This window comes from Herbaspirillum sp. GCM10030257, from assembly GCF_042666555.1.
GTDB lineage: Bacteria > Pseudomonadota > Gammaproteobacteria > Burkholderiales > Burkholderiaceae_D > Noviherbaspirillum.
In genome coordinates this window covers 113108-200908 of the sequence record NZ_JBHTDH010000010.1, presented here as the reverse complement: position 1 = coordinate 200908, position 87801 = coordinate 113108, and the positions used below count along the sequence as shown (strand labels likewise).

Sequence of the window (87801 nt, the reverse complement as noted above, 5' to 3'; positions counted from 1 at the left end):
CACGGTGCATTGGACTGGCTCACGCCGGCTGAATTCGCCCGCCAGTGCTGGGCCAGGCAACGAAGAGAGGCAACAAAGGAGCCGAAAAACTCTACCTTAGAACGGCACTAATTCCGGGTGGGGATCATTCTAACCGCAGTTTCCATCGCGGTTTCGGACTAAGTTGGGTTGCAGGTCAATCTGCCTCTTCCAATATTTCGTATACCTCACGTGCCCCAAATATATTGGAAGCGTAAATTACGAACCGCCCCAGAAGAAAGGGGACTTTTCTTGCGCCAGACAGGTAATTCATGGGAAGCCTCTAACACAGCAATCGAGGATGTATCCCAATGGCGGGGGGAGAGGTTGCTGAAGTCTTGGGTGAAGAAACTCAGACTTTATTCCTGATCCTGTCGTGAAGGTCACGCGAGGACTACATCAGGAAGTCAACGTCTATCGGAGATTTTTTGGCTCCTGTTTCCGGAATTTCAATAGTATAAAATTATTGAAAATGAATCGCAATAGATAAAGGCCAGTAGCGCCATACATAGGAACACCGTTATACGTGAGGAATGCGTAACGCTAAACTGGACTCAGTGTCGGATGCACCGTGTAGCGATGCCACACATTGTCTGAATAAAGTGCTGAATATCCATCGGTTTGACAACGTATTCTTCAATGCCCAATGCAATGGTCGTCTTGATATCGGCTTCCATCACCGATCCAGTCAAGACAACGACAGGGATCGATGCAAGCGTTGGGGTGGCCCTTATGGTTCTAAGGACTGTAATGCCATCAATCGCAGGTAATTTTAAGTCCACCAAGACCAATCCAGGATTTCCGGGGTGTCTGTGCTGGTATTGCTGGCGGCGTAGCAAGTAGTCGAGCGCTTCCTCGCCGTCCCTGGCGACAATGACCTCATTGGCTACACCGCACCTCTTCAATGCAAGCAGCGCAAATTCGATGTCGTTTTCGGCATCTTCAACCAGCAGGATTGGGCGGCTCATCAAGGTAAGTCGATCGTATGGAAAACCTGAAAATGCCTACAGGTCATGTGTTCTTTTCATGGTTAAAGCGGCTCAAGTACATATACTTTCATCCAAGCATGCAGGGCGGCAGGAGTGTACCATTACCCCTTGGCCGCGCAAGTCACGGCAGTCTTACAGGAATGGCAATACTATGAATGACATGACCCCGTCGCTGCCCCAAAAAACGGCAGTGGAGAGTCGGTTTCAGCTGCTTGTCTCAGGCATCAACGACTACGCGATCTACATGTTGGACCCAGACGGTATCGTGACGAGCTGGAATGCAGGCGCGCAACGCTTTAAAGGATACACGGCCGAAGAAATCATCGGTCAACATTTCTCCCGCTTTTATAGGCCCGAAGACCAACAGTCCGGCCTGCCAGCCAGAGCGCTTGAGATTGCCTTGAAGGAAGGCAAATTCGAATCAGAAGGGTGGCGCGTCCGCAAGGACGGTACGCAATTCTGGACCAGTGTCGTCATTGATCCGATCTACGATACGACGGGTCAGCATATCGGCTTTGCCAAGATTACACGGGATGTGACCGAACGCAGAAATGCCCAGGAAGCGTTGCGGGAAAGTGAGCAGCGGTTTCGCATGCTGGTACAGGGCGTGACCGATTATGCGATCTACATGCTATCGCCAGCTGGTGAGGTCACCAACTGGAATCTAGGTGCCGAACGAATCAAGGGGTATAGCGCCGAGGAAGTCATCGGCACGTCGTTTGGCCGCTTCCATACCCCTGAAGACCAGGCCGCAGGCATGCCTGCTGCAGCCTTGGCAAATGCTGCCAAGGACGGTCGATTCGAGCGCGAGGGCTGGCGAGTGCGCAAAGATGGTAGTCGCTTCTGGGCGCATGTCATCATTGATGCGATTTACAACGATGACGGGTCATTGGCGGGTTTTGCCAAGATCACCCGCGACATCACTGAAAAGAAGGAAGCTGCCGAAGCCCTTGAGCGCGCCAACGCAGCGTTGTTTCAATCCCAGAAAATGGAAGCCATCGGCCAGCTGACCGGTGGTATCGCACATGACTTTAATAACCTGTTGTCAGTCATCAGCAATGGTCTCGAAATATTGCCGTTGAAAACCCAGGAGCCGGCTGAGCTCAAGATCCTGGAGAGTATGAAACGCGCAGTCGACCGTGGCGCCACACTGACCCAGCAACTGCTTTCCTTTGCCCGCCAGCAGCCGCTGCGTCCGGAAAAGCATAACTTGAACAGTGTGATCAATGGCTTTGAAGCCGTATTGCGCAGAGCCGGCAATTCCACCATTGCGTTCAACGTGAACCTTGCAGCAGACCTGCAGACGGCGATGGTTGATGCTCCCCGCTTTGAAACTGCATTGCTGAACTTGGTGGTGAACGCACGCGATGCGATGCCAAACGGTGGTGCCATCTCGATCTTCACATCGAATGTAACCTTGGACGACCAGCAAATTACCGGTTTAACGGCTGGACGGTATGTGAAGGTATCAGTGTCGGATACCGGATCAGGCATGTCCCCTGAGGTAATGGCTCGCGCGTTTGAGCCGTTCTTCACTACCAAAGAGATCGGTAAGGGCACTGGTTTAGGGCTAAGCCAGGTGTATGGCTTCATGCAGCAGTCCAAAGGAGGCGTGAGTATTGACTCAGCAATTGATCGCGGGACCACAATCAGCTTGTTTTTGCCGGCATTTGATGAAAGCGGTAGTGATACTGTTTCAGCCGAAGACAGTAGTGAGAAGGCATTAGTGGTTGATGACGAACCGGATGTGATGGAGATGGCGGCGGCCCTGTTCCGCAGCATCGGCTATGAGGTGCTTACCGCCAACAATGGAGTGGCAGCGCTGGAAACACTGCAACGGACCAAGGACATTGCGGTGCTATTCTCAGACGTCATGATGCCGAGCATGACAGGCATTGAACTGGCAAAACGGGCGCGGGAACTGCGCCCGACCATGAAAATACTGCTAGCAACAGGATACCCTCTACCGGCATTGAAAGCGCAACATAGTGGCGCCGACGAATTCACGTTCATTAACAAGCCATATAAGTTGGCCGAGCTCGCGAAGAAACTCCGGTTTACATAGTACGCATGCTAAGCAGGCAAAGGAAAGGATTTTGACCTAGACTGGTTCCAAGCACTTGGCAGGAGGGAATTGCCATGAATGGAATCCATTTAACTGCAAAAGAGCAACAGCTACTCGAGCAAACACTCCATACGACCCATGATGCCCGGCTGTATCGTCGCACCCTGGCGCTCTTGGAATGCAGCCGCGGGCGTCAAGTCAAGGATGTGGCAACGGCGTTAGGCGTCACCCGGCAAAGCATTCATAACTGGGCAGTTCGGTTTCAACGGCAGCATACCGCGCTGGCGTTGACCGATGGACCGCGTCCGGGACGTCCCCGTCATGCCGACGACCGGGTCGAAACTTTGTTGCAAGCACTGCTGGCTATCACGCCGGATCGCTGCGGCTATCAGGCCAAGTTCTGGACGGCGCCGCTATTGTGCGACCAAGTGCGCAAGAATCTGCAGGTCGAGTGTTGTGACGTTACGCTGCGTCTTTGCCTGCGGCGGATGGGTTACCGGTGGAAGCGGCCACGCTATGTGCTGGCGCCAGATCCACAACGCGAGAAAAAAAAGCCAGATTCAGCAGATTCTACGGCGCTTGCCGGAGCGCAGCGTCATCCTCGCCGAGGATGAGACAGATCTACTTCAGTTCCCACCACTGCGCGCGATGTGGTCACCGCGTGGGGTACCAGCCCGAGTCATGCTCAGTGGTGGCAATGCTAGACGCGTCGTCTTTGGCTGCTTGAATTTGAAGACCGGGCATCGTCTGTTCAGAGCATGCCGACGTCAACGGGCTGGAGAGTTCCAGGCGTAATGAGATGGTTACCCTCCACCCTATCAGCGACTACGCTGGTAGGGTGTTTTTACTTTGAGCGGAGACCATTATGGAAGACGTGACATTGATTGGTATTGACCTTGGGAAGCATTCTTTCCACCTGCACGGCCAAGATCGGCGCGGTAAAGCCGTCTTTCGCAAAAAGCTCTCCCGCAAGCAACTCATCGAGTTCCTTGCTACCTTTCACCCCTGCACCGTCGTTATGGAAGCCTGCGCCGGCGCGCACCACATGGCGCGGCACCTGGCATCGTTTGGCCACGACGTCAAGCTGATCAATCCTCAGTTCGTGCGCCCCTTCGTCAAGAGCAACAAGAACGATTTCATCGACGCCGAGGCAATCTGCGAAGCCGCTTCGCGTCCTAATATGCGGTTCGTCACACCGAAGACCGAAGCTCAGCAGGTGCTGGGCGCACTACACCGGGTACGAGAATCACTGGTGCGCGACAAGGTCAAGACGACTAACCAGATCCATGGCTTCCTACTGGAATTCGGCATCAGCCTGCCCATCGGCCAAGCCGCAATCACTCGTCTTTTTTCCGTGCTGGCAGAACACCGCCTGCCAGTACGGCTGGTATCCCTGCTCGAACGGCTGCATAACCATTACCAATACTTGGTGGAACAGATTGCCGCAGTGGAGAAGGACCTAACCCGGCAGCTGGTTGATGACGACCTGGGTCAGCGATTGCTGGCAGTGCCGGGGCTCGGCCCCATCACTGCCAGCCTGCTGTCGGCCGAGATTGGCGACGGAAGGCAATACCGCTGCGGCCGGGATTTCGCTGCCTCGATCGGGCTGGTGCCGCGCCAGTACAGCACCGGTGGCAAAGCCCTCCTGCTTGGCATCAGCAAGCGCGGCGACAAGAACCTGCGGCGGTTGCTGGTGCAGTGCGCCCGTGCCTATATGCAGCGACTGGAGCGCCATACGGGTCGCGTGGCGGAATGGGTGCGCGAAATGCTGATGCGACGCCACTCCAATGTCGTTGCCTGCGCATTAGCCAACAAGCTGGCGCGTACCGTCTGGGCAATGGCGGCCCGGCACACAGAATACCGGATCGCGGTTGCCAGAACCGCATAGCACCCCGATCCACCATGCAGTTGTATTGAATCACCCAACTGGTTTTGCGACTGGAGAAATTGGATGACGTGAACGGCGCACCGGCCTGACAGCTAACCTCACCGTAGAAATGGCTCTTTGAAGCCGAAGGCGTTTTCAGGACTGTCAGGCGCGACTCTCATCGTGGCGCGGAGATCGACCTCTCCACACAGACGCCGGATAGATTTACGCAAGCCACAGCACAACGTCTGAAATCCAGGTTGCAAAAAGGAGGGTAACCATAGATTTCTATGGCAGGTGCATCACCATTACCGGGGTAGGCATATCGTCATGCTACTCGATAGCGATACCAGCCATACCGCCAGGTCGTCACAAACCCTCGCCAAGCGTCTCGGCATCGAGTTGATTTGGCTACCCAAGCGCGCGCCCGAACTAAACCCAGTGGAAGCGCTATGGGGGCCGGCCAAGAAGGTGGTCAGCGCAAACTGGCAGTACCAGTCGATTGACGAGCACGTCGATGCCTTCCTTGCTTACGTTCGAGGCTTGTCCAATGCTACGGCTAGAAAGACTGCGGGCCTCTTATCCAAACGCTGCTGGCTCCGCCGCGCAACGTCAAAACATTTATCTTCGGGTGCTTAGGGCTCCATGAGTCAACCGTATTGCCAAGCGTCTTAGGTTCTGTGCCGTCGCCGCCAGTAAGAACTCATCGTGTGCCCCTGATAGTCCACGCAGTCTTAAGCGGTCCAGCTTCACAATGCGCTTGAGATGGGCAAACAGCATCTCCACCTTCTTGCGCTCGCATCGGGACTGCTGATACTGCGGTGTGTCCATAATGCTGCGAGCCAGGTCCCGCGCATCTTCGTGGATGCTGCGCGCGATCTTGCGGGTCGGGGTATTGGGACAGCATTGCGGTTTCAGACTGCAGTGTTGGCAGTCTTGCTTAGTGGAGTGATAGAGAATCGTGTCAGCTTTGGTAATGTGGGACCGTGGATTGGTAAATGTCCGCCATTGACTGCGCAATGCCTGTCCACCCAGGCAGCGGTATTCGTTCGCAGTGGCGTCCCAGATGAAGTCACTTGCAGCAAAGGTTCCATCCTTGCGTGCTGACATGTCCCATACCGGCACGTGTGGCTCAATTCCCTTCTGTTCAACTAGCCAGCCCAGCATGGAGGCAGACCCGTAGCCTGTGTCGCCGATCAACCGTTGCGGCTTCAATTGAAATCGCCGCTCGACTCGGTCGATCATAATACGTGTCGCCTGTGCTTGTGCACCATGGTTAGTTGATGACGGCTCAACATCGACAATGATGCCGGCCTTTACATCGACCAAATAATTAGTTGAATAGGCAAAGAAGACGGGGCCCGCAGTGGCCGTCCAGGACGCCCCCGGATCCGTTAGCGAGATAGACTTCGGTGGATCGACGAGAGGATTGGCTGCGGTTAATGCAGCAAGGTATTCTCTGACTGGACGAGTCCAGTGCTCGGGATTGCCCCAGTCAATCTCTTGTACACCTCTTACCGCATGCTGGCGCCGAACATCTGCCTTGATGACGCTCGCATCCGTGGCAAAGCCTTCACCACTAACAAGATTTTCGGCCATACATCGGCGCAGTACTGACTCGAACAATTCACGGAAAGCATCACTATCGCGAAACCGACCATGGCGGTTCTTGGAGAAGGTCGAGTGATCCGGGACCCTGTCATGGATGCCAAGCCGACAGAACCAGCGATACGCCAGATTCAGATGCACCTCTTCACACAGCCGGCGCTCAGAACGGATTCCGTAGCAATAGCCAATAATTAGCATGCGGATGATCAGTTCTGGATCTACCGAAGGGCACCCTATCTGGCTATAGAAGTCCGTTAGATGCGCGCGGAATTCTGTTAGGTCAAGATGACGGTCAATGGCTCTCAGCAGATGATCCTGTGGGACGAACTCTTCTAGATTAATCAGTTCAGTACGTTGCCGAGGAATAAGTTGCTTCCCCATCATGATGGCCTCCACGGCGATGTCGTCCTGTCACATTACGACCTCCTCATCAGAGGTCAAGGGACATTTTTCAACACCATCTGCCGGACTCGGCGATAGGCCGGAATTATCCTGCCGTCAGCTATAGGCCACCTTACGGGCCTGTCTGACCGCCGGTGATAGACACTTGTCGACTCAAAACGGACATTGCTGGTTACTTCCTTTTAGCGTTAGTGCAGTTAGTTATTATTGATTTCAGCTAGTAGGCTAGCCAGTTTTGCGCTATCCATTGGCTTGGCAAAGTAATGGTCGAAGCCAGCATTCAGCGCAGCATCGCGGTCTTGTTCTTGGCCGTAACCGGTAACGGCAATCAAGATTGCCTTTGTCGTCTCAGGCTGCATCCGAAGGCGCCGTGCCAGTTCGTTGCCATCCATGTCGGGCAAGCCGATATCGAGTAGAAAAACATCCGGCGTTTCAATTTGGGCGCGTTCGAGGGCTCGGCGCGGATGGTGTTCGACAAGCACTTGATGTCCTAAGGCTTCGATGAGCATCGCTAGCATCTGTGCCGCGTCAGCATTGTCATCCACTATCATCACCCTTACTGCCTTGCTCGGATCATCGGTGTTTAAGGCTTGCGGTTCAAGGTTTGCGGAAATCTGTTTTTCAAGTAAATTGGGCAGGCACACCACAAATCGGCTTCCCTTCCCGACCCCGTCACTTTGGACCGTGACGCTTCCCCCATGAAGCTCCATTAAGCTTTTTACTAGCGCTAATCCAATCCCCAAACCACCTTGAGAACGGTCGGATGTCTGGGCTGCCTGAGCAAACAGTTCAAATGCTCTCGCCTGAAATTCCGTCGTCATGCCGACACCGTTGTCGGAAACGACTATCTTGATATGGCTGCCATCCACTTCCATGCTCAGGACAATGTCGCCGCCTTCCGGCGTGAATTTCGCAGCATTGGTCAGCAGATTAGTGACGACCTGTACCAATCGTTTTTCATCCCCTGATACGAAAGCCGATTCGGGCGGCGTATGCAATGCTAGTCGATGACCGCGCGCTTCAATCAGCGGCCGCACCTGCTCGACTGCATCAGACAAAATTCTTTTTGCATCAAGCTTTGTCTTGTCAAGCGTTACCAAGCCACGGGTGACACGTGAGACATCAAGCAGATCATCGACCAACCCGGTCATGTGCTTTACCTGGCGCCTAATGATGCCGCTGGTTTGCTTGATCCGAGCCTCGTCTGGATGACCCAGACCAAGCAGGTCGGCTGCGGCTGCGATCGGCGCAAGCGGATTACGCAGTTCATGGGCGAGCATCGCCAGAAATTCGTCCTTCCTACGGGCCTCGTCCCGCATCTGGTCCGTGTACTGTTTCAATACTTCATTGGTAGATGTTAGCTCGGCATTTTTTGCCGCAAGCTCCATACTCCGATACTGAACCTCCTTTTCCATTATCATTTTCTGCGCAGTTAATTCGGCTCGCTCTCGTTCGTGAGCTTTGTTCTCAGCGAGAAGCTGCACGAAATCGGTTACGTCCTGGGCGCGATGGATGATGTAAAGAATTTCTCCGTCCGGTGAAAGCGTCGCCTTGTTTACCGGACGCCAGTAACGCTCCTCGAAGCCTGTTCCGTCTGGTTTGGGTATGTCATACCGCAGGAGCGCCATAGTATCCACAGATTTCGTCGCAATGACTCGCCGAAAAGATTCAGCCAACAGCCCTGTCGAGTGTGATTCCGGAATGACGGGGTTATCGGGGAAGACGTCGAAGAGAGGCTTACCCAGAATGTTTTCCCGCTCCGTCAGCGTGTCCCTCAGGTAATCTTCAGTGACTGCAACGATCGTAAAATCCGCATCGGGAAGCAGGATGAGAAAAGAGGCTGGTGAACTTTCGAAAATACGCTGGTAATGATCAGTGGAAATACTGAGATGATGGTTCATATAGGGTGCTAGATTTCGACTTTGTCGGTTCAGATCGGACGTGTCAGGAATTCTGTGTGCGAGGTCGGTTTAGTTAATGGCGTCGGTAAAGCGCTCGCCGAACATGATGGCAAACTGATTGGCTGCCTGCTTCAACGTCCGCTGCGGCATCTTCCAATCTTTTTCAATATTGCGCAAGGCTAGGAACAGCAGCTTGGTCGCAGCCTCGTCGCTGGGGAAGTAGCCCCGATTCTTGACGATCTTGCGCACTCGCATATGCAGGCTTTCGATAGCATTGGTAGTGTAGATGATGGTTCTGACCTCAGGTGGGTACGCAAAGAACGGAATCACCTGCTGCCATTGGCGTTTCCACATCGCCGCCACCGTCGGAAACTTGCTACCCCAAGGGCCAGCGGCAAACTCTTCCAGCGCCGCAGCGGCCAGATCCGCGTTAGCCGCCTAGTAGACCGGCTTGAGCGCTGCTGCAAAGTCTTTGCGGTCCTTCCATCCTGCCAGGGTCGTCGAGTTACGGATCAAATGCACGATGCAGGTTTGGACCTGCGCCTGTGGATAGACCGCTTCAATAGCTTCCGGGAAGCCGCGTAGACCGTCGATTACCGCGATTAGGATGTCGTTCAAGCCGCGGTTTTTCAGATCGTTGAAGACCTTGAGCCAGAACTTGGCCCCTTCGGTTTGCTCGACCCACAATCCCAGCACTTCTTTACGACCATCGGCGCGCACCCCCAAGTGCCAGTATACCGCCTTGTTCTTGACTGTCCGTTCGTCACGGATCTTCAGGCGTAGCGCGTCGAAGTACACGATCGGATACATGGCCTCCAGCGGACGCTGCTGCCAGTATGTCACCACTTCGATGACTTCATCGGTAATGGTGGAAATCAGGTCCGGTGACACTTTGGTGCCATACAGCTCCAGCAAGTGGCCCTGCATCTCCCGTACCGTCATGCCGCGTGCGTACATGCTGATGACATAATCGTCAAAGCCAGGCATGCGCCGCTGGTGTTTGGCCACCAACTTGGGCTCAAAGCTCGACAGCCGGTCACGCTGTACATCAAGCTACAGTTCGCCGCCAGGCGCCAGTACCTTCCTGGAAGATGTGCCATTGCGGTGGTTCTTGCTTGCATCGCCTTCGTTGGCCAAGTGATGGGTCAGTTCGGCCGCCAGCATGCGTTCGGCCAGCATCTTCTTGAGATGACCGGCCAGTCCGGATTCGCCCAGAATCGATTCGGCATCCTTGTTCTGGACCGTTGCCAGCAACTGGTCAATGAGTTCGATTGGAAACGGCGGTGGCGCTTTCTGTTTTTTAGGCTTCTTGGTGCTCATTACGTCGGTCATGGAATTTCCCTTTCGGCATTATTTCATGACCTCGCTTTACACAAAAATTCTGTTAGGCTCTTCAGATCGCTGCATCGCTGATTATATTTGACAGTTTTCTCAAGCCAATTACGCCTCACTGGAATCTGTTTGAGTGACTTATATGAGAATGTCCGCGGATCGGGAGCTTACGTCAAGTTTAGCTACCGCGGATCGATGGATTAGTCCGCTATTGGCTGAACTCGGCGGTAGGCAGGTCTCGAGTTGCTATCAGCTATAGGACACTTTCCAGACCTTACCTGGCTGGTGGCGACTGGCCGTTGCCGACCTGTTACGGCCTATCAGCCAGAATTCTTGAATGTCTGCAGTAATATCAAGAAGTGGATATTAAGCTATGGAGGTGGCCAGCCGGATTCGACCGAGCGTGAATCCTCGGCATTACCAATCCGATTGAATTTCTGCAAGCCGATTGCAAGTTACGCGGCATGCGCGATCTGCGCCAAATGGTTTCGCAAAACCGTTAGGTCAACCGGCTTCACTAGGTGATGTTGCATGCCCGCCTCGGCTGCACGTTGACGCACATCGTCGTGTCCCCAGCCGGTCAAGGCAACTATCACAAGATTGTCTCTTCCCAATTGCTGCCGGATGTTGCGCGCTGCGGTGTACCCGTCCATATCAGGCAAGCCAATATCCATTAAAACGACATGGGGCTTCGCATGCTGGGCCGTTTCGATTGCTTGCCGGCCATTGTATGCCGTGAAGACCGTATGCCCATCACATTCCAGCATCATCTGCAGCATATTTGCCCCATCGTGATTGTCGTCGACCACGAGAATACGTAGCTTGCTCGCCCCATTCTGGTTGCTTTCCGGTTCAGCAGATGGCTGCTCGTCATAGCGTTCAGTCGGGATCACGATAGGAAGCGTCAGTACGAACTCGCAGCCATGGCCGATACCGTCACTGGTTGCATGGATGCTGCCGCCATGCATCTCGGTAAAGCGTTTTGCCAGCCCCAAGCCAATTCCGAGCCCGCCAAAGATTTGCCCATGCGCTGGATCGCTTTGTGTGAACATGTCAAAAATACGTGACAAGGCGTCGCCTTCCAGACCTATTCCGGAATCCTTGATCTTGACGATGATGTTGTTTCCGGCAACTTGCACCGTAAAAAGGATAGTCGACGGCTCCTGCGTAAACTTGATGGCATTTGCCAGCACATTCGCCAGACTCTGTACGAGCCGGGCCGGATCGCCGTCCAGCATCACATCGCCAGCGGGCTGGGACACGTCAACCCGATGCTTGGCCGCATCAAGCAGAGGCTTACAAATCTCGACCGTGTGCGCTACCACTGCAGACAGTGCCACACGCTCCCTCTGCAAAGTCACTTTGCCGCTGGTAATGCGTGCCACATCCAGCAGATCATCAACCAGGCGCGTAAGGTGAGCCACCTGACGTTCAACGACTTGGGTGACTGCGTGCACAGCAGTGGCAACAGGGAACATACCGTTGAGTACCTGCATGGAAGTTCGGATCGGCGCCAGGGGATTACGCAATTCATGCCCAAGACTAGCTAGGAACTCATCCTTGAGCCGATCGGCTTCGCGGATCTGATATTGACGCATACGGCCACGTAGTGCCGAGCGCGCGGCACTGACTAGAGTGGCACCACGGACTGGCCGCTCCAATAATGTGACATTGCCTAGTCTTTCAACCACATGGTGCAGTCCCGGCGATTCAACCCCGTGATTGCTCAATATGAGAATTGGTAAATCTGACCAGGTAGGCTGTTCCGCCACATACTGTGCAAGTGGCGTGAGAAGACCGGCTCTGAGCGCCTCTTCCACAATGAACAAGGCACCTGCACCTTGGCTCAGTTCATGCAAAATCTCCACGATGCTCTTACATGCATAGCACTCCAATCCGGCGACTTGGAATACCTTTGATGCGAGCACAGCATCTTTTCCAACCGGGGCATAGACAAGTATCCTGTTTTCCATGCAGGGGCCTTAGTCGATACTGGAGCTACCGACTTCCGGGGCAGCATGGTCCAATATCGCCGGTATGCCCGAAAGAATACCGTGAAACTCGCGCAGCACTGGGCCTACCTGAATGCCATGTTCCGACATGCAGAATTGCCGGATCGTGCGCTCGTGCTTGCCGCCCCTTTTTTTGAATACTGAGATGGCTTGCAGCACCTCGCCGCGCACTTCGAAATAACGCAGCATGATGACGTTGTCAGCCAGATAGCTGATATTCGCCGTGCTCGTCATATTCGGACCAAGCATCCCCTGCTGCACGCCGACCAGGAGGGTTACTACCCCGCGCTGCCCCAGATAACTGAGCAGTTCATGCAAATGAGTCGTCAGGAATTGCTCGTCTGGCATTGCATTGAGATATCCGTTCAAGCTGTCGATCACAATAACCTTGGCACCGGCATCGGCTGCGCGGCATACCGTATCAGCATACTCACCGGGGGTCAGCTCAGCCGGATCCACTTGCTGAATGGACAACTGGTTTGATTCAAACGGGCTACGCAAGTCCATGCCGAGTCCATCGCAGCGGTTAAGCAAGTTGCTGATAGATTCTTCGAAAATGAACATCGCTGCACTCTGGCCCTGCTGTATAGCGGACATCACAAACTGTGCCGCGAGCGATGATTTGCCAGCGCCGGGGGGGCCAACAACAAAGGTACTCGTGCTCTCTTCAATGCCACCACCCAAAAGCGTATCGAGTTGCGCTACCCCGCTTGGAAACCGACTGGGCTTGTTCATCATGCGTGATTCGGACGCAATTAATCGAGGATAGGCGATGAGTCCCCCACGCCGGATCACGTAATCGTGCAACCCCTCCCGGAATGCCATTCCCCGATATTTGATCACACGCACGTGGCGACGTGTGGCGCCGTAATTACTCAATGTCTGATCGAGTGAAATGACGCCATGGGCAATGCTGCGCACTTCCAGGTCTTTTTCACCCGCCGTACGGTCGTCGAGGAACACGACGGTACAGGCTCGCCGTGAAAAAAATTGTTTAAACGCCATCACCTGCCGCCTGTACCGCAATGCATTTACAGCGAGTAACTGAAGTTCTGAAAGTGAATCGAGCACGACACGCACGGGTTTAAGTGCTTCTATCGCAGCAATCAATTTCTGCGTCGTCTCACTTAGCTCGACTTCGGACGGGTGGAAAATCGTATATTGCTCTTCAGGATCGAGCATTTTTTCTGAAGGAATCACCTCGTGGATATGGACGCCGTCCAGTGACCATCCATGCGAAGCGGCGACCGCGCGGATCTCCGCCTCGGTTTCCGATAGGGTCATGTAAAGGACGGTCTCACCTGCTTGAGCGCCTTCCAATAGGAACTGCAGGGACATCGTGGTTTTTCCAGTACCTGGCTCGCCCTCAATCAAATAAAGCCGGTCGCGTGTCAATCCGCCACCCAGGATGCAATCGATGCCAGGAATACCCGTCGATAATAACTCAGATGATGAAGTAGTTTTTTTAGATGCCGTCAAACGAAGCTCCACAGTTACTCATTGCAACGATTAAAAAGTTGCAATAATATTAATCTACGTGGAGCATTTGAAGAGAAAATGGGCCACAAGGAAGTTGCCCACTGAAAATAGAGACGCCGAAAATGGGTCAAGCCACTTTCACGAACTTTAGAGCAGGGACGAATTGTAGCCGAATTCAACAACGCTGGTGGACTGCCCATATCGGATGGACTGATGGTGAGGATCTTTCACAAAGTCATAACGAAGACTGGGAGAATCTTGTACGGCAATGTCCACGCGACTTTCCGGAAAATAAATGGTCGGTCTCGTAACTGGCGCATTATATGGGATTGGGCTTTTTCCGGGTTTTACCAGGTCTTGGACCGAGGTTGTATGCAAACGTCCTCAGTACGGCCTTAAATCAGGATCTGAGGAATAACATTAGTTTCTAATTACTCGCGGGTGTCATTTAAAGGCCTTTCATCCTATTTTCTCATCGCTGTAATCAATGTTTCCGTGCCGAGGATATTCATCATTCGCTTCATGTTATATGCCAAGACATGCAAGCTCATCTCAGTTTGCACTTTTGGAAGCCTTTTCATCAGGAAGTGCGTAGCACCCATCCACGCCTTCAACGTACCAAACGGATTTTCAACAGTGCAGCGGCGAGTCATTGCCAACCCGGGTCGTTCGTCAAGTCGCCGTTGCATCCCTTCTAGTACTTCCTCGTGCTCCCCGCGCGTAATGCGCCGGTAGTCACCAGTGGTGCACCTCGGCTTGAGCGCACATGTCGGGCATGCCGAGGTCCAATATTTATGCAGTAATTCGCCACGTTCTTCGGTCTTGCAGCGCCATGGTGCACGTTGGCCGGCTGGGCACAGGTATTCATCACTTTGCGCCAGATAGATAAAGTCGCGCTTGTCGAATTTCCCCAGCGCCCGGTTATTCGACGTGATGGGCTTGGGTACCAACGGCACCGCACCCTGCTGTTCGCAAGCACGGATTTCCACGCCACTGAAGTAGCCACGGTCAGCTATGGCAACCAGCTCCTTCTTTGCAGTGACCTTCTGGACATGCTTAGTCATGTTGGCAAGCTGGTTCCTGTCATGACCAACATTGGTAACTTCATGGGCAACGATCAGGTGGTGCGTTGTGTCGACGGCGGTCTGCACGTTGTAACCGACCATGCCCGTGCCGCGTCCGCTAGTAGCCATGGAGCGTGCGTCCGGGTCAGTTTCAGAGATCTGCTGGTCTGGCACCTGCTGCAGTTGCTTCTCTAGCTCGTTGAACTCGGCGATCTGCCGCTTGAAGGAGGCAATCTTGTCTCTAATGTGCTGTACGCGCATCTTGGTTGTCAGCTCCGGCTGCCGGTCAGCGCGGTCAAGTTCTTTCATGTAGCGGGCGATGCTCTCTTCGACCTGTTCAATACGTGCTTTGATTTTACGCTGTGTGTAGTTCTTGTCACGGTTGTTCACCGCCTTGAACTTGCTTCCGTCAATGGCGACCGCGCCGCCTTCAAACATGTTCAGCTTGTGACATAACAGGACGAATTGCCGGCAGACGTTACGGATGGCCTGTCCATTGTCCTTGCGGAAGTCGGCAATGGTCTTGAAGTCAGGTGTGAGCCGGCTGGTCAGCCACATCAGTTCGACATTACGTTGTGTTTCACGTTCCAGGCGCCGGCTGGACTGAATTCGGTTCAGATAGCCATATACGTAGATCTTCAAAAGTACTGCTGGATGATACGAGGGTCGACCTGTTTCGGCAGGAACTGCGCCCTCAAAACTAAGTGCTTTCAAATCAAGCGAGTCGATGAAAGCGTCAACGACGCGAACGGGATTGTCTTCGGCGACGTACTCGTCCTGCTGTGCCGGAAACAAGATGGTTTGCGTCCGTTCGACTCCCTCAATGAATCGCTTCATCCGGATCCCCTTCTTGTTAGGTGATATCCGTATGACCTCTTAATCTAAGTTTCGTTTACTCAGATAGGCATGTTTTCACACAGGCTGGACCCAAAGCAGAAGTGGCCGATTCCGAAAAGCGAACATTCTGGTAAAAGTGAGACTCGTTAGCAGCGTTTTCGGCCATTCCTTCAGCTGGAGCGCAACGGCAGCTACGCGCCTAATTTCAGTCGCGCAGCGTCCTTAGAAGCGGTCATTGGTTCAAGCGACGATCTGACTACTGGTGGTGGGTGGATAGTGCTCTGTCTGCTTTCGAGAGGCCGATGGCGATCGCTGCCGTCCCGAAAAGGATGCTGTTTGGGGAATGGCCAAGTTTTGTGGGTTGCGCACCCAGCAGCTCGATGGCCACTAACTCGAGAAGCTGCCGCGCGGGGGCGAGATCGCCTATTCCGCGGCACGTGTCCCCGTCAGCAAGACCATCAGCACATGGTCAACAAGCCTGATCAGACGCTCTCGCGGGATCGATGCACCAGCCGGTCCGGCGTAATGGGCCAGGAGCGCGACTACCGTATCACCAAAGACGTCGAGCTCAACCTCCGACATGGGCGCGTGTCCCGCATCAGCCGCTCGCTTGGCGAGCTTGTCCAGCTCTGCCCGAACGAACGTGCCGAAGCGCGCGGTCAGGGTTCGATACAGGTCTGGGTGCAACCGCGCCATTTCCATCGTCGCGGTGACGATCTCGGGACTGTCGTCGCAGTTACCGACCTGCACCATCAACGCGAGAAGATCGTCTCGCAGCGATGTGCCGGGATAGCGAGGCGGATCCATTGGATTCAGCGTGGCAACGGCATCGGCCACCACATCCGCTTTCGCCGTCCAACGCCGATAAAGCGTCGCCTTCGAAACCCCCGCACGCGCCGCCACATCGGTCATCGTCAGACCGTGGTACCCCTTTTCACCAAGAAGCTCGAGCGTTGCGCTGATGATGACATCGTCGCGACTTCTGTCTTGGGAGCGCCCCCGTTCTGCCGCCGGCAGACGACGCTGGTGTAGGTTGGCTTGATCGGTCATGCCAAACATTATAGATGATGGCTGAGATAATCCGAAACTCTGCCTTTTCGAAACTATTGCGTTTCGTATTGGATGGACTTATTATGTTCGGACTTCCCCGGCGCTGAGCGCGCCTTCATTCTTTGAAAGGCTTTCCATGTCTACCCCAATTATTTCCCCCATTCTCGTCATGGGTGCCACTGGTAAACAAGGTGGTGCTGTTGTCCGTGCGCTACTGAAGGCGGGTCGCGCCGTGCGCGCCTTTGTGCGTGATCCTGCTTCTCCCGCAGCACAGGCACTTGTAGCCCAGGGCGTCGACGTAGTGAAGGGCGAATTCACCGATACTGCCAGCCTCGACGCGGCACTGACAGGGGTGGACGGCGTTTTCTCCGTGCAAATGGGATCGCATCCTGGCGACCCGGACACTGAGATTCTGGCCGGTAGGGCACTGGTCGAGGCTGCTCATCGCGCAAATGTACGCATCATTGTCCATAGTTCTGTTGCTCGTGCGGGCGATCATGAGAACTTCATCGGCTGGAATGAGGGGCGTTGGGAGCCGCTGTATTGGCAGAACAAGGCGGCCGTGAACGAGATGGTCAAGACGCAGGGCTTCCGCCACTGGGTGATCCTGAAGCCGGCCATGATCATGGAGGACATCGTGCCGCCGCAGGCGGATTTACAATTCGCCACGCTTCGCGAGCGCGGTCGATTCGAGACTGCAATAGCAGCCGACACCCGCATTGACTGGATCGCGGTGGACGACATCGGTGCGTTCGCGGCTGCCGCCTTCGCCGAGCCAGAGCGTTTTCACGGTCATGAGATTGACCTTGCCGCGGAATCCTTCACTTTGCCCGAGGTTGCAGCGAAGATGACCAAGGCCACGGGGAAGCCGGTTTCGGCCGTCACCTTGTCTGAAGAAGAGACGCTCGCGAAACCTCATGGTGCGATGACCTTCAAGCACGAGTCATGGAACAACGTCGAGGGCTATAAGGTGGACCTCGATGCCGTTCGTAGCTGGGGCGTGCCACTGACCACGCTTGACCAATTCATCCAGCAGCACCGCGATAAGTTCGTCATCGGCTGAGCGCTCGGGCCGATCACAGGCAAAGGGCGATTCACCCAGCGGGGCTACACAATGCTTAGCAGGTCAATCTAGCTTTAATTGGTAGCCCTCGAAAAAAGAGCATGGCAACATATGCAACTTCTCACTAAAGTATTTGGTGCAACACTAACTGCCGCAAAGCTTCGGCAGGAGCTGCTTGGCCATACTGATGTATCCACCACGCAGGTGGTATGCCCATGTGCTCAACAAGGGTGGGCGAGGTGTGCCGTCTCCGATCGACCTGGTCTCGACTTTCTGAACGGCTGGTATGGAGTGTTCGGATATTTCTGCCACCGGCTTCTTATGGCCGAACCTTGCCTAAGCTTGGTTTTAGACAACCGGCAGAATGCAGGTAGGAAAGCCTCCCTCTTAGCTGCTCTCGCTGGTCATTCGGATATGATGTCTGCCGAAGTATCGGCATTCTTGCACTATGATTGTCTTGTCGCCCGTGCGCCGACTGCTCCCGTGGCGCTGCTGGCCAGCAGACCCGCAATGATCGACAGTACCTCTGGGTGATACACCAGCCCCATATGACTTACACCATCGACCGCGATGGCATGATGGTTGTGCAAGCCAGTGGGTACACAGCCTTGCCACGCCACCACTCCATCGGACTTGGAGTAGATCGAGAATGCAGGCACGGCAGCCACCGCATCGTCATCAATCCCTTCCGCGCTGGCTGGAGCAGCGCCGACGTTGTGCAATTCAGCATAGGGGATGCCGAGGGTGATGATCTGACGAACGCAGGCCGGATAGCGCTGCAGCAGCGCCCGCGCATACAGGCCGCCCAGGCTCCAACCAACCAGTGTTACGGCATGACCGTCCCGTGCCGCTAAGCGCTGCAATTGCATCGACAGCCGTGTGATCCAAGCGTCAAGATCCCCGTTTGGAAGTTGGTTGATGCCATGCTCCCAATCATGGACGTCATAATTGAGTTGCCGCAGGCGTGTGCGCAACATCGCTGTGGCGCTCCCAGAGGCGCCGAGTCCGGGAAACACGATCACTGTATGACTATCCCCTTTGGGCAGGCGATCGACTGGGAGGACGTGCGCTGCGTAATAGTCCATGATGGAGCGCATGGGTTCGGATGCGAACAGAAGCGGACAAGAAGGTTGAATGTTAGTGATATGCATCGTGCTCCTTGGAAGCTCATTTGAGCATGAGATTAAGATGGGCTCATCATGCTGCACCGCAGAAGAATCACGCCAAATATCTTTATTAAATTGCCGTGAATGTGAGTGATATTTTTGTTCTGCTGCATTGCACAAATATATATTGAACGTTTGTCCAGATGCCGTCTCTGATCTTGTGTTAGCCCCTTATGCAGATAACCGCCTGTATAAAATGTTTCTTAGGAATACTTATGAATAACTTCTTCCCGTCATCTTCTTCGCCCGCAGTCAAAGCTCAACTTGAGGCGCAATTTGCCTTCTATGCCGATGTGTCGAAAAAAATGTTCGACAGCATGCAAAAGCTCAATGAGCTCAACATTCAGGTAGGGCAAACATTGATGGAAGAAACTCTTTCGAGCACTCGGCAGGTAATAAACGCCGATGGCCGTATCGATGCCTTATCGATTGCTGCTGGTCAGGCACAGCCTGCAGCGGAGAAAGTCCGCGCCTATAGCCAGCATGTGCAAGCCATTCTTGCTGATGCTCAGGTGGGCATCGTGAAGACCGCTGAAGCGCATATCCCAAATGCCGCCCGCACGGCTGAGGGAGTCGTCAAGGAAGTCGCACAAAAGGCATCCGACCAGACTGCGAAGATGACTCAGCGTCAAAAAGAAGCGCTGGAAAAACTCACCACGCCGATTCGTGGAGCCGGAGAACGCACTCAGTCGTCTAACAGCGCAACGCGTCCGCAATAACTTATTGCGGCACGTAGGTAGGTAAAAGGGCCGCGGCAACTGCTGCGGCCTTTTCTATTGTAGACGCTCGCCCCATTCAGAAAAGATTTCATGACCGCCAACACCGTTTTAATTGTCACCAACGACGTTGCTGACGCAAAGTTGCTCAAAGAGACACTTGCAGCCGCAAGAGATGGTCCGTTTATTACTGAGTGGGTTCGTCATTTATCTGAGGTAGTAACCCGATTGGGCAGGCGTGGCGTCGATATCATTCTCGTCGATCTGTGTCTGTCGGACAGTCAGGGTCTGGACACCTTTGATGTGCTCTTCGAGTTGGTCCCTGCCATTCCTATCATGACGCTCTGCGACGAGGAAAATGAATACCTCGCGATTGAAGCAGTGCAGCGCGGTGCTCAGGGGTTTCTTAGTAAGGGTCATTTCCAGAACTCTCTGGTGCCGCAGGCGATCCGTAATATCATTCAGCGCAAGAAAGTCGAAGAAGCACTCTTCGTGGAACGGGAACGATCGCGCGTCACTCTTGAATCGATAGGTGACGGCGTTCTGAGCACCGATGTCGCGGGCAACGTTACCTACATGAATGCCGAAGCCGAGCGCATGACAGGTTGGTCACGCGACGACGCACAAGGCCGCCCAATTGCCGAAGTCTTCCATCTGATTGACAGTGAGACGCGACAGCTCGCCAGAAATCCGGTCGCGATGGTCATCGCTCGTGGAAAGAATCTGGCCCTCCACGCCAATTCGGTACTGGTCCGCCGGGATGGATATGAATCGCCAATAGAAGATTCCGTCGCCCCAATCTTTGACCGAAACGGCGACGTCACTGGCGCCGTCGTTACGTTTCATGACGTGTCCGAAGCCAAGGCCATGGCGCAGAAAATGGCGCACTTGGCACAACATGATTACCTTACCGGCCTACCAAATCGTTTGCTCTTGAATGACCGCCTGACGCAAGCCATTTCCTACGCAAAGCGGTACACCACCCAGCTTGCCGTGTTGTTTCTGGACCTGGACAATTTTAAGCACATCAATGACTCGCTCGGGCACGCAGTGGGCGATAAGCTGCTCGAATCGGTCGCGAGCCGGCTGGTATCCCAAGTGCGGCATTCTGACACGGTGAGCCGTTTGGGTGGAGATGAGTTCGTTGTGCTTGTGTTGGACGATGCACTGGCGGAGCATTCCACCGTTACTGCTGAAAAAATCCTTCATGCACTTGCAGCGCCCCACTTCCTCGCTGGTACTGAGCTGCACATTACGACAAGTATCGGAATCAGCACGTTTCCTGCTGACGGGGACGATGCTGATGCTTTGGTCAAGAATGCAGATGCGGCGATGTACCACGCGAAGAAAGAGGGAAAGAACAATTATCAATTTTTCGACAGTCACATGAATGCCTTGGCAGTGGAGCGCCAAGCCACCGAGGTAGAACTGCGTCGCGCAATTTCTGAAAATGAGCTGTTGGTGTACTACCAGCCAAAGGTCGATTTGGTAACAGGGACAGTGACCGGCGCGGAAGCCCTCGTTCGCTGGATTCACCCCGATAAAGGGATCCTGTTTCCCGAGGCGTTTATCTCAGTCGCTGAAGACTCGGGCCTAATCGTCGCTATAGGAAAGATCGTGCTTCTCCAGGCGTGCCGGCAGGCCAAGGCATGGCGTGACCAGGGAATGGCATCCCTTACCATTGCTGTCAATGTTTCAGCGCTCGAATTTCGGAGTCGTGGATATGTCGAACATCTGCGTAACGTGTTGGATGAAACAGGTCTGGATGCGAGATGTCTGCAGCTTGAGTTGACTGAAAGCGTGCTGATGCGAAACGTGCAATCAAGCAGTGCCGTCCTCCATGAACTGAAACAAGTCGGCGTGCAACTTGCCATCGACGATTTCGGCACCGGGTATTCCAGTTTGAGCTATCTTAGCCAGTTCCCTATCGACGTATTGAAAATTGACCAGTCGTTTGTACAAAGCATCTCGTCGAACAACGGTAACGGCGTCATCGTCAATGCTGTGATTGGCATGGGTACTAGCCTGGGGCAAAGCGTTGTTGCGGAAGGCGTCGAAACGCCAGCGCAGCTTTCATTTCTTCATGCACACCACTGCACTGAGGGGCAAGGATATCTTTTTAGCGCCCCGGTATCGGCAGATGATTTTACGCGGCTTTTGAGAAGCGGAACCGTAAGTGCCGGTGTTCGGCTGCAATAGCGGACCGTTCCAAATTTACCAAACGAATGTCATGCTTCACACTGCATTGGCTCTTGGTTGTTGGTATCAGATCACTGACGGATTCACGTTCGTGCGGCTTACTACTGTTGCCAAATTGCTGATCCTGCCGGCTGCTGCGATAAACTGATCAAGGATGATTGGCTTGGGGATATCTTGAAAGTGATAATTTAACGTTCAGACAAAGGATTCCCAGGCGGGGTCCAAGTGACGGCACTATTAACAATTTTTGAATAGCTTAGTCACCGACTGCTTTTGGCCGGACCCGGAAGTAGATCGATTTCGGGCGGCTGGCAGCTATTGACCGCTTTCCGGCCAGTGCTAGGCCGGTCGGGGAATGCCGGACGCAACCCACTGCGGACGGTAACGCTGCCAGGATCGGCGCCTGAAACCAAACGATCAACGCATACGCCCTTTTTTTCTGGCACGCACCGCGGCAATTGCTTTAACTACAGGGGCTTCCACTACACCATCCGGAATGAAGGGATCTTCTACCTCGTCCAGAGCGATGATGTCAGGGTCGTTTTCACCGATCTGCCAAGCGGGGCGGATGTACAGGTGGTGCTTGAGGAGCGCGAGCTTGTATTCAATCTCCGGCATTCTTTGGCCGCCGGTGGGCAGTTGCGCTGGCATTAGAAAGAAGGCACCGAAATTTTCGAACACCTTCAAGAAGTTCGTCAGGTTTTCTGGAGTTGCAGGTGTCATTCGATTGATTCGCGAGACAATGCTAATCGTATCACCTGATCTGAAGTCCGAAGTGATGGGATCGATATTGGGCCCAACGATCACAGCGTAATGATGGGGACTGCTCTTCGAAATGCCGGTGACGATCGTGACACGCAACGCGCCCTCGACGTCCTCTCGGCCCCACCGGCTGTGCCAATCAGTGAATATTTTCTTACCAGCATCAAAGTCCTTAAACATCAGTGCCATGAACGGTGGCTGTTGGTCGTTCCACCCGTAGCAGGTCCCACCCCAGCGGGCTTTGTCCCAGCTCGAGATGTCGATAGGTGAAAGTACCTTGCGCTGAGTGTGTTTGCGCTGGGAGGTGTCCATCAGCCCCTTGGGCGGAGCGCCGTCACCAAATCTAATCGCTTCCTCTTTTTCGTGGCACTTAACAACAGATTGATTCGGGCGCCAGTGTTGGTCACGCAGGCAGTCATAGTGCTTGTCATCGTTGCCCACCCAGTCGGCCAGCCGCACCTTGGCGTCCCTACCGAACAGGTTGCGTCCGATGGCAACCACGTTGCCCAGCACCACAGCTCGCGCCAGGCCTCTTTCCTCGCCGGCGACCTTCTTCACCCACTCTTCTGGGTTACGGATGATGAACTGATGCGTAGCAATGGTCACAACAGTGCTGCAAAGAAAATCGGCGAATTGCGTCAACGCTTCCTTGTTCTGGAAGTCGACACTTTCATCTGTGACAATTTCCGCATGGACACCTGAGATGTTGTCCAACCACGCGAACGACGGACCTGTCGCCTGCTCTTTCACTTTGCGCAAGCGGATGATCGTCTTCTCGGCATGCGGGAGGACGTCGTATTCATCGCTGGTCGCCATAAAGGCTTCCAAGGCACCGAGCAACGACTCGGCAACTCCGCTGGAAGCGGCATCGTTCGGGAAATCGATCAGAAACTCTGCCCCCAGTATGATCGAGCTGACCGTTGCGCGCGGGCCATCATTTAGCGTGGGTTCGCTCGGAAGATCTTCACGTGCTGGCTGATCCTGCCAACGTTCGAAGAAATCAAGCATGTCCTTCGAGTTCTTGGGTGCATCGGCGAAGCACTCTCCATTCACACGTTTTTCATGACCCAGCACATACAGAATGGCCGCTCGCGGCATAGCCAGATCGAGCCGATCAAGTGTGTCTGGCAGCGGTTCGAGCGCAGAAATTCGGGAGAACGGAACGTTTAGGAAGTGGATGCTGAGCACGGCCTGCAACAGCATCGTCTCCTCCTCCGATTGAGCCTCACTCTGTCCTGCCGGCGTTAGGTTCTCCAAGACTCGGGTCCACACTATTGCCTGGAGGATCTGGGGAATCCGGCCAAGCTGCATTTCGATCCAAGTCAAGCGGCGCAAGGAGTGGTGTGCGATGTCCGGCTTTTCCCCTTCCGCCTGAAATAGGTGGAAGGATCGCTCGATTGCTACTATGAGCTTGTTGCGCGCCGCCCACAAAAGGCCAGCCCTCTCGTACGCATAGCTGCCATCCAACAGCGTGAAAATCAGCTGGCGTTGATACTCTTCCTTGATAAACATCTCTTCGGCCCGCCCTAACCAACGGATCGCGTCGTAGGGTTTGCCATTTTTCAGCTTTTGGCGTCCGCGCAGCCTGAACGACTCGCCGGCCGCGCCGTCGCTCACGCGTTGTCGCTCCAAATCCACGACCAGCTCAAAAAGGCTGTCGAACTCCGGAGCGTCGACCATTTCGCTCATCTCGTGAACCATGCTAGACAGGGATTCGAATGGGAACTGTCCCATGTGCCTGGACGCCTCTGCGATCTCCGTCAAATTTGCCCAGACCGCGGATAAGTCCTGCAATTCTCCCTGGTACATCGAATCGGTCAAGCTGATAAACGTCCTGAGCATGCGAGCGAAGAGAGCATTGTTGGGCCGAGCATCATCGGCCTCCAGCGTCTTCAGGTGAGCGACGAGAGCCTGGCGTCTGGCAGTGGCACGGCTTCGATTAGTTGCAACCAGTTTTTGGCGCTCTAGGGTGATGAGTAGCTGATTCAGATTTAGCAGACGCTCTTGGTCTACCGCCTCGGTCGAACTTGCCACATAGCGCTCGACTTCGTCGTAATGGGTCAAGAAGTCGCTGAAGTCCTCAAACCACCAATGGGCGGTCCAGGCACGTTGGTAGGCGACGCGCAGCAGCTGGCTAGGAATCGCCAGCTCGCGCGCAATCCGGTCGGCCATAGCGAAACGGCCCTCGATCTCGACGCGCGGCCTATCAAGACCGCGAGCAAGTGTTGCTGCACGGACGCAGTCTTCAACCAGTTGGTACCGTGCCCCAATGTAGCGATTCGGATCGGAGATGTGCGCATCGAGTTCCTCCAGCTCCTCTTTACGCCGAGTGTCTTCAGGTCCGAGCCGCACGCCGCCTTGGCGGGATGCGTCCTCGATTTGAAGCGCCGATATGGCGAGGTCCAAATGGTCGTGTCGGTATACGCGGTCAGTGAGCCAATTCCGATCCATGATATGAACGGGAATGCCTGCTGTTCTCGTCAGTTCGTCTTCGGTGCTGGCCCGCAACTTGTCGCTGACCAGTTGGTTGGTGAAGAAGTAGACTCGCTTGTAGTCTCGCTTGGTTGAGAGCACGCTTTCCACGTCGGCTTCTAGCTTGGGCTTCCACTTCTTCTTGGCACTGAAAGCGAACGCCCAACGCTCCGACCCGCCTGCTAGATCCCCGACCCACCAGCGATCGGAGATCTCGTCAGAGACTGGATAGTTTTCCGAGTCAACCTTGCTGTCGCCACCACCGGTAGGGCCAGTCTGGATCCGGAGGTTTGGGCAGATTTCTTTCTCAGCGATCAGCCGGCAGAAGTGTTCAAACTGATATTCCTCCTTGCGCGCAGTTAGCGTGTCAAGGTGGTGCTCGAACACCGGGCGTGCTAACACGGGACGCGATTCGACGACCGAGTCAGAAAACAGGTTCGGGTGCCGCGCCCGCATCAGTTCCCGAGGGCTATGCACTTGGCTCGACTTGTTGGGAGCAACATCGTTCACAACGACTTTCTGAGACTTCATGTCATTTCCTTAAGCTTCCGATCTGCAACGTAGAAATACGCCTCATGTCATCTTTCGTTACGGAGGGTCGTTGCGCATGGTGAAGTATTTTACTGCGGCCTCGATCTTGGCCATATGATCGGCCCCCTCAGCCTCGGCATCTTCGTCGATATGTACCTGAACGGAGTGACGCCCCGAGAACTCCGGTAACTTGTTTAATAATGTTGCCCGCACGTCATCCAGCGGTTGCCCCAATGATGGTTCAATTGGCCCTCGACGGATGTCTGATTCTGGCCGAGTCCGGTAGTGGCTTTGCCAACGAATATCGGCGCCTATGAGCCACATTCCGGACTATCGCGACGAAAGTACTCGCAAGGCAACCGGGACATCAACTTTGGCGGATTTTTAGTTCCGAGTCCTCCAGTGGCACTCATTTACTTCCAAAAGCGCGAACTAAATGTTTGCCAAAACTGATGGTCTGGTTACGGAAAGCGCCGCATCTGATTGATACGTAAGTATTTTCCAGCAAGTAAGAATGGGCGACATTTAGTTCAGACCGCTCTCGCAGCATAGCAATAGGTATTTCGCTTCAAAAACGGAGGAAAGATGACAATAAAAGCACGAAATTGCCGATATTCCTTCCGTTTTCGGAACAGTATAAAAAATGGGAATTTTTGCGAAAGAAATGCGGATGTCGCACCGGCGATAAAGTGGCCATATAACTGTGCCCCAGACATTACAGTTCGTTTGACCGCCGCGCCATGACTACATTTTGCGTACATTTTTCGCCGCAACTACGGACATTAACGGCTACAAAATGCGTACAACGGCCCTTTTGTGACTACCTTTTGTTTATGACTCGCCTCTTTCCTTTTGGTCTTGCTGAATGACCGAAATAACAGTTTTTCGCCAGCAGACTATAACGCCTACTTGAGCGCAACCGTAATCTCCACCGCTTGAAGCTCATCCGTTGAGCGCTTGCAACAAACTGATCTCAGCGCGTAGACTTGCTCGCAGCTCACTGCCTTTCGTATCATGCCATTTCATTCTCACGAGCGACTACTGATGAAGTCTTCCATTGGGCTAATGACCGAGTTGTACACCCACGAGGTTCCTTACGTCTTCGCAGAATTCAAGCGCCTGGTTGGTGAGTCGTACTGGGTGAAACGAGTGAAGGCCCTCAAGGAACACCTTCGCGGCCAACCCTCTCTGCGCGACTTTCTCCGTGAAGAAAACCGGCTTGCCTTCTTACTTGCGGACTGTAGCAAGGTTGCATTCGACAATGGTGGGATGCTGCCGCTTCAGGCGACAACGCGGCGTGAGCTCTACCCGGCCTTCGCCTTCATGGCACAAACGCTATCCATAATCAATAGCGCCGACGACAAAAATGCACAGGCCATCATTGCTCGGATCCGTGGCGGAATGAAGAATCCTCCAGATCTACGGGCGATGGACCTCGAACTCCACACGGCTAACCATTTCGTTTCGCGCGGCTACCACGTCGAGTGGCCCGAAATGACTAAATCGGGAACGTTCGACCTCCTTGTTCCCGATCTAGGCAACGGAGGGCTGGAAGTTGAATGCAAGTCAATTTCAAGTGATAAAGGCCGAAGTGTCCATCGCAGAGATGCGATGGATTTCTTTCATCTCGTCGGATCCGACGTTAAAGCAGCATGCCTTTCGATGGATATCGGGCTGGCGATCGTCCTAACTGTTCCGGCCCGACTCCCAAGCCAGCAGGCGGAGAAGCGAGAGCTTGCCAAGAGGGTCACTTCCGCCCTCGTTGGCTGCCGTACTCAGCAGTTTCCAGATCGTGTAACCGTTCGCATCTCTGAATTTAATCCTGCTGACCTGAACGTAGTGCATAACCAGGGGAAGCCAACTGTGGAGCAGAACGATGTCGACAAGGTCACCGGCACGGTCAATCAGGAATCAATGATAATCGGCACCCCAGCGGGCGGAATCGTTGCACTGGTCGTTCAAAGCGCAGAGGATGATGAACTACTACAGTCCGTCTTTACCACACTTTCCGATTCAGCAAAGCGACAGCTTACCGGTCAGCGAGCGGGCATATTTTTCGCCGGCTTCGCAGATCTCACGCCGGAGCAAATGATCGCGCTGGCCCAACATGACGTCGATGCATCAAATGCCGTGACTGCCCTACGCCAAGGTGTAAGTCGGTTCTTGGGAAACGCTGGACGTGATCATGTCATTGGCGTGAGTTTTCTCAGCCAAAGCCATCTGACGGAAACTGAACCCGACGTCGTCACGAGCCGCGGTTCTGCGTATTACTTCCCGCGTAAGGAAAGCAAGTTCTGGCACAACGACTTCGAGGGCCTTGTTCGCACCTTTACCACATAGGGGTAAGGGTGCGCTCGAAAAGATTTGCTGCCTCTTGCCTACTTGAAAGTAAAATCAGCCAATTGCACTAAACTGAATTTAGATCCACTACGTCATACATTCCACACCTAGAGTCCGTCGTAAGGAATCTGACATAGGGTTCTATGTCTTATGTTGCGAATTTATGGCTTTTTATCGTCCCTCATTAACAAGGCGACATTGAAGCTTGGCTGCAAGCTTCGCATACGCCAATAGGCGTGTTGCTCTTCTTAACGGCGACGTGCGCGCCCTACTGGATCCTCAGAACATCATGAACGTATGGAACCATACACATTGACATTTTTTCCGTTGAAGTCACGTCAAAGAGCGTGACTGCCGCAGCTTGAAGTACAGTCGACAACGTCTGAGTACACTTTGTTTTTCATAACGACAAGCATGCGCTTGCAAAAATCTACAAAGAGTTTTTTTGAATGAGCAGCCTATGGGCTTACGCGAGCATGTTCATGGCTGCACTGGTTGCGGCCACAATACTGCCCGCACAATCGGAGGCTGTCCTGGTGAGCCTGTTAGTTGGAGGACAACAGCCAGCCTGGATGCTGATCCTCGTTGCCAGTGTTGGTAATGTCCTCGGCTCCTGCGTGAACTGGATACTGGGCCGTTTCGCGGAACGGTATAAAAAGCGCCGCTGGTTTCCCGCGAACGAGCAGACATTATTGCGTGCTCAAAAATGGTACGGCAAGTACGGCCGGTGGTCGCTGCTTCTGTCATGGGTGCCCATCGTCGGTGATCCTCTGACGCTCGCCGCAGGGGTAATGGGTGAGCGTTTTTCCATCTTTGTATTCCTGGTGACTATCGCCAAGACGCTACGGTACGTGGCCTTGGCAATAATCACGCTCGGCGTAATGTAAGACGACGCTGCCCCATTGACAATGGTTGCCTCCCTTATTGCACGCCACGACCTTTAGGTTTCTGAAACGATTTTTCCCTGCGCGTCCAGCGTGGCGCTTCCATCGTGTCAGCCATGCTCCAAATGCCAACCAAAGTTATATCGCCGACTTAGCTGAACAGATTAGTGGCATGCCCATCTGCGCAAAGTGCGCAGGCGATAACAACGAAACAAGAGGCTGTCCTGCCTGGTCGAGATACAACATCGCGAAGTGTCGGACTTTTGCCGTCAGTGCCGGAAATGTGTTGGTGTCCGCCCGCCAGCTCGGCGCACTCCAAATACATGCTTTTTTGATAGCACCCGCTTCAGGAACTCGAAATACTTATAAAAATCAATGTCTTAGAAACCTTTTGCTGCCTCCCGGCTTAGCTGGCACAGCCCATGCTGTATGTCCTGCGTGTACGACAAAACGATCGCTACCAACCAACGATCTACCTAGCCCTCACACTTTTTATTTATCTACTTCAGGAGCACTGTAATGACAACCTTGACTATCAAAGATCTGGCCGTTTCCGAAACTCTCGACGCACACTCTATGGCATCTGTACGTGGCGGCACCTATCTGGGTGGCTTTCCGTTCCCCAGCTCGATGTTTAGTCTGTCCAAGGACGACTTCAAATTTGACGCGACACAAATGATGCAGCAGAGCCAGAACACCGAAGTCAACAACGGCAACAATGCTGCCTTCGTGTCCGGCATTACTTCCAACGTGACCCCGACCCAACATGGCTCCAACAACATCAACTTCGGCGGCCTGTTCGCGTAAGCGCCGGTAGTCATTTAACTCTTTACCCCTTACTTACTATTTACTTTTCAGGAGAATCATCATGAAAGCACTGATTATCAAAGACCTCGCCGTATCCGAAGAACTCGACGCCCGTTCCATGGCTGCCGTACGCGGCGGCTGCTACGCTGGTGGCTATGGCGGCGGCTATCTCCCCAGCCCGTCGTACACCCCGACCCCTGCGCCTTATGGCAAGGGTGATTTCAAATTCGATGCTACACAAATGTTGAATCAAAGCCAGAATACGGTAGTCAACAACGGCAACAACGCAGCCTTCGTATCCGGTATCACGTCCAACGTGACGCCTACCCAGAACGGCTCAAACAACATCGGCTTCCTGTAATGCCGACAAGGCAGGTGGAGGCAGCGCCTCCACCTGCCTTGGTAAAGCGAATCACTCATTATTAAACCTGTTCTCCAAGGAGCCTTACCATGTCATCGATCGTCGTCCAAGATCTTGCCAGCAGCACTGACCTCGACAAGCACGCCATGTCGTCGGTCTGTGGCGGCAACTCCTGGCTTGCCGGCCTCGGCCCCATCGCCAATGTCAACGTCAACGTTGTTCAAAACCTGAACCAACTGATGAACGTAGCAGTCAACACCCTCAACAATGTCGGTTCAGTTGGTGCAGGATTTGTCCCGCCAAACATCGCTATCAGCCCCTCGCAATTGGCAAATCTCGGAGTCGCACTCTGACGCCCGCTGCCCGAAATACGCATTTCGGGCAGCGGCGCATCGATCGGTCGCGGACCGTGATAGCTACCTGCGCCATCATCAGGATCGTCACTTGTATTGGCGCGACCTCATTGACATAGAGGTACGTTAGCTGCTTTTATACTTCGTCGTTGGGTAAGCGGGGAAATGAAGCGAAAAACATGTTTCGGCATGGGGAACGCTTTGAACCTCGACACTGCCGCCGTGCAGCTTCATAATTGTCCGCACGATGGAAAGCCCCAGACCTGTTGAAAACGATGAGTGGCTACGTGCGGAATCTGCCCGATAAAACCGGTCGAACAGTCGCGGGAGATGGTGTTGATCTATACCGACGCCAGGATTGATGACGCTAATGGAAGTCGAATTCGGAATGTTGGCGGCGCGCAGCCGCACTGACTCTCCCTGGGCGGTGTAGCGAATCGCATTTGCGACCAGGTTGCTGACCGCTCGACGAAACAGCGCGGGATCCGCGTTTAGTTTCGCGTTACCTTCAACAACCACTTGCACCCCTGCGTCGGCTGCAATGCCTTCAAAATAGTCTGCAATTTTCTGGAGTTCTTCCTCGGCCTGCATGTCCTGCCGATTCAGCTCCACCTGGGCATTGTCCGCCCGCGCGAGGAATAGCATCCCTTCCACCATACGTGTCAGCCGCTCGTATTCCTCGAGCCCCGACGACAACATAGCAAGGTACTCGTCTTCCGAGCGTCGCTGTGACAGCGCTACCTGTGTCTGGATCGTCAGGTTATAGAGAGGCGTTCGCAGGTCGTGCGCCAGGTCGGCGGAAAACTGCGACAAGCGTTGAAAGCTGCCTTGCAAACGATCGAGAACGTCATTGAAGGATTGAACGAGGGTCTGCAGTTCATTCGGCACAGAACTGGCGTCCAACCGGGTATCCAGGTGTTGTGCGGTGATTGAGTGCGCGTGTTGTGCAATGGCTTTAATGGGAAGCAGTGCACGGCGGACAACCGCGTAGCCCAGTACAGCGGCAAATAACGCGCCAAACAGCATGGCGCCCAGCACGTCACGTCGATACGCGCTTAACAACGCCATGCGATCCGATGTGGTTCGCGCGATCACTATTTGCACAAGCTGGTCGGACGTGCCGACGCGCCCCCAGGCGGTCACTGTCCGTGCAACTCTGCCAGGCGCATATTCCCATACTCCCAAAGAATCCAGGTCAGGCCGCTGATCGGCTGGCACGATCGCGAAGTCGGGTACACCGACGGCATCGCGCTCGTTACGCATCACGGTTTTTCCCTGCTGATCCCTTAACACCACGATCAGTCCTTCGTGACCGGCGGCAGCGTCGACGAACCGATGCTGATTATCTGCAATGGCATCGATCGTAGGCGTCTCCTGCAGAATGTCACGAAACTGGTCGACCTTCCCAATGAGCTCATGGTCATCGCGAAGCTCGAGCTGGATGGAAAGGGAATGTGACAGAAAACCACCGACCAGGGTAAAGGTGATCAGCGTAGCGATTGAAAAAAGCAACGCAAGTCGGGCAGTCAACGTATTCAACGGGCGATGCTTCAATGGCGTTCCTCAAGCACATATCCCATGCCCCGGACGGTGTGGATCAGCTTCGGGACATAGCCGTCATCAATCTTGGCGCGTAGCCGACGTACTGCTACGTCGACGACGTTGGTATCGCTATCGAAATTCATATCCCAGACTTGCGATGCGATCAGGGAGCGAGACAAGACTTCGCCCTTACGCTTTGCCAGCAGGTGAAGAAGCGCGAATTCCTTTGCTGTCAGATCAATCCTGTCTCCGTTGCGCATGACGCGGCGTTTCAACACGTCAATCTCAAGATCTCCGACTTCAATGCGGTCCGCCTCTCGTATTGGTCCGCGCCGAAGCAACGTACGAATACGTACGACGAGCTCAGCGAATGCGAACGGCTTGACGAGATAATCGTCGGCACCAAGCTCCAGCCCTTTAATACGGTGGTCCAGTTCGTCTTTCGCGGTCAGAAACAGCACAGGCGTTGCATTATCATTTTTGCGTAACTCTTGGATAATGGTCCATCCATCGATCCCGGGAAGCATGACGTCGAGTACGACCACATCGTAGTTGCCAACCTGAGCCATATGCAGGCCATCTGTGCCGGTTTGTGCCCAGTCGACGATGAACCCGGTTTCAGTGAGTCCTTTGCGTAGATATTCACCAGCTTTCGGTTCATCTTCTACAACTAGCAGGCGCATATTCACATCCCCTCATTCTGACTGCCGCCATTGTTATCCAAAAGGCGCGCGCTCTAGATTATAAATGCGTAATCAACGTCGTTGCCAAAAAACCACCAATTAAACCAGCGTCTATTTTGACAAAGTGTAGATGACGGAACTGTCATGTGGCGGTCATGTTTCTGTTGCCGTCCAGCTTCTAGACTGCGTTCATGGATTGCGATTGTTCTGCGATCCCCATCTGAATTTTAAGGAGTGCATCATGAAATCGAAGAAATTGGCTTTTGGTATTGTTAGTCTGGTACTCAGCGTAGGAGCCAGCACCGGCGCTCTCGCAGATAACAAGTGGGTAGGAAATTCCGGATCAAATTGGCTAGAGCATGTCCAGTCTACGAAGACCCGGGCCGAAGTGATCGCCGAGTTGGAGCAGGCGCGTAAAAATGGTCTGGTCACCGTGGGCGAAGAACCAGGATACCCACGCCAGCCAACCTTCAAATCCGGCAAGACGCGCGCTGAAGTGCAGGCAGAGGCCGCGCGTGCGTCCAGAGAGTGGCGTGCAGGCATCGAGAGCACGTACTTTGGTGGATGACCGCGTTGCATGCGGGAAGGGCTTATACAGCCGTTCTCGCATGGCATAGTGTGGGCGCTAGGGCGAACTAATGAAAATAAAAAGCTTCAAACATATACCCAGTAGCAATGACGCTTGCTGCAGAGAAAACGAACTTTATGCTTGACATTCCAATGGAGGGAACCTTCAGAATGTGAAGAATGGGAGTTGCCTTTAATAACTACGCTCATGCTAAACTAATTATATGAACCGCGTCCTCAAGACATTTGTGCTTTGGCTGCTGATTGCTGCTCTGCCTGTTCAAGGCATAGCTGCGGTCGTCCAAGCGTCTTGTGGACCGCGCCATCATGCAGTGTCGCCCACTAGCACAGGTACGGTCGACCACCATCATGACAGCAGTGTGACGCCCCACTCGCATTCCGACATGGTGGGACATGACGCTGATATGAGCACCGACCGTTTGGCGGATGCTGGAAGCGACCTCGAATCGGGTTCCAAGCAATTCCAAAAAATTTCTTCATGTAGCGCCTGTGCGGCGTGCTGTTTTGGTGCCGCAGCACCTCCTCCAAGCCTGTTGATAACACCTGTACTCAGCAGCGCCGAAGTAGCAGTCCTTCCTCCTGTCGTATCCTTTACCGGCTTTATTCCCGCTAGCCTTGAACGCCCACCAAGGCACCTCTCCGCTTAATACTCCCTGAGGGGCTAATGGCGAGTTGCATTCGCTCGTCGTTTCACCCCCTCGCGTAAGTTCGCGTGCAGTCGCACGTTCGTTCCGTCCGATTTCGAGGAAAAAATGTCATCTAAGCAATGGCTTGCGTTCGCCGCATGGGTCTTTGTCCCCGTCGCTGCTATCGCACAAGATAAACAAACACAACACGTCCCTACTGATGCCACGGCACCCGTATCTGCCATCAGTTACGAGTCGGCCTTCAAAGGCTATCGGTCACCTGGTGATGAAGGCAATACTCCAGATAAAGTCTGGCGCTCCGCCAATGAAGAAATGGCCAAGCTCGGTGGACACGCTGGTCAGATGAAAGACAGTCCCAGCCAACCTGCCGGAGCCTCCAGTGCTGCCCCTTCAGCTCCTGCCCAAGGTGGCGCGGTCGACCACAGCAAGCATCACTAAGGGGATACGCAATGACTGAAAAACAATATTTTCCCCGTCGTTCGGCGGTGGCGGCAGCCCTATTTACGCTCTTCCTTAGTGGTTGTGCGACTTTCTCTGCCGATGGCGGACTCGACAACGTCTCTAGCATGACCAATGAGCGTACTGGTCAGTCCGTGAAGCTTTCCAAACCCACTGCTGACGCCAACGCACCTTCTGATGCCGTAAAGACGCTGCTTGAAAAACCGCTCACACCTGACACCGCGGTTCAGATTGCGCTGCAAAACAATAAAGGGCTCCAGGCGTCGCTGGCCGAGCTCGGTGTGGCGGAGGCTGACCTTGTACAAGCCGGCCGCATGCGTAACCCGAGCTTCTCTTTTGGCCGTATGCGTGGCGGGGAGGACGTTGAGATTGAGCGCAGTGTCATGTTTGATTTGATTGGTATTGTTACCATGCCGATTCGAAGCCGAATCGAAGGACGACGCTTCGAACAGGCCAAGCTGCAAGCGGCATCCCAAGCGGTTCAACTCGCAGCTGATACTCGGCAGGCCTACTTCAACGCGGTGGCTGCCCAGCAGACTGTGAAATACATGGAGCAAGTCCAGGAAGCAGCCAATGCAGGTGCCGAACTTTCGCAGCGGCTGGCAAAAGTTGGCAACGTCAGCAAACTTGACCAGGCACGCGAGCAGGTTTTTTATGCCGACGCTACCGCTCAGGTTGCCCGTGCGCGCCACAACGCGACAGCTGCACGCGAGCAGCTTACCCGTCTCCTTGGATTGTGGGGGGCCAACACTGCGTTCAAGCTGCCGGACAGGCTGCCTGATTTGCCGAAGGCGCCTCGCGATATCGCCAACATTGAACAGCTGGCAATGGAGCAGCGCCTCGACGTACAAATGGCAAAGCGCGACGCTCACGCTACCGCCAGTGCACTAGGTCTGACCAAGGCAACACGTTTCATCAATGTCCTGGATGCCGGCTATACAAACATGAGCGAAACCGGTGCCCCGCGCGCAAACGGTTACGAGATTGAGCTGGAACTCCCGTTGTTTGACTGGAGCGGCGCCCGGACCGCGCGCGCAGAGGCGATGTACATGCAATCGGTGCACCGGACCGCCGACCTTGCCATCCGCGCACGCTCGCAGGTAAGGGAGGCTTATTCAGCCTACCGCACCACCTATGACCTGGCAAGGCACTACCAGAACGAAGTCGTCCCCCTGCGGAAGAAGATTTCCGATGAAGTACTCCTCCGTTACAACGGCATGCTGGCCAGTGTCTTCGAACTGCTGACCGACGCGCGCGACCAGGTAAGTAGCGTGAATACCGCCATTGAGGCGCAACGCGATTTTTGGATAGCCGAAACAGCCTTGCAAGCTGCTATCAATGGTACTGGTGGAAGCAACGTTGAAATTCGTAGTGCCGTCCCTGCTGAGGCCGGCGGCGCAGAACACTGAAAAGGAATAGAAATGGTTTCCCGTAGAGATTTTTTTACAGGCGCAGCTGCATTGGTTGGCGCAGGCGTGGTCAGCCGTGTCGGCGCCGCCTCGTTGCCTGAAGCGCCAATCATGGAAAGCGCTGCTACAGCAGCTCCTTTGGTACCGCCGAACGGCCGCCCCTATAACCCCGTCGTGACGCTGAACGGCTGGTCACTGCCATGGCGCATGAACAACGGCGTCAAGGAATTTCACCTCATAGCGGAACCGGTCGTACGTGAGCTCGCTCCTGGCATGAAGGCCAACTTGTGGGGCTACAACGGCCAATCGCCAGGTCCGACCATTGAAGTGGTGGAAGGTGACCGCGTCCGAATCTTCGTAACAAACAGACTGCCTGAGCACACCAGCATCCACTGGCATGGCCAGCGTCTGCCGAACGGCATGGATGGCGTAACAGGACTCACACAGCCCGGCATCCCGGCAGGGAAAACGTTCGTCTACGAGTTTGAAGCAAAGCGGCCGGGCACGTTCATGTATCACCCGCATGCGGACGAAATGACGCAGATGGCCATGGGTATGATGGGGTTCTGGGTGACCCATCCGAAGAATGCAAACTTCATGAAGGTGGACCGTGACTTCGTTTTCTTGCTGAGCAATTACGACATCGAGCCGGGCAGCTTCACGCCAAAGGTCAACACGATGCTGGACTTCAACCTGTTCACGTTTAATAGCCGGGTTTTTCCCGGTATCGACTCGATGAATGTTCGCCAGGGCGACCGTGTGCGTATCCGCTTCGGCAATCTGACCATGACTAACCACCCTATTCACCTGCACGGTCACGAGTTCGTCGTGACAGGCACTGATGGAGGTTGGACTCGTCCAGAGTCACGCTGGCCAGAAGTCACGACCGACGTCGCGGTAGGCCAGATGCGTGCGATCGAGTTCGACGCAACCGACCTGGGGGACTGGGCGTTCCATTGCCACAAATCCCACCACACCATGAACGCGATGGGGCACGACGTGCCAACCATGATTGGTGCGGACCATCGCGGTGTCGCGCAGAAAATCAACAAGCTCGTGCCTGACTACATGGTCATGGGTGAGCGCGGAATGGCTGACATGGGCGAGATGGAGATGCCGCTTCCAGACAACACATTGCCGATGATGGGTGGCAAGGGTCCGTTCGGTGGCGTCGAAATGGGTGGCATGTTCACTGTGGTCAAGGTACGCAAAGACCAGAAGCCAGGCGATTACAAAGACCCGGGCTGGTACAAGCACCCAGCCGGTACTGTGGCCTACGAATGGAAGGGAGAAGTGCCGGCGCCTACACGCAGCGGCTCTGCAGGCGGACAGTCCATGCCCTTAGCAAACAAGACTGGAAGCGTTGAAATGACAGTACGAAAGCCGACTGGTCATAACGGACATCACTAAAAAATATTGACCAAAATATCAAGGGAAACTATATGAACAAGCAAACCGCAATCAAGGCGTTTTCCGCCATCGCAATGTCATTTGCAGCGACGTTTGGCGCGTCCACCGCACATGCACATTCTGGCGAGACTCACAAAATGGCGGACGCCAACGCGTCAATCTCCACCGAAGAACATGCGTTTGGTAAGCAAGGCGACCCGAAAAAGGCGACAAGGACGATTGCTATTGATATGGCTGACACCATGCGCTTTGGTCCGGCAGATATCACCGTCAAACAGGGAGAGACCATCAAATTCGTCGTCACCAACAAGGGAAAGATAATGCACGAAATGGTTATCGGCACCATGGCAGAGCTGAAAGAGCATGGTGAGCTGATGAAAAAACATCCTGGCATGGAGCACGACGAGCCCTACATGTCCCATGTCAGCCCGGGCAAAAAAGAGGAAATGGTCTGGCAGTTCACCAAGGCAGGCGAGTTTTACTTCGCATGTCTGATCCCGGGCCACTTTGAAGCAGGGATGATTGGAAAAATCACCGTCAAGAAAGGATAGTCATGAAACAACATATGTTGTTCAAGGCGGCACTGGTAGGAGTGTTGGCGGTACATCTGTCAGCTAACGCTGCGACACCGGTTATTGAAGTCTATAAGAGCGAAAGCTGCGGGTGCTGCTCCGAGTGGGTCAAGCATCTGGAGTCGAACGGTTTCAAGGTCAATGCCCAAAACGTGGCCAATCCGTCAGATTACAGAGAAAAGTTCGGTATCCCGCAAGAGCTAGGCTCATGCCACACCGGCATGGTCCAAGGTTATGCCCTGGAAGGTCATGTACCTGCAACAGAAATCAAAAAGCTCCTCGCTGAGAAACCGAAAGCAAAAGGATTAACGGTTCCTGCAATGCCTTTGGGCTCACCCGGAATGGAAAGCCCACGCAAGGACCCATACGACGTGATGCTGGTGCAAGGCAATGGCAAGCATTCCGTCTATAAGCATTACAACTAATCTCACCCGAAAGGATTCGACAATGAAGACAATCGCAAAACTGACATTCGTCAGCGCAATGCTCGCTGCTACTCCGTTTAGCTTGTATGCGGCATCGCATTCGGCTGCACCGGCTAGTTCCGCATCGTCAGCTAGTCAAACAACTGACGGCGAAATCCGAAAAGTGGATAAGGATGCAAAGAAAATCACCATTCGTCATGCTGAGTTGAAGCACCTCGATATGCCCGCTATGACAATGGTATTTCAAGTCAAAGACCCATCGCTGCTCGACAAAGTGAAGCAAGGCGACAAGGTAAGCTTCGTCGCCGAAAAGGAAGGTGGTCAATTCATCGTGACACAGATCGACGCTAAGCAATAACAGTAAAGCTCTCTAATGGTCTGGCGCATATGATGCCGCCAGACCTCTCATAGGCGCATGGATCCCCAGTCCAGGAAGTCGCCTGCACGCTCGCAAAGTGCATACAAAAGATAAATAAAAAATAACGTATAACTGCTTGACGAAATGAGAACAATTTTCGACAAGTACACTCCTATCGCTTGAATCAGGTTGCTTATTACAGTCAAACCATTTATTCAACTTTAGGAGCAAGTATGCACATCCCTTCAATTGCAGCCATAGCGCTGACATCCATCGTTCTATCAGCACCTGCGATATCACAAGAAAAGGCCGGAGCGCATTCCGGGATGCATGGCAGTCAATCCTCTCCAGGGAAGATGAGTCACGGTTCAATGCAGAGCTCACCCGATGCGTCCAAAGCGGAGTTCGAGCACCAGTTTCTGGACACCATGGCGGCACACCACCAGAGCGCAATCGAAATGGCTCAACTGGTCGAGAAAAGGTCATCACATGACGAACTGAAACAAATGGCGAAGAAAATCATCGACGACCAACAAGATGAAATCAAGCAGATGACAGAGTGGAAGAATCAGTGGTACCCGGATAAGGGGGATGCCATCAATATGAAGATGCCCGGCATGGCGGAATCCATGAAGGGAATGTCCGTGGAAAAGCTCGAGGCAAGCACTGGTGACCCTTTTGATGCCATGTTTCTCGACATGATGACAAGACATCATCAGGGGGCTGTGAAAATGGCTCAGTCGGCATTGACCAAGGCTAAGCATCCGGAGGTCAAGAAAACGGCCCAGAAAGTCATTGATGAGCAAAAGAAGGAAATAGCGCAGATGAGCAAGTGGAAGAAGGAATGGAGGCTTGCTACCAAGTGACCGACATGAGACGAGAGCAGCCAAAGAGCTGCTATACGCGCTCAAGGAGGACACGGACTTGCATCATTCTTACATTCACTTTAAAGGAAATGCATCATGTCTCATCGAGTGGCTTACGACTCTGGAACTTCGACCCAAGTAACTTGTTCACTTCGCCTATTCAAGGGTCTCACGGTAACTGCATTAACGCTCTCGGCAATCGTGATGACACCCGCCCAGGCAGACGGTCCTGGACGCGGTGCTACCGCACAGTTTGAGCGTGACTACCTCACCTTCATCATTGATCACCACTACTCGGCATTGCGGATGACCGAACTGGCAGCAGGCACAGACGTTCAACGTGACCCTCCTGTCAACAACCCACAAGAAGGTACATCGCCTACGCCAGGAACTTCAGCGACGCCACCAAAGGCAGGCATGGAAGACGTCAAGTCGATGGCGCGAATGGGAAACCGTATGCAGCGGGAAGAGATTGCAAAGGCGCAAAAATTCTTACGTGAATGGTATGGTGTAAACCACACGCCAACAGTTAGGCCTGAAGGTCAGCAACAAATTCAACTTCTCGAACAAGCACCAGGAGGCGCCCAGTTTGAGAGAACCTTCCTTCAAGTATTTAGCAACCATCACTACGGTGCGCTTCATCCCAGCTTGGACTGTCAAGTCAAAGCTGACAACGACCATCACCAGCTAAAAGGCTACTGCGAAGGTATCGTGCATCATCAGATTATGGAAGTAAACGATATGCGCGAAATGCTCTGCAAACAGTTCTCAATCTGTGATTTCCAACCGACGACAGGCACTGCTACGCAGTCCGCCACAGCTGCGTCGGTCACACGACAATAACACTACTGTCAAGATCCGTAAGCGTAATTCAAACTTAGGAGAATTATGATGGCAAATGACGAGTTTAAGTCATGTATTGAAGCGTGTTATGAATGTGCGACGGCATGCGACCACTGCGCCGCAAGTTGCCTGAAGGAGCAAGACGTAAAAATGATGGCGCGTTGCATTGCCCTCGATATTGATTGTGCCGCGATTTGCAGATTAGCCGCAGGCTTATATGGCTCGTGGAAGCGGGATGGCTGCCGCAATCTGTCAGTTTTGTGCTGACGCATGCGAGGCTTGTGGCGAGGAATGCGCAAAGCATCAGATGAGCCATTGCCAGGAGTGTGCTCAGGCGTGCCGACGTTGCGCGGATGAGTGCCGCCGCATGGCTGCCGGTGTACCAGCCATGCAGCAAGGCATGCCTGGAGGTGCTGTGGCACATTAATGACGGCCATCTTCTACTTTCTCACAAGACCTACTTGACCTTCCCATCGCGGGAAGGTCTACAGTGATATCTCACTTAACAAAGGAGGTATTACCATGTATGAGCTACAAGTCGAAGGTATGACATGCGGAGGTTGCGCACGCAGCGTCACACGGTCAGTTCAGATGGTTGATAGCAATGCGAAGGTTGATGTGGACCTGAAGGCGAAGAAGGTACGCATCGATACGTCAGCAAATCTCGACGATGTTGCGGCCGCAATCAAAGACGCCGGCTACCCTGTCACGGCGAGCCCTATAGTATGACGGCCTAGTGGAGCAGCTGCAAAGCCGCTCCCTTTGTATATGGAGGCTCACATCATGCCAAAAATCACAGTACTGCCGCATCCTGAATATACGCCACATGGAACAACCATCGAAGCAGCCGGCGCAACCACTATTTGCGACGCCTTGCTGGATAACAATATCGACATTGAGCATGCATGCGGAAAAGTTGGTGCGTGCACTACCTGCCATGTCGTTGTAAAGCAAGGTTTCGATTTACTGAATCCCATGGGTGAAAATGAAGAGGACATGCTCGACACGGCATGGGGTCTGCAACCTCGATCCAGATTGTCGTGCCAAGCCATCGTCAATAATAACGATGAGATAGTTGTAGAAATACCAAAGTACTCGATTAACCATGCCAGGGAAACCATCTAGTGCCGTTTTAAGCTCCTCGACAAACCTATTTTGCAAAACTTGACATGAGTCAATCAATTTTATTAATGCCCTGACTACGATGCACATAGCTATGGTGTAACGTAGCCGGCGTGGAACAGAGCATCCCATAGACAGCGATTCACTTCACCGTTGAATGCAGCATCTCATAGGAGGTCCCATGGAAAACCGCACCAAAGGACATCAACATCACCATGGTCAAGACCATGACCATGACCATGGACATGACCACCACGGTCACCAACATGGGCACCAAGGACATGGCGATACTCTGACCGCACCTGAGAAGCCGTACAAGGATCCAGTATGCGGAATGAAGGTAAGTGCGAATCCGGAGAGGACGGCTGAGTACAAAGGGACTGCCTATCATTTCTGCAGTACCAAATGCATGGGAAAATTCAAAGCCAATCCTGAAGCCTATGTAAATCACATTAAGGGCGAACCGCCACAAGCCATACCAGAAGGCACAGTCTATACGTGTCCAATGCACCCTGAAATTCGCCAGCCAGCACCTGGAAATTGCCCCAAATGCGGTATGGCGCTTGAACCGATGATGCCTTCGTTGGAGGAGGAAGAGAACCCCGAACTGGTCGATTTCCGCCGGCGCTTTTGGTGGACGCTACCACTTACAGTCATCGTGACGGTTCTGGCAATGTTCGGCCACCAAATCTTCCCGCAAGGACTTCCTGGACAAAGCTGGATAGAGCTTGCCCTTAGTACACCGGTAGTCCTGTATGCCGGATGGCCATTCTTCGTGCGGTGGGCTCAGTCCATTGCAAACCGCAGTCCAAATATGTGGACGCTGATTGGCACCGGTACCGGCGCTGCCTATATCTACAGCGTAGTAGCGACCGTCGCGCCCGACCTGTTTCCGTCCACGTTCCAGATGCACGGCCGCGTTGGCGTGTATTACGAGGCAGCAGCCGTCATTATTTCCTTAACGCTTCTGGGCCAGATTCTCGAACTGCGTGCACGCTCCCAGACTTCTGCGGCTATCAAATCCCTCCTCGGCCTCGCCCCCAAGACTGCGCGGCGTATAGGGACCGATGCTAAGGAAGAGGACGTCCCGCTCACCCATGTCCATATCGGAGACATGCTTCGGGTCCGTCCTGGTGAAAAAGTGCCGGTAGATGGTGAGGTACTGGAGGGCGAAAGTGCGCTGGATGAATCTATGCTGACAGGCGAACCTGTGCCGGTCACTAAGCGTGCGGGCGACAAGCTTATTGGGGCCACCATCAATACCAGCGGCAGTCTGATCATGCGCGCCGAAAAAGTCGGCTCACAGACCTTGCTCTCGCAGATTGTTCAGATGGTGGCGAATGCCCAACGGTCCCGTGCGCCGATGCAACGACTGGCCGATATCGTCGCGGGCTACTTTGTCATTGCCGTCGTCGGCATTGCACTTCTGACATTGTTTGGCTGGGGCTTTTTCGGTCCCGAGCCAAGCTGGGTCTACGGCTTCGTCAATGCCGTCGCAGTCTTGATCATTGCTTGTCCTTGTGCACTTGGTCTCGCCACGCCAATGTCAATTATGGCGGCGACCGGTCGCGCCGCAACGCAAGGCATCCTGTTCCGGGATGCCGCTGCCATAGAGGCAATGCGAAAAATCGACACCCTTATTGTCGACAAGACGGGCACACTGACAGAAGGCAAACCTGCTTTCGACAGAGTCGTACCAGCGCAAGGATTTACGGACAAAGACGTTTTGCAGATTGCGGCTAGCATTGACCAAGGAAGTGAGCACCCGTTGGCCCATGCCATCGTTGAGGAAGCACGCAAACGCGGTGTGGCGTTGGATAAACCGGAAACCTTCGAGTCCTCGAGCGGTATTGGCGTACGCGGTGTAGTCGCGGGCAAGCGCATCGCCTTGGGCAATACCGCTCTGATGGATATGGAAAAAGTCGACTGGCGTGCCCTAGTCGACCAGGCAGAGGTGCTACGAAATGAAGGCGCCAGTGTCATGTACCTTGCAGCAGATGGACGGCTAGTTGGACTGCTGGCGGTGTCTGACCCGATCAAAGCCACTACCTCCGAGGCGTTACAAACACTGAGAGAGGCAGGGCTGAAGGTCGTGATGGCGACCGGTGATGGTGTTACTACAGCAAAGTCGGTCGGGAAGAAACTTGGCATAGACGAAGTCTATGGCGAGGTTAAGCCACAGGACAAACTTATGCATGTTGAACGCCTGCAGAAAGAAGGAAAGGTTGTAGCAATGGCAGGCGACGGTATCAACGACGCGCCAGCGCTCGCACGCTCCAACGTCGGCATCGCGATGGGAACCGGGACCGATGTCGCCATTAACAGCGCGCATGTCACGTTGGTCAAAGGCGACCTGCGAGCCATTGCTCGTGCCCGCAACCTCTCTGTCGATACTGTGCGCAATATGCGCCAGAACCTCGGCTTTGCTTTAATTTATAACGCACTCGGTATCCCTCTGGCTGCTGGTTTGCTCTATCCATTCACGGGCCAACTGCTATCGCCGATGATTGCCGCACTGGCGATGAGCCTCAGTTCAGTTTCTGTTATTACTAATGCGCTGCGTCTTCGCGGCACAGGGAAATAGCCTGGTTGTTTAACTGATCTGGACCTCATTCCAGGAGCCGCGTCTTCCTTGAGTCGAGAAATCAAGGAATATCGTCCACTCAACTTCTGAGTACCAAATCGGTTATTGGCAGCGGAGTATCCTGTAATGAAATAAAACAGAGCAGATCAGCCTTCGTTTAAGTCCGGTTGCTTAGAATCTATACTTTACGAAGCAAAACCGCATCCACATTCGAAGTTGAAACAACCCATGTTAAAGAACCACATATCCAAGTGCCTGATGTTCGTGATGGTTTCCTTCTCCGTGCATCTGCCGATCATGGCCCAGCAATCAACAACTCCTGGAATACAGATGCGGCTCAGCGACCTCCTTTCCAGTCCGAAGGAAGAGGAGCTTCTGGAGCCTGACCAAGCATTCAAATTGAAGGTGGCGGCTTCCGGACCGACGACGCTGGTTGTCGATCTGATCCCGGCAAATGGTTATTACCTGTACAGGGAGAGAATCCGCTTTGCGTTGAAAAACACGCGCGGAGTGGCCATCAAATCGGTCAACCTGCCGGCCGGCAAGGTGAAGAATGATCCAACGTTCGGCAAGATGGAAACGTACGAAAAACACATCCAAGCTCAGATTTCCCTTGAGCGCGCACCGAACGCAAAAAATGTGACGCTGGCTGCGAACTACCAGGGGTGTAACGAGAAGAGTGGCGTTTGTTATCCGCCCATGAACAAAGAGGTCACCCTGACATTGCCCTAGTCGCGCTTCATCTTGTTTTGTGATGCATGAGCGGCGATGAATCTTGATCTCTCTGAACCGTTGACTATTTGACGGGGGCGACCATCCCGGTCGCAGCGACGTAATGAGGCGAGCGTTCATCGCTTCGCTCGTACAGGACTCCTCTAAGAAAACAAAAGTTTTTTGCTGAGCGAATCGCTTCCGCTTGAAACGCAAGGGCGTTGCTCGCCTTCGCCAAGCTCAGAAATTGGACTGACAGTTCCAGTGTGACCACAACGTCTACATCCTATTGCCCGAGGCCAGCTAAAACAAACGCCGCGTCAAACCCATCGGAAATGACGCCGCCATTGATCGCGGCGGTGCCACCGCCGCCGTGAACACCTTCATTGAAGTTCCTGAAGGTGACAACAGCCGTGCCAGATGCCTCGAAGGCCCTTCGAAACCAAACCACTGAATCTCCCGCCGATTGTTGAATTCATTGAGCCGTTGAGCCCGCCGCTCGGCCGGCAGTCGGAACGGAATTGCTGGCGTGTCCATATGGGTTCGTCCTCTGCATCAATGCGCGCAGTGCGCCGCGACGGTCGAGTCGTCTTTTTCCAAACCGACCAGGATGGGACAATCCGGTCGATGGTCGCCTGCACAATTCTTGATCAAGTAAGTAAGGGTGTCGCGCATTTCGACCAGCTCAGTGATGCGCCGGTCGAGGTCCGCCACATGCGCTTTTGCCACCGCTTTCACGTCCTTGCTTGCCCGGCCAGGATCTTGCCACAGAGAGAGCAAATCCCGGATCTGTTCGAGTGAAAAGCCTAGGGTACGCGCACGTTTGACGAAGCGTAGCGTATGCAAATCCCTGGAGCCATACGTGCGATATCCGGAATCCGTTCTCGAACTTTCTTTGATGAGCCCAATGCTTTCGTAATAGCGAATCATTTTTGCAGTGACGCCCGTGGCGCTGGCAGCTTGTCCGATATTCATAATTGCCTCCTTAAATTTGTACCATCTCAAAATCCGACTTGGCGACTCCGCAGTCCGGGCACGCCCAATCTGCCGGAATGTCATCCCACCTTGTTCCCGGTGCGATACCCTCTTCTGGCATTCCGGCCGCTTCGTCATATACAAAACCGCAAACGATGCACTGATAGGTCTTCACGTCTATATCCTAAAAAAGAAAAATGACCTGCAAATCTTACGTCGTCAACTTGTTACGCTGTTTGCCTCGCCGGTTTCCACCGCTTCAACAGGAGCGCGTTGCTAACGACGCTCACCGAGCTGAATGCCATTGCGGCGCCGGCGATGACTGGATTCAGTAGGCCAAACGCGGCCAGCGGAATGCCAACGAGGTTGTAGATAAACGCCCAGAACAGGTTCTGGCGGATTTTCCGGTAGGTGCGCTTCGAAATGTCGATCGCATCGGCCACGAGCGTCGGGTCTCCACGCATGAGCGTAATGCCAGCAGTGTGCATGGCAACGTCCGTTCCGGTCGACATGGCGATGCCGACATCTGCGGACGCCAACGCCGGCGCGTCGTTGATACCATCACCTACCATCGCGACCACCTTCCCGCCTTGTTTCAATGAATTGACAACATTGGCCTTATCGGCCGGCAGAACTTCTGCCCTGAATTCGCTAATGCCAACCGCTGTGGCGACAGCTTTTGCGCTGCCGGAGTTATCACCCGTGAGCATGACAGAGGACACGCCGATGTCATTGAGCCGCTGCACCGCTGCCCTGGCTGAAGCCTTGACCGTATCGCCAAATGCGATCAAGCCGGCAAGCTCCACCTTCGTCTCAGTCTGAACCGCCAACCACGAGACAGTTCTACCGGCGCTCTCATGTGTTGCTGCCACTTTTTCCATCTGTTCGATGGACAATCCAATTTCCCGCATCAGGCGCGTGTTACCAAGATAGGTGACAACGCCATCGACATTCGCCTGCACGCCACGACCAGGAAGCGCTTTGGCGTCAGTTGCAGTCCACAGCGTGATTCCGCGCTTTTCGGCTTCGACCTGCACAGCTTTCGCTAGCGGATGGTCGCTGTACTGCTGCACTGCCTGGGCGAGCTCCAGCACGCGGCGCTGTGATTGAGCAGCACCTTCGATGGCGACAACAGCTGGCTTGCCCTCTGTCAGGGTGCCGGTCTTGTCGAAGGCCACAGTCGTCACCGAGTGGGCGGTCTCTAGCGCTTCCGCATCCTTGATCAGGATGCCGTACTTTGCAGCGACACCCGTACCAGCCATGATTGAAGTTGGTGTCGCCAGACCGAGGGCACAGGGACATGCAATGATCTGTACGGCCACTGCGTTCAGCAGTGCTTGCTGCCAGTCTCCCGTGAAGAAACCCCAACCGAAGAACGTGATGGCGGAAATCAGCAGGACGATCGGCACGAAGATCGCACTGACCTTGTCGACGAGCCGCTGAATGGGCGCCTTGACCGCTTGCGCATCTTCGACAAGCTTGATGATTTGCGAAAGCATCGTTGCGCCACCAACCGCAACGGCCTCGATGATTAGCATTCCATCTGCGTTGACGGCGCCGCCCGTGACCTTGTCTCCCACCGATTTTGCGACAGGCAGGCTCTCGCCAGTCAACAGCGACTCATCCAGATGACTGCTACCTTCGACCACGGTGCCATCTACTGGAACGCGGTCGCCCGGCCGGACGATCACCATGTCGCCAACGCGTACGGCTCCTACCGGCACAGAAAGATCCTTACCGTCCCGGCGGACAATGGCGGTCGTTGCGCGAAGAGATTCCAGTGCCCGCAGCGCAGCGACGGTCTGGTGCTTCGCCCGAGTCTCCAACCATTTGCCGAGCAGAACAAGTGTGATAACAACGGCGGAAGATTCAAAGTACAGGTGCTCCATCATGCCTTCGTGGCCAGCATGGGCAACGAGCAGATAGACGGATAGGCCATATGCCGCGCTGGTACCAATGGCAACCAGAAGGTCCATGTTGCCGGACCGTGCGAGAAGCGCCTTCCAACCAGCCTTATAGAAGCGGGCGCCCAACCAGAACTGCACTGGGGTTGCTAGCAAAAGCTGAATCCAGCCCGGCAGCATCCATTCCTGGCCGAAGAGCATGCCAAACATCGGCACGACCAGCGGCAAGCTCAACAGCGCGGAAACGGCAACCGGCCACCAGGTTGGCAGGGTGCCGGACGCTTCGCCCTTTGGGACGGCGTCCGTGACGACTGTAGCCTCGTAGCCGGCCTTTTGTACTGCGGCAATAAGAGCGTCGATCGATACGCCAGCCGATTTGACCTGAGCCTTTTCCGTTGCGAGATTGACAGTTGCGTCGGTGACGCCCGGAACCTTCTTGAGCGCCTTTTCAACGCGGGTTACGCACGACGCGCAAGTCATCCCGGAAATAGAGAGGGAGACAGGCTCCCCAGGCACGTCATAGCCGGCCTTTTCCACGGCTGACGACAGCGCATCAAGCGTGGTGGAAGGTTCAACATGGACCGTGGCCTTCTCCGTCGCCAGGTTCACAGCTGCACTTTTGACGCCGGGCACGGCTTTTAACGCCTTCTCGACGCGCGAGACGCACGAAGCACACGTCATCCCTTCGACTTTGAAGGTTAGCTCAGTAGAAAAGTTTTGAGTTTTCAGGGCGGTATCCATACAGATCTCCATAGGTGTACCGTCAAGATAGACCTTCCAGTAATGGTAAGGTCAAGTCCAACTTTCAGATTTTCTCGCGATCTTCAATAATTTGAAGCATGGTATATTGGCGCACCCATTGGGGAGTAGCCGGCTTCTGTACAGGAAGCGCCTGCATCAACATACTCGGCGGAAAGTTTTTCGCTGTGGTGCCGGCGGCCGAAAGGTTGGCGAGACCATTGGCATGCCAGCACGATGGAGGTCGGGCTGTGTTGGGCATGCCATTTGTCTTTGCCCGACCTGAAAGCTTGCAATGAACTTCATCTCCACCACTCTGATTGCCCTTGCCATGTCGACAGATGCCTTTGCGGCAGCAGTTGGAAAAGGCGCTGCTCTCCACAAACCTCAGCTGCGAGAAGCGCTTCGAACCGGGCTAATCTTTGGCATCATTGAAGCATTAACGCCGGTCGTTGGCTGGGCAGCTGGACAAGTGGCCGCGCCTTACGTGGCCGCGTGGGACCACTGGATCGCCTTCGTTCTTCTGGGGATTCTTGGCGCAAGGATGATTCGCGAAGGATTTTCCGAGGCAGAAGAGGAAGTCGAGAAGCCAGGCAGACACTCTTTCTGGTTATTGGCTGTGACCGGATTTGCGACAAGCATTGACGCGATGGTCGTCGGTGTCGGCCTGGCTTTCATGGACGCCAATATTGTGGTCACCGCGGCTGCGATCGGGCTTGCAACGTTCACGATGGTCACGCTGGGCGTGATGGTCGGCAGAGTTCTCGGAATAATTGTCGGCAAGCGCGCCGAAGTCATGGGCGGCGTAATTTTGATAGGTATTGGATGCCTCATTCTTTATGAGCATCTCGGCGCAGCGTAACCTTTCAGCGCAACTCATGCGCACCAGACGAGATGAGCAAAAGGACAAGTCAAGCTTGTCCTTTTGGCCTTGAAAGCCGGCATGCCAGCAAGAGGTGCTTGTTGCAGCCGAACACGGTGCTTAGCCAGGTTACTGCGGCTTCATTTTCGGTTCCATCATTTGATGATGCCTTTGCATCATCTCCATGCGATTCTGCATCATGTCTGGCGTCATTTGGCTCATGTGGGCCATGCACATATCCATCATTCCTTTATCGGCCATCATGGCCATTGGCATTGAGCCTGCCGCGTCAGTTTGACGAGACGTCGGGTCGGTGACGCAACCGGCCAGCGTTAGTAGGGACAGCATGGAAGTTGCCAACAACAATGTGCGGTTCATAGATATCTCCTTTAATACACCCGGAGGTGAATGAAATACATCGACGCTCCCTGTTGTTATGCGCGGCCCAGCCGTCCTGTGCCGCGCCCTATATTGCTTAATGCCGCTTTTTCTGAACCTGCAGTGAGGTTACGGTCGCAGTGTTTTTAATGTTTTCGATGTTGAATTTCACTTTGTCGCCGACTTTCACGCGAGCCAGCAGCGCGGCGTCTTTGACTGGAAAAGACATCGTCATCGGGCTCATCTCGACCGTTTCAGATTTGACTGGACCATGCTTCAAGGTGATGCTCTTTTTATCCTTATCCACGGATTTGACCTCGCCTTCATTCACCCCGACGTTGCTTGCAGAGTCTTTGTTGCTCTCTATGCCATCCATTTTCATGCCACCCATATCACCCATGCCACCTTTCCCCTGGTCAGCAGCCGCGGTATTTAACGCCAGGATTGTCAAGCCAGTTACGACGACGAATTTGTAGAAAGGTGCGTCCATTTTTTGCTCCTTGTGTTAGCAGTGAAATCAATAGTGGTAGAAGTTCATACAGTGACGCTGTGAAGCCGGGCTCCTGCCGCAGAGCGTAGTTTTCGCTCCTGAAGAAGACGCCATGCCGCCGGAATGACAAACAACGACAGCAGGGGCGCTGAAATCATTCCGCCGACCATCGGCGCGGCTATGCGCTGCATGACTTCAGAGCCTGCTCCCGAGCCATACATGATGGGAACCAGTCCAGCCAGAATGACGGCCACGGTCATTGCTTTCGGCCGCACTCGCAGCACTGCACCTTCACGGATGGCGTCCATAATCAAGTCTCTGGTCAACGTTTGCCCAGTCGCTAGCCGCTGGTTTAATGAATTGCGCAGATAAACCAGCATGACGACACCGAACTCAGCGGCGAGGCCCGCGAGCGCGATGAAGCCAACAGCAGTCGCGACCGATACGGCGTGCCCAAGCAGCCAGACAAACCAAAAGCCACCGATGAGCGCAAATGGCACGGTAAGCATCAACAGCAAGGCTTCCGAAGTCGACCGGAATGCCAGATACAGCAGGATGAAGATGACGATCAATGTCAATGGAATCACCGTCTGCAACTTGGCGGCGGCCCGCTCCAGGTATTCGAACTGGCCAGACCAGCCAATCGAATAGCCGGCTGGCAGTTTGATTTCCTTTTGCACCGCTGCCTGCATGGCTTTTACCGCGGTGTGCAGGTCCGTTCCACGCACATCGACATAGACCCAACCGGACAGGCGTGCATTCTCGCTGCGTATCATCGGAGGACCGTCGGTAACCATGATGGTTGCCACGTCAGCCAAGCGGATCTGTGCACCTTTGTCGGTTACTACAGGAAATTCTCGTAGCGACTGCACCGAATCCCGATAGTCCCTCGGATACCGGACATTGATCGGGAACCGCTGACGTCCTTCAACGACTTCACCAACGTTTTCACCACCGATGGCGGACGAGACTACCGACTGCACATCAGCGACCGACAAGCCATACCGCGCTGCACGCGGCCTGTCGATATCCACGTCAATGTAGCGTCCCCCGCGCAGCCGCTCGGCTAACGCAGACGTCACGCCCGGGACATTCTTGACCACGGTCTCTACCTGAGATGCAATCTGGTCGATTTGCCCAAGGTCGGATCCCGAAATCTTGACTCCTACCGGTGTCTTGATGCCGGTTGAAAGCATGTCGAGGCGATTCCGGATAGGCGGAACCCAGACGTTGGACAATCCCGGTACCCGGACGACTTGGTCGAGTTCTTCAACCAGTTTTGCGGGCGTCATATCGGGACGCCACTGCGCACGAGGCTTGAACTGGATAGTGGTCTCGAACATTTCCAGCGGCGCCGGGTCCGTCGCCGATTCCGCTCTGCCGGCCTTGCCGAACACCGTCGCCACTTCCGGCACCGTACGAATAAGCCGGTCGGTCTGCTGCAAAAGCTCACTCGCCTTGGAAGCCGATAGCCCAGGTAGTGCTGAAGGCATATAGAGCAGATCGCCTTCGTCCAGTGGCGGCAGAAACTCACCGCCCAGGCGCGACAAGGGAATCGCAGTCAGGACAAGCGCGACCACGGCAATACCGATCGTTACAACCGGATGACGCAGGCTGGCCTCCAGCAACGGACGATATCCACGGATCAGTATCCGGTTGATGGGGTTCGCTGCTTCCTTGGGAATCCGCCCGCGAATCAGGTAGCCCATCAGCACGGGGACGATGGTGATCGCAAGGCCCGCGGCGGCGGCCAGCGTGTAGGTTTTCGTGTATGCCAGCGGAGCAAAGAGCTTGCCTTCCTGCGCTTCCAGCGCGAACACCGGTACAAAGGACAGCGTCACGATGAGCAGGGAAAAGAACAATGCTGGGCCGACCTCGATCGCTGATTCTGCCATCAATGTCCAGCGTTCCTGTCCTCTCAGTTCTTTCCCTGGATGGGCGTGCTCGTAGGCTTCCAGGTGCTTATGCGCGTTTTCAATCATCACAATGGCCGCATCGACCATCGCCCCGATCGCAATGGCAATGCCACCAAGCGACATGATGTTGGCGTTGACGCCCTGGTAGCGCATGACAATGAACGCAGCAAGCACGCCCAGCGGCAGCGACACAATTGCCACGAATGCGCTGCGCAAATGGAACAGGAAGATTGCACAGACGATCGCAACCACAACAAACTCTTCAATGAGCTTGTCGCGCAAATTCGTGACGGCCGCCGAAATCAATTTCGAACGGTCGTATGTTGGCACGACTTCGACGCCTTTCGGTAGCGAGCCCTGCAGCGTAGCGAGGCGGGCTTTGACTGCCTTGATGGTTTCCAGCGCGTTTTTACCAGAGCGCATCACCACGACGCCGCCAGCGACTTCCCCCTCGCCATTCAGTTCTGCAATGCCGCGCCGCATTTCGGGACCAAGACGGACCGTTGCGACGTCGCGCAATGTTACGGGGGTGCCGGCCTCGCTGCTGGACAACAGGACATTGCGGAAATCTTCCAGTGAACGCAGATAGCCGCGCGAGCGGACCATGTATTCTGATTCTGCCATCTCCACGACCGAGCCGCCGGATTCCTGGTTTGCCTTGGAAAGAGCCTCAAGCAGCCTCGCGTGCGAAATCCCAAATACCCGGAGCTTGTCCGGATCAAGGACGACCTGGTATTGCTTGACCATGCCCCCAATGCTGGCCACTTCGGCGACATCCGGGACGGTTTTAAGCTCGAACCGCAGGAACCAGTCGTTCAATGCCCGCAGCTGGGCCAGGTCATGCCCTCCGGTGCGGTCCACCAGTGCGTACTCGAAGATCCAGCCCACCCCGGTTCCGTCTGGACCTAGCTCGGCGCGCACTCCTTGTGGCAACCGGCTCTGTACCTGGCTGATGTATTCCAGCACGCGCGAGCGTGCCCAGTAGAGGTCGGTCGCATCATCGAACAGTACATAGACGAACGAGTCACCGAAGAAGGAATAGCCTCTGACCGTCTTTGCACCCGGCACGGCTAGCAACGCCGTGGTCAATGGATAAGTGACCTGGTCTTCGACAAGCTGTGGCGCCTTGCCCGGATACTGGGCGCGAATAATGACTTGCGTGTCGGACAAGTCCGGCAAGGCATCCAGAGGCGTGTTGCCAAGCGCCCAGATACCCCATCCGGCAATGGCGACGGCAGCCAGCAAGACCCAGATGCGATTGGCGATCGACTCGCGAATGATCCGGGCGATCATTTCGCACCTCCAGCCGGCGCGACTTTCTCAAGGACGTAGCCGTCCTTGCCTTCCTTGAATGAAAACTCTACGTCCTGCCCGGGTTTGACGCCGGCGAACGCATCAGGCGTCGGCTTATTGAAATCCATGGTCATCGCGCCCCACTTCAGCTCCGGAATTGGCTTGTGTGAAAGCGTCAAAGCTTCGGGCGAGACCTTTTCCACCTTGCCCACACCTCGGTAGACCGGCCCTGCAGCAGCCTGCGCGGGTTGGGTCGAAGGCTGGCCTTGGGCTGGGGTTGGACTGGAAAGCTTTGGCAATACCGATTTCAGGTTGGCTTCCGAATCGATAAGAAACTGCCCGGATGCGATTACCTTCTGGCCTTCAGTCAGGCCGCTCAGGATTTCAGTGCTGTCACCGATATCACGACCCGTCGTCACTTCCACTGGCTGCATGGAATTGTTGTCGCCCGCTACCAGGACGACTGAGCGCTTGCCGGTCGTAATAACCGCTTCCGTCGGTACAAGCAGCCGGGACGCCGCCTTCTCGGCACCGAGGCGTACCCGCATCAACATACCGGGAATGAGGCTGCCATCCCGGTTATCCAGTTCAAGCCTTGCCTGGATGGTGCGGGTCGAGGAACTGACGTTTGGCAGGATTTCACGGACTGTGCCCGCATATTTACGATTCGGCTTGCCCGAAAACCTGGCTTCGACGGTCATGCCAGTCCGGGCCGAACCTGCCGCAGTTTCCGGGATCTCAGCGACCAGCCATACCTTGTTCAAACCGGCGACTTTGGCAATTGTCATTCCCGGGGAAACCATCGCGCCATCGCGCACCGCAAGTTCGGTCACGACCCCTGTCACTGGCGATGTCAGCGTGATATTGCGTTGTGCCTTTCCGGTACGGTCAAGCTGTGCAATGACGCCGTCGGGGATGGACATGGCACGCATGCGTTCGCGTGCCGCGGAGGCAAGTGCATCATTGCCGGAGCGCTTCAGTGCGAGGTACTCCTCCTGCGGGGCAATCCAGTCCGGGACGAACAACGTTGCAATACGCTCCCCGCGCTGGATCCGCTGCATCGGCGAGCGGGCATATAACCTTTCAATGTAGCCAGTCACGCGACTCTGCACAACCTCCGCAGCACTTTCGTTAAACTGCGTCGTGCCCACCACTTCAAGCGCATCGTGTGTCTCTTCACGACGCACAGTCGCAAAGCGAACTCCCAGATTCTGCTGCAACGTCGGGCTGACCTTGATGCCGCCTTCTGCGCCGCCTTCATCGGCATACACCGGGACCAGCTGCATGTCCATGAAGGGGCTTTTACCGGGCTTGTCGAACTTGTGGCCGGGCACCATCGGGTCATGCCAGTACAACACCTTGCGGCCCGTCTTCGGGTCAATCTTTTCACTGGGGTTTACTGTGCCTGCTGTCGCAGTCGATTCTGTGTTGGCCTTGCCTTGTGAACCGATCCAGTATCCACCGAATGCCAGGCCGGCGCCAATCAGTGCCAAGACGATTGCTTTAAGTGCAAATTTCGTTTTCATGGCGCTGTCCTCCCTGCCGATGCCAGTTCATGCGGTACAACGTGATGTTCAAGCGTTGCCCAGGTCAGTGCAGCATCCTTTTCCAGTTCCGTGATCTGGAGTTTCTGCTCCAGCAGCATCTTCCTCGCACTGAAGATCGCATTCAGGCTGCCGGTGCCGGCGCGGTACGCCGCGGTGGCAAGGTCAACCTGCTGATGGGCGGCAGGTAAAAGCTCTGCCTTCAAAAGGGAAAGCCGTTCCTTCAGGCTTGTGAGTGTGGCGGCCTGCGTCTGGATTTCCGATTGCAATTCCCTGACCGCATCTTCGTACTGCAACCGAGCCCGGGTCCCCATTGCGGACCGCTCTGCGATGTCGCGGTCTTGCCGCTCTGACGGATTCACCGCCAGCGGAATACTGATGCCGACAGAAACCATGTTGGAAAACTGTGGGCGTTTGCTAAAACCTGCTTCAATCGACCAGTCTGGACGACGCTCCTTGGTCGCAACAGTGGTTTCGGCATCGGCCAGGGTAATGGCACGCCGTGCAGCGAAAACGACTGGATGGTATTTCTCCAACTCCTGGAGAGGGAGATCGGGAACATGGGAAACCAGTGAAGGCGTCTCGTCGGCCACGGCTTCAACGGGCATCGTGGTCCATCGGGCCAAGGCAGTCCTGGCGTTCCTCAGTTCTTGTTCGGCTTTGCGGGTAGTCTCCTTGGCTTGCGACAACGCCAACTCGGCTTGTACAACGTCCGATGCTGTCGCCTTGGCGCCGCGGTGGGATGCCTGCATTGCGGATAAGTCCTCGGCAGTTTGCTGCTCGACCTCCTTGACGAGGGCCAGCGTCCGCTGGATGTACAGGACATTTACCCACGCCTTGGCGGTTGCTTCCCTGATTTTGGCAATTTCAGCCAGGTAGTTGCCTTCTTCCACCTCGATGGCACGCTGGGCTCGTTCTGAGCGCGCCGCGCGCTTGTCGGCCGATACCCACTGCTGCTCGATGCCGACGCGACGCATGGTCATGAAGTCCCGCGTGGTACTCCAGCGCTCATCGCCGTTTACCGGAACATTATCGATGCCCACTTTGAGCATCGGATCCGGTAACTGGCCCGCCTTCGCGGCGGCTTCGCGGCTAGCGAGAATGGATGCTTCAGCTGCTTTGGGCAGCGATGAGCGCTGCAAAGAGAGTTGCAACGCCTCGTCTAACGTCATAGCTCTTATCTGAGCATGAGACATGGTGGTACCAACCAACAACGCGATCAGCACGCCGATGTGATGGAGTACGCGCGACTGATGCGATGGACGCAGTCGCGCTTTGATAAGCAAAAACATAGAATTCCCTGTGAATGAGACGAACTCCGACCTCGGCGATATGCCGGCCGGCAAAACAGCACAGGGTTAAGTCAAATACGCAGTCGCTGTGTGCGAAGGTAGGGAGGATCGCTTCCTGGGTCCGATGGAGAATCCGGCCAGAAAACAGTAAGGAAAGGCGGGATGGCTGGCGCCATCGCTGGCATGACAAGCAAAATGGTCGGCGGTGTAACAGCGAGCGGCGCGGCCAAATGCTCTAAGGCTAGATCGTCCCGTGCTTGAAACTCCGCGCAATGAACCGGTTTTTCCTTGTCCATATCGGCACAAGGCATTCCTTCAGTCATTCCGGTCATTGCCGGCTGCGCCAGCTCTGGGCAAACGTATGTAGCCATGGCGATTCCGGACGTGAAAACCGTCATAAGGAGGACGCCGGCGATAAGCCTGCAAAATGATGAGAAGAAATGACGCATCGGATGTGACATCAATAATAACGTCAGTATAGCGTAAGCAAGCACCATCTTGTTGTGGACTCCACTGCTTCTACTGCCAAACGGAAACACAACATTTCTTCACATGATGTATTGAATGTAAGGCGTGCGTTCAAAATACGCATACCACTGTTTTACCGTCGAGGCGGACGCGAGTGCAGCGCTGGACATGCACGGCTGAGGCAGACGGCGAACGTGGCCCCTTGTCTTCGCATCGCATGAGATTGTCAACGATCACCTGACGGAGATGCATCACAAATAGCGCAACATTCACAACGCAGGATTGTGTACCCGGGGCATATCTTCAGGCAGTTCCAGCAAATAGTTGGTGACTCAGTGCCACCCGCGAGAAATCTTCCTTCCTTCGGCCGACGATGTGGTTTTAAGATCGAAATTGGGTCTGGGGGAAACGCATCCGTTGCCATCGCCAGTGAGTCCCAGCGTGGCGGCTGGTCAGGACACCGATGCCATACTACCATTCGGTGATCTGGCTCGGATGCACGTTGAAGTGCTGTGCCAATTCCGCTAGCGTCCGCTTACCCTTGAGCGCTGCCAATGCCGCCTTCGCCTTGAATTCGGATGAGTGGTCCCGTCTCGTTCTTCTGGTCATACTTGCTCCTGAAATGCAGCCTCCGGCTGCGATTATGAAGCAAGACTTCCACTTATCTGACTGTCTGAATTTCCTATGCCACCTCTGGCGTAGCACTGTTCTCGTTAAACATCATATATCCGGTCGGATGAAACAACATGCCTCGTTCCAAGTTGGCTTGCGTTTCCCACGCCGAAAGTTGCAACTCAGAAGGAGATCGACCTGCATACAGCGATTTTTTTCGTAACCTACGCATGACCAGTCTCCAAGTGGTCGTATGGGGCCAACGAAGCGCCACATGTTTCTGAATCTATAAAATAAGAAGCTTAGGCTGAGATGGAAGATGACTTTCATCGCCAACGACGAGCATTTCATGACGGACGGTTTGTGCTTGCCACGAAGAAATCGCAGTAAAGTCACCTGGCGAATGTTTGCCGGTACTCGTTATCGGAAGGAACCTAGAGTTTAGACACCTTATTGCATTGGCGCTCGAAAGAAAACCTGGATGAGGATAAAGCGCCGAAACATTGATTACTGGCGATAAGGCATCCGCATCGGCTACGCATGACCCTAGAGTAAATTCGTCAGGGGCGTATCGCCACGAGCGCCCTATTTGAAATGTCTGATTTTGTTCGCACAATAACAGCACGCTCTGCCAGATTCCGAAGAAACTATAAAATGTCCAATGCAAACGGTGACGCGAAGTCCACAGGCGGCTGTCTCTGGCACTCATCAGCCGAACAGGCACTTTGCTCTGATCGAGTTGACCCCATCCGTTCATTCCGGTGCACTCGGCAGACATTCTCCAGGCGAAGTACGCAAGGCAGACTGGACACACGTCGTCGCTAAGTATATTTGATACTCCGGCTTGACTCCTCCGAGTTAAGCGAAGGTTGCAATGCTTATGGCTACGGACATATCGTTTGAAAATATGGCGGCGAAAACTTTTATATAGCGCTTTAATGTCCGCCGAAGGTATTCCCCGTTCGTGATCATTGTTGGATCGATCGGCCGCAGGCCCGGTCCAATGAGCAATCGCTACTTTGCGCCCACCATCTAACTTCAAGGGCAGTTCGAATCCAAGAGATTTTGCATAGTCGAGTTGGGCGGTCTGTCTATTCAATGGAGAAGTTTTCTCTGGCTGAGCATCTAGTAAGTCCGAAAAGAGCATATCGCGGACGCTTAATGTTTGGCCAACGCGCTTCCACCAGTTAACAACCCGGTCTCCGAAATCCTTTACGGTATCGTGTGAAATCGGGTCAGGCCAACGCTTAGGTTGAACCGATCTCCACGAGTAGTCGTCATCCTCAAATTCGAAAAGGTGATGTTGCTTATCAATTTCGGATTCGCAGATTTGAATCGCCATGTCTTGGTTCCAGATCTCAATAAGCCTATTCTTCGCTTCGACGATAAGTAGTCGGTCATGCCAGGGGCATCGCTCCAAAATATGTAGATCAAAGAAAACACAATGGTATCCCCCATCAAGGCATGAAACACAGTGTCTAAACGATAAACACTTCCGCCCCTTAACGTTGAAGCCTAAACGGTCTAGATACGCTGCCTTTAGCCAGTCCTCCCTAACGTCGAGCAACAATGCGAACCTATGGAAATCAATCCATGAGCTATCCCTACTATCACCAGGATCCTTTCGGGTCGATGTCGAGCCAGGTAGCGCAATCATCGCTGCCAGCTGAGAAAGCGACATACGGTTATAAGCGCAGACTCGGTCGACGACGCTTCGCGCAGATTCGTAGGGTTTATCTCGCCGAGAATCCCACGTAAGACGCGAGTAGTTTAGTAAAGGCACGTTATAACGTGCTGCAAGAGGCAGCCGTAAAATTCAGTAATCCAGAGGTCAGAACCGAGGCATTTATCTCCTCTTCTGTCAACTTAAAGGATGAACAGTCCTGTGTTTGTGCATTCTGCAGTAACTCTTCGATGATAATTGAAAGATGTTGCATTGGGACAGTAAACAAGTCACCTTTCCTAAGAACGGTATCAATGCATGTCCAGATAGCGTTAGCGTATGTAGAAAGACGAAATCCGTACTTGAATGCAATGGGCAAGTAGAAACAGGTAAAGCTTATTCCAGAATTTTCCGGGAACTCTGACAACTCGTCGTACTGGTTGAGAATTGTGCGTAACTGCTCGTTGTCTGCGCATCCATGGAACTGAACAGTATCGCAAAGAAAGCGCGCAATAATCTGATACGCGCCAGACCTACCGAATGCCGTAATCCGATGAAGAATCTCAGGCTGAGCAAAGGATACGGTGGTCATGCGAATGCCTCGTTCAGCCAAGGCGTTATTGAAATAAACTAGACACTGTAAGTCCACCTGGGTCAAGGTTTGAGCCTCGTCGAGGATTAAAACGTATTGACCTCCGCCTAACTTATTTACTTTTGTTGCGATGTCGAAGACAGCATTCATGAAAAGATCATTCGAGTTTTTTCTATCCGAAAGAACATGCCTTTCCGCCTCTAATATAAGTCGGTACATATGTCCGTTATCGGTACGCTTGCCACCCCTTGCCTCAACTCTTGCGGTGTAAGAGTCTGGGAACTCGAGTTTTAGGCATCGTGCTACGTCCCTTGAGCAGCTTGACTTGCCGATTTGAGGAGTGGCGTAAAGGACAATACCAGGGCGTCGCGCGTTTACGCGTGTGCGGATAAGGTCATAAGCTGCCTCAAGCATAGGGGTTGGCAAGGTATATTGGCGCCTTTTGAGAGGATGGCTGCTTGCCAAGGCCCTGTATTCGTCTGGTTGCATCGCATCTCCTCTTACCTTCGGTTTCGTACTTTGTCGAATAAGCCAATAACAGAGGGCATGGTGGTGCGCCGAGGTGCAACTTCCGCCTCAAATTGCTTGAGAATCCTGTTCCTTGGCGAGATTGCGGGACTGACGACGGGAACTTCTTCATCCGACTCTTGAGTCACCCGCATTATTTCTGTCGCATTCTTCTTTGAGACGCGAGGGGCTGACTTCTGTTTTCCGGCAGAGGATGTTGCTAGGTAGCGCAGATAGGTAGTTACCGGACACTCAAACTCAGATAGAAAAAGAATGCGTCGGTGTACAAGAGAGTTGATTTTCTTGCGTGTAGCGACACTATGTTTAATGTCAGACCACTTGCCTCCCACTAGAAGAAAGCCAAGTGGTGCACCATCAGGCATAAATGCTTCGAATTGGCGGTAATCGTCCTCTTCAATCGTTATTATTATTTTTTGATTTATTAGCGCGCTGGTCGACCCTATTACGTCGTTTGTGTAGATCCCACCATCACGTTCTACGTATGGCCGACGTCCGTTTTCAAGGCTCCCACGGATGGTAGCTTCTTGGGTTAGTAAGATCTTTCTCGCTTTGTGAATCATGTCAAGCGGCAGTTTTCTTGCTTCAACGCGTGGGCGTGGGCCTGAAAGAAAATAGGAGATAAACGCAAGCCGAGATAGACTTGATAGACCTTTACAAGGCGTTAAGTTATGCAGTGCGAGCGCCACATCAACAAGCTGTAATGTTTCCTGGGCCCGGATTTTGTGGCGTATGGCCTTCTGCTCAGCGTTTGCAGCGCGTCCATTGTGCGGATTGCTTCCAGTGGTGGAGGGCAAACGATGAAATATGTTATCGGCGATCTGCCCGAAAGTATTTTCTACATTCGGTCGCTTTTCGAAGTGCCCTGGCGATCCATAATTAAGGGAAAATCCAAACGTCTTGCGGCACCCATCGTGGACGGCCATCGCCAGATTTGAAAGTGCACCATCTAGCATGGTAACAGACCATAAAGCGTTTTCTGCTTCGGGAATAATACCGCTTGGGAAGCCACTCCCCTCCCGGTAATTTAATCCGGGCACAGTCAACTCCATTGGTTTCCATTTCGTCGTTGATGCGTCCCTGATCACGCGAATTACGTCAGCGGCGCGGACCACACTGGAATACACTATCTGATACGCCAAAATTGCGGTGGAAGCGACGTCAACTGCTGCAATTAGCCAAAGGCGATCAAGTAGAATTTCGGTTTCAGCGCCTTCCGGTGTTTGCATCGCTATAGTTAGAAATGCGTCTATGCGGTATGCGTCAATTTCTACGGCATCATACGGTTCAGGGAAGTTGAACAATGCCTTCTTTCCGGTACCGGTGGGTAGATGTGCCTTAGCTTCGTCTGATCCCCATGCAGCGACTGAGCGAGAAAAATTCCTATATAAAATAGCTCGCATGTATGTTGTGATCGAACGTAGCCCTCTATATTTCGAATTAAAGGGCCATTCGTCACCTGTTACACCAAGCTCCTTTATGGCAGTTATAAATATATTGTGCAGGTCCCTCCCTCTTAATCGCGCCTCAGGAATCTTTTTTGCCTTAGCGGACTGAAGAATATTAGCCGTCAAGATGTCATTTAGATCCGGTAGGCGAGTCAACAAGCGCGACATTTCTCCGGATTGTCCACCTTGTTGCTCTGGTTGTTTTGGCGAGGGGCCGGAAGTTCTTGTGTACGGCTTTAGATGCAAATAGGGGATCAATGCTCGAAAACCCAGAATTCTTCCGTCGTCACCCAACTTGAGACATCTATCAACATAGAGTGCGATAGTTTTCGCGGAGATTCCGGTGGCAAGTTGGATATCCTTACCCGGGTAACCATCAAGATACATTGTGACTGCGCGGACTCGTTTATTGAATTTATCTCGGTAGGCTTCTTTGATGACCTCTGGCGGAACGATCGGCCATAGCTTCACGCTCAGTGCATTTGCCGCCGCCGATATTCGCTTTCTCATGTCATATCCTCTGCGAACCAAACAGTGGACCGACTGATTCCTGTTTTGGAAAGATCCAGTCGTACAGCACCCTTGGCTGCAATTCGTACTAATACGCCATACAGAACAGGCGCATCGAACAATGGAAGCTCCTCACATAGGTCTCCGATGGTACCTTGTCGGTAAGTTTGAATTTTGGAATAGAGGGCTATTGAAGCCTCAGTCTCGCTACGAAACCGGACCACTTCCGCGTAACACAACGCTTTCTGTATCCGCACACCAAGTGCAACCAACGGAGTAAGGTCGTCGTTTGTATAGCGCTTATAAGTTACACCTGCGCTTGAACTCGCCGCTGCCTGGGCTAAATGTTGACTTCGTTCGCTGTGGATGGAACTAGTACCTGCCTTTACTTCATGCCATTCGACGGAACCGTTACTAAGGTGAACGATTGCGTCAAGGCGAGTGCCGCGAGTTTCATTGTCATCGTAGGAAATAACGATTTCCGGTTCGATGATAAACGACCTAACTGCTGGATTTAGTTCGAGAACAGTAAGCCAATGTAGGTACTGAATCGCACTCGGAAACAGGAAGTCGTCATTCATCTTAGCGCTATATCCAAGCCACATATCACTATTGTGTTTGCCGCGGGCGCGGTAGGCTCGGAGAACGTTGAACCGCTGCTGGCTTTTGAGTGTTGTAGCAACTGCATTCATTTGAACCCTCTCGGCTCTGAATACTTACTAGGACCACCTACTTATTAGGATCAGCAACGTCTTCGAACAATCAAGCATAGTTGATTAATTTCAATTTGGAAGTTTTATTTTTGGGCAACATCATCTTTTAAATACTACCCGTCAGGCATGCGTAGCAATTAGTTCCATGCGCGGGATTGCGTCACACTTACTTCCGAAGAGTGGAATTAAATTTAACGCATATCCTAATGGATCAAAGATAAAACAGCCTATAAACCTTTGAATCTAATAATATTTCCCTGGTGCATTTCCCCTAGGTATTAGTTCGCTTGGCTCCTCTAATAACTTCGACAAATTGCTTTAGGTGCTTTCTATATCTATCCCGCACCAGATGGCCATTTTTGTTACTCAATCCCTAAGCCCGTAAGCAGTCGATAAGATCACACGCTTAACTGACCGTTTTCTTTAACGGTGAATTACTCTTACTATCGGTTTCGTTCCCGTTCAACGGGCTCGTCAGCGGATCGCTTTCGCCCAACTGAGTGAGTTGCTCATCCCGCAATGACTTTGGAAGCGCCGCAAGACTACGCGCAGTAACATAGAACGACTGAAGGTTCGGCTGCTTTCGCAGTAGCGCTTTAAAGCCGGGTACGAAATCATGATAGGTAGCGATGGATGCCAGGTGCGCATTGTTGAGCGGCTGAGCAAACCAGTCATCGTAGCCGGAATACCCGCCCCAGCTTACTTTCAGCGTACCGAATTCGTCTTTCAGGCCGCGCAGAATCTGCGATTTCCGGGCACTCTTTTCGGAGATGGTTTTTTCGCTGGTGTACAGGTCGGCGAGACGTTCCCGGTATTTCATCAGAAGCGCAAGGAATTCCGTCTTCCGTTTTTCATAAACAGTAAGCTTCTTCTGTACACCCGCCGCACCGAACTTGGCGATCCATCGTTGCACTCCCTCCTCGGCCACTGTCACTGCAAATGATTCGTTGAACTGGGAATCGCCCTTCGCATACAGCACCTGGTGCGCAAGTTCATGAAAGATCAGACGCGCCAGTTGCGGTTCGGAGTAATTGACGAAGCTGGAGAGCACAGGGTCATCAAACCATCCCAAGGTCGAATAAGCCGGAACTTCGGAAACATGCACATCATAGCCAGCCTTCTGCAAGTTTCGAGCATAGGAAATGGCATCGGCCTTGTTGTAATAGCCGCGATAGTTGACACAGCCGGCTATCGGAAAGCACCACTCAACTGGCTGGAGTGATAGTTGCGTCGTCGCGATGACGTTCCATGCAACATAGGGACGCCCTATATCGACGTAGGTACGGTAGCTGCCGTTATCAGGCAAGCCGAGTTCATGTACCGCAAAGTCGCGGATTTGTTTGATTTTGGTAAGTCTGGCTTTGAGGGAGCTTTCAACAGACGGGTCCTTGAGACAGTCATCAATGGGACGTGCACCCATGACAATCGCCAAATGTCCACAGATTGCCTGCGCATAATAATTAATATACGAGTAGCTCGCGATTAACGAAACAAGTAATCCAGCAACGATAATCCTGCGGGTTCTTTTAGCAGGCGGAAATGTTCTACGTAAAGTGGACAGGAGCATGTGATGGGTAGCTATACCTGACGTATGCAGACACCTGAATAGACCATTGAGTTAAAGAATAGTTTGTGTCGTGTCACAACTTGACGTCTTACCGGACTGCTTATTCGGTATACCAGAAACAGAAGTGCTCAGAAGTGCTGGCCACTGAGTTACACGCTTTAACTGCTTCATACCAGATCCCCGAAGCGTTAAGGTCAGCTAGATCGCCTCCCCTTGCAGACCACCTGCCTTCTGAATGCGGCGCATGGCTGTTCGCATGCGGTACACCAGTTCCGAGTTGCGTACAGGAATGTCACGTGCAGTGATACTTTTGAGCACGCCATTATCTGCCAAGACCCAAAGTTTCTTTTTCGCCCTTGAAAAGGCCGTATAGACGATGCCGCGATGTACGAAGTTTGGCGAGCCATTAGTGCAAATGAAAATCACCACGTCGTATTCAGAGCCCTGTGCTGCATGCACAGTCATTGCATAAGCCAGGCCGATTGCTTCGATATCCTTGCCTGGAAATTCTATCTGTCGGCCATCGTCCAGTTCGAGGCACACTGCAAGGACATTCCGTCCTGAATGGTCAACACGTACATTGCGGATAAAGCCCGTGTCGCCGTTGACCACCTGCTCGCTCCGTCTATTGCCCTCAAGGTCTTCGCCCTGATCAATGACAATATTCTTGCGAACAATGATTCTGTCACCAATGCGCAGGCTGGTGCCAACCACACGTTCACCATCCGGGTTCAAGCTCTGACGCAACAATTCATTGAGGTAGGTGATGTTCCAGCCCGGTATATGAATGTCACCTTTTCGACGTGGCATGAGCAGGCCGACGCGAGGCATGCCATGGCGCTCGATGGCTTTGAGGTAAGCGGCGATGACGCGTGACATTCCCACGTCATCCGGAGCCGGCAGTCGGTGTGAGAACATGACATCGGTGCGGTCTGCGCAATCCACCTCCCCTTTTCCTGTTTGCCGGACCACGTCGAGGATACCGCCGTCGTTTCGATGGGTATGTGTCAACCGGTGATGGTCGAACGGCATGTCGAGAAGATCTTTCAAAATCTGACCCGGCCCGACGGAAGGCAGTTGATCGACATCCCCAAGGAAAATGATATGCGCCTCGTTGGACACGGCGTCCATTAATGATCGCGTCAGGGCGAGGTCATCCATCGACGTTTCATCCGCAACGATGATGTCCGCGTCGAGTGGATTGTCTTCATTGAACTGGAACCCATCCACGCCCACCCCAAGCATGGCATGGATCGTTGTCGCTGAATGTCCAAAGCGCTTGACCCTTGCTGAAAGCACTTTGGCCGCCTTGCCGGTCGGCGCACAAAAGAGAATCTTTTTATCTCGCGCGACATGGACCAGAATTTCCATCAATGCGGTCTTGCCGCAACCGGGCCCGGCCGTCAATGTGTGGACGGAGTGCATGGAAGTCAGGATGCCGAGAATGGCCTTTCGCTGTGAGGGATCCAGCCGGAACTGCTGCCCCGGCTCCGAGAGCATATCCTCCGCCGCAGCAATTTCGGACAACAATTCGTCTTCAGGCTGTCGCGTAATCGGTTCTGCCATTTGTATGGCGCGGATAGCAAGATTTCTGGCGAGTGCCCGTTCCGCGATCCAGAGATGACGCGGATAGTATCGGTCGCCATCGACGACGAGAGGTTGCTTGCGATCACGCGCAGCAGCCATGGCGCGCTCGGCGCTAACATCCGGATCGATCAGGGCGATGCGTTCCGACAGGTTTTGCAGACTGAGATAGGCATGTCCGTTCTGCTCACACCCTTCGCGCAAAGCATGCGTGGCCAATGCCGCGAGGCGGAACTCATGAAACCGCGGAAACCCGATTGCACGTACAGCGATCAGGTCTGCTGCGGCAAACCCGTAACCGTCGATATCCTGGATCGGCGCATACGGGTCTTTGGAAAACAAGCCCCAACCGGCTGAAATCGGTTCCGGTTTGTCCTCGACCCGAGGTGCGAGCCATTCCGCAATCTTGCGCAGCACCGCATCCTTGATGCCGATCATGCCGATACGTGTTGAGAGATCACGGTAAATCAAACCTTTGAGATCTTCGGCCCCAGCGACAGAAATTTTGCGTTTGGTTATTCCGCTGAAATCGAGTGAATACGGATTGGTCACCAGTTGATCCCGCAAGGCCGAAAGGTTACTGCGATGGCTATCAATGATCTTGCGGGCGGTAACTTCGCCGCAGCCCTTGAAGTTCTTGCGCAGATGGCGAACCAGCGCTTCTTCGTCTAACGGGATATCGATTGCCGCCACTTCGCAGTCGAACTGCTTGCCGAATTTCGGATGCTGGACAATACGGCCATCCATCCGATAACGGTTTCCTTCCGCGAGACCGACCAGTGACTCTCCAGTGACGACAAGATGGTCGCCATCTTCGAGACGTACGATGCCCCTTCCCCAGCGTTCGTTATAAACCTGACAGGATGTGAGGATGCCGACTATCTGCTGTGTCATCGAGTGCTTGGTACAGGTAAAAAAAACCGGCATTTCCAGAGCCTGGAAAATGCCGGTGAGCTAATGCGGGCTTCTACTTTGGACTGCTGTACTACGTGATCGCAGTATCGGGCCGGCCATTGCTCGGAGTTCAGAATGGAATCGCGTCATCGACAAAATCGTAACGCGAATTTTTGGCCTGCTCGGTAGTTGTATTTTCGCGCTGTTCCATAGTCTCCTGGGCTGGGCGTAACGCATCATCTTCGTGTTCGTCGTTGTGCGGACGTGCCCCCAGCATGCGGAGGTCGTCGGCAATGATTTCGACAGCCGTGCGTTCAACATCGTCCTTGCCTGTCCACTTGCGTGTCTGCAGGCGCCCTTCCACATAGACCAGCGATCCCTTCTTCAGGTATTCGCCAGCAATCTCCGCCAGCTTGCGGTACAGCACAACACGATGCCACTCGGTCGTCTGCCTGCGTTCACCGGAAGACTTGTCTTTCCAGCTTTCGGTCGTCGCTACCGTCATATGGGCGACAGCATCGCCGTTCGCTGTGACCCGGCGCTCAGGATCACGTCCAAGGTAGCCAATCAAGGTGACTTTGTTCAGTGTTGCCATCACAATCTCCAAGGTGGATGAAATTATTGAATTTCAAGGCGTACGCCTTGTTCGCTGTGTACACCAGGTACTGCGATACCAGCCTTCAGCGCTGCAGCGATCGCGCGCTTGTTGGGCGTCGGCGCCGGTGGCTCGTGGTACATGAGATATTCCCCCTCCAGTGCAGCGGGATTATCGACGACGACCGTCAAGGGATTTTTCCGTACGGCCATCGAAAAGAGCGCTGTCGTCACCTTGTCTCGCCCCGCGGTCTGCATCAGGTCGAGGATCAGTTGCCGGCCTCGCTGCGCTGCCCGCTCGAGAGACGCATGCCGTGCTTCCAGATTCATAATTGTCTGCTCGACACCACGCGTTGCAGACTCGATATTTCGCACCATCTTGGCGAGGTTTTCGAGCCGCGCATCGAGCGGCTCCGACAGGCTTTCCAGCGTGTCCTCGATAACCTGAGGATCGTCGTGCCGCTCGGCCAGCAGTTCGGCGAGCTGCCGGTATTGCGCAGCCAGCTCAAATGCTTCGAAGATCGGATTCATGCTGCTATCCCGAATTCAGCGTCGTTATGCACTTCGAGCAAGGCTTTCCGCTCGTCCTTCAATGCCGTCAGTTCAGCGAGGGCATCCGCATCAGGCAAGGAGTTGGCGACCCGGTAAGCTACAGAGAAAGCGCGGTACAAATCGTCCAGCGTGCCCGCACGGTTGATTGCATCCGCCATCGCAGTCTTCTGATCTTCAGACATGACCGTAGTTGAACGAGGTCCGTCGACGCCGGAATTAAGCCAGCTGAGCAGCTTGCGGCCAGTTTCCATGTCGGGGCGGAAGATTTCACCATCGAACAAACGTGTACGATCTTTGCCTGTATAAGCCATGTGCTGTACGTCGAGTTCGAAGAAAGTGGTGAATTCGTACTCGATGCCATCTCGCATGATGGGCGCCAGACCGATCTTGCGCACCACTTGTTTGCCGGTGCGCTCATCCTTTTCCTGCACGTATTCAGTCTTTGCACGCATCGTCGCGATGATGTGGCAGCGACTCTGCAGCAAGGCCTCAACCAGCGCATTGTGTTCCGGTGTTACTTGACGCCATGCCTGCCAGCTATTGCCTGACTTGTCAGCGATCTTACCCTGGCGATCGAGCGAACCGCCCTCGCCGGTCCATGCATGCGTCAGACTGTCAATGATAATGGTCGATACGCCGATGTCTTCAAGCGCATGGATTGCTTCGATGTAACGCGCAGGAGTGTATGGCGGCGACAGCGAAAGAACGTCATAGCCTTCGGGAAGCAGATCGGCATACAGATCTCCGCTCCCATGCTCGGTATCGATCATGCCGATCCGGCCGCCGAGTCCTCCGGCGATTTGCAGGGCTGAATAGGTTTTTCCGCTGCCTGCCGGTCCGGACATGCCGAGACGGAGCTTTGCGCGGCGCTTGGTTGCGCGGTGAATTTCAAATGTAGCCATGGTAAGTCGTGTCCTTTCTCGTTCCTCGTCTTCAAACTGCTCCTGACGGCCGATCTGCTCATACCACTGCAAGCCGCCATCATCCATATCAACTTGGCAATCCATCAAGCGATTCCAATCATTGAGTTTCCAACCACACTACCAAAACGGTAGTGTAAAAAGAGATCGATTCGAGCCTGCGAAGCGTATTCAATTGCTCCTTAGTGCAGATTCTTGATATCGGCCTGGTCCAGCAATGCCGCTTCTTCTACTTCTTTGGTGCTTCCTTCCAGCAATAAGGCTGCATGCGCTGCCGTCATGCGGCCGGCATCAACCGCATCGCGCAGTACCTGTTCGCGCGCTCCGACATCGCTGCCAAGCGATGGTGTCCAGTGCGCGGGTTCGCGCCGCAGGCGCGCCTCGAGTACACATTTCACATACAGCTCACGGAACACTTTTTGCGCAGTACCGGCATCGCCCGAGTCCAGCAGAGGCAGGACCACGCCCCAGGCATGCGCCATTTCTTCGGTCCATACGACAGAGGTCCGCTCGTCACGCGGCAGCATTGCCCAGGCTTCATCCGGTGTGGGACGACCATCTTCAAGGCGCAGCAGGATTTCCTTGACGCGAAGCGGGCCCTGTAACTCGAGTCGGCAACGTGCCAGTGCCGCCAGCACGTCATCTTCACCGAAGTCAGCCAGATCGTCCGCAAGCATCTCGGCGGCCGCTCGCGACAGCACCTGTCCGCAAACTTCCGCAGTCAGCGTGATCGCTTCAATCAATTCGCGATAGCCGATGTCTCGGCGCGGATTGTTCGACGCCACACGCTCTTTCCATTGGGGGTAGTGAATTTTCGTTTTGCTCATAAACCGTTTTACCGTTCTCAAAAGTTCCAAATGCGAGCGTGGGCATACCTGACCACAACCAAATTGGTTGCATAACTTCACCCAACTCTGACGTTGGTGAGGTACACTGCCGAACTCAATGAGCAGCGAACGGACCGGCGTCGGCTGTTGCAATGTAGTCCTTTTGGACTTCGCTGCATGGCTTCGACGGTTGCGTGAATGACGCTGCTATCAGGGAGATGTCAAATGGCGATGGACAGTGCACAAATCAGGCATAAGAACTTTCAAAAGCTTTATACCGATTTTGTCGACCAGCGCCCCCATTTGCCGCAACGCGGCATGCTCAAACTCTTCGCAGAGCACCTAGGTTTGTCGGACCGATACCTTAGCCACATCAAATGCAATCGTAAAAATATCGGAAGCAGTGTCGCTCGTAGTATTGAAGAACGATTCAGGCTGCCGCGTGGCTGGATGGATCGGGAACATGACCGGTTAAATCCACCGGTCGATGAGAACGAAAAGCTGTTTGTCGACATGGCACTCACCCTGTTTCGATCACAGCAAGCGGAGGCACGGGAGTTCATGATCAACTTGTTGCGCCAGCGTCTCGAGGCTTCGCCCTCAAAGCCAAAAACCCGGCTCAACGCCGGAAAATGATGCTCATCATCAAGCCCGATAAAGCTTTAAAGATCAACATTCATCGTTCGATTGATACTGTATGTATATACAGTATATTTTAATCAAAAGCGCTTCTAACTACAACATGTATTTCGCTTTTTTTCGAAAATATCGATGCTTTTTTTAACGTTAAAGCATTGCTGCAACATGTTGATATTTAAAGAATTTTTCCATCTGGAAAGTAGATTCTAAGGACGCACTTACCCTTATCTGATATGGGTTTTTATACAGGGTTTTCAAGAGCTTTTAAAGAACAAAAATGCCTCTTTTTTCAGCAATTTCCACACTGAAAAAGAGGCATCGTGAAAAACCTTTCGATGTTTTATCAAGCCGTGATCCGGATGAATTCTTTCCAAGTCGTCGCATTGACTACGCCACGTTCCTTTTTTCTCCCAAGGTCTGCTGGGCGAGATATACGGTTCGTGTCGGGAACGCGAAATCGACACCGAGGCGGCGGAACTCTCGCAATATCGCCAGGTTGATTTCTTGCTGAATGTCCATGTACTGATTGAAGTCCGGAGTCAGTACGTAATAGACCACTTCAAACTGCAATGCACTTTCCGAATAATTGCGAAAATGAGCACGGTCAAAGCGTGTCAAATCACTGGTGGATTTGACAATGCTCGATACCATGGCAGGGATTTTTTCGACCAGGTGATAGGGAGTCTCATGCGAAATCGAGAACTCAAACGAAATGCGCCGTTCCTCCATGCGCTTGTAGTTGCGGATCTGGCGCTTCAGCAATTCGGTATTCGAGATGACAATCTGTTCTCCGCCAAGACTGCGCAAACGGGTTGTTTTCAGGCCGACATATTCCACTGTTCCCATGTATTCATTAATGACAATGAAGTCGCCAATGACAAACGGCTTGTCGAGTGCAATGGACACAGAAGAGAAAAGGTCGCCGAGGATGTTTTGTACGGCGAGTGCGACAGCGACACCACCGATCCCGAGACTCGCTACCAGGGTCGTGATGTTAAAGCCCAGGTTGTCGAGGATCATTAGTATTGCCAGTGACCAGAGCAGGATCCGCAGCAACAGGCCGACGACAAGGAGATGGGTTACGCCAGAGGGGTTGACCGCCTTATGACTTTCAAAGGCACGATCAAGCCAGACAGACAATGCCCTGTTGGCCCACAGGGCTGCTTGCAACACAAAGATGACGACCGCAGCGTAACGTACCCATTTTTCATATAAGGGAGTAAGTTCCAGTTGCGTGAGCCCTGCAAGCGCAGCGATTGCGATCAGAAATGAAATTCGGGTGGCGTCGAGGATTTGACGCAGGCATTCAAAAAAGCCCAAGCCGTGAACGGCGCCCAGACGTTTGAATTGGCGTGCCACTATCGACCTGATCACAAGCAGGCCGGTGAGGACGGCGACGAATAAGCCTAACGCATATGCCCAGTGCGACAGAGAGGTCCAAGTATTAAAAAACGAAAGCGCCATCGGCAGTTTTCCTTGGTCAGTTGTAGTCAGGATGAATGCAGCGAGCGCTATCGGCATACCTTGTTAAGGGAGGTAACGACAACAATGTGCGCAGTTGTGACCAGCCTTAATTGATTGCGACTGGCTTCAGCAGTTTGGTTAAGCATCGCCGGCAGCGCGGCATGTGCGTATTGTTGTTGGTATCGTGACCGTTGCCGCCACGACCTTGCAACAACGTGGTCATCAAGCAGTGCGATGCCATAACAACGGACAACGGCATAAGATTTCACACGCAATTTAAGCTAAACGGACACTAGATTTAGCTTGCGTTCCCCTTACGGTCTGATCTTGCTCGCTCAACATGCAGACCCGTGTTCACCCCGGAACGTTCCGTGGAATCATTGTGGCTTCGCATGACAAACGCCATACCGTAATAGCTGCGTTTCATGGATGCAAAAAAAATGCCCCCTGCTCAATACAGAGGGCTTAATACACGCTTTGGGTCTTACATCATCAACTACGGCGTTTCGACGCAAGACTTTAGCTCATGCATCAAATTAAGTGCGTTCACGGCTTCTTTCTCGCAACGGGACGCGGCTTACGCCGCTCCGCAGGCCGCAGCAGTACGCGCGTTGCTACATCAACCGGTACTTGCCTTTCCTTCATGAACTCCGTTGCGCGTGTGGTGCCAACAGTTTGTTGCAACATGATTGCTAACTCTACCGCCGTCGCAGTATCAATATCAGGGCGTGACGTCACCGCTTCAGGCAAAGCCACCTTCTGCTGTGGTGTCCAGTATTCGCTTCGATCATGCCTTGGGTTGCTCATGAGGCCTCCATAACGAGCGGAAATCATTCCATAATTGAAATACCTGGTCACGCTCGACTTGAACTGCAGTTGACTTGTGTCAAGCCTTCAAGAATTTTGAGGGTCTTCGTCCGACATTAGCTCGACATCCGTTGAACATCCAGCGTATCAATTGCAGCAATAATCTCCTCAACTTCATAGGGCTTGGCGAGGATAGGAACACCAGGAACGCTGATCTGGCGCTCGGAATGGCCCGTTGCGAGAATTACCCGCATTTCCGGATAGCGCTCACGCACCACATGGGCCAGCTGCAGGCCACTTACTTCACCTGGCATCACCACATCGCTGAACATCACATCGAAACGTCGTCCTTCGTCAAGCAGGGCCAAAGCGGCCGCCCCGTCCCGGGCGATAGTGACGATAAAACCAAGCGCTTCCAGCGCGGGCCCGACGACTTCGCGCACCAATACGTCGTCTTCGACAAAGAGCACGGACTGGCGTCGGCTCGCGCGCTGCTCGGTCCGTTGCATATCGACAGGCGGCATCTGTCCGCCGTGAGAGCGTGGCAGGAAAATCGATATCGCTGTCCCTACGCCTTTCGTGCTGTTCAACTGAAGGCCTCCATTGCTTTGCCTTGCAAAGCCATAGACCTGGGCCAAGCCTAGCCCGGAGCCTTTGCCTACCTCTTTGGTGGTAAAGAAAGGCTCAATGGCCTTACGTGCAACGTCCGGACTCATGCCAACACCCGAGTCGCTCATGCATACGCTCACATAGTCTCCGGCTTCCAGCCCTTCGCTTGGTGTCGCGAGGGACTCGTTCTTCACGATTAATTTCATGCGACCGCCGTCAGGCATGGCGTCGCGCGCGTTAAATGCCAGATTAAGCAAGGCCAGCTCAAGCTGGAGCGTATCGATAGTAACGCTCCACAGATCCTTGTCGATTTCGATGTCAAAGGCGATATCGCCCGGCAAGGCTCCACGCAGTAACGGCATCATCCTTGACAATTGCTCGCTCAGATCGACGCTCTCAAAGCGCGCAGGTTGTGCCCTTCCGAACGCAAGCAGGCGACCTGTAAGCTCGGAGGCACGACGCACAGCGTTCTCGCATGCGGTCAGCGAGGCTTCGCGACGCGCTGGGTCCGGCGACAGGCGTGCAACCTGCATTCCTGTACTCAGGGTCTGCAGGACGTTGTTGAAGTCGTGGGCGATACCACCCGTCAGGCGTCCGAGCGCCTCAAGCTTTTGTGCCTGCAACAAGGCACGTTCTGAACGCTCGGTAGCCAAGACCGCTTCACGGACGCGCTGCTCCAGCTCTGTCTTTGCGCCCGCTATTGCGCGGCTTGCACGGACCAGTTCGGCATGCACGTCATCCATCTCGGTAATTCCTGTTACAGCCGGCTCCAGCACCTCGCCCTGGCGCAGGCGCTCGGCGGAGCGGCGCAAGGATTCGATCGGTTTGGCAGTAATCCGTCCGATCATCAGTGCAATCACCACAGCGATCATCAGCAAGAAGGCGGACACTGCGCCGAGCAGGCTTACCGAGCGCAAGGAGCTGCTGATCACTTCGTTTCTAGGCACACTGACGATAAAGGTCCAGCCGGAAATAGGGGCGCGACTGAAAGCCGCAATGACTTGCTCGCCGCTTAATGTCGGGCCTTCATTGAAACCTTCGGTCATGGAAAGAATTTTTTGCCGAATTTGGTCGCCGGCGCGCGTGCCGACAAACTTTTCGGCATCTTTACTTCGCGCCACGATAATTCCATTGCGATCCACAATCGACCCGGTCCAGCCTGCGGGGAGGCGCTGGTCCTTGAACAGGGTTTGCAGTTGGTTGGCAAAGGTACCCATGGCGAGATACTGCCGCACGCCCTCTGTATTGGTGACTGGAACCTGGACGGTAAAGCTATATTGCTTACTGTACGGCCCCAGGAAAACGTTACTGACGACCGTGGCATTGGGACCAAGATCTTTTCTGGAAGCGACCGAGGATCGCATGACGGGCAAATTGCCGGTTCCAAGCGGCACGAGGGTATTGAGCGATTGTTGTCCGGTTGAATCAGAAAGGCTGATCATGCCATTCCAGACTCGTGCCACCTTAAGCGACTTGTCATAAAAGTCCGGGAGGTTGGCGGGATTCGGGGGAGACGAGGAGCCGAGACTTTTTAGCGCGGCTTCCCGACTGGCGATTTCCTTGTCGAGCAGCAAAGCGAGAGCGCGTGCAATTTCCCGCATGCTCTTCCGGTGCCACTCCTGCTCCTCTTTATAGATGTAGGCGATCCCCAGCCCAGTGGCGATGACTACTGGCACAAGCGCAGCGAGAACAAGAGCAAGCAAACGGGTGCGAATACGCATCGCGGTGATCGAAGGAATAGGAATGTTGCAAGTCTACACGAACGCTGCCACGTCCATTTCCTCTCATTGTAACGAGGGAAACTTTCTGGATGGGCATCGGGGATGGGAAACAGAACCTCTGCCCTAAGCTGTCATCAAACAGGCAATGTCATGATGTACGGTCGCCGACGAGTATCAACGGCACGCACTTTCGCGCCACGTCACACTAGCATTTAAGGAGTCTCGATGAGCAAACCGCCCTCACCAACCGAGCCGTCCTCAGCTACCCGCAACCCCGGAGACGAAGCTGCACCGGGGACCGAGCAGACCGGCGAAAACACTTGTCCGGTCTGTCATGGAAGCGGACGTACAGCGAATGACGCGATGTGCACCAATTGCGGCGGCAGCGGAAAAGTCATCGTCATCGTCGGTGATGCCTGACGAGACGCACGGTCGCTTTGCTTCCGAACCTTCACGCCGACCAGTGTGTCGAGGGGCGTGCCTGGGTCAGGTATAGCAACCGCAAGTAATCACGACGTCGTCGAAACGTTCCAGATAGGCGGCCTTGGTCTTGATTTCCTGTGTGGTTGGATGCGCGAACAGGTACTCGACCCAGCCACTGCCCTTGGTTTTACCCAGCGTGATCATCTCGGCAATAAATGCCTTGCCGTTCTTGTCGCGCGTGCGACTGGTATCCGAGCCGACGAAGTGCCGGTTCGCCCCGTGGGCCTTAATAAAACCGTCGAAGCCATAGATGCCGATATACAGGTCTTTGTGCACCAGCAGCTTGCTCTTATTGAGCTTGCCGACCTCCTCGATGAGAGCATCCAGGCCAGAGGTCTTTGCCATTGCCACTGCTTTCTTCACGAGATCGATTGCTTCGTCCGCCGTGCCGATTTCCGAGCCCAAGGTAAAGGCGGCGACCGAGTCGGACAACGAGGCTGCGCTTGATTTTAGATTGGTTGATGCCTTCAGTGCGTTGGTCACCAGTTCGGTATTTTCCTGGATCATCACCTCAAACTGCACCATGGCCTGGTTGACCTGCTGGATGCCAATGCTTTGCTCCTGCGTCGCATTGGTAATGCCCTTGACGTAGCCAGCCACGTTTTCAACCGAGCTTACGATCTGTTCCATGGTACGGCCTGCTTCATCCACCAGGCTGGCACCGGATTCCACCTTGTCCACCGAGTCCGCGATGAGAAGCTTGATGTCGCGCGCCGCCTGAGCGGATCGCTGTGCAAGACTACGCACTTCGGATGCCACGACGGCAAATCCCCTGCCCTGCTCCCCGGCGTGCGCCGCTTCTACCGCTGCGTTGAGGGCGAGAATATTCGTCTGGAATGCGATGCCATCGATCACGCCGATAATTTCTTCAATCTTGCGCGAACTGGTTTTGATCGCGTCCATCGTTAGCACGACATCCTTGACCACATGACCGCCTTTGACCGCAAGCTCTGCGGCGGAACTGACCACGCTATTAGCCTGCATCGCAGCATCCGCATTGTGCTTTACGGTAGCAGCTAGTTCCTCCAGGGATGCAGCGGTCTCCTCCACCGAGCCCGCTTGGGTTTCGTTACGCGCGGACAGCGCCGCGTTGTCTGCATTCACCGATAACGCTGTGGTGTCGATGGCAATGGAGCCACTACGGACGTCACGAACAATGTTGAACAGCGTATCTTTCAGGTCTTTCAGCACTTCCTGCATTGCTGCAATTTCACCGGTGCCTCTGGTACTGAAGTTACGCGTGAGGTCGCCTTCAATCATTTTCCGGCCGATATCTACCGATTCCTGCAGAGGGGCCACGATGCGGCGGATCAGCCACCCTGCACAGACTGCATTGAATGTCACCGCTATCGCGCATAGCACGCCGACAGTGACGGACGCTCCGGTGGATAGCGAACTGGCTGCGATAATCGTAAGGCCGATAAGAAGCATGTTGGAGAGCACGCAAGCGCTGACGAGAACCGTCTGGATCGAAATTTCGGCAAATTGTTGTCTCACAGTGTCTCCCGACAGATACCCAAGACTCGATAGCCTTGTTCAAATTGAAATGCTCGCTGTGCGTTCGATATTGCCCGTCAGCAAGATCGCTTTGATAGTAGGGAATGGCACATTGGGCGTCAAGAGTTGCGTACACCTTGAGAGGGGGTTTTGAATGTACTTTGCTGCTTGTTGGGGTCGACACAACACTGGCAACTGACTCCGACTACTCACTGACTGATTGACGCATTAACGGTCCAAAGAATAAGACGATGGAAGTCGCGCTGACTTAGCCATTATGTGACAGACGAATCCCGATGTTATTCAGTCTTGGCTGGCAAACAATACCGGATTCCCGGTTTCATCTCTTCGTACATCTTGTAATCGGTTTCCGCCATTCCCAGCGCCTGGTAGGTGCGCTGCGCATTGACGTTATCCTTTTCTACATAGAGTCGGAAACCACAGATACTTTTATCTTCTGCAGCAGCCTGTTTGACGAAATCGTACATACGGGCGTAGACGCCTTTGCGCCGCCACTCCGGTTTCACATAGACGCTCTGGATCCACCAGAAAATGCCGTTTCGCCAATCACTCCATTCAGTCGTGATCATCAAGGATGCGACGATGTTGCCATCGTGTTCGGCTACAAGATAGAACCCGAGCGCCGGATGATTGATCAGCGAAACCACGCCAGCACCAATCACCTCGGCAATCAATTCCTTGCCTTCGGTTTCATAGGCCATGGCACGATTGAATTCGGCAACATGGGTGGCGTCACACAGCTCGGCGCGGCGGATATGGATGAATGGATTCATGGGGCTGTGTCCTTCAGGCGCGATGGAAATCCCCAGAGTTTAGCAAAGGTGCCGAAGGGAAAGGAGTCGAGCGCTGATCCAGCTGCCGCGGAAGTTGCGGAAACCCTGTTGGCTGCGAAATGTCGTGCGCGGTAAAGCAGCATCCTCCACCAAACGGTGAAGGATGCAAGGCAAATCACATTACTGATTGACCAGCTTCCAGTTACCGTTGTCGATGGTCAGCATGACACGGGCATTGTTTTCGAGACCGAAGTGATCCTTGGGCGTGTAACGCACTACGCCTTGGGTGATCGTGATGCCTTTGGTGGATTCCAGGCTTTCCTTTAACGCAGCGCGGAACTCCGGTGTACCCGGTTTACCCTTTTTGAGCGCCTGCGGCACGATGGCTTGCAACAGCAGGTAGGCGTCGTAGCCGTGCGCGGCAAACTGATTACGTGTCCCCGCCCCAAACTGCTTTTCGTACCGCTCGACAAATTCGGTTGCCAGCTTCTTGGACGGATGATTGTCAGGCAGTGCTTCGGGCATGACGGCAAGGCCGGCGACCACGAAGGAACCTTCAACATCCTTGCCCCCGATACGGATCAGGTCACGCGATGCGGCGCCATGTGTCTGGTAAATCTTGCCCTTGTAGCCGCGTTCAATCAATGCCTTGTGCGGCATTGCCGATCCGCTGCCCGAAGCACCGATCAGAATGGCATCCGGCTTGGCGGAAACAATCTTCAACGCTTGCGCTGTCACGCTGGTATCGGCACGGGCAAAACGCTCTGTGGCGACCGGCTTGAGGCTGGCCTTTGCAGCCTGTTCGTTAAAGGCCTTGAGCCAGGTTTCGCCATATGCATCGGAATAACCGAGATAGGCATAAGTCTGTACGCCATGTGCTTTCATATGTTCGATGACAGCGCTGGACATGAGTGGCGTCGACTGGGCGACACGGAAGGTCCATCCGCCCTTGCCTTCCGGCAGATCCACCGGTGATGTCGAAATCTGTACCGTATTGCCTTCAGAAGCGACATCCGCCAATGCAACCGATGCGGGCGTTGCGGTGGAACCCACGATTACGTCGACCTTGTCTTCTGTAATGAACTTGCGGCCGTTCTTAGCCGACTGGGTTGTATCCGATGCATCATCCAGAATGATCAGCTTGACTTTTTCTCCACCGATCGTATCCGGCCAGAGGGAAATGCCGTTCTTGGTCGGAATGCCAAGGCCGGAAGCCGGACCGGTCAGCGGCAGGCTGACGCCGACGGTAATGTCGGCTTGCGCATAGCCTGCGGCCAAGATGGCGATTGCAGCCAGAATCGGTTTGAACGATGCTTTCATTTTGTCTCCTTGTGATTCGTCGAATAGTTTGAATAGTCTGGAACATGCCTCGCCGTGTGGATGTAATGCAGTCTTCAGCGGGGTGCTGGCGTGTCTTTAATTTGTTATGATGGATAACAGTTATTTACTATAATTAACTCGTTCGACGAATGCAAGCATGCCCTGCTCCATCGCGGCTTACGGATGGGTAGTCACACATCGCTAAACGGTTCACGCGATATTTCATCAGCGAAATGTTTCGCGACCCGCTGGATTCACTCGGTCTCTGTGCGAAGGCAAATCTTTCGCAATAATGACTTCAATTGCTGTTTCTCTGTCGCAGTGAGCGCGCCGGCAATGCGCTCGTCATGATCCTTGACGGCTTTTTTGTAGCGCTTGAGTTGCTTCTGCCCCTCGCGCGTCAGGTGAAGGTTATACGAACGCCTGTCGCCGGACGCCTGACGCTCAACCAGTCCCGTTTCTTCAAAACGGTCGATAATCGACACTACGCCGGATCGGGCGATTCCCATGACTTCAGCAAGACGCGTCTGGGAAATTCCAGGGTTGTTTCCGATAATGACCAGTGATGAGAACCGCTGCGGCGTGATGTCTTCGGCAGCAAGGGCGGCGCCAAAGTCTTCGTAAATCGAAAGCTGGGCGCGGCGGACGGCATATCCGACCAGTTCATCAAGGATGTCGTAGTTGATTCCATCGATCCTTGCGTTGAAGTGCACCATGTTTTCTTTTGGATCTGATTTTTTGTTGCTGGACAAGGCAAACCCCTTTGGATGGCGAATGTGTATTCTTTAGAAATTGTGGCTTCTTTCGCGCGCTGTCGCTGTCCGTTCCCTAAGACTGGCTAAATGAAAATGAAACAGGCGACTTGCCGCTGTGGCATTGTATCTCGTGCAACTTCAAAACCGTGAATTTCAGCAATCTGTCGTGCGTCCCAATAACGAACCTGGTTACCGAGCGGCTGCTTAATCCGGACCATCACATGTTCAATGAGGTCGTGCGAATTGTGTTCTGATTAATAACTGTTATATAGTAGAACAATAAACTGGCGGCGCAAGAAATCAAGGAGTCGTCGCTCAACGGATCAATTGAGGAGACTGACATGAAAGTTGCAATCGCTGGCGCCGGTATCGGTGGGCTTACATTAGGGCTGATGCTCCACGAACGCGGTATCGAAGTCGAGATCTTCGAAGCCGTCAATGAAATCAAACCATTAGGTGTCGGCATCAACCTGCTGCCGCATGCAAGCCAGCAACTCTTGCAGTTGGGGCTGGAAGAATGTCTTGCTGAAAGAGGAATAGAAACCTCTACCCTCGCCTACTTCAATAAGTTTGGACAGGAAATCTGGCGCGAGCCGCGGGGACGTGCCGCTGGCTATCCGTATCCGCAATTTTCCATCCACCGTGGTGAACTGCAGATGGCGCTACTGGAGACGGCAGTCAAGCGTATCGGTGCCGATCATATCCACGCCGGACATACCTTTACGGCGTTCGAACAAATTGGCGACAAGGTCGTATCAACATTTACCCGGCGGGTCGACAATACCGAAGTACAGGTCGAGAGTGACGTACTGGTCGGCGCAGATGGTATTCATTCGGCAGTGCGCCGTTTTCTGTATCCGACCGGTGACGAGCCTCGTTTTTCCGGTCGCATGCTGTGGCGCGCCGTCACGGAAGGCGAGACGTATATGGATGGCCGTAGCATGTTCATGGCCGGGCATCAGGACCAGAAATTCGTCTGCTATCCGATTTCCGAACCTTTGCGTCAGAAAGGCCGTTCGCTGATCAACTGGATTGCCGAACTGCGGGTGCCCAATGGCGAATTGCCAAAAACGGACTGGAATCGCAAGGTAGACAAATCTGTGTTCGAGCAACCTTTCCAGACCTGGAAATGGGATTGGATCGATATCCCCTCCGTGATCAACGGCGCCAGCGAAATTTATGAATTCCCGCTGGTGGATCGCGATCCCCTGCCGCGCTGGACTTTCGGACGGGTGACACTGCTGGGTGACGCTGCTCATCCGATGTATCCGATCGGCTCGAACGGCAGCGCGCAAGCGATCCTCGATGCACGCTATTTGAGCGACTGCCTTGCTAGCGATCCGAACACTTTATACGCCTTGCGCGAATACGAGGCCGAGCGACTGCCGCGTACCGCAGGCATCGTCTTGCGCAATCGCATGAACGGCCCGGAACAGGTGATGCAAATGGCGGAGGAAAAGGCGCCGAACGGATTCCGGCATGTGAATGACGTTATTGCGCAGGAAACCCTGGAAGCGATTTCCTTACGTTACAAACGGCTTGCCGGATTCGATAAGGACTCCCTCAAATCATGAGCCAGGCATCGAATATTGGTTTGCGCAGTATCGCCAATCTGGAGATCGATGTAGTTCCGCCGGTTATGCTGGGAGAACTTAACGGTACCGAGCGGCGATTTGTCTCGATCAAGGGCGGAAGCGTCACCGGCCCGCTATTCAACGGGACCATTCTCCTAGGCGGCAGCGACATCCAGTTGGTACGTGCGAATGGGACGATTGAATTGGTGGCCCGTTATGCACTCGATCTCGGGCCACTCGGTACAGTGCTGGTAGAGAACACCGGGGTTCGACGCGTGGCAGACGCGGCAGATATTAATGAGCGTCCTTATTTCCGCGGTGTGATGCGTTTTGAAGCACCGCGCGCCACGCTGGGCTGGCTCAACGACACGATATTTGTCACTACGGGATATCGGGAAGGCGGAATTGTCTACCTTGAAGTATTTGAAGTACTCTGATCGACTGCGCCCAGCACGCTCAGCAATATGCCGCTTGTCGGCTTGCCATATTGCGCCGGTATGTCACTGTGTGCCGTGGCGGGACGTGATTGCGAGAGTGAAAGTGATCGAGTAAGAAAGGACCAAGCATGCAAACGACTGACAATAAATACATGTCGGGATTCGCCAATGAATTCGCCACTGAGGCCTTGCCCGGCGCGCTGCCCGAGGGAAGAAACTCGCCGCAGAAGGCGCCCTACGGACTTTATGCCGAGCAACTCTCCGGCACGGCGTTCACTGCGCCACGTAGCCATAACCGGCGTTCATGGCTTTACCGTATCCGGCCAGCGGCGGTGCACCAGCCATTCCAGCCTATCGATAGCGGGCGCATCGTCGGGGATTTCAGCCAGGTTCCGCCTACGCCACCCAACCAATTGCGCTGGGATCCGCTTCCGTTTCCCGAGACGCCTGTGGATTTTGTCGACGGTATGGTTACCATGGCCGGCAATGGTTCGGCGGAAGCCATGTCGGGTTGCGCCATCCATCTGTTTGCGGCCAACCGCAACATGGAGGGACGTTATTTTTACAGCGCGGACGGCGAATTGCTGATCGTGCCCCAACAGGGGCGCTTGCAACTATTTACCGAACTCGGGCTGCTCGATATCGAACCTCAGGAAATCGCGGTCATTCCGCGCGGTGTTCGATTTCGCGTCGAGCTGACTGACGGTGCTGCACGTGGATATATCTGCGAAAACTTCGGCGCGTTGTTCCGGCTGCCGGATTTGGGACCGATCGGCTCCAATGGGCTTGCCAATCCTCGCGACTTTCTGACACCGCAAGCCCGCTATGAAGAGCTTGAAGGCGATTTTCGACTTGTTGCGAAATTCAACGGCCAACTATGGAGCGCCGCTATCGGTCATTCGCCGCTGGATGTAGTGGCCTGGCATGGCAACTATGCTCCATACAAATACGACTTGCGCCGCTTCAATACCATCGGCTCGATCAGCTATGACCATCCGGACCCGTCAATTTTTCTTGTGCTGCAGTCGCCTAGTGACACGCCCGGAGTCGACGCGATCGACTTTGTGATTTTTCCTCCGCGCTGGTTGGCTGCCGAATCCACCTTTCGCCCACCGTGGTTCCACCGCAACGTAGCAAGTGAATTCATGGGACTGATTCATGGTGCGTATGACGCCAAGGCCGAAGGATTCGTCCCGGGTGGAGCCAGCTTGCACAACTGCATGTCTGGCCATGGGCCGGATGCCGAGACGTTCGAGAAAGCTTCTGCTGCGGATACTTCAATACCGCATAAAGTTGCCGATACGATGGCATTCATGTTCGAGACACGTACCGTCATCAAGCCCACGCTGTTTGCGTTGGAGACTTCGCAATTGCAGAGCGAGTATTTCCAGTGCTGGCAAAATATCAAGAAAAACTTTTCAAGCCAACAACAATAGGCTCGGGTAGACATTCTTTCAAGATTTGTTTTATGCGCGGTGCGGACACGCTGTCGCCCGACAGCAAGGCGATGGTTTGTTATGATGCAAAACACTCTTTTGCAATCGCGCCCGCACGTGACGTCGTCATAACGGGCAATATAAAAGGATAGACAATGACGATCTGGAAGACGAACTTTGACCTTCCAAGCCTGAGCAGAATGCATCGTGGCACGGCTATCGAGCATCTTGGCATTGAATTTACCGACTTTGGCGAAAACTGGCTGGAGGCAAGGATGCCTGTCGATAAGCGTACCATCCAGCCATTCGGTATCCTCCACGGCGGTGCGTCAGTGCTGCTTGCCGAAAGCCTCGGAAGTGCTGCAAGCAATTTTTCCATTGACAACGAAACCCACTATGCCGTGGGCCTCGATATCAATGCCAACCACGTTCGCGCCGTGCGCGAAGGTTACGTGACCGGCAAGGCGACACCCATCCACCTCGGACGTTCGACCCATGTCTGGCAAATCATGATTTATGACTCGGCGCAACGCCTTAGCTGCGTAGCGCGCCTGACGATGTCAATTCTGGAACGCAACCAGGCGTAATCGTCCACCTCTGACTCGGCCACTCGGTGAACTTACTGAAATTCGGCCAATCTACTTGACTATCATTGCATTACATTTTGTCATGCAATGATAGTCAACTGGTGTACGCGCGATATGCAACAGTGTCGTGCCGGCATTCACCACGAATATCAGGAGGCTTCATGAGCGTCACGCCATCTTCGGGCACCCCCGGCAAGTCGGACGCCCACCTCAAACCGGGCGACGAGGCCGCGGCCGGCACACCCGGCACGGGTGAAGATTTATGCCCAAATTGCAGCGGCACCGGAAAGATAAGGGATGGAGCTGCGTGTCCGATTTGCGAAGGAACCGGCCGCATTACGCAGGGCATCGGCGGAGGCTGATCGTTACGAAACCGTATCGGTTTTCGGCAATGCTTCGCATACTGGTTCATGCTTGATGCCACTGCTCGGCAGGTGACGCTGGACCGGCGTGAGCCCGCGCCTACCCTCATCCGACGGGCTTGGTTCGGCGCCATGTGTCATGTGCCATGTGTTAAAGCGACTGTGGGTTTTGCCCCCCCGTGGTATAGCAATGCAATCGCTTCTGCGGCAATGCCTTCTTCCCGGCCGAGATAGCCGAGCTTTTCATTGGTCTTGGCCTTGATGTTGACTTGCGCCGTCGTCACACCGAGGTCTTCAGCTACATGTGCCACCATTTGTGGGATGTGCGGTGCCATTTTGGGAGCCTGTGCGATGATAGTCGCGTCCACATTGCCGATTCGATAACCCGACTCGTTAACACGCCTGCATGCCTCGCGTAGCAGCACCCGTGAATCTGCACCCGAGAACTGCGCGTCGGTATCCGGAAAATGCCGTCCGATATCGCCCAATCCTGCTGCACCGAGTATCGCGTCCGTCACTGCATGCAACAGCACATCGGCGTCCGAGTGTCCCAGCAAGCCGGTCATATGCGGAATTGTCACGCCGCCAATGATCAGGTCGCGACCCGGGACCAGTGCATGGCAATCGTAGCCCTGGCCGATGCGGAACGGAGGAAGACTCATGAATTTCCTTTCAAATGCAGTTCGGCCAGTGCCACGTCATGCGGCAACGTGACCTTAAAATTGCGCGGGCTGCCTTCAACCAGCTTCGGGTGATGGCCAAGCGCTTCGATTGCGCTTGCTTCATCGGTTACGTTAATCGTCGATTCCAGTGCATGTTTCAGCAAGCCATACCGAAACATTTGCGGTGTCTGTGCCGCCCACAGATTTTCACGCGATACCGTCTCCCGCACACACGACTGCGCGTCACTTCGCTTCAACGTGTCCACGACCGGTAGAGCGAGCAAGCCCCCCACCGCGTCCTCCTTTAGTGCATGTACAAGCCGGTCAATCAATTCTTTGGTCAGCCCTGGACGGGCCGCGTCATGCACCAGCACCCAGTCACTGTCGGTAAGCTGATTAGCGATTACCCTCAGGCCGTTAAGCACGGACGCATGCCGGGTTTGTCCGCCGTGGCGCAATACAGTGACTTTGTCTTGCAAATGCGCTTGGGCGGCGAGCAGGTCGTCGATATAACCGTCCTCTGCACTGACGACCACGAAGCTGTGTTCGATCACCGGATGCAGCGCAAAGGTTTCCAGCGCATGCAGCAACATGGCCTTGCCGGCGAGCGGCAGGTACTGCTTTGGATGGCCCACCCCCATGCGCGCACCGACGCCGGCAGCGGGAATAAGAGCAAAGTGACGTGGTGGAATCATCTGGAAAGGCGAGTGAAGGCGAAGTCCAATAAAAGTCTTAATGCGTGTTAGCGCTAATTGTGTACGGAATGCCTGTATTTTCTCAAGCTATTGGCAGCCGTTCGGCTACGGCAAAGGGCATGGTTTATAATCCCGTTATATTTTCTCACAGTCGCAGCGTGCCGCATTGCCTGACAAGGCGCATGCTACGGCCGCTCTGACATTCCAGATGTCGTCCGCTGATGTCGTTCGATCTAAAAAAATCCCTTCCCAAGCCCGGTAACCGCTTCGCACTTCCGTCCGTACACGGTTCGGCAGATGCCTTCGCCCTCGCCCAGGCGGCCCTTGAACTCAAGTCGCAACAGCGCATGCTGGCAGTTATTGTCGCCAATGCAACCGATGCCCAGCGACTGCTGGCCGAAATTTCCTGGTTTGGTGGTCAGGATTCCGGTTTGCGCTGCCATCTCTTACCCGACTGGGAAACCCTGCCCTACGATGCTTTTTCGCCGCACCAGGACCTGGTGTCGGAAAGGCTGGCAACGCTCCATGAAGTCAGCAGTGGCCAGTGCGATGTGTTGATCGTGCCGGCCACGACAGCACTGCTGCGCATGGCGCCGCCGTCCTTCCTTGCGGCGTACACGTTTTTCTTCAAGAAGGGCGAAACGCTCGACGAAGCAAAGCTGAAATCGCAGCTGACCCTGGCTGGCTATACGCATGTGACGCAAGTCATGTCGCCAGGCGAATATTCCGTGCGCGGCGGCCTGATCGACCTGTTCCCGATGGGCTCGGCGCTGCCGTACCGGCTGGACCTGTTCGGCGACACGATTGAAACCATTCGTACTTTCGATGCCGATACCCAGCGCTCTCTTTACCCGGTACATGAAGTCCGCCTGCTGCCCGGAAGGGAATTTCCCATGGACGAGGCAGCGCGTACTGCCTTTCGCAGCCGCTGGCGCGAGGAATTCGAAGGCGATCCATCCAAATCATCGATCTACAAGGATATCGGCAACGGCATTGCGTCGGCCGGCATTGAGTATTACCTGCCGCTTTTCTTCGACGAGACGGCAACACTGTTTCAGTATGTGCCGGATAATACGACCTTCGCATTGGTCGGCGACATCGAGACGTCCATCAGGCGCTTCTGGGGCGATACGCAGTCACGCTATAAATTCCTGAAAGCCGACAGAGAACGTCCACTGCTACCGCCGGAGCGCCTGTTCCTGACCGACGAGGATTTTTTCGTTCTCGCTAAACCCTACGGACGCTGGATAATCCAGGTGGGCGACGTCGCGTCGGAGTTGTCGGCTCCGATTCCCAACATCGCGGTGAATCGTCGTGTCGATGACCCGCTGGTCAACCTGCGCTCTTACCTTCTGCAGACCGACAAGCGCGTCATGATCTGCGCGGATTCCAACGGCCGCCGCGAGACACTGCAACAGTATTTTGACGAGTTCAATCTGCCGTTGGCGCCGTGCGAAAGCTTTAGCGATTTCGCAACTTCTTCAGCAAAGCTCGTGCTCTCCGTGGCGCCCTTGCAAGCCGGGTTTGAGCTGAGCCACGACTTGGGCGGCCTTGCCTTCATCACCGAAACCGAGTTGTATGCAGGATCGGGACGACGGGCCGGCCGCCGCAAACAGGAAGCGGTGACCCAGGTCGAGTACATGGTGCGCGATCTGTCCGAGCTCAAGGTCGGTGATCCGGTGGTGCACGTCAATCATGGTATCGGCCGGTACATGGGTCTGATCAGCATGGACCTTGGCGAAGGTGAAGCCGAATTCCTGCATCTGGAATATGCGAAGGAAACCAAGCTGTACGTGCCCGTCTCGCAACTGCATGTGATTTCTAGGTATTCCGGCGCATCGCCTGACGAAGCGCCCTTGCACACGCTCGGGTCGGGTCAGTGGGAAAAGGCAAAAAAGAAAGCCGCTCAGCAGGTACGCGATACTGCGGCCGAACTGCTCAATCTGTATGCGCGCCGGGCAGCGCGCCAGGGGCACGCCTTCCAGTATTCGGCGCGTGACTACGAGACCTTTGCCGAAAGCTTCGGATTTGAAGAAACCCCGGACCAGAGCGCCGCGATCAATGCCGTGATCAAGGATATGACCAGCGGCAAACCGATGGACCGGCTGATCTGCGGCGATGTTGGCTTTGGGAAGACCGAGGTAGCGCTACGGGCGGCGTTTGTCGCCGTCATGGGTGGCAAGCAGGTTGCCATCCTTGCCCCCACTACCCTGCTGGCCGAGCAACACGCGCAAACCTTCGCAGACCGTTTTGCGGACTGGCCGGTCAAGATTGCGGAGCTGTCGCGTTTCCGCACCGGCAAGGAAGTCACGCAGGCGATCAAGGGTATGGCCGACGGTACCGTGGACGTCGTGATCGGCACGCACAAACTGCTTTCCAACGATGTGAAATTTTCACGCCTGGGCCTGGTGATCATTGACGAGGAACACCGCTTCGGTGTGCGCCAGAAGGAAGCGCTGAAGGCACTGCGTGCGGAAGTCGACGTACTGACCCTGACTGCCACACCGATACCCCGGACGCTGGGGATGGCGCTTGAAGGCCTGCGCGATTTTTCAGTGATTGCCACCGCACCGCAAAAGCGCCTGGCGATCAAGACCTTTG

General features: G+C 54.1%; 76 protein-coding genes, 4 pseudogenes and 1 riboswitch (1 of these 81 running past the window's edge). Of the genes and pseudogenes, 37 read left to right on the top strand and 43 right to left on the bottom strand.

The window, feature by feature from the left end:
* Positions 1–572: 572 nt before the first annotated feature.
* A complete protein-coding gene (locus tag ACFQUU_RS17000; protein WP_382249215.1) occupies positions 573–986 on the bottom strand; it encodes a response regulator in 414 nt (137 codons plus the stop codon).
* 172 nt (positions 987–1158) lie between these two features.
* Here ACFQUU_RS17000 and ACFQUU_RS16995 point away from each other — a divergent pair, with 172 nt between their 5' ends.
* The 5 genes and pseudogenes from ACFQUU_RS16995 to ACFQUU_RS16975 form a co-directional block, all read left to right on the top strand.
* Positions 1159–3072, top strand: coding sequence for a PAS domain S-box protein (locus tag ACFQUU_RS16995; protein WP_382249213.1), 1914 nt, complete (start codon positions 1159–1161; stop codon positions 3070–3072).
* A 74-nt stretch (positions 3073–3146) separates the two neighbouring features.
* Positions 3147–3686, top strand: a complete 540-nt coding sequence (locus ACFQUU_RS16990) for a helix-turn-helix domain-containing protein (protein ID WP_382249211.1) — start codon at positions 3147–3149, stop codon at positions 3684–3686.
* Entirely contained in the window at positions 3683–3799 is a 117-nt protein-coding gene (locus ACFQUU_RS16985) for a zinc-ribbon domain-containing protein (protein WP_382249209.1), read from the top strand. The genes ACFQUU_RS16990 and ACFQUU_RS16985 overlap by 4 nt, the downstream gene beginning before the upstream one ends.
* Positions 3800–3937: 138 nt before the next feature.
* The gene (locus tag ACFQUU_RS16980; RefSeq protein WP_382249207.1) at positions 3938–4960 is read left to right on the top strand and encodes an IS110 family transposase; all 1023 of its coding nucleotides are present in this window, start codon (positions 3938–3940) and stop codon (positions 4958–4960) included.
* Positions 4961–5227: 267 nt separating this feature from the next.
* Positions 5228–5578 (top strand): annotated as a pseudogene (locus ACFQUU_RS16975) (transposase); the annotation flags it as partial.
* Here the strand turns inward: ACFQUU_RS16975 and ACFQUU_RS16970 are convergent.
* From ACFQUU_RS16970 to ACFQUU_RS16940, 7 genes and pseudogenes are all read right to left on the bottom strand, one after another.
* Entirely contained in the window at positions 5561–6931 is a 1371-nt protein-coding gene (locus ACFQUU_RS16970; protein WP_382249205.1) for a transposase, read from the bottom strand. The pseudogene ACFQUU_RS16975 and the gene ACFQUU_RS16970 overlap by 18 nt on opposite strands.
* 215 nt (positions 6932–7146) lie before the next feature.
* Positions 7147–8850, bottom strand: a complete 1704-nt coding sequence (locus ACFQUU_RS16965; RefSeq protein WP_382249203.1) for an ATP-binding protein — start codon at positions 8848–8850, stop codon at positions 7147–7149.
* 69 nt (positions 8851–8919) lie between these two features.
* Positions 8920–10170 (bottom strand): annotated as a pseudogene (locus ACFQUU_RS16960) (IS256 family transposase).
* A gap of 467 nt (positions 10171–10637) precedes the next feature.
* Positions 10638–12050, bottom strand: coding sequence for a response regulator (locus ACFQUU_RS16955; protein WP_382249201.1), 1413 nt, complete (start codon positions 12048–12050; stop codon positions 10638–10640).
* A gap of 114 nt (positions 12051–12164) precedes the next feature.
* The gene (locus tag ACFQUU_RS16950) at positions 12165–13673 is read right to left on the bottom strand and encodes an ATPase domain-containing protein (protein ID WP_382249199.1); all 1509 of its coding nucleotides are present in this window, start codon (positions 13671–13673) and stop codon (positions 12165–12167) included.
* Positions 13674–14137: 464 nt separating this feature from the next.
* Positions 14138–15574 (bottom strand): IS1182 family transposase, encoded by a 1437-nt coding sequence (locus ACFQUU_RS16945; RefSeq protein WP_382249197.1) that lies wholly within the window; start codon positions 15572–15574, stop codon positions 14138–14140.
* Between the two features lie 423 nt (positions 15575–15997).
* A complete protein-coding gene (locus ACFQUU_RS16940; RefSeq protein ID WP_382249195.1) occupies positions 15998–16624 on the bottom strand; it encodes a TetR/AcrR family transcriptional regulator in 627 nt (208 codons plus the stop codon).
* A 136-nt stretch (positions 16625–16760) separates the two neighbouring features.
* Here ACFQUU_RS16940 and ACFQUU_RS16935 point away from each other — a divergent pair, with 136 nt between their 5' ends.
* The gene (locus ACFQUU_RS16935) at positions 16761–17687 is read left to right on the top strand and encodes an NmrA/HSCARG family protein (protein WP_382249193.1); all 927 of its coding nucleotides are present in this window, start codon (positions 16761–16763) and stop codon (positions 17685–17687) included.
* Between the two features lie 446 nt (positions 17688–18133).
* Here the strand turns inward: ACFQUU_RS16935 and ACFQUU_RS16930 are convergent, their stop codons facing one another.
* Positions 18134–18838 (bottom strand): esterase/lipase family protein, encoded by a 705-nt coding sequence (locus ACFQUU_RS16930; RefSeq protein WP_382249191.1) that lies wholly within the window; start codon positions 18836–18838, stop codon positions 18134–18136.
* A gap of 230 nt (positions 18839–19068) precedes the next feature.
* Between ACFQUU_RS16930 and ACFQUU_RS16925 the strand changes: the two genes are divergently transcribed.
* Together ACFQUU_RS16925 and ACFQUU_RS16920 are read left to right on the top strand one after the other, a co-directional pair.
* Positions 19069–19572, top strand: coding sequence for a phasin family protein (locus ACFQUU_RS16925; protein ID WP_382249189.1), 504 nt, complete (start codon positions 19069–19071; stop codon positions 19570–19572).
* A 90-nt stretch (positions 19573–19662) separates the two neighbouring features.
* Positions 19663–21768, top strand: coding sequence for a putative bifunctional diguanylate cyclase/phosphodiesterase (locus ACFQUU_RS16920; RefSeq protein WP_382249188.1), 2106 nt, complete (start codon positions 19663–19665; stop codon positions 21766–21768).
* A gap of 417 nt (positions 21769–22185) precedes the next feature.
* On the opposite strand, the gene ACFQUU_RS16915 is transcribed toward ACFQUU_RS16920, so the two are convergent.
* Positions 22186–25533 (bottom strand): hypothetical protein, encoded by a 3348-nt coding sequence (locus ACFQUU_RS16915; RefSeq protein ID WP_382249186.1) that lies wholly within the window; start codon positions 25531–25533, stop codon positions 22186–22188.
* A 57-nt stretch (positions 25534–25590) separates the two neighbouring features.
* Complete coding sequence (locus ACFQUU_RS16910; protein WP_382249184.1) at positions 25591–25767, bottom strand: hypothetical protein; 177 nt, start codon at positions 25765–25767, stop codon at positions 25591–25593.
* 810 nt (positions 25768–26577) lie between these two features.
* Here ACFQUU_RS16910 and ACFQUU_RS16905 point away from each other — a divergent pair.
* From ACFQUU_RS16905 to ACFQUU_RS16885, 5 genes are all read left to right on the top strand, one after another.
* Positions 26578–27873: a hypothetical protein gene (locus tag ACFQUU_RS16905; protein WP_382249182.1), complete on the top strand. Its 1296-nt coding sequence runs from the start codon at positions 26578–26580 to the stop codon at positions 27871–27873.
* Between the two features lie 449 nt (positions 27874–28322).
* Positions 28323–28760, top strand: coding sequence for a YqaA family protein (locus ACFQUU_RS16900; RefSeq protein WP_382249180.1), 438 nt, complete (start codon positions 28323–28325; stop codon positions 28758–28760).
* Positions 28761–29276: 516 nt separating this feature from the next.
* A complete protein-coding gene (locus ACFQUU_RS16895) occupies positions 29277–29564 on the top strand; it encodes a hypothetical protein (RefSeq protein ID WP_382249178.1) in 288 nt (95 codons plus the stop codon).
* 61 nt (positions 29565–29625) lie between these two features.
* Complete coding sequence (locus ACFQUU_RS16890; protein ID WP_382249176.1) at positions 29626–29925, top strand: hypothetical protein; 300 nt, start codon at positions 29626–29628, stop codon at positions 29923–29925.
* Between the two features lie 89 nt (positions 29926–30014).
* Entirely contained in the window at positions 30015–30278 is a 264-nt protein-coding gene (locus ACFQUU_RS16885; RefSeq protein WP_382249174.1) for a hypothetical protein, read from the top strand.
* Positions 30279–30404: 126 nt separating this feature from the next.
* Here the strand turns inward: ACFQUU_RS16885 and ACFQUU_RS16880 are convergent, their stop codons facing one another.
* Both ACFQUU_RS16880 and ACFQUU_RS16875 read right to left on the bottom strand, forming a co-directional pair.
* Positions 30405–31832 (bottom strand): heavy metal sensor histidine kinase, encoded by a 1428-nt coding sequence (locus ACFQUU_RS16880; protein ID WP_382249172.1) that lies wholly within the window; start codon positions 31830–31832, stop codon positions 30405–30407.
* On the bottom strand, positions 31829–32503 hold the full coding sequence (locus ACFQUU_RS16875; protein WP_382249170.1) for a heavy metal response regulator transcription factor: 675 nt from the start codon (positions 32501–32503) through the stop codon (positions 31829–31831). The genes ACFQUU_RS16880 and ACFQUU_RS16875 overlap by 4 nt, the downstream gene beginning before the upstream one ends.
* 241 nt (positions 32504–32744) lie before the next feature.
* Between ACFQUU_RS16875 and ACFQUU_RS16870 the strand changes: the two genes are divergently transcribed.
* The 12 genes and pseudogenes from ACFQUU_RS16870 (at position 32745) to fdx (ending at position 41205) form a co-directional block, all read left to right on the top strand.
* Entirely contained in the window at positions 32745–33071 is a 327-nt protein-coding gene (locus ACFQUU_RS16870) for a DUF4148 domain-containing protein (protein WP_382249168.1), read from the top strand.
* A 772-nt stretch (positions 33072–33843) separates the two neighbouring features.
* The gene (locus ACFQUU_RS16865; RefSeq protein ID WP_382249166.1) at positions 33844–34176 is read left to right on the top strand and encodes a hypothetical protein; all 333 of its coding nucleotides are present in this window, start codon (positions 33844–33846) and stop codon (positions 34174–34176) included.
* An 11-nt stretch (positions 34177–34187) separates the two neighbouring features.
* Positions 34188–35606: a TolC family protein gene (locus ACFQUU_RS16860; protein ID WP_382249164.1), complete on the top strand. Its 1419-nt coding sequence runs from the start codon at positions 34188–34190 to the stop codon at positions 35604–35606.
* A gap of 12 nt (positions 35607–35618) precedes the next feature.
* Complete coding sequence (locus ACFQUU_RS16855) at positions 35619–37016, top strand: multicopper oxidase family protein (RefSeq protein ID WP_382249162.1); 1398 nt, start codon at positions 35619–35621, stop codon at positions 37014–37016.
* A gap of 32 nt (positions 37017–37048) precedes the next feature.
* On the top strand, positions 37049–37567 hold the full coding sequence (locus tag ACFQUU_RS16850; RefSeq protein ID WP_382249160.1) for a plastocyanin/azurin family copper-binding protein: 519 nt from the start codon (positions 37049–37051) through the stop codon (positions 37565–37567).
* A gap of 2 nt (positions 37568–37569) precedes the next feature.
* On the top strand, positions 37570–38013 hold the full coding sequence (locus tag ACFQUU_RS16845; protein WP_382249158.1) for a DUF411 domain-containing protein: 444 nt from the start codon (positions 37570–37572) through the stop codon (positions 38011–38013).
* On the top strand, positions 37979–38371 hold the full coding sequence (locus ACFQUU_RS16840; protein ID WP_382249156.1) for a copper-binding protein: 393 nt from the start codon (positions 37979–37981) through the stop codon (positions 38369–38371). The genes ACFQUU_RS16845 and ACFQUU_RS16840 overlap by 35 nt, the downstream gene beginning before the upstream one ends.
* Before the next feature lie 233 nt (positions 38372–38604).
* Positions 38605–39237, top strand: a complete 633-nt coding sequence (locus ACFQUU_RS16835; RefSeq protein ID WP_382249154.1) for a DUF305 domain-containing protein — start codon at positions 38605–38607, stop codon at positions 39235–39237.
* Positions 39238–39333: 96 nt separating this feature from the next.
* Positions 39334–40080, top strand: coding sequence for a DUF305 domain-containing protein (locus tag ACFQUU_RS16830; RefSeq protein ID WP_382249152.1), 747 nt, complete (start codon positions 39334–39336; stop codon positions 40078–40080).
* A gap of 48 nt (positions 40081–40128) precedes the next feature.
* Positions 40129–40507: pseudogene (locus ACFQUU_RS16825) on the top strand (four-helix bundle copper-binding protein).
* Positions 40508–40602: 95 nt separating this feature from the next.
* A complete protein-coding gene (locus tag ACFQUU_RS16820; RefSeq protein WP_382249150.1) occupies positions 40603–40809 on the top strand; it encodes a heavy-metal-associated domain-containing protein in 207 nt (68 codons plus the stop codon).
* 54 nt (positions 40810–40863) lie between these two features.
* Positions 40864–41205, top strand: coding sequence for an ISC system 2Fe-2S type ferredoxin (gene fdx / locus ACFQUU_RS16815; RefSeq protein WP_382249148.1), 342 nt, complete (start codon positions 40864–40866; stop codon positions 41203–41205).
* A gap of 139 nt (positions 41206–41344) precedes the next feature.
* Here the strand turns inward: fdx and ACFQUU_RS16810 are convergent, their stop codons facing one another.
* Complete coding sequence (locus ACFQUU_RS16810; RefSeq protein WP_382249223.1) at positions 41345–41485, bottom strand: hypothetical protein; 141 nt, start codon at positions 41483–41485, stop codon at positions 41345–41347.
* 9 nt (positions 41486–41494) lie between these two features.
* Here ACFQUU_RS16810 and ACFQUU_RS16805 point away from each other — a divergent pair, with 9 nt between their 5' ends.
* Both ACFQUU_RS16805 and ACFQUU_RS16800 read left to right on the top strand, forming a co-directional pair.
* Positions 41495–43786, top strand: coding sequence for a heavy metal translocating P-type ATPase (locus tag ACFQUU_RS16805; protein WP_382249222.1), 2292 nt, complete (start codon positions 41495–41497; stop codon positions 43784–43786).
* Positions 43787–44014: 228 nt separating this feature from the next.
* Complete coding sequence (locus ACFQUU_RS16800) at positions 44015–44518, top strand: protein-disulfide reductase DsbD N-terminal domain-containing protein (protein ID WP_382249146.1); 504 nt, start codon at positions 44015–44017, stop codon at positions 44516–44518.
* Positions 44519–45052: 534 nt separating this feature from the next.
* On the opposite strand, the gene cueR is transcribed toward ACFQUU_RS16800, so the two are convergent.
* The 3 genes from cueR to ACFQUU_RS16785 are packed head-to-tail and all read right to left on the bottom strand — an operon-like array spanning position 45053 to position 48117.
* Positions 45053–45472 carry a Cu(I)-responsive transcriptional regulator gene (cueR, locus tag ACFQUU_RS16795; protein WP_382249144.1) on the bottom strand — a complete coding sequence of 140 codons (420 nt, stop codon included), beginning with the start codon at positions 45470–45472 and terminating at the stop codon, positions 45053–45055.
* Between the two features lie 10 nt (positions 45473–45482).
* Positions 45483–45647 carry a rubredoxin gene (locus ACFQUU_RS16790; RefSeq protein ID WP_382249142.1) on the bottom strand — a complete coding sequence of 55 codons (165 nt, stop codon included), beginning with the start codon at positions 45645–45647 and terminating at the stop codon, positions 45483–45485.
* Between the two features lie 52 nt (positions 45648–45699).
* Positions 45700–48117 (bottom strand): heavy metal translocating P-type ATPase, encoded by a 2418-nt coding sequence (locus tag ACFQUU_RS16785; RefSeq protein WP_382249140.1) that lies wholly within the window; start codon positions 48115–48117, stop codon positions 45700–45702.
* Positions 48118–48220: 103 nt separating this feature from the next.
* Positions 48221–48399: riboswitch (yybP-ykoY riboswitch) on the top strand.
* 10 nt (positions 48400–48409) lie between these two features.
* On the opposite strand from ACFQUU_RS16785, the gene mntP reads away from it, so the two are divergent.
* Positions 48410–48976: a manganese efflux pump MntP gene (gene mntP / locus ACFQUU_RS16780; RefSeq protein ID WP_382249138.1), complete on the top strand. Its 567-nt coding sequence runs from the start codon at positions 48410–48412 to the stop codon at positions 48974–48976.
* 129 nt (positions 48977–49105) lie between these two features.
* Here the strand turns inward: mntP and ACFQUU_RS16775 are convergent, their stop codons facing one another.
* The 8 genes and pseudogenes from ACFQUU_RS16775 to ACFQUU_RS16740 all read right to left on the bottom strand — a co-directional run bounded on the left by ACFQUU_RS16775 (position 49106) and on the right by ACFQUU_RS16740 (position 58311).
* On the bottom strand, positions 49106–49354 hold the full coding sequence (locus ACFQUU_RS16775; protein ID WP_382249136.1) for a hypothetical protein: 249 nt from the start codon (positions 49352–49354) through the stop codon (positions 49106–49108).
* A gap of 97 nt (positions 49355–49451) precedes the next feature.
* Positions 49452–49844 carry a copper-binding protein gene (locus ACFQUU_RS16770; protein WP_382249134.1) on the bottom strand — a complete coding sequence of 131 codons (393 nt, stop codon included), beginning with the start codon at positions 49842–49844 and terminating at the stop codon, positions 49452–49454.
* Positions 49845–49888: 44 nt separating this feature from the next.
* Entirely contained in the window at positions 49889–53053 is a 3165-nt protein-coding gene (locus ACFQUU_RS16765; RefSeq protein WP_382249132.1) for an efflux RND transporter permease subunit, read from the bottom strand.
* Positions 53050–54579 carry an efflux RND transporter periplasmic adaptor subunit gene (locus ACFQUU_RS16760; protein ID WP_382249130.1) on the bottom strand — a complete coding sequence of 510 codons (1530 nt, stop codon included), beginning with the start codon at positions 54577–54579 and terminating at the stop codon, positions 53050–53052. Before ACFQUU_RS16760 ends, ACFQUU_RS16765 begins: the two co-directional genes overlap by 4 nt.
* A complete protein-coding gene (locus tag ACFQUU_RS16755) occupies positions 54576–55889 on the bottom strand; it encodes a TolC family protein (protein ID WP_382249128.1) in 1314 nt (437 codons plus the stop codon). Before ACFQUU_RS16755 ends, ACFQUU_RS16760 begins: the two co-directional genes overlap by 4 nt.
* Positions 55890–55960: 71 nt before the next feature.
* Positions 55961–56428 (bottom strand): hypothetical protein, encoded by a 468-nt coding sequence (locus ACFQUU_RS16750; protein WP_382249126.1) that lies wholly within the window; start codon positions 56426–56428, stop codon positions 55961–55963.
* Between the two features lie 403 nt (positions 56429–56831).
* Positions 56832–56966: pseudogene (locus ACFQUU_RS16745) on the bottom strand (helix-turn-helix domain-containing protein); the annotation flags it as partial.
* Between the two features lie 289 nt (positions 56967–57255).
* A complete protein-coding gene (locus tag ACFQUU_RS16740) occupies positions 57256–58311 on the bottom strand; it encodes a hypothetical protein (protein ID WP_382249124.1) in 1056 nt (351 codons plus the stop codon).
* A gap of 251 nt (positions 58312–58562) precedes the next feature.
* Between ACFQUU_RS16740 and ACFQUU_RS16735 the strand changes: the two genes are divergently transcribed.
* Entirely contained in the window at positions 58563–58727 is a 165-nt protein-coding gene (locus ACFQUU_RS16735) for a hypothetical protein (RefSeq protein ID WP_382249122.1), read from the top strand.
* A 26-nt stretch (positions 58728–58753) separates the two neighbouring features.
* Here the strand turns inward: ACFQUU_RS16735 and ACFQUU_RS16730 are convergent, their stop codons facing one another.
* The 9 genes from ACFQUU_RS16730 to ACFQUU_RS16690 form a co-directional block, all read right to left on the bottom strand.
* Positions 58754–59713, bottom strand: a complete 960-nt coding sequence (locus ACFQUU_RS16730; protein ID WP_382249120.1) for an AAA family ATPase — start codon at positions 59711–59713, stop codon at positions 58754–58756.
* 11 nt (positions 59714–59724) lie between these two features.
* Positions 59725–61707, bottom strand: a complete 1983-nt coding sequence (locus ACFQUU_RS16725; RefSeq protein ID WP_382249118.1) for a hypothetical protein — start codon at positions 61705–61707, stop codon at positions 59725–59727.
* Positions 61704–62399: a hypothetical protein gene (locus tag ACFQUU_RS16720; protein WP_382249117.1), complete on the bottom strand. Its 696-nt coding sequence runs from the start codon at positions 62397–62399 to the stop codon at positions 61704–61706. The genes ACFQUU_RS16725 and ACFQUU_RS16720 overlap by 4 nt, the downstream gene beginning before the upstream one ends.
* A 427-nt stretch (positions 62400–62826) precedes the next feature.
* The gene (locus ACFQUU_RS16715; RefSeq protein ID WP_382249115.1) at positions 62827–63987 is read right to left on the bottom strand and encodes an aminopeptidase; all 1161 of its coding nucleotides are present in this window, start codon (positions 63985–63987) and stop codon (positions 62827–62829) included.
* A 198-nt stretch (positions 63988–64185) separates the two neighbouring features.
* A complete protein-coding gene (locus ACFQUU_RS16710; protein ID WP_382249113.1) occupies positions 64186–66465 on the bottom strand; it encodes an AAA family ATPase in 2280 nt (759 codons plus the stop codon).
* A gap of 130 nt (positions 66466–66595) precedes the next feature.
* The gene (locus ACFQUU_RS16705; RefSeq protein ID WP_382249111.1) at positions 66596–67060 is read right to left on the bottom strand and encodes a single-stranded DNA-binding protein; all 465 of its coding nucleotides are present in this window, start codon (positions 67058–67060) and stop codon (positions 66596–66598) included.
* A 23-nt stretch (positions 67061–67083) separates the two neighbouring features.
* Positions 67084–67590, bottom strand: a complete 507-nt coding sequence (locus ACFQUU_RS16700) for a siphovirus Gp157 family protein (protein ID WP_382249109.1) — start codon at positions 67588–67590, stop codon at positions 67084–67086.
* Positions 67587–68618 carry an ATP-binding protein gene (locus ACFQUU_RS16695; protein ID WP_382249107.1) on the bottom strand — a complete coding sequence of 344 codons (1032 nt, stop codon included), beginning with the start codon at positions 68616–68618 and terminating at the stop codon, positions 67587–67589. Before ACFQUU_RS16695 ends, ACFQUU_RS16700 begins: the two co-directional genes overlap by 4 nt.
* Positions 68619–68713: 95 nt before the next feature.
* Positions 68714–69358 carry a hypothetical protein gene (locus ACFQUU_RS16690; RefSeq protein ID WP_382249105.1) on the bottom strand — a complete coding sequence of 215 codons (645 nt, stop codon included), beginning with the start codon at positions 69356–69358 and terminating at the stop codon, positions 68714–68716.
* A gap of 225 nt (positions 69359–69583) precedes the next feature.
* Between ACFQUU_RS16690 and ACFQUU_RS16685 the strand changes: the two genes are divergently transcribed.
* Positions 69584–69994, top strand: a complete 411-nt coding sequence (locus ACFQUU_RS16685) for a hypothetical protein (RefSeq protein ID WP_382249103.1) — start codon at positions 69584–69586, stop codon at positions 69992–69994.
* Between the two features lie 390 nt (positions 69995–70384).
* Here ACFQUU_RS16685 and ACFQUU_RS16680 read toward each other — a convergent pair whose 3' ends face one another.
* The 3 genes from ACFQUU_RS16680 to ACFQUU_RS16670 all read right to left on the bottom strand — a co-directional run bounded on the left by ACFQUU_RS16680 (position 70385) and on the right by ACFQUU_RS16670 (position 74598).
* Positions 70385–71461 carry a mechanosensitive ion channel family protein gene (locus tag ACFQUU_RS16680; RefSeq protein WP_382249101.1) on the bottom strand — a complete coding sequence of 359 codons (1077 nt, stop codon included), beginning with the start codon at positions 71459–71461 and terminating at the stop codon, positions 70385–70387.
* Positions 71462–72007: 546 nt separating this feature from the next.
* On the bottom strand, positions 72008–72268 hold the full coding sequence (locus ACFQUU_RS16675) for a hypothetical protein (RefSeq protein ID WP_382249099.1): 261 nt from the start codon (positions 72266–72268) through the stop codon (positions 72008–72010).
* A 116-nt stretch (positions 72269–72384) separates the two neighbouring features.
* A complete protein-coding gene (locus tag ACFQUU_RS16670) occupies positions 72385–74598 on the bottom strand; it encodes a response regulator (protein ID WP_382249097.1) in 2214 nt (737 codons plus the stop codon).
* Positions 74599–74823: 225 nt separating this feature from the next.
* Between ACFQUU_RS16670 and ACFQUU_RS16665 the strand changes: the two genes are divergently transcribed.
* Positions 74824–75018 carry a hypothetical protein gene (locus ACFQUU_RS16665; RefSeq protein ID WP_382249095.1) on the top strand — a complete coding sequence of 65 codons (195 nt, stop codon included), beginning with the start codon at positions 74824–74826 and terminating at the stop codon, positions 75016–75018.
* 66 nt (positions 75019–75084) lie between these two features.
* On the opposite strand, the gene ACFQUU_RS16660 is transcribed toward ACFQUU_RS16665, so the two are convergent.
* The 4 genes from ACFQUU_RS16660 to ACFQUU_RS16645 all read right to left on the bottom strand — a co-directional run bounded on the left by ACFQUU_RS16660 (position 75085) and on the right by ACFQUU_RS16645 (position 79444).
* Positions 75085–76578, bottom strand: a complete 1494-nt coding sequence (locus tag ACFQUU_RS16660; RefSeq protein WP_382249093.1) for a methyl-accepting chemotaxis protein — start codon at positions 76576–76578, stop codon at positions 75085–75087.
* A gap of 299 nt (positions 76579–76877) precedes the next feature.
* The gene (locus tag ACFQUU_RS16655) at positions 76878–77372 is read right to left on the bottom strand and encodes a GNAT family N-acetyltransferase (protein WP_382249091.1); all 495 of its coding nucleotides are present in this window, start codon (positions 77370–77372) and stop codon (positions 76878–76880) included.
* Between the two features lie 180 nt (positions 77373–77552).
* A complete protein-coding gene (locus ACFQUU_RS16650; RefSeq protein WP_382249089.1) occupies positions 77553–78692 on the bottom strand; it encodes an ABC transporter substrate-binding protein in 1140 nt (379 codons plus the stop codon).
* A gap of 254 nt (positions 78693–78946) precedes the next feature.
* Entirely contained in the window at positions 78947–79444 is a 498-nt protein-coding gene (locus tag ACFQUU_RS16645) for a MarR family winged helix-turn-helix transcriptional regulator (RefSeq protein WP_382249087.1), read from the bottom strand.
* Between the two features lie 344 nt (positions 79445–79788).
* On the opposite strand from ACFQUU_RS16645, the gene ACFQUU_RS16640 reads away from it, so the two are divergent.
* The 5 genes from ACFQUU_RS16640 (at position 79789) to ACFQUU_RS16620 (ending at position 83843) form a co-directional block, all read left to right on the top strand.
* Entirely contained in the window at positions 79789–81021 is a 1233-nt protein-coding gene (locus ACFQUU_RS16640; RefSeq protein ID WP_382249085.1) for a flavin-dependent oxidoreductase, read from the top strand.
* Entirely contained in the window at positions 81018–81458 is a 441-nt protein-coding gene (locus tag ACFQUU_RS16635; protein ID WP_382249083.1) for a DUF3237 family protein, read from the top strand. Before ACFQUU_RS16640 ends, ACFQUU_RS16635 begins: the two co-directional genes overlap by 4 nt.
* 128 nt (positions 81459–81586) lie before the next feature.
* Positions 81587–82894, top strand: coding sequence for a homogentisate 1,2-dioxygenase (gene hmgA, locus ACFQUU_RS16630; RefSeq protein ID WP_382249081.1), 1308 nt, complete (start codon positions 81587–81589; stop codon positions 82892–82894).
* 155 nt (positions 82895–83049) lie between these two features.
* Entirely contained in the window at positions 83050–83481 is a 432-nt protein-coding gene (locus tag ACFQUU_RS16625) for a hotdog fold thioesterase (RefSeq protein ID WP_382249079.1), read from the top strand.
* Between the two features lie 161 nt (positions 83482–83642).
* On the top strand, positions 83643–83843 hold the full coding sequence (locus ACFQUU_RS16620; protein ID WP_382249077.1) for a hypothetical protein: 201 nt from the start codon (positions 83643–83645) through the stop codon (positions 83841–83843).
* Positions 83844–83980: 137 nt separating this feature from the next.
* Here ACFQUU_RS16620 and ispF read toward each other — a convergent pair whose 3' ends face one another.
* Together ispF and ispD are read right to left on the bottom strand one after the other, a co-directional pair.
* Positions 83981–84505 (bottom strand): 2-C-methyl-D-erythritol 2,4-cyclodiphosphate synthase, encoded by a 525-nt coding sequence (ispF, locus tag ACFQUU_RS16615; RefSeq protein WP_382249075.1) that lies wholly within the window; start codon positions 84503–84505, stop codon positions 83981–83983.
* On the bottom strand, positions 84502–85200 hold the full coding sequence (gene ispD, locus ACFQUU_RS16610; protein ID WP_382249073.1) for a 2-C-methyl-D-erythritol 4-phosphate cytidylyltransferase: 699 nt from the start codon (positions 85198–85200) through the stop codon (positions 84502–84504). Before ispD ends, ispF begins: the two co-directional genes overlap by 4 nt.
* A 221-nt stretch (positions 85201–85421) precedes the next feature.
* Here ispD and mfd point away from each other — a divergent pair, with 221 nt between their 5' ends.
* Positions 85422–87801, top strand: the 5' portion of a protein-coding gene (gene mfd / locus ACFQUU_RS16605; RefSeq protein ID WP_382249071.1) for a transcription-repair coupling factor. Its footprint extends 1064 nt past the window's final position; only the first 2380 of its 3444 coding nucleotides appear in the window; its start codon is at positions 85422–85424; the stop codon falls past the right edge of the window.

What these genes read in the sequence shown, in the direction of transcription:
- ACFQUU_RS16640 (WP_382249085.1), top strand. Translation starts at nt 79,789, where the DNA reads ATGAAAGTTGCAATCGCTGGCGCCGGTATCGGTGGGCTTACATTAGGG.
- ACFQUU_RS16720 (WP_382249117.1), bottom strand. Translation starts at nt 62,399, where the DNA reads ATGAATGCAGTTGCTACAACACTCAAAAGCCAGCAGCGGTTCAACGTT.
- ACFQUU_RS16755 (WP_382249128.1), bottom strand. Translation starts at nt 55,889, where the DNA reads ATGTTTTTGCTTATCAAAGCGCGACTGCGTCCATCGCATCAGTCGCGC.
- ACFQUU_RS16965 (WP_382249203.1), bottom strand. Translation starts at nt 8,850, where the DNA reads ATGAACCATCATCTCAGTATTTCCACTGATCATTACCAGCGTATTTTC.
- ACFQUU_RS16855 (WP_382249162.1), top strand. Translation starts at nt 35,619, where the DNA reads ATGGTTTCCCGTAGAGATTTTTTTACAGGCGCAGCTGCATTGGTTGGC.
- ACFQUU_RS16840 (WP_382249156.1), top strand. Translation starts at nt 37,979, where the DNA reads ATGGCAAGCATTCCGTCTATAAGCATTACAACTAATCTCACCCGAAAG.
- ACFQUU_RS16845 (WP_382249158.1), top strand. Translation starts at nt 37,570, where the DNA reads ATGAAACAACATATGTTGTTCAAGGCGGCACTGGTAGGAGTGTTGGCG.
- ACFQUU_RS16945 (WP_382249197.1), bottom strand. Translation starts at nt 15,574, where the DNA reads ATGAAGCGATTCATTGAGGGAGTCGAACGGACGCAAACCATCTTGTTT.
- ACFQUU_RS16925 (WP_382249189.1), top strand. Translation starts at nt 19,069, where the DNA reads ATGAATAACTTCTTCCCGTCATCTTCTTCGCCCGCAGTCAAAGCTCAA.
- ispF (WP_382249075.1), bottom strand. Translation starts at nt 84,505, where the DNA reads ATGAGTCTTCCTCCGTTCCGCATCGGCCAGGGCTACGATTGCCATGCA.
- ACFQUU_RS16905 (WP_382249182.1), top strand. Translation starts at nt 26,578, where the DNA reads ATGAAGTCTTCCATTGGGCTAATGACCGAGTTGTACACCCACGAGGTT.
- ACFQUU_RS16715 (WP_382249115.1), bottom strand. Translation starts at nt 63,987, where the DNA reads ATGCTCCTGTCCACTTTACGTAGAACATTTCCGCCTGCTAAAAGAACC.
- ACFQUU_RS16775 (WP_382249136.1), bottom strand. Translation starts at nt 49,354, where the DNA reads ATGAACCGCACATTGTTGTTGGCAACTTCCATGCTGTCCCTACTAACG.
- ACFQUU_RS16665 (WP_382249095.1), top strand. Translation starts at nt 74,824, where the DNA reads ATGAGCAAACCGCCCTCACCAACCGAGCCGTCCTCAGCTACCCGCAAC.
- ACFQUU_RS16675 (WP_382249099.1), bottom strand. Translation starts at nt 72,268, where the DNA reads ATGAGCAACCCAAGGCATGATCGAAGCGAATACTGGACACCACAGCAG.
- ACFQUU_RS16870 (WP_382249168.1), top strand. Translation starts at nt 32,745, where the DNA reads ATGAAATCGAAGAAATTGGCTTTTGGTATTGTTAGTCTGGTACTCAGC.
- ACFQUU_RS16705 (WP_382249111.1), bottom strand. Translation starts at nt 67,060, where the DNA reads ATGGCAACACTGAACAAAGTCACCTTGATTGGCTACCTTGGACGTGAT.
- ACFQUU_RS16915 (WP_382249186.1), bottom strand. Translation starts at nt 25,533, where the DNA reads ATGAAGTCTCAGAAAGTCGTTGTGAACGATGTTGCTCCCAACAAGTCG.
- ACFQUU_RS16740 (WP_382249124.1), bottom strand. Translation starts at nt 58,311, where the DNA reads ATGGCGATTCAAATCTGCGAATCCGAAATTGATAAGCAACATCACCTT.
- ACFQUU_RS16875 (WP_382249170.1), bottom strand. Translation starts at nt 32,503, where the DNA reads ATGCGCCTGCTAGTTGTAGAAGATGAACCGAAAGCTGGTGAATATCTA.
- ACFQUU_RS16980 (WP_382249207.1), top strand. Translation starts at nt 3,938, where the DNA reads ATGGAAGACGTGACATTGATTGGTATTGACCTTGGGAAGCATTCTTTC.
- mntP (WP_382249138.1), top strand. Translation starts at nt 48,410, where the DNA reads ATGAACTTCATCTCCACCACTCTGATTGCCCTTGCCATGTCGACAGAT.
- ACFQUU_RS16900 (WP_382249180.1), top strand. Translation starts at nt 28,323, where the DNA reads ATGAGCAGCCTATGGGCTTACGCGAGCATGTTCATGGCTGCACTGGTT.
- ACFQUU_RS16635 (WP_382249083.1), top strand. Translation starts at nt 81,018, where the DNA reads ATGAGCCAGGCATCGAATATTGGTTTGCGCAGTATCGCCAATCTGGAG.
- ACFQUU_RS16725 (WP_382249118.1), bottom strand. Translation starts at nt 61,707, where the DNA reads ATGAGAAAGCGAATATCGGCGGCGGCAAATGCACTGAGCGTGAAGCTA.
- ACFQUU_RS16800 (WP_382249146.1), top strand. Translation starts at nt 44,015, where the DNA reads ATGTTAAAGAACCACATATCCAAGTGCCTGATGTTCGTGATGGTTTCC.
- ACFQUU_RS16655 (WP_382249091.1), bottom strand. Translation starts at nt 77,372, where the DNA reads ATGAATCCATTCATCCATATCCGCCGCGCCGAGCTGTGTGACGCCACC.
- ACFQUU_RS16835 (WP_382249154.1), top strand. Translation starts at nt 38,605, where the DNA reads ATGCACATCCCTTCAATTGCAGCCATAGCGCTGACATCCATCGTTCTA.
- ACFQUU_RS16820 (WP_382249150.1), top strand. Translation starts at nt 40,603, where the DNA reads ATGTATGAGCTACAAGTCGAAGGTATGACATGCGGAGGTTGCGCACGC.
- ACFQUU_RS16935 (WP_382249193.1), top strand. Translation starts at nt 16,761, where the DNA reads ATGTCTACCCCAATTATTTCCCCCATTCTCGTCATGGGTGCCACTGGT.
- ACFQUU_RS16970 (WP_382249205.1), bottom strand. Translation starts at nt 6,931, where the DNA reads ATGATGGGGAAGCAACTTATTCCTCGGCAACGTACTGAACTGATTAAT.
- ACFQUU_RS16785 (WP_382249140.1), bottom strand. Translation starts at nt 48,117, where the DNA reads ATGGATACCGCCCTGAAAACTCAAAACTTTTCTACTGAGCTAACCTTC.
- ACFQUU_RS16985 (WP_382249209.1), top strand. Translation starts at nt 3,683, where the DNA reads ATGAGACAGATCTACTTCAGTTCCCACCACTGCGCGCGATGTGGTCAC.
- ACFQUU_RS16625 (WP_382249079.1), top strand. Translation starts at nt 83,050, where the DNA reads ATGACGATCTGGAAGACGAACTTTGACCTTCCAAGCCTGAGCAGAATG.
- ACFQUU_RS16895 (WP_382249178.1), top strand. Translation starts at nt 29,277, where the DNA reads ATGACAACCTTGACTATCAAAGATCTGGCCGTTTCCGAAACTCTCGAC.
- ACFQUU_RS16690 (WP_382249105.1), bottom strand. Translation starts at nt 69,358, where the DNA reads ATGAGCAAAACGAAAATTCACTACCCCCAATGGAAAGAGCGTGTGGCG.
- ACFQUU_RS16940 (WP_382249195.1), bottom strand. Translation starts at nt 16,624, where the DNA reads ATGACCGATCAAGCCAACCTACACCAGCGTCGTCTGCCGGCGGCAGAA.
- ACFQUU_RS16810 (WP_382249223.1), bottom strand. Translation starts at nt 41,485, where the DNA reads ATGTCCTTGGTGCCCATGTTGGTGACCGTGGTGGTCATGTCCATGGTC.
- cueR (WP_382249144.1), bottom strand. Translation starts at nt 45,472, where the DNA reads ATGAATATCGGACAAGCTGCCAGCGCCACGGGCGTCACTGCAAAAATG.
- ACFQUU_RS16620 (WP_382249077.1), top strand. Translation starts at nt 83,643, where the DNA reads ATGAGCGTCACGCCATCTTCGGGCACCCCCGGCAAGTCGGACGCCCAC.
- ACFQUU_RS16830 (WP_382249152.1), top strand. Translation starts at nt 39,334, where the DNA reads ATGTCTCATCGAGTGGCTTACGACTCTGGAACTTCGACCCAAGTAACT.
- ACFQUU_RS16670 (WP_382249097.1), bottom strand. Translation starts at nt 74,598, where the DNA reads ATGCGTATTCGCACCCGTTTGCTTGCTCTTGTTCTCGCTGCGCTTGTG.
- ACFQUU_RS16920 (WP_382249188.1), top strand. Translation starts at nt 19,663, where the DNA reads ATGACCGCCAACACCGTTTTAATTGTCACCAACGACGTTGCTGACGCA.
- ACFQUU_RS16700 (WP_382249109.1), bottom strand. Translation starts at nt 67,590, where the DNA reads ATGAATCCGATCTTCGAAGCATTTGAGCTGGCTGCGCAATACCGGCAG.
- ACFQUU_RS16890 (WP_382249176.1), top strand. Translation starts at nt 29,626, where the DNA reads ATGAAAGCACTGATTATCAAAGACCTCGCCGTATCCGAAGAACTCGAC.
- ACFQUU_RS16765 (WP_382249132.1), bottom strand. Translation starts at nt 53,053, where the DNA reads ATGATCGCCCGGATCATTCGCGAGTCGATCGCCAATCGCATCTGGGTC.
- ACFQUU_RS16760 (WP_382249130.1), bottom strand. Translation starts at nt 54,579, where the DNA reads ATGAAAACGAAATTTGCACTTAAAGCAATCGTCTTGGCACTGATTGGC.
- ACFQUU_RS16850 (WP_382249160.1), top strand. Translation starts at nt 37,049, where the DNA reads ATGAACAAGCAAACCGCAATCAAGGCGTTTTCCGCCATCGCAATGTCA.
- ispD (WP_382249073.1), bottom strand. Translation starts at nt 85,200, where the DNA reads ATGATTCCACCACGTCACTTTGCTCTTATTCCCGCTGCCGGCGTCGGT.
- ACFQUU_RS16865 (WP_382249166.1), top strand. Translation starts at nt 33,844, where the DNA reads ATGTCATCTAAGCAATGGCTTGCGTTCGCCGCATGGGTCTTTGTCCCC.
- ACFQUU_RS16990 (WP_382249211.1), top strand. Translation starts at nt 3,147, where the DNA reads ATGAATGGAATCCATTTAACTGCAAAAGAGCAACAGCTACTCGAGCAA.
- ACFQUU_RS16995 (WP_382249213.1), top strand. Translation starts at nt 1,159, where the DNA reads ATGAATGACATGACCCCGTCGCTGCCCCAAAAAACGGCAGTGGAGAGT.
- ACFQUU_RS16930 (WP_382249191.1), bottom strand. Translation starts at nt 18,838, where the DNA reads ATGCATATCACTAACATTCAACCTTCTTGTCCGCTTCTGTTCGCATCC.
- ACFQUU_RS16680 (WP_382249101.1), bottom strand. Translation starts at nt 71,461, where the DNA reads ATGGCGCTTTCGTTTTTTAATACTTGGACCTCTCTGTCGCACTGGGCA.
- ACFQUU_RS16710 (WP_382249113.1), bottom strand. Translation starts at nt 66,465, where the DNA reads ATGACACAGCAGATAGTCGGCATCCTCACATCCTGTCAGGTTTATAAC.
- ACFQUU_RS16770 (WP_382249134.1), bottom strand. Translation starts at nt 49,844, where the DNA reads ATGGACGCACCTTTCTACAAATTCGTCGTCGTAACTGGCTTGACAATC.
- hmgA (WP_382249081.1), top strand. Translation starts at nt 81,587, where the DNA reads ATGCAAACGACTGACAATAAATACATGTCGGGATTCGCCAATGAATTC.
- ACFQUU_RS16860 (WP_382249164.1), top strand. Translation starts at nt 34,188, where the DNA reads ATGACTGAAAAACAATATTTTCCCCGTCGTTCGGCGGTGGCGGCAGCC.
- ACFQUU_RS17000 (WP_382249215.1), bottom strand. Translation starts at nt 986, where the DNA reads ATGAGCCGCCCAATCCTGCTGGTTGAAGATGCCGAAAACGACATCGAA.
- ACFQUU_RS16695 (WP_382249107.1), bottom strand. Translation starts at nt 68,618, where the DNA reads ATGGATTGCCAAGTTGATATGGATGATGGCGGCTTGCAGTGGTATGAG.
- ACFQUU_RS16650 (WP_382249089.1), bottom strand. Translation starts at nt 78,692, where the DNA reads ATGAAAGCATCGTTCAAACCGATTCTGGCTGCAATCGCCATCTTGGCC.
- ACFQUU_RS16685 (WP_382249103.1), top strand. Translation starts at nt 69,584, where the DNA reads ATGGCGATGGACAGTGCACAAATCAGGCATAAGAACTTTCAAAAGCTT.
- fdx (WP_382249148.1), top strand. Translation starts at nt 40,864, where the DNA reads ATGCCAAAAATCACAGTACTGCCGCATCCTGAATATACGCCACATGGA.
- ACFQUU_RS16735 (WP_382249122.1), top strand. Translation starts at nt 58,563, where the DNA reads ATGAGCTATCCCTACTATCACCAGGATCCTTTCGGGTCGATGTCGAGC.
- ACFQUU_RS16730 (WP_382249120.1), bottom strand. Translation starts at nt 59,713, where the DNA reads ATGCAACCAGACGAATACAGGGCCTTGGCAAGCAGCCATCCTCTCAAA.
- ACFQUU_RS16885 (WP_382249174.1), top strand. Translation starts at nt 30,015, where the DNA reads ATGTCATCGATCGTCGTCCAAGATCTTGCCAGCAGCACTGACCTCGAC.